Consider the following 115,343-nt stretch of genomic DNA (forward strand, 5'->3'; position numbering starts at 1 on the left):
GCCGCAAGCTCATCACCGGTCACCGCGCGCAGGCTGTGCGGCGCGATGCCAAGCGCCGCACCCGGAAGGGATTTGACGACTGCCTGTGCGCCCTGCATCAGCTTCTCGTAACTGTCAATCGAATGGATGAAACGTTTCTGCCCGTCGATTGGCGGCTGACCGCCGAAACCGGAATGCGCGTAAAAGACCGGCAGCAATGTCAGGCCTATGCCCGTTTGGGCGGCGGCAGCGCCGATACGCTCCGCCATTTCGGCGATATTTGCGTAATGTGAACCGTCCCTATCATTGTGCAGGTAATGGAATTCGCCCACCCTGCCGAAACCGGCTTCGAGCATTTCCATATAAAGCTGTGCGGCAACGGCCTCAACATGGTCAGGCGTCATGGAGAGGGCGAATTTATACATGACCGTGCGCCAGCTCCAGAAACTGTCGTTGGCAGGCCCGCGGATTTCGGCAAGTCCAGCCATGGCCCTCTGGAAGGCGTGGCTGTGAAGATTGGGCATGGCCGAAACGATGACGGCATGGCGCTCATCCTGCCGCTCGGGAGAAACACCGGTTTCGACCGATGAAACAACGCCGTCATCATAGACGATACGGACATCCTGCGCCCACCCGCCGCTGAGAAGTGCCGCGCCCGCGTGAATTGCCGTCATACCACCCTCTCCTCTTGTTACGACATCGGGCAAGGCCATTTCGAACAGAAAATGCGGCTTGCCAAGCCGATTATTATGTATATACATTTACGCCATAAAGGAAAGGCGAAAAGCAATGCCCGGGAACAAATCTGCAAAGGGAGCGGCGATGGGAAACGCAACGGCCTTGTGGCGCAATGCCAGGCTGGCCACCTTCGATCCGTTGAGGGAAGGCATCGGCGCAATCGAAAAAGGCGTGATCGCCGTCAGCAGCGGTCGCATCGCATTTGCTGGCCCGGAGAGCGATCTGCCTGCCGATCTCGCCGTCGCCGAGGAAATCACCGATTGCGGCGGGCGCTGGATCACTCCCGCTCTGATAGATTGCCACACCCATCTGGTCTTTGGCGGCAACCGCGCCATGGAATTCGAAATGCGGTTGAATGGCGCGACTTATGAAGAGATCGCCAAGGCGGGTGGCGGCATCGTGTCCTCCGTGCGCGACACGCGCGCGGTTTCGGAGGATGTCTTGATAGCGCAAGCGCTGCCCCGTCTCGATACGCTTCTCTCCGAGGGCGTCTCGACGATCGAAATCAAATCCGGTTACGGCCTCGATATAGATACCGAACTGAAAATGCTGCGTGTTGCCCGCAGGCTGGAGACGCTGCGGCCGGTGCGGATCGTCACCAGCTATCTGGCCGCCCATGCGACACCTGCTGAATATAAGGGTAGGAACGGTGATTATATCACCGATGTCGTTTTGCCCGGGCTGGAAAAAGCACAGGCCGAAGGGCTGGTCGATGCGGTCGACGGCTTCTGCGAAGGCATCGCATTCTCCGTCGAAGAAATAGCACGCGTTTTTGAAAAGGCGCGGCAGCTTGGTCTGCCCGTCAAGCTGCATGCCGAGCAGCTTTCCAACCTGGGCGGCGCAGCGCTTGCCGCCTCCTGCGGCGGGCTTTCCGCCGATCATCTGGAATATCTGGATGAATCAGGCGCCAGGGCACTGGCCAAGGCGGGAACCGTGGCCGTACTCTTGCCCGGCGCCTTTTATGCGCTTCGTGAAAAACAGGCTCCGCCAATGCAGGCATTGCGCGATGCAGGCGCGACAATCGCCCTCGCCACCGACTGCAATCCAGGCACCTCACCGCTCACTTCCCTGCTTTTGACCATGAACATGGGTGCAACGCTTTTCCGCATGACCGTGGAGGAATGCCTGGCAGCGACAACGCGCAATGCCGCCAAGGCGCTTGGTCTGCTTGCGGAAACCGGCACGCTGGAGGCCGGGAAATCCGCTGATCTTGCAATCTGGGATATCGAACGCCCGGCCGAGCTTGTCTATCGCATCGGTTTCAACCCGCTCCATGCCCGCATATTCAAGGGACAGAAGGTTTCTCCATGACCATGACGACCATTACGCTTCACCCCGGCAATGTGGCCCTGGCCGACCTGGCCGGCATCTACTGGAACAACGGCTCCGCGAAGCTGGACCGCTCGTTCGACGCCGGCATTGAAAAGGCGGCTGCCCGCATTGCCGAGATTGCCGCGGGTAATGCCCCCGTCTATGGCATCAATACCGGTTTCGGAAAACTTGCCTCCATCAAGATCGATGCAGCCGACGTGGCAACGCTGCAGCGCAATCTCATCCTGTCGCATTGCTGCGGGGTAGGTGCGCCGCTTCCTGAAAATGTGGTTCGGCTGATCATGGCGCTGAAGCTGATTTCGCTTGGCCGCGGCGCTTCCGGCGTGCGGCTGGAACTGGTGCGGCTGATCGAGGCCATGCTGGAACAGGGCGTTATTCCCGTCATTCCCGAAAAGGGTTCCGTGGGCGCTTCCGGCGATCTCGCGCCGCTTGCTCATATGGCGGCGGTGATGATGGGCGAGGGTGAGGCTTTTTATCAGGGCGCTCTGCTGCCCGCCGGCCAGGCGCTGGCGAAAGCCGGGCTGCCGCCGGTGGTTCTCGCCGCCAAGGAAGGGCTCGCCCTGATCAATGGCACGCAAACCTCCACCGCACTGGCGCTTGCCGGACTTTTTCGCGCCCATCGCGCCGCACAGGCCGCGCTGATTACCGGCGCACTTTCCACGGACGCCGCCATGGGGTCTTCCGCTCCATTTCACCCGGATATTCACAGCCTGCGGGGCCACAAGGGGCAGATCGACGCGGGATCTGCGCTTCGCAGCCTGCTCGATGGCTCCGAAATCCGAATCAGCCACATTGAAGGCGATGAGCGGGTGCAGGATCCCTATTGCATCCGCTGCCAGCCGCAGGTGGATGGCGCCTGCCTTGACCTCCTGCGGCAGGTGGCCCGCACACTGGAAATCGAAGCCAATGCGGTGACCGACAATCCTCTGGTGCTTTCTGACAATTCCGTCGTGTCCGGCGGCAATTTCCATGCCGAACCGGTGGCCTTCGCCGCCGACCAGACGGCGCTCGCGATTTGCGAGATCGGGGCCATCGCCCAACGCCGTGTCGCGCTACTGGTCGATCCGGCGCTTTCTTATGGCCTGCCCGCTTTCCTTTCCAAGAAGCCGGGGCTGAATTCCGGGCTGATGATCGCCGAAGTCACTTCCGCAGCGCTGATGAGCGAGAACAAGCAGATGGCACATCCAGCCTCGGTGGATTCGACGCCAACCTCGGCCAACCAGGAAGACCATGTCTCCATGGCCTGCCACGGAGCGCGGCGACTTTTACCGATGACCGACAATCTATTCGCCATCCTCGGGATCGAGGCGCTTTCAGCCGTTCAGGGCGTGGAACTGCGCGGGCCGCTGAAAACCAGCCCGGAACTGCAAAAGGCCATTGCTGTGCTACGGGCCGCAATCCCTTCGCTCGAGGAAGACCGTTATATGGCGCCGGATCTCAAGGCGGCGGCGGAGTTGATCGCCTCCGGTGCGTTGGTCGCCACGATTTCGGACGGCATCCTGCCGAAGCTGGAGGCTTGAGATGAGGCACGTTTTAACCTTCGCCAACTCTCTTCTTGCAGGGGCTAAACCCTCGGAAAAGAGAGGCAATCGATGAAGAGTCCCTTCGCCCTTCACCAAGGCACTTCGCCGATCATCCTCGGTCTGCCTCACACCGGCACGGATGTTCCGGCGGAGATTTGGAGCCGCCTCAACGACAACGGCAAAATTCTGGCCGATACGGACTGGCACATCCATGAGCTTTATGCCGGGCTTCTGGAAAATGCGACAACCGTGAGGGCGACGTTCCATCGTTATGTCATCGACGCCAACCGCGACCCGGCCGGGGTGAGCCTTTATCCGGGCCAGAACACGACCGGGCTGGTTCCGGACACCGATTTCGACGGCAGGCCTATCTGGAATGAAGGACAGGAACCCACGCCGGATGACATTGCGGACCGTCTGGAAACCTTCCATGCGCCCTATCATGCAGCTCTTGCGGCCGAGATCGAGCGGATCAAGGGCATCCATGGGATCGCCATTCTCTATGATTGCCATTCGATCCGTTCGCACATCCCCTTCCTCTTTGAAGGCAAGCTGCCGGATTTCAACATCGGCACGGATATGGGCAGAACCTGTGATCCCGCCATCGAGCACATCGCCGTTGAGGCCACCGCCGCCGCGCAAGGTTACGACAGCGTTCTGAACGGCCGCTTCAAGGGTGGCTGGACGACGCGCCATTATGGCAGGCCGCAGACAGGTGAGCACGCAATCCAGATGGAGCTGGCACAATCCACGCATCTGCAAAGCGAGGTGCCGCCTTTCGCCTATGACGCGGGCAAAGCCGAACGCCTTCGCCAGCATCTCAAGACGATTCTCACGCGCATGGAAGAATTTGCGCTCGACACGAAACGATAAGGGGAAATCTGATGAACAATCCGCGCCATAATATTCGCGACGTTCGCGCACCGCACGGCACCGAGCTCAATGCCAAAAGCTGGATGACGGAGGCGCCGCTGCGCATGCTGATGAACAATCTCGACCCTGATGTTGCCGAGCGACCGCATGAGCTGGTGGTTTATGGCGGCATCGGCCGCGCCGCCCGCACATGGGACGATTTCGACCGCATCGTCGCTACGCTGAAGGATTTGAACGAGGATGAGACCCTGATCGTGCAGTCCGGCAAGCCGGTCGGCGTCTTCCGCACCCACAAGGATGCGCCGCGCGTGCTGATCGCCAATTCGAATCTGGTGCCGCATTGGGCCACCTGGGATCATTTCAACGAGCTGGATAAGAAGGGCCTGGCAATGTACGGCCAGATGACCGCTGGTTCGTGGATTTACATCGGCACGCAGGGCATCGTGCAGGGAACGTACGAAACCTTCGTGGAGGCTGGCCGACAGCATTATGGCGGCAATCTCAGGGGCAAATGGATCCTGACCGGCGGTCTCGGTGGTATGGGCGGCGCGCAGCCGCTCGCCGCCGTCATGGCCGGCGCCTGCTGCCTTGCCGTCGAATGCGATGAAACCCGCGTCGATTTCCGTCTGCGCACCCGTTATGTTGATGCGAAGGCGCATACGCTGGATGAGGCGCTGGCGCTGATCGATCAATGGACGAAGGCCGGCGAGGCCAAGTCCGTCGGCCTGATCGGCAACGCGGCGGAGATATTCCCGGAACTTTTCCGTCGCGGCATCCGGCCCGATATCGTGACCGACCAGACCTCGGCGCACGATCCGATCCATGGTTATCTGCCTGCCGGCTGGAGCGTGGCCGAATGGCGCGCCAAACAGGAGAGTGATCCACAGGCCGTTGCCGCTGCCGCTCGCGCCTCCATGAAAGTTCACGTCCAGGCCATGGTCGATTTCTGGAACGCCGGCGTTCCGACGCTCGATTACGGCAATAATATTCGCCAGGTCGCCAAGGACGAAGGGCTGGAAACCGCCTTCGCTTTCCCCGGCTTCGTGCCGGCCTATATTCGCCCGCTGTTTTGCCGAGGCATCGGGCCGTTCCGCTGGGCGGCACTTTCCGGTGACCCGGAGGACATCTACAAGACCGACGCCAAGGTGAAGGAACTACTGCCCGACAATAAACACCTGCACAACTGGCTGGATATGGCGCGCGAACGCATCGCGTTTCAGGGCCTGCCTGCCCGCATTTGCTGGGTGGGGCTCGGCGACCGCCATCGTCTCGGGCTTGCCTTTAATGAAATGGTCAGGAACGGTGAACTGAAGGCGCCCATCGTGATCGGCCGCGACCATCTCGATTCTGGCTCCGTCGCCTCGCCCAACCGCGAGACCGAATCCATGAAGGACGGTTCCGATGCCGTATCGGACTGGCCGCTGCTCAACGCACTGCTTAACACTGCATCCGGTGCAACCTGGGTATCGCTGCATCACGGCGGCGGTGTTGGCATGGGCTTTTCCCAGCATTCCGGCATGGTCATCTGCTGCGATGGCACCGACGACGCCGCGCGTCGGGTCGAGCGTGTTCTGTGGAATGACCCGGCAACCGGCGTCATGCGCCATGCCGATGCAGGTTACGAGATTGCCGTGGAATGCGCCAAGGAGCAGGGGCTGCGTCTGCCCGGTATTCTCGGCAATTGATGAGCGTGCCGCGCGGTCCATCGCCGCGCGGCATTCCGCCCTTGCGTCGGCAAAGCCTCAGGGCATTACCCAACGCTCCTTTGACTGAAACTTCCGGTTCGATTTTCTCGTTGTTAGCTGTTGGTCGGTCATAGCCGATCATTTTCAGCGTCTATAACGGCGCGGCAGGCTTTTAATGGAGTGCGGACGACAGCATGGCACCACGGCGTATTTCACTTGCCTTCAGCTTTTTGGTTGGTGCAATTTTTCCGGCTTTTTCTTTGACCGTCCCTGCGTCCTCCCAGGCCCAAGAGGCTGTACCGGTAAGAATCGATGTTGGCGGATATAAGCTCAACAGCCTGTTGCTGGAACCGCAAAAGCAGGCGGAGCTGCCACCGATCGTCTTCTTGCATGGCGCGAGCGCAAGTCTCTACGACCCGCTGTTGTCCTTTGCGGACAAATTCCGCGGCCGCGCAAAACTTCTGTTCGTCGACAGGCCGGGTCATGGCAGTTCCGACATCGGCGGCAAGGATAATATCCTGCCCGACGGACAGGCCGACGCCGTGGCTCAACTGATGAAAAAGCGCGGCATCCGCAAGGCCATCATCGTCGGCCACTCCTTTGGCGGAGCCATTACCGCGGCATTCGCGCTTCGCCACCCGGAAATGGTGTCGGGCCTGGTGTTTCTTTCTCCGGCGGTTTACCCCTGGCTTGGAGGCATCGCTTGGTATTACACGGCGGCAAGCGCCCGGGTGACAGGCCCGCTTTTTTCGATCTTCGTCGCACCGCCCGTGGGTTTCCTTGCGCTCGATCGGGCGACGCGCGGGGTTTTCGCCCCCAATCACCGCCCTCCTGGCTATGTGGAGGCAACGCGCGCATGGGGGGCGTTGAGACCGCAGGCTTTTCGCCATAACGCGCAGGAAGTCGCCGCGCTGAACACATGGGCGCGGAGCGCCTCACCAAACTACTCCAAAATCAAGGCGCCGACCGTCATTATCACCGGCGACACCGACAATGTTGTTTCACCGGAAATTCATTCCCGCCAGCTTGCACGCGCTATTGACGGGTCTAGCTTGATCGTTGTGAGGAATCTCGGACACAAGTCGGACTACGTTGCGCGTGATCTTGTCGTCGCGGCAATCGAAAAACTCGCCGGAAAAAGTGTTGATCTACGCGCTGCGCAAAAAAAGCTTGAACAACGTATCGCTGGCGACCGCGATAACTAGTGCCATCGTCCAGACGAACGACAGGGAATGCAGAAGATGAGACACCTAGAAAACACCGCCTATACATCAATGCCCTGGAAAAACGGCGGCGGTGTAACGACAGAGATCATCGTTCATCCCGCAAAAGCCTCGATGGCGGATTTCGACTGGCGCATCAGCATGGCCAACGTTGCGCAAGACGGGCCTTTTTCCATATTTCCCGGAATTGATCGCACCCTCTGCATCCTCGAAGGGAAGGGCCTGAGCCTCAGCATCGACGCACGCGAGCCGGTGGCGTTGACGATGGCAAGCGATCCCCTGCCCTTCGCCGCGGATGTTCCGGTGGACGCCGTTTTGGCAGATGGTCCCATCGTCGATCTCAATGTCATGTCCCGTCGCGAGCAATATTCGCATCGCGTCGAAAGACACCACACCACACTCACTGTCCAGTCGACGGGATCAACGGCGACAATAATTTTTGCCGTTGATCCCGTCAGCGTCTCATCAGCCGGCCAAACTGTGCATTTGCAGCGACGCGACAGCCTCTTGCTGGAGCGCGGCGCCGGATTTGCAGTGAAGGGCATGGAAGAGGATGGTCGCTTCTTCGTCGTGACGTTTGATCAGGTCTAAGCTGCTTCCCTCAATCGAGACCAAGCGGATCGGCAACCCGTGGCCATAGGCCGAGGCTTGCCTTGCGGTAAGGAGTTTTTGCCGGGTCGGTGGGATAGGAGGTCGGGGCCGCGATATAGACGATCTCTGAAGCGATCGGCGCAAAACCCGCGTGAAAATGGTTGGTCGACTTGACGAGCAACACGTCTTTTTTCGCGAAATCGATTCCGAGATTGGAAAAGATATCCGGCTCATAAGTTTGCGTTCGGCTGGTGATGAGAATGATGTCGATTTCGGTGCCGAGCGGCCGGACAACGGCGGCGCGGCCGAGCGTGACGCGACTATTACGGAAACTCTGCCAGCCCGTCTCGACGGTGCGCATGACCTTTATTCGGAAATCCAGCGGATCGCCGCCCTGCGGACTGGATTTGCCACCTATGCGAAGATCGAGCTCTGCGCCCTCCCCCGCTGCATGGCAAAAAGACACTGCGATGGGATCCCAGATCGTCGCGACGCCGATCCTGTCCATGCCGCGCTCTACCATGCGGCGCAGAATGTGGGTCGCATCACCCGCAACACCGCCGCCGGGATTGTCCCATATATCCGAAACCACCACCGGCCTTTGCGAGTTTTCGCTGCGAATGGCAACGGCCTGGTCGAGACCGGCTTCCGTATCCAGCATCGGCATGGCGGTCAGCCTGCGCATGGCATAAAGTTCACGGCCCAGCTTTTCGGCCAGCGCGTCCCCTTTGGTCCTGTCGTCATCCGTAACAACGACGATGCGTGTGCCCATGTCCGGCACATCACCCGCCATGAATCCATGAATAACGGAGATGGAGAGAATACCGTCTTTGCCCTCCATCGCCTTCAGCCGGTCCACATAAGAACGCATCGGCTCACGACTCGTCGGATAAATGGTGATCATTCGGCAATCGAAAGTCGAGATGACGGGCCTGATTTCGCCGCGCAGAGTACGCAACGCCATTTCGACGACATGTTCGCCGCGCTCCTCAAAATCGGTATGGGGAAATTCCAGGAACGTCGCCATGATATCCAGGCTTTCAACCCTTAATGCCGTGAGATGGCTATGGGGATCGAACTCCGCCGCAATCAAGACGTCCGGGCCCACCATTGCCCGCATCCGCGACAGGAAATCCCCTTCAGGATCGTCATAGCCCTGCGCCACCATGGCGCCATGCAGGCCAAGAACCACAGCATCGACCGGCAGGGCTGCCCGGAGCTCCGAAAGAATGGTGTCGCGCAGCGTTTCATACGTCTGGCGCTGGATGAGGCCGGCAGGCTCTGCCCAGCAGGATGTGCCCTCGATGACCGTGAACCCTTCCGCCCTGCCGCGGCGCCGCAGGATGGGGACCGGCGAGGAGCAGAGCGTCGGCGTGTCCGGATGTTCACCCGGCCCGGCATAAAAAGCCGCACGAAAGGCATCCATATCCGTGGGAACAGGTGAAAACGTGTTGGTTTCGGTGGCGAGCGACGCCGTGAATATGCGCATTTATGGGGTCTCGTTGCCGGAGCTGCCTGCGGGCTGAGCTCGTTTCCTTGAGTTGATTAGCCGGGTAACATTACCAGACCGTGCCGCGTGCAGCGATCTCTTCGACGCGGGTAACAACGCCGTTTCGATGGAACACCATCCTGTCGAAAAGGTTGCTGACGACGCATGTATGGTTCGGTACGACCCTGACGACATCGCCGATCCGAGGCCCCCCGGACGCGCAGCCGGAAAGATCAACAACCGCGTGTTCTTCAGAGAGTGAGATGATTTTTGCGCCTTCATGGCCTTCGATCAGCCCGTAATCGTCGAAGCCGAGGAGATCGGAGGTCAAAGCCTTGGAACCGCAATCAAGCACGGCGCGGTCCGCTGCAGGCCGCGAGACCACGGTAGCGAGAACATGCATTGCCAGATCATCGGCCGTGCAATGGCCGGCACGCAACATCGCCCGGTCATTATAGACATAGGTGCCCGCCCGGTGTTCGGTTGCAGAGGGAACGAGATGCGCTGCATAGAAGTCCGGCGAGCCGCCGCTGGAACGAACCGGGCAGTCCACGCCTTTTGCCGCAAGCAGCGCCATGGTGTCGCGCAGGAAGCTTTCCACCTTTTCGGCACCGCCCGGTGCCGGATAGGTCAAGATACCCTTGAATATAAGTCCCGCCGCGGCGACGATTTTCTCAGCAAGTGCCGCTGCCGCCGCCGGTGTCTGCACACCGCAACGCTTTCCGCCGGTATCACATTCAACAAGCACGGCGAGCGGCCGCCCCTTATCAAATGTGGCAGCGAGGCCGGCAACCGTCACGTCGCTATCAGCAACGACGCTCAGCTGAGCTATACGGGAATTCAGCGCTTTCAACCGCGACAGTTTCGCGGCACCAAGAATATTGTAGGTAATCAGGATATCGTCAAAACCGGCGTCTGCGAAAACCTCCGCTTCGCTGACTTTCTGGCAATTGATGCCTATGGCGCCTGCCTGAAGCTGCTGCCGGGCGATGGCCGGTATCTTGTGTGTCTTGATATGCGGCCGGAAGGCCTTGCCATGACTGTCGAGATAGGCCTGCGCCTTCTTTATATTGGCGGCAAGCCGGTCTTCGTCGATCACCGGCATTGGCGTCGAAATCGCATCAAGCTGTGCGCCCTCGTCAGGCCATGGATAGGTCATCATATGCTCTCTAAGCGAAATAAATCAGATACTTAAGCCAAAGGCTTATAAGCGATAACGTCCATTTCCACCTTGGCGTCAACCATCAGCGGGGATTGTACGGTTGAGCGTGCAGGCGGATGATCGATGAAATGTTTCTGGAAGACGGCGTTAAAACTGGAGAAATCCCTGGCGTCATCCAGCCAGACATTCACCTTCACCACATCGGCAAGCGTACAATCAGCCAGCGCCAGGACATCCTTGAGATTGGCCACCACCTGCTCGGTCTGGGCGACGATACCGCCAGTCACTACTTCGCCATCAATGGTGGGCACCTGTCCGGACACATAGACGAAATCACCGGCCCGGACGGCCTTGGCGAAGGGCCGACGCTGCCCGCCGGCCTGGCTATCTGCGGCCTCGAACCGCACCAACTTATTTTTCTCCATTCAAACCTCGCAAATAATTTTCATGATTTTCAATTTTTCTCGTATTTATAGCCGGTTTAATGGCGATACTCCATAACCCATGTAAATTATTTAGCAAATGATGGGATTCGCTCGTTTCGCGACGTTTTTGCGCGTTGCGGATATGGGCTCAACGGCCGGCGACTTTTCGCCGCGCGTCGAATATGACCTATTGCATCCAGGCCAGACAGCGTCATCAACGCATTGACCGTGGCTCAACCGACGGGTTTGCCGCGGCAAACTACCCGGAATAAATAAAAAGGCCGGAGAGTGCGGCCCCTTTGTTGCCGCCGCAACAGGCATCAGCCTTGTGCGGATACAAGGCGCTTACCGATCACTCTGTCAGTAATGAACTGCGCTATATCACGAGCCTGGATCCGTATATCCGGAACGGCGGTAATTTCCCAGAACCGGCCCGCCGTCAGCGCGCCGACGGCGAAGAGACTTGGCCATGCCTGGCCATCCGTGCGCAGCAGTCGGGAATCGCCGTCAACCTCGACACCAAGGCCAAAGGAATCGAGCCGAAGCACCCCGTCAGACCGCATGCTTTCCAGAAGGCGAGAGTGGCCGATACCCGCGCGTTCCATGCCGGTGCAATTGATGACCCAATCGACCTGCAGTTCCTTAATCGTCTGTGTATGCCGAAGACGATAACGAATGGAGATGCTCTCCTCCTGTTCATCGATAGCCTGGAGATAACCCGCGTGGATAGTGAGAACGCCGTCTGACAACAGCCTGTCAAAGGCATCATGCACCTCAGGCGCGATGCGATGTCTATGGATATTCCACCAAGGGAGCGCATGCCGCAAAAACCTTGCGCGTTGCTGTGAGCTGAGGCTCTGCCATAGCGATTGCGTTTTTGGCCGCAGGCCGTCCATAACCGTGCGCCATGGCGTCCCGTCGGCCACCTGTTGACGGAGAGATCGTAATAGTTCGCTTATCTCGGTGGAACCTTCAGGCAGACGCGGAGCGGTAGGCGGCATAGGCGGACTGACATGCGGATGTGGAATGAGCCCGCGTCGCGACAGGACATGGATCGGGCCCCGGTGACCTTTTCCGCGCAGCGTCAACACCTGATCGATCATCGTAAGGCCGGAACCAAGGATACAGATACGATCCCCGCTCTTCACGCGGGACAACCATCCCGGCTGCCAGCAATGGCTCACCACGCGCTGCACGCCCTCTTCACGCTTTGCGGCAGTTTGCACCGGCAAACTTGCAGCACCAACGCCGAGACACAGAACAACATTGCGTGCCTGCAATGTCTCGCCATTTTCCAGTGTGAAGGTAAAGTCGCCTTGCGGTCCGGGCCGGCAAGCGGACGCCTTCGCCCGAATAAAATCCACACGCGCCCGCTGCTCCCGGCTTCTGAGAAGACTGGCGAGCCGGTCCCGCAGATAGAGCCCATAATCTCCCCTCGACGCGAAAAGAAAGGGATCGGTTCCCAGCCCGTTCTGCGCCAACCATTCGACAAAATCGTCAGGGCGGTCCGGAAAGACGCTCATACGCCCCGCGGGCACATTCAGCCGATGATAGGGTAGTTCCGTTCGATAGGCGGTACCGCGGCCAAAATCCGACTCGTCACCAACGATGGCGATCGACGCCTCCGCTGGCAGTGATGACAGGAGATGGGCTGCGGTACAAATGGCCGAGAAACCCGAACCGACTAGAGCGACGTCATAGGACATTCAATCCTCCAACCAACGACAATGGATTGCCCGGCAACCGGCGCGAGGCATCCCATACTCTAGTCATGCAGTAGAGATTAACCAGCTGCGAATGTCCACCCTTGAATTTCCCAACTCCCCTGCCCCAGCCGGAAGATAGCGATAGTTAGCCGCGGCAAACTTCCCGCCCACCTGCTGCGATAACTCAAGCCGAGGGAGCGAGGGAAAATCAGTCCCAGTTAGCCGCGGCAAACCGGAAAACGCCTAACAAGGAAAAAGTGATTCTTCCACAATGCTTTAGCGGCGTCTCCGCACATGAGAAAAAAGCCTATTGCGCCAAAAAGAGAATCGGCGCTTATATCTCAGTTGCGGAAAAAACCGCCTTTTTCGAAAAAAACCGCTACTGCAATTTCGAGCGAAAGAAGACCTATGACACAGAGTGCCGATTTAAGACGTGCCGCAGGAGCACCTGACCTGACGAGTCTTATACAACAGCATTCGGCTGCGCTGTCAGCCCAGTTGCAGGCGCATAACGCAAATACATTTTCCCCACATACGGAAAAGAGCATGCGGCATTTCTCTCCGGCCGAGACCGCAAAGCTCATCGGCATTGGCGAAGCCTATCTGCGCCAGATCGCTTCCGAGTTGCCTGAGCTTGATGCCGCGCAGGTATCCGGGCGTCGCTCCTATTCCGTAGAAGACATGCGCGATATCAGAGGTTTTCTGGACCAGGGTGCGCGCGGCACACGCCGCTACCTGCCCCACCGCCGAGAGGGCGAAGAGTTACAGGTCATCGCCGTCATGAATTTCAAGGGCGGTTCGGGAAAGACAACCACCTCCGCCCATCTGGCGCAATATCTGGCGCTCCGTGGCTATCGGGTTCTTGCCATCGATCTCGACCCCCAGGCCAGCCTTTCCGCGCTTTTTGGTCACCAGCCCGAGATTGATGTCGGGCCGAACGAGACGCTTTATGGCGCGATCCGTTATGACGATGAACGCCGCCCGATCGCGGAGATTGTCCGCGGCACCTATATTCCCGATCTCCACATTGTTCCCGGCAATCTGGAACTTATGGAGTTCGAACACGATACTCCGCGGGCACTGATGCGCCGTGCACCGGGTGACACGCTGTTTTTCGCCCGTATCGGCCAGGCGATCGCCCAAGCGCAAAATTTCTACGACGTTGTCGTCATCGATTGCCCACCGCAACTCGGTTATCTGACGCTTTCGGCTCTGACAGCGGCGACATCGGTGCTCGTCACCGTCCATCCGCAGATGCTTGACGTGATGTCGATGAACCAGTTCCTCGCAATGACCGGTGACCTTCTGGCGGAAATTGGCCGGGCCGGTGCTCGGTCGGATTATAACTGGATGCGTTACCTGATCACCCGCTTCGAACCGAGCGATGGGCCGCAGAACCAGATGGTCGCCTTCCTGCGATCGATCTTTGGTGAAAACGTCCTCAATCATCCGATGCTGAAAAGCACGGCGGTCTCGGACGCCGGATTGACCAACCAGACGCTCTTCGAAGTGGAGAGAACGCAATTCACCCGGTCGACCTATGATCGCGCGCTGGAAGCCATGAACAATGTGAACGCTGAAATCGAAGGACTGATTAAAAAAGCGTGGGGTAGGGCAGCATGAGCAGAAAACAAATCTTCGCAAATCTTGGCACTCCGGGTACCGACAACAACGATACCACGCCGGAGCGTTCGCGACCCCGTATCAGGCCTATCCTCGGCTCCCCTGAGCTGGTGACGGATGTTTTGAACTCACCCGTCGGTATGATCGGTCAATCGCTGAACGAAGTCTCCGAGCGCGCCAAACGGGCTGAAGCCATTGAAAAGCAGCTCGCCGAAGGACTGACGATTGTCTCTCTCGACCCCGCGGATATCGATCCCTCCTTCATACCGGATCGTATGCCCGCTTCCGAAGAGGCCGATGCCGGTCTGGTGGAGGCAATTCGTGAGCAGGGCCAGCAGGTGCCGATTCTCGTGCGCCCGCATCCCGATTTCCCGGGCCGTTATCAGGTCGCCTTCGGTCATCGCCGCCTTCGCGCCGTTTCAAGTCTTGGCATTCCGGTCAAGGCCGTTGTGCGGGATCTCAGCGACGAGCAGCTGGTGGTGGCCCAGGGCCAGGAAAATAACGAACGCCGCGATCTGACCTATATCGAGAAAGCGCGCTTTGCGCAGAAACTGCAGATGCGGTTCCCTCGAGACACCATCATGGCGGCAATGTCGCTTCATAAGGGCGATCTGTCCAACATGCTTTCGGTCGTTGGACGCATTCCAGAGGATCTGGTCGATCTCATAGGCCCCGCACCCACCGTAGGCCGCCGCAACTGGATGGATCTTGCCGACCAGCTTTCCTCCTCACAGGTCAAGGAGGCGGCCCGCGCATATGTCAGCGAACCGGCGGTTGCCTCGCTTCCTTCCGAAGAACGCTTCAAGGCGCTTCTGGACTTTTTGAAGCCAAAGGCACAGGCCAAGAAAACCGGCGTATGGTCTTCGGACACAGGCCGTCGCCTGGCGAAAGTGGTCGAGAGCGACCGGAAGCTCGATATATCGATCGACAAGAACGAAGCACCGGAATTTGCCGAATTCGTTCTGGAACATCTTCAGACGCTGTTTGCCGAGTACCGGTCCAAGCAGTGATTTCTAACTCGAACGACTAACAGGAGACGCATCACAAAAGAAAAAAGCCCCCGAACGTTGCCGCGCGGAAGCCTTTCTTTGATTTAAGCACCCGAAGAATCTCATTTCCGCGAATCATAGTCAAGAGTCTTGGCATCGAATTTTTCGGTGAGCGATTTTCTTTTGCCTTGTGAAAGGTGAAAGACATGGAAAGCACATGTGTAACGACGCCCTTTGGGCGGCGAGCAATGTCGTTTGGCGTGCTCGCAACCCAGTTTGCCGCGCAGAAAAACAGAAAATACGAAGCAGTCGACAAATGGAAACTCTATCGGTCCGTCTGTGAAGCAAGACCGCTGCTCGGTGTAACCGATCGCTCGCTTGCCGTTCTGAACGCGCTCTTGAGCTTTTATCCCAAAAATGAGCTTTCCAGCGAAGCGGGATTGGTGGTGTTTCCATCCAATACGCAGTTGTCGCTCAGGGCTCATGGCATGGCGGAACAGACATTGCGTCGGCATCTTTCGGCTCTTGTCGAAGCCGGCCTCATCATCCGCAAGGACAGCCCGAATGGGAAACGTTACGCACGGAAGCACAGGGGTGGCGAGATCAGCGAAGCCTACGGATTCTCACTCGCACCGCTTCTTGCTCGTAAAACGGAAATAGAGGAACTGGCCGAGCGCATCATTCGCGAACGGCTCGATCTCCAACGGCTTCGCGAGACGATCAGCCTCTGCCGGCGGGACATCCAGAAACTCTGCGAAATGATTGCTGCCAGTGGCAAGATCGAGATCTTTGACGGGTTTCAGGCCCGTTACAACGACATCGCGCGGGCTCTCGGGCGCAATTCGAAGACAGCTGAACTCAAGGAAATCGCCGGTTTTCTGGCTTCACTCCGCGCAGAAGTGACCAACTATCTGGAAAATCTTGAAAAATCGGAAAATTTGAGCGGCAATGACTGCCAAAATGAGCGCCTCATAAAGAATTCAGAATCCGAATCCATATCTGAAACGCAGGAATTGGAGAATCCCGCTCCGGTTCGAACTGCTGCAACAGTCGCGTCCACATCCGCAAATGCCGCGGTCACTGGCGTCACACCTCCAAAGCCAACACCCAGGAACGATTTTCATAAGCAATTTTTTGTTCCTGATATTGTTTTGGTTTTGAAAGCGTGCCCGGATATTTCCCTCTATGCACCCGGAGGTGCGGTGACTGGCTGGAGAGATATGGAGGTGGCAACTTCCGTCATCAGAACCATGTTCAGCATCAGCCAGTCAGCCTATCAGGATGCTTTGGCCACCTTCGGGAGGCAGGGAACTGCGGCCATCCTCGCTTGCCTGTTGCAGAAGGCTGATCAAATCAGTTCGCTTGGCGGATATCTACGCAATCTCACACGTAAGGCCCAGGAAGGCAGTTTCGATCTCCAGGCCATGCTCATGGCGCAACTGCGTGGCCGGACAGACAAGCAGGAGGCGGGAACGAGATCATGACGGCGTGATGAGCGGAGCGGCGGCAGCTTGCGAAAAACCGGCTATGCGGTTAGATTCTTGCTGTTCCCGCAAACACCAAGATTCGTTGGAACGACGCTGCTAGAAACACTTTGTGTCCGATCAGGGCTTCCCATGGTTAATGCAAAGTAACGAAAGTTAAGTCCAATTTAGCTTTCGTTTGCGCGTTTCCATGATTGGTTTCAATTGCTTGAGTCTGGAGCATTTTGAATGCCAAGTAGCCGTCTCACCGCATTCCAGCGTCAGTTAGATGGCGACGGGGCCGGGATGAAAATCGTACGGTGAACATCAGCCTGTGCAGTTCGGGCAGAAGTTCCTCCCTCGAAAAAATTCCGCGATATGTCGCCAATCCCCGCTACCTTGGCGCCGACGAATTGAACTTTCGCTGGCACTGCGCGTTCCAGTCAATGGTTTAACGGAACGCCACGCTCATGACATTTCCGGATGATATAGAACTGGCCGTCGCTCTTTACATGGCGGATAAAGCTCTGCCCCGACATATTGCGATTGCAGAGCTCGTGAAATCGGTCCTCGAAGACACCGGCTATCTCGCAGGGGGCGAGGGGCGGCCGCCTGAAGTCGTCGATGGGCAATCGAGCGGTGATTACGTGCAATACCGCACTTACCTTGACGGCGATGCCTGAAGCTGCGCGGAACAAATGCAGGCGATGGCTGTTATTGGCGCAGATAAAAGCGTCAGGGAATTTCGATGTTACCCAAGCCCCTCTTTCTCGCCGCCGGCCTCGTCTGCGTAATGGTCGTGCCAGTATTTTCCCAGTCCCTCGAAATCAGCCGGCTGGAAGATAAAAAAGCCGGTAATGCAGCGGTTTCATCGGCGCCTTCCGCCCCCAGTTACATTACTGATGTCTCCGGAAAAACGGTGCGGCTGGTGGGACCGCGGTTCCTTCCCGACAGCGCGCGTGGGCTGGAATTTCCCGGCCGCGGGTCAGATCATAACAATACCGGGGCTGAAACCCACGTCTCGCGATAGTGAGGGATTGCGATGATCTATGCTCCGCAAACGGAAGCAGAATGAGAACAAGAACCCAGATTTCCCGACGGGCGCCGAGTGCAGAAAGCTGGATCCGGCATGACGGCCAGGAGACGGGAAAGGCGACATTTCCTGAGCTGTTCTTTGATCTGGTTTTCGTTTTCGCTCTTATTCAGTTATCCCACTCTCTGGCGAAGGACTTTGGGCCAACGGCGGTGCTGGAAGCCGGCATCCTGATATTGTCCCTGTGGTGGCTGTGGATACACACCACCTGGATCACCAATCTGCTGAATACCGAAAAAGAACCGGTCAGGATTTTGCTCTTCGTGCTGATGTTTGGCGGTGTACTGCTGGCCATCGCCTTGCCGGAAGCCTTTGCCGAACAGGGCCTGGTTTTCGCGCTGATCTACAGCGTCATGCAGATCGGTCGAAGCCTGTTTGCTCTCTATGCCTTCAGGGATGAAGACCGGCAGTCGTTTCTGGTGTTCGTGAGGGTGACGATCTGGCTGGCCATCTCGAGCCTGTTCTGGCTGGCAGGCGGGTTTTGCGATCTGGGGGGACGCATTCTCCTGTGGGGCATGGCGCTCGCAATCGAGTATGCCGGTCCGGCCTGCCGCTATGTTGTCCCCGGCTTGCGTTCTCGCGATGACGACAGTCTGCATCTTTCCGGAGAGCATCTGGCGGAACGTTGCGCCCTGTTTGTCATCATCTGTCTGGGGGAAACAATTCTGACCACCGGCCGGACGGCAACCGAATATATGAACTCCGGTCTGACATTTGTCGTTTTCTGCTCCGCCTTCATAAGCACCGTCGCGATGTGGTGGATTTATTTCCATCACGGACAGGCGGAAGCCTCCAGAAAAGCCGAACACGCCGACGAAAAGGCGAAGATCGCCCATAATCTCTTCAACTACGGACATTTGCCAATCGTCGCCGGTATCATTCTGACGGCGGTGGGAGAGGATTTCAGCCTGTCCCATGCCCACGAGGCCGCAACGATAAGGGAGGCCATCGCAATCGTCGGTGGTCCCGTCCTCTTTCTGGCAGGCAATATCGGTGTCAAGATCGCCGCGACCTATCAGCGTCCCGTCTCGCATTTTGCGGGCGTGGTAGCGCTCTGCCTATTGTTGCCGGTGCCGGGCATTCCGCTATTCATCCTGCAGCTGGCCAGCACGGGTATTCTGCTGCTTGTTGCTCTGTGGGAATATCTGGCTTTGAAGAAGTCAGTCGCCACGGCGTGATCTCGAATGCTCAGACGCTGACCAGATTGCGCGTCCTCTCGTTCCAGAGCTTGAGGCTTTTCGCGTAAGCTTCGTCAAAGGAAAGCCCCATGTCATTGACGAGCATCAACGCGGCGGCGGCGGTGGATATGATGATGGTTTCCGCCCTTTCGTCTTTCGCGGCTCCCGTCCAGACTGCACGCCAATATTCGAAGGTGGTGAACATGGTCGGCATTTCGGCAGGCGGTGCTTCGCGGGCGGGGACCAGGACGTCCACGTCCCTTCCGCTTGAAAGACCGAAAATCCGTGTGCTGCGGAATGGCGTGAACTGTGCGAAATCCCGCGTGTTACCGAGTATGGCGAGATTTTCCACAGCGAGCAGGCGGGCGGTATCGCGATGCAGCTCCTGATAGGCCGGACGGGCGAGCCCTATAATGGTGCTCCTTGCGCGCAGTGGATTGAGAAGGTGGACGACAGTATGCACCGGCAGGCGCATCTCCAGAATGCCATGGAGACTGAGCAGGCTCTGGAATTGCAGAGACAGACCGCCCAGGGGAAGATAGGCAATCCGTTCGGATGACGTGGCCTCGGCCGCCTGCGAAAGCGAATGGCAAAGGGGAATACCGCAGGCTTGTGCGGCGCGTTCGAGCTTGCCGCCATTTTCGCCCTGACCAACATGGCCGTGCAGCAGTACCCTGTACCCCGCCATGGAAACGAGGCGGGCGGAATGCACGAACCATGGCGCATCGCGGTGTTTGGGGGACATATAAGCCGGCCAGTCGAGATCGACGGTGACGGGTCGGTGCCGGTCTCGCCCGACATGTCGCCACGTCGCCTGGATAAAGCCGGCCAGTTCGGCCGCCGTCACGCCGCGATAATGCATGGTGGCGAGCAGTGCCCCGATCTGTATCGGATCGGCATCCCCTTCCAGAATGATCGACAGTGCATCCGTCGCCTCCGATTGGCTGAGCGGACGGCTGTTGCCTATTCCCATCGCAGACGTTGCAATATACTTGGCGAGCCGTTCCTGTGGGGCGGAATTGTGGCCGATGCGGGCGAGACGCTCGGCAATGTTTTCCGGCGTCGGCTGACCTTCAAGAAGAATGCTGGGGCGAAGGGAAAGTGGCGGTGCTTTCATCAATGCCGGCTGCTCCCAGCCGCTCTTATTGATGGTGGTCGGCTCCGCGGGTTCTTCCTGCGAATAATCGATCAGATTTTCGGCCTCTGCCGCCAGGGAGCGGATGCGCAGGCGCATGGTTTCGGCAAAGGGGGTGGGGCGCAGGCCTTGGCCGGTGCGCAGAAAGAGCTGGTCTCCGTATTTTTCCCGTAGCTGCTGCAAGATCCGGCTCATCGATGATGTTGGAAGTCCCATGCCCGCCGCGGCGCGGCTGACACTACCTTCCCGCAACAACGCATCAAAAGCGACAAGCAGTTTCAGCTGCCCAAGCCTGTCGGGTTTTGCCGTGGAAGCTGGTTCGTCTTTTCTCTTGCTGGTTGTCATCTGGCGAATTTTTACTCCACTCATCTTAAGAGGGAGCCCTTTTTGCAATTTCTAGAATTTAGAACTGTTCGAAAACAAACCTGTTGCGCCTGCACCCCCCTCGTAAATAAGTGGGGTGAAATTCTCAAGTTAAATGCGGGGGCATAACATGGAATTGAAGTACCGGGGCTGCAAAAAGGCTTCGATGACAATAAAGACTACTTTTTCGGCAGCAATGGCGGGAACCGCGTTAAATATTGCTCTGCCCGCTTTTGCGCAGCAGGCATCCGAAAATACCACTGTTCTTGAGCAGATCGTCGTCACCGCGTCCGGTTTCGAGCAGAATGTAAAAGACGCTCCGGCCAGCATCACCGTCGTCACACGGAAGGATCTGGAAAAGGGGGCGTATCGCGACCTGACTGACGCCTTGCGCGAAGTGCAGGGCGTGTCCGTCACCGGGATCGCCAATGAAAAGGATGTTTTCATCCGCGGCTTGCCGGGCGCCTATACGTTGATCCTCGTTGACGGCAAGCGGCAGAGCACACGCGATGCCCGCACGAATGGCAACTCCGGCTTCGAACAGAGCTTCGTGCCGCCGGTTTCGGCGATCGAACGTATCGAAGTGGTGCGCGGTCCCATGTCCTCACTTTATGGCTCGGATGCCATGGGCGGCGTGATCAACATCATCACCCGCAAGGTTGGCGACGTCTGGTCGGGCTCCGTCACCACCGAGGGCACGGTTCAACAGCATTCGAAATTCGGCAATAGCGGCCAGGTCTCCTGGTATGCGAACGGTCCGATCCTCAAGGACCAGCTTGGTCTGCAGCTCTGGGGCAGGGGCTTCACGCGCGGCGAAGACCGCATTTTGAGCGGGACCACCGGCGCCAAGGAATATGATTTCAACGGCCGCCTGACGTTTACGCCGAACGAAGATCACGACATCTATCTCGAGGGTGGCAAGACAAGGCTGCGCCGTAGCGCCGAGCCTGGCGAATCGCTCGCAGCCAATAGCGATGGCACCTACAACATCAACACGCGTGACCATTGGTCACTTTCACATACCGGCCGCTGGGGACCGACCACATCCGAATTCTCGTTGCAGCAGGAATGGGCGGAACGCACCAATTTCACCAGAAACATCCGAACCGGCCGCGTGACTGAAAATGCACGCTCGCCGGAGGTGCGCAATACCGTGCTCGATGGCAAGTTCACCACACCTTTCGAGCTCTTCGGCGACCACACACTGGTCACGGGCGGCCAATATTTCGAGGCACGGCTGACGGACCAGAACCCGGGCCGCCGTACCGGCCGGGACGAGACGTTTTCGGCCACGCAATGGGCTCTATTCCTTGAGGATGAGTGGCGCATCGTCGACAATTTCGCGCTGACGGGCGGGCTTCGCCTCGATAACCATGAAAAATACGGCAATCATTTCAGCCCGCGTCTATATGGCGTCTGGAGCGCCACGGAAGAGCTGACCATCAAGGGCGGCGTTTCCACCGGTTTCCGCGCACCGGAAATCCGTCAGATCGCGCCGGGTTATGCCTATACGACAGGTGGGGGCGGTTGCACCTATGGTCCGAGCGGCACTTGCGGTGTTATCATCGGCGATCCCAACCTCGAAGCGGAAAAAAGCACGAGTTACGAAGTGGCGGCACTTTGGGAGAATGGTGACGTCGCTCTGGGGGCCACCTATTTCTACACCGATTTCAAGGACAAGATTTCCAACGCCCTGGTGCTCAATCCCGATGGAACGCCTGTCCGCTGGAGCGAAGACCGCAACTACCGCCTCTGGTATAATTACAATATCGACGATGCGGTCATTCAGGGTGTGGAATTGACGGCGACCTGGTACGCGACGCCGGAACTGACGCTGCGCGGCAACTATACCTATACGCATTCCGAACAGAAGACCGGTGATTACCAAGGTTTTCCATTGGCGCGGACACCGGAACATATGGCCAATCTGCGCGGCGACTGGGTGACACCGATCGATGGTCTGGAAGCCTGGGCCTCGCTGAATTACCACGGATCGGAAATCAATGCCGGCCCGCGCATCGGCACGAACGGCACGCCGGTGACGATCAACGGCAAGGCCGGTCGAAAATATGACGCCTACACCACGCTGGATATCGGCGCGAAATATGCGGTCGCCGAAAATGTCGATCTCAATGCCGCCGTCTACAACGTGTTCGACAAGGATGTCGGCACCGACGATTTCAACACCGTCATGGAAGGCCGCCGTTTCTGGATCAGCATGACAGCGAAGTTCTGATCCAGGCCCGTTCGCGAAATTCGGAGGCGCCATCGGGCGCCTCTTTTTTTGACCGTTGGTCTATTGACCTCAACTATGGTTGAGGAATTATACCGGCTGCTCTTCGTTGTGTTTCCGCGTTTCCGAGCGGAAATCGGTCCGGAAGCAGGAGCCAGAATGGAAAATACCATACTCAAACACAGCCTGACGGTGGGAGAGGTTGCCCGCCGCAGTGGCATCGCCGTCTCCACCATCCATTTTTACGAGGCGAAGGGATTGATCGAGGGATGGCGCACCGCCGGCAATCAACGCCGTTATCATCGCGCCGTTCTGAGGCGCATCGCCATCATCCGCATTGCGCAGCGGGCGGGTATACAGCTGAGCATCATCAGGGAGGCGATGGCCGACCTGCCGCAGGATCGGGTGGCGACAACAGCCGACTGGCGCAGGTTCTCCCAATCCTGGCGGGAAATGCTCCAGCTTCGCATCAACAACCTAATCATGCTGCGCGACCAGCTTACCGGCTGTATCGGTTGCGGGTGCCTTTCACTGGATGATTGTCCGTTGCGCAATCCTAACGATGTTCTCGCCGATAACGGCGCAGGTCCGCGCCGCCTCGTCTCGGCAGAGTGAGCATAATTTTCGGACCGTTAGCCTTGTTGCTCACCCGGATTCGGCTGGCACCCAAACGCTGACACTGCCGCCATTGGTGGGGAAGACGCCCTTGCCGCTCTCATCGAGGGTGATCTCCTCTTGACGGTGCCCGAGGAAGTCGCGCCAGACCGCCCCTGCATGATCCGGACCGAGATCGACGTGCTTTTCCGCCGGCTCGCCATTTGACATCACCACGACACAGCCCGGCGCATCGGCGGTGCCATGGCGAATGAAGGCGATGCAGTTCGGGTCATCGAAAATGTCCGTCTGTACGCCATTGGCGAAACGGCTGCGCGCCTCTATGAGCTTCGGCAGGCATTCGATGGCCGGCATATCGATTTTGTACTCATTGCCGTCATTACCCGTGTCGGTATAGCTCGTGCCGAACAGATCGGGATAAAAAACGCAAGGGACGCCGTTTCCACGCAGCAATATGATCGCATAGGCGAGGGGCTTGAACCAGGGCTCCACCGGAGCCTCCAGCGATTGCAATGGCTGGGTGTCGTGGTTATCGACAAGCGTGACGGCGTGATCGGGAACGGCGGAAACAAGCGCACCATCGAAAATGCTGCGCATGTCAAAATCACCGCCCTGTTTCGACGCGTCGTGGAAGCTGTGGTGAAGGGCGACATCGAAAAGCATCAGCTGCTTGTCGACGAGTTCGAGATAGCTCTTCAAGGCCTCAAGATCGGGGTGCCAATATTCCGCTACGACGAAAAGATCGGGATCAATAGTCTCGCGCATATGGCCGACCCAGTCGCGGAAGAACCATGCCGGAATATGTTTTGCGGCGTCCAGCCGGAAGCCGTCCACCTGGACCTGCTCGGAAAGCCAGCGGCCCCAATATTTGAGCTCTTCATAGACGGCGCGATTGCGAAACTCGACATCCGCGCCCATCAGATAGTCGAAATTGCCGTTTTCCTGATCGACTTCCTCGTTCCACTCACCGTCGCCATATTCGTTGACGAGCCGGTAAATGCCGTCTTCGGTCGGTTCTTCGATGTGATCGACGCCGCTGAAACACCTGTGATCCCAGATGAACTTGGAGTGCGCGCCGCCTCGGCCGGGAAAGGTGAAACGTGTGTAAGCGAGTGCGGAAAAATCCTCGTCGTCGATTTCAGTTCGATCGTCGGGATTGACGCGGCGAACCCGTACCTTTTCCTTTTCATCCGCACCCATCTTGTGGTTGAGGACGACGTCGTGAATGACACGGATGCCATTGTCTTTCAGGGTCCTGGCCGCATGTTCAAGGGAACCGCGGTCACCATATTTCGTGGCGACGGTGCCCTTCTGGTCGAATTCACCGAGGTCGAAGAGATCGTAAGTGTCATAACCCACGGAATAGCCGCCGGCAGCGCCCTTGTAGGCGGGTGGCAGCCAGACGTCGGTAATGCCCATTTTGGCAAGGCTTTCGGCCTTCTCGGCCACCTCGCTCCATAGTTTCCCCCCGTCCGGATAATACCAATGGAAGAATTGAAGCAAGGTGCGTCCGGCCATATGTCCCTCACGATGGTTAGCAGGTCGCGCCATAAACGGCCCGGTGGCGAAAGGGTTCCGCCGCCGGTGCCGCGCGATCTGCGATTGTGAGGCCGATGCGCCGGTTTATATTAGCTGGCTATTTCGAGCACCGCCGCGCCCGCCTGCAGATAGTCGCCTTCTTTGCCGATGAGGCGGACCCTGCCGGCCCTGGTGGCGACAATCTGCGTCTCCATCTTCATTGCTTCCATGATTGCCAGGAGATCACCTTCCGAGACCGTGTCGCCATCTTTTACCTTGAAGGACTGCAAGGTGCCGGAAACGGGAGCAGTGATTTCACCCTCGTTCCTGTCGACCGCAGTGCCGGAAACGGACGCCTGGCCGCCGTTGACGCTGCCGAGGGAAAGGAGAATGCTGGGCAGGCCGACCGAAACACGCTTTCCGTCAATCTCGAGATAGGTTCGTGTCATGGAAGGATCGTCGGCCGGTGCCGGGCGCTCCATGGCGTCGGGCATGGCGGCAAAATCGGTTTCGATCCAGCGGGTGTGAACCTTGAACCCATCCGTGCCGATGAAGTCGTCCGTCTCGATCGCGGCGCGATGGAACGGAAGAACGGTCGCGATACCCTCGATACGGAATTCCTTCAGCGCGCGGCGGGCGCGGCGCAGAACCTGATCGCGGTCGACGCCGGTCACGATGAGCTTTGCCATCAGCGAGTCGAAGACTCCAGGCACGCTGGAGCCGCTGACGACGCCGCTATCCATGCGGATGCCGGGACCGGAAGGCGCATCGAAAACCGAGATCGAACCGGGCGTCGGCAGGAAGCCACGACCAGGGTCTTCGGCATTGATGCGGAATTCCATGGAGTGCCCGCGCGGTTCGGGCGTTTCGAGGACACGCAGCTTCTGGCCTTCGGCAATACGGAACTGTTCGATGACGAGATCGATGCCGGTGGTTTCCTCGGTGACAGGATGTTCCACCTGCAGGCGCGTATTGACCTCGAGGAAAGAAATGGTGCCGTCAACGCCGAGCAGGAATTCGACGGTGCCGGCGCCGGAATACCCGGCGGCAGCGCAGATCGCCTTGGCGGCGTCATGAATTTTTTGGCGCTGCTCATCGGACAGGAAGGGGGCGGGGGCCTCTTCGATCAGTTTCTGGTTCCGGCGTTGCAGCGAGCAGTCACGGGTGCCGAGGACAAGCACATTGCCGTGTTTATCGGCCAGAACCTGCGCTTCGATATGGCGCGGTCGGTCAAGGAAGCGCTCGAGAAAGCATTCGCCGCGACCGAAGGCGGCGGTTGCTTCGCGCACGGCGGATTCGTAGAGGTCGGCGATCTCCTCCATTTTCCACGCAACCTTCAGACCTCGGCCGCCACCGCCATGGGCGGCCTTGATGGCGACGGGCAGGCCGTGTTGTTCGGCAAAAGCGATGACTTCTGTGGCAGAAGAGACCGGACCGTCGCTGCCAGCCACCAGCGGTGCGCCGACGCCGGTGGCGATGCGCCGTGCCTCGACCTTGTCGCCGAGCGCCTCGATGACATGAGGATCCGGCCCGATCCAGATCAGGCCGGCATCGATGACGGCCTTTGCGAATTCCGCGCGTTCAGAAAGGAAGCCGTAACCCGGATGGACGGCATCTGCGCCGGCGCGTTTGGCAATCGATATCAGCTTGCTGATATCGAGATAAGTCTCGGCGGGCCGCACGCCCTCCAGCGCGTAGGCCTCATCCGCCAGCCGGACGAAAAGCGCGTCCTGATCGGGATCGGCATAAACGGCGACCGATTTCAGGCCGTAATCGCGACAGGCGCGGATGATGCGCACCGCGATCTCGCCGCGATTGGCAATCAGCACTTTTTTCATCGCTTTTCTCCTCGGGATTCTATGTTCCTGGCCGCGATTTCGGCAAAGGGGCCGATCGGGCGAAATTTGATTTTGGCGTTGACGGGGATCTGCCCGGCAAGATCGAGATGATATTCCGCTACCGCGCCGATGACAGGATAACCTCCGGTCAGCGGGTGATCGGCAAGGAAAAGGACCGGCTGGCCGCTATGGGGAATCTGGATCGCGCCCGTTGCCGTGCCTTCGCTCGGAAGCTCCGCGCTGTCCTTGCGTTCCACCGGCACGTCGCCGGAAAGGCGAATGCCGACCCGGTTCGATTGCGGGGTAACCTGCCAGAGCTGGCCAGTCAGCGTCTCGATACCCCTCTGCGTGAACCAGTCCGTTCGGGGCCCGAGAACGACATCCAGTGTCACGACTTCACCCGTTGCCGGCGGCTCGAAAGCCGGAACCTCGTCGATCGATACGCTGGAAAGGCCGGACGTCTCACCCTTAAGCGGCAGGATGGCGCCTGCACCGACCGGCTCCGGGCCGACAACGGCAAGTGTATCCGTCGCGAAACTGCCGAGCACCGGCTCGACATCGAAGCCACCGCGCACCGCAAGATAACAACGCATACCTTTCGGCGGCTGACCAAAAGTGACCACATCACCGGCCTCAAGGGAAACCGGTGCATGCGCCTTTGCCACGAAACTGCGATCTGCTGCCGTTATGGTGATGGGGCAGGGGGCGCCGGCTGTGCCAATGACTGCTCGGCTCGTGCTCCTGAACGAAAAACCGCCGAGCGTCAGTTCGAGGCACGGCGTATTGACCGGATTGCCGACGATACGGTTTGCGGCGTTGAACGCGCCGCGATCCAGCGCGCCAGAGGCCGATACGCCCTGTCCGGTCTGGCCAAAGCGGCCGAGATCCTGGAAAATTGCCGGCATCGGCGCGGCGAGCACCTCGAAATTCGGGCCGTCCTTTGTTTGCCCCTTTTCGCGCTGTGTCGGGGCTGGAATGTCGACTGTTCTGCCGGCCTTGTCCATATCGAAGAAACGCACCCGGTAACCCGGCTGGAAAAGCGCGCCGGGCTCACGGTCGATGTCCCACATCTTCACCGGCGTGGTGCCGATGATCTGCCAGCCGCCGGGGCTGTTTTGTGGGTAGACGCCGCTGAAAGCACCGGCCAATGCTACGGAGCCGGCCGGAATACGGGTGCGCGGGCTCTGCCGGCGGGGGACATGCAGCGCGGGATCACCTCCGACCAGATAACCAAAACCGGGAGCGAAGCCGCAGAAGGCAACGGTGAATTCGCTTTCGGTGTGCCGGCGGATAACCTCTTCGATGCTCAGGCCGGTCAGTTCGGCAACATCTGCAAGGTCTTCGCCATCATAACGGACGGGGATTTCGACAAGATTGTCCGACGGCGCGATCTTTGCCGAGAGATCGCGGCTCGCAAGCTGCGCAGCCAGCGCATCGGAGCCGATCTTCTCGGGCCGGAACCGGATCATCAGCGTGCGGGCAGCCGGCACCGTTTCTTCTATGCCTTCGATGGGATCGTTCTGCAGCGAGGCGAAAAGCGCCAGCGTTTCATCAAGATCGGCCAGTTCGACAAGAATGGTGGTGAGGCTGACGGGAAGAAAACGCATCATATCCTCACGCGTGATAGGCGGTGTCGGGAATGTCGGTGATGAACATGTGTCCCGGCGCATGGGTAATGGCGAAGGGCACACCGGATGCCATCACGGCTGCCTGTGGGGTCACGCCGCAGGCCCAGAACACTGGCACCTCACCGGGTTCGATCCGCACCGCGTCGCCGAAATCGGGCTTTGCGAGATCGGTAATGCCGATCTCCTCGGGCGCACCCACATGGACGGGCGAACCATGCACCGCTGGAAAACGCCCGGAAATCGTGGCAGCATCGGCCACGCGCGATGCCGGGATCGGCCGCATGGAAACGACCATATTGCCCTTCAGCCGACCGGCCGGACGGCAGGGGCGGTTGGTGAGATACATGGGCACATTGCTCTTGTCCGTCATATGGCGGATTTCGATGCCCGCTTCCACCATCGGCGTTTCGAAGGTGAAGCTGCAGCCGATCAGGAAGGCGACGAGATCATCGCGCTCCGCCCAGGCGGCGGTGGCGTCGGCCGTTTCCTCGACGAGCTTGCCGTCCCGCCAGATGCGGTAGAGCGGCAGGTCCGTTCTCAGATCAGCGCCGGGCGCGAGCAGCGTTGTCGGCGAACCGGGATCGGAGACATCCAGCACCGGGCAGGGCTTGGGATTGCGTTGCGCATAAAGCAGGAAATCGAAAGCCCAGTCGCGCGGCAGCACGATCATGTTCGCCTGCGTGAAGCCGGGCGCGATGCCTGAGGTAGGGGCGACAAGACCGCCGCGATAGGTGGCGCGGGCCTTGCGGGCGGCGTCCGCGTCCGTGTGATTGAGATAGGATGTGGGTATCGTCATCGGCTATCCTTTCAGCGATTGGATGCAAAAGAGCGGATGTCGATGCCATCAGCCTCGAAGCGCCGGCGTATTTCCTGGGCGATGGCGACCGCACCGGGGCTGTCGCCATGTACACAGATGGATTGCGCCTCGATTTTTATAATACTGCCATCGATCGCCTCCAGCGTGCCTTCGCGGGCAAGCTGCACCATGCGGTCGGCAATTTTTGCCGCGTCATGCAACACGGCACCGGCTTCCCGGCGGGAAACGAGCTGGCCCTGAGGCGTATAGGCGCGGTCGGCAAAAGCTTCGGCAACGACGGCAAGACCGGACTTGCGGGCGAGATCGAGGATGGGCGCGTTCGCAAGGCCCATCAACACCAGTGAAGGATCGATCGCCTTGATGCCGTCGATCACGGCCTGCCCCTGTTTCGCATCATTGGCGATGCGGTTGTAAAGCGCGCCATGCGGCTTCACGTAACGCACCGTGGTGCCCGCAGCGGCGGCAACACCCTTCAGCGCGCCTATCTGGTAGATGACATCGGCAATCAGTTCTTCCGAGGTGGCGTCCAGATCGCGGCGGCCGAAGCCGACGCGGTCAGGATAGGAGACATGGGCGCCAACGACCACGCCCTTTTCGGCAGCGGCCTTGACGGTGCGGTAGATGCCGGCCGGGTCGCCTGCGTGAAATCCGCAGGCAATGTTGGCACTGGAAACGATAGCGAGCATTGCCTCGTCATCACCCATGCGCCATGCGCCGTAACTTTCGCCAAGATCGCTGTTGAGATCGATAGCGGCCATGTTTGCCTCCCTTGGTTTTTGCTTACAGGCCGAGCAGGCCGAAGATGGTGCCGGCTGACTTGTAGCCCATGTACCATGTCAATGCGCAAGTCAGAACGCCGAGTACCAGCAGAACACGCGAGTAGCGGTGGCCGCCCATCAGGTCTTCACGTTTCCATGCGGCAAACAGGAAGATGCTGAGGCCGATGGGCAGAATGAGGCCGTTCAGGCCGCCGACAAAGACCAGCATGGCGGCGGGCGGCGTCGTGATCAGCAGGTAGCAGACGAGCGAGACCGCGATGAAAACGACCGTCGCCATGTTGCGGGCACGTTCGGTCATGTCCTGCTTGAAAACGGGCAGGAATGAAACGGAGGTATAGGCTGCGCCGATGACGCTGGTAATAGCCGCTGCCCAGAAGATGACGCCGAAGAGGCGGAAGCCGAGATCGCCTGCGGCCGAACGAAAGGCCTGCGCAGCCGGGTTGGCGGCCTGGCTGGAAGTGTCGATGATGACACCGCTGGCGACGACGCCGAGAATGGCGAGGAACAGCACATAACGCATGACGCCGGTGACGGCGATGCCGGTCAGCGCGGCGCGGTTGACGGCCGGCAGGTTTTCGATGCCAACCATGCCGCGATCCAACAGCCGATGCGCGCCGGAATAGGTGATATACCCGCCAACAGTGCCGCCGACGATGGTGGTGATGGTCGCAAAATTGATCGTGTCCGGCAGAAAGGTCTGGCGGAAAGCGTCGCCCACCGGTGGCGCGGAAACGAAGGCCACATAGAGCGTAAGCACAATCATCAGGATGCCGGCGAAAATGATGAACCGGTCGACCGCAAGGCCCGCGCGCTTGGAAACGAAGATGGCGATGGAGAAGACAGCGCTGATGGCGCCACCGATTTTCGGATCAAGTCCGAAAATGGCGTTGAGACCAAGGCCGGTGCCGCCAATATTGCCGATGTTGAAGAAAAGACCGCCAACAATGACGAGGATGGCCAGAAGATAACCGGAACCGGGAATGGCAGCGTTTGCGATATCGGATGCGCGCATGCGCGTCAGCGTGACGATACGCCAGATGTTGAGCTGAACGACGAAGTCGATGAGAATGGAGGCGAGGATGCCGAAGGCAAAGGCGGCGCCCAGCTGCGTGGTGAATGTCGCCGTTTGGGTAATGAATCCCGGACCGATGGCGGATGTGGCCATCAGGAAGATCGCTCCCAGAAGCGATGCGCGTTTTGAAATTTTTAGATCGGCAGTCGGGGTGAGCTTATTCTGCTCCATGGATTTTCTCCGCTCCATTTGCAATCCGCCCCTCGCGGATGCTTTATGAGAGTGAGTTTGTCCTGTTCCGCGAAATTGTCAATATTGTTCAACAATAAATAATAATCGTTCTCTTATTTTGTCTATTTGTTGGACGTTATGCGCATGAATTCAGCATGTTTTTTTCGTGCTTTGCTAATGCTTTGTGCTATGGGCAGAACATGCCGTGTCCGAACATGCCTGTCACGGAATTCCCGATGCTGCATTGCTCTTAGGAAAGGAGCGCCATGACGGAAACGATAGAGGGTCTGCCGCTTGCGGATCGATTGGCCAAGGGTATTCGTACCCTGCTGATATCAGGTGAGCTGGCGCCGGGTCAGCGCCTGTCAGAGGCAGCCTTCAGTGAACGTTTCGATGTCTCCCGCAATTCGCTGCGCGAAGCATTCCGCCTTTTGACCAAGGACGGGCTTCTGCGTCATGAGGCCAATCGCGGTGTGTTCGTCGCAGTCCCCACCATGTCCTCGGTCATCGATATTTACCGGGTGCGGCGCATGGTCGAGTGTGGAGCATTACGTCAGGCCTGGCACAAGCACCCCGCGATCAAAACGATGCGGGCAGCGGTCGAGGATGCGAAGGTAAAGCGTGAGGCTGCTGATTGGCTGGGCGTGGGTAGCGCCAACATGAAATTTCATGCCGCTGTCGTCGATCTCCTCGACAGTGCCCGGATCAGCGACTTTTACGAGCGTATCGCCGCTGAACTCCGGCTGTGTTTCGGCCTCTTGAAAGATCCCGAACAGCTTCATTCTCCATTTGTCGACATGAACAGCAAGATCCTGTCACTGATGGAGGAAGGCAAGGCGCAGGAAGCGGGCGACGAGATGGACACCTATCTCAATCTTTCAGAGCGTACGGTCCTGAAAGCGCTCGAACGTGCCGTGGAACACGCCTCCTGACATAGCGGGCGGCGGCGGCGAAACGTCTCGTGCCGTACTGTTTCACTTTTGCCGATCAGGGCGATTGCCAAGTTTGCTGCGCTGCGTCATCAATGCTGACATGACGCTTCGCGACCTGACAATTCTCGTTATCGACGAAAACGCGATCCGCGCTTCCATCATAGAGGAGGGCCTGCGCGAGGCGGGCTATCAGCGCGTTACCGTCATCCACGAGGTGAACGGGGTGGCGCGCACCATCGAGACGCTGCAGCCTGATGTCATTTTCATCGATCTTGAAAATCCAAATCGTGACATGATGGAGCATCTGTTTCAGCTCACCCGCACGGTTGGCCGGCCCATCGCCATGTTTGTCGATCGTTCCGACACCGCCTCCATCGAGGCAGCCGTGGAGGCCGGTGTCTCCGCCTATGTGGTGGACGGGTTGAAGAAAGAGCGTGTGAAACCGATTCTCGATATGGCGGTCAGCCGCTTCAATGCTTTCAGCCGCCTGCAGCGGGAGCTGGCCGATGCGAAATCGGCGCTTGAGGAGCGCAAGGTCATCGAACGCGCCAAAGGCATATTGATGAAGATGCGCGGCCTTTCCGAAGAAGAGGCCTTTGCACTTCTGCGGCAAACGGCAATGAACGAGAAGAAGAAGATTTCCGAGATCGCGCAAAGCGTGGTCACCGCGGCCGGTCTGTTGATGTGACGAAGACCAGCCGGACAGCGTGGAGTGAATAACATGGCGGCACCGGAACAAGCGGCAGGACCAGACAGCGGAGCGACGAAAGCCCCGGGCGCTCCGGCAAGGGTCGGCAGTGACCGGCAGAAAATCCTGCGTGCTGGCTTTATACCCCTTGTTGACGCATCGGTTCTTATCGCAGCGGCCGAATTCGGCTTTGCAGAACGTGAGGGCATTACGCTCGATCTCGTGAAAGACGTTTCCTGGGCAAATGTGCGTGACCGGCTGGCGTTCCGGCAATTCGACATTGCCCATATGCTGTCGCCAATGCCCGTTGCCTCCATGCTCGGGCTCGGTTCCAACCCTTCGCCGACGATTACGCCTTTTTCACTCGGACGCGGCGGCAATGCGATCACGCTTTCGACCCGCCTGTTTGACCGCATGAAGGCCGTGACCGGACTTTCCGAAACGGCGGGAGCGCTCGAAAATGCCGAGGCGCTGAAGCGTGTGCTCGATGATATGCGTGCCCGCGGCGAGCCGCCACCGACGCTTGGCATGACCTACCCGTTTTCCTCGCATAATTACGAATTTCGCTACTGGCTTGCCGCTGGTGGCATTCATCCCGATAACGATGTCAAGCTTGTGGTCGTGCCGCCGCCGTTGACATCGGATGCGCTCGCTGCGGGAGCGATTGACGGTTTCTGCGTTGGAGCGCCGTGGAATATCGTCGCCGCCGAACGCGGTGTCGGCCGGATCGTTGCCGCCAAGCAGGATTTGTGGCCTTCCGCACCCGAAAAGGTCATCGGCATGCGGCCCGAATGGGCGGAAAACCAACAAGAAGCGGTCGGACGGCTGCTGACGGCGCTTGATGCGGCCGCGCGCTGGTGCGACCTTGCAGAAAATCACGATGAACTAAGCCGGGCCCTTGCCGATCCGCGTTACATCGGAGCTCCTGAGGCGATTATCCGTCGTGTGCTTGCCGGTGAATTCAGCATTGATAGCCGGGGGAATAGGCGCGTGATCGACAAATATTTCACCTTTCATGGCGGCCATGCGAACTATCCCCGGCAAAGTCAGGCTTTGTGGATTTACAGCCAGATGATCCGCTGGGGGCAGGCGGAATTTTCTCGCAAAGGTGTGGCGGCCGCCTTGTCTTCCTACCGGCCGGATATTTACCGGGCGGTGCTGGGCGACGCCAATGCACCTGATGATGCCGATATCCGTGTCGAAGGGCAGGAAGAGGGTGATCGTTTCGTAGATGGCCTCATATTCGATCCCGCCGACATAGAAGGCTATGTGAAGAAATTTTCAGTACGTACATCTACGGCTGTTTCTCACGCTTCCGGTGAGGCATAAACGGTCCCCAAGCTGGTCAAGCTGCATAAAATTCAAGCGCGGGATTTCTCCATTGCCCAAATGCAAGCCAAGAAAATCTCTGACTAAAGTTTAATCGCACAGCTCATCTTCTGAAATACTCCTTTATTTTCAGTGATTTAATTCGATCTCGATAAACTGGCACGCCTTTTGCTTTTTGTTTTTCGCACCGGTCAACGGCGATCGGAGCTAGCAGGGCGCGGCATAGGCGCTTTCAAAGACACAGACGTCGCAAGGTTTTGCAGTCCGGACTTCTCCCGTCCGCAGACGCAAACACCGAGCGGCGTTTTTTTATTTTCCGGTTTTTTCGCAAGCGAAAACGTCACCTGCACAGGTGGCCCAATAAGGGGAACATGCGAATGAAAAAGATATTCTCCGGCGATGTCAGCCGCCGCACGATACTGCAGACGACAGCCGCGGCAGCCCTTGTCAGCGCCGTACGCGTGGCCTTTCCATCCGGTGCATTCGCGGCAGCCGCTGAGCCGGAAGTGAAAGGTGCGAAAATCGGTTTTATCGCGCTTACCGACGCCGCACCGCTCGTTATCGCCGCGGAAAAGGGCCTCTTCGCCAAGCATGGCATGCCTGACGTCGAGGTTCTGAAGCAGGCGTCATGGGGCGCAACGCGCGACAATCTGGTGCTCGGCGGCGCCTCGAACGGTATTGACGGCGCGCATATTCTGACGCCGATGCCGTATCTGATGCATACGGGCAAGGTAACCCAGAACAATGTGCCGGTGCCGATGACAATCCTCGCCCGCCTGAACCTCGACAACCAGGGCATCTCCGTCGCCAGGGAATATGCAGATACCGGCGTTCAACTCGATGCCTCCAAACTGAAGGCGGCGTTCGAGAAGAAGAAGGCAGAAGGCAAGGAAATCAAGGCCGCGATGACGTTCCCCGGCGGCACGCATGATCTCTGGATCCGCTATTGGCTTGCCGCCGGCGGTATCGATCCCGACAAGGACGTTTCCACCATCGTCGTTCCGCCGCCGCAGATGGTCGCCAATATGAAGGTTGGCAACATGGACGTCTTCTGTGTGGGCGAGCCCTGGAACGAGCAGCTGGTCAATCAGGGCATCGGCTTTACTGCCTGTACGACAGGCGAACTCTGGAAGGGCCATCCGGAAAAGGCGCTCGGCATGCGCGCCGACTGGGTGGAAAAGAACCCCAACGCCACCAAGGCGCTGCTGATGGCGGTCATTGAAGCACAGATGTGGTGTGACGAGATGGCGAACAAGGAGGAAATGTCCACCATCCTCGGCAAACGCCAGTGGTTCAACGTGCCGCCGAAGGATGTGCTTGGCCGCCTGAAGGGCAATATCAACTACGGCAACGGCCGCGTGCTCGAAAATACCGGCCTGCAGATGAAGTTCTGGCAGGACCATGCCTCCTATCCCTTCCACAGCCACGACAGCTGGTTCATCGCGGAAAACATCCGCTGGGGCAAATTTGCACCCGATACGGATGTGAAGGCGCTGGTTGCGAAGGTGAATCGAGAGGATATCTGGCGCGCGGCCGCCAAGGATCTCGGCGTAACCGATCTTCCCGCCTCCACCTCGCGCGGCAAGGAAACCTTCTTCGACGGCAAGGTCTTCGACCCGGAGAATCCGTCGGCCTATCTCGAAAGCCTGTCCATCAAGGCGGCCTCCTGACGAGGAGACCCGGGCGTCGCCCTTCATCCGCCGGCCGCGCTTCCCAACCGGTGCGGCTGAAGACCGGGTGAGGGGCGAGCCCAGACCGCAACCGACATCAAGAGGAAATGCCCATGTCCGCATTGGCCCGAAAATTCAACGAAGAGCCGCAGCAGCAGGCAGCGAAGAAGGCAAATGTCGTGGCGCTTGCGCCGAAACAGTCGCCGCGGATTGATCTGCGCAAATGGGGGGTGGTAGCGGCCCGCAACATCATCCCGCCGTTTGTCGTTCTCGCCATTCTGCTTGCTGTCTGGCAGCTGCTCTGTTCCGCCCCCGGCGCCTCCCTGCCGCCGCCGAGCCAGGTTTTCGAGGAGAGCTACGATCTCATCGTATCGCCGTTCTTCCATAACGGCTCGCAGGATATAGGTCTCGGCCTGCGCGTGCTGGTCTCGCTGGAGCGGGTGGCCTACGGTTTCGGTCTTGCCGCCATCGCCGGCATCATTCTCGGGGCTGTCATCGGCCAGTCGGTTTGGGCGATGCGCGGGCTCGATCCGATCTTTCAGGTTCTGCGCACCGTGCCGCCGCTCGCCTGGCTACCGCTTTCACTGGCCGCCTTTCAGGACAGCAATCCGTCGGCCATTTTCGTGATCTTCATCACCTCCATCTGGCCGGTCATCATCAATACCGCAGTCGGCGTGCGCAATATTCCGCAGGACTACCGCAATGTCGCGCAGGTGCTGCGGCTGAACCAGCTGGAATTCTTCTTCAAGATCATGCTGCCTTCGGCGGCACCCTACATCTTCACCGGCCTGCGCATCGGCATCGGCCTTTCGTGGCTTGCGATCGTGGCGGCGGAAATGCTGACCGGCGGCGTCGGCATCGGCTTCTTCATCTGGGATGCGTGGAATTCCTCGCGCCTGCCCGACATCATCGTGGCACTCGCCTACATCGGCGTCGTCGGCTTCGTGCTCGACAAGCTGGTGGCGGCGCTCGGCAAGGTCATCACCCGCGGCGCTGCGGCAAATTAAGAGGGCGACGATCATGAACGCTTATCTGAAGCTCGATCACATCGACAAATATTTCGACAAGGGCGGTTCGCGCGCCGAGGTGCTGAAAGGCATCAACCTCACTATCGAAAAGGGTGAATTCGTCTCCGTCATCGGCCATTCCGGTTGCGGCAAATCCACCATGCTGAACCTCATCGCCGGACTGACGAAAGTGTCTGCCGGTGCCGTTCTGCTCGAAAACCGCGAGGTCAACGAGCCCGGCCCGGAACGTGCCGTCGTGTTCCAGAACCACAGCCTGCTGCCCTGGCTTTCGGTTTATGAAAACGTCAACCTCGCCGTCGAGAAGGTCTTCCGCAACACCAAGACCCGGACCGAGCGGCATGACTGGGTCATGCGCAATCTCGATCTCGTGCAGATGGCCCATGCCAAGGACAAGAAACCGTCTGAAATTTCCGGCGGCATGAAACAGCGCGTCGGCATTGCCCGCGCGCTCGCCATGGAGCCCAAGATCCTGCTGCTCGACGAGCCTTTCGGTGCGCTAGACGCGCTGACCCGCGCCCATCTTCAGGACGCGGTGATGGAAATTCACACCCGGCTTGGCAACACCATGGTCATGATCACCCATGATGTCGACGAGGCAGTGCTGCTCTCAGACCGTATCGTGATGATGACCAATGGTCCTGCCGCCCATATCGGCGAAGTGCTTGAGGTGCCGCTGGCACGCCCGCGCAACCGCATCGAGCTTGCATCCGACAAGACCTACCTCAAATGCCGCGAGGCCGTGCTGAAGTTCCTTTACGAACGTCACCGCTTCGTCGAAGCTGCGGAGTAACGACCATGACGCAAAAACTCGTCATCATCGGCAATGGCATGGCGCCGGGACGCATGCTGGAGAACCTGTTCGTAACAGCTCCCGGCCTTTACGACGTCACCATTTTCAACGCCGAGCCGCGCGTCAATTATGACCGCATCATGCTCTCGCCGGTGCTTTCTGGCGAAAAAAGCTATGAAGACATCGTCATTCATAATGACGAATGGTATGCGGCTAACAATGTCACGCTGCACAAGGGCGCGAAGGTCACCGGCATCGACCGCGACAGGAAGACCGTGACCAGCGAAAACGGCATCACGGTTTCCTACGACAAGCTGGTGATCGCCACCGGTTCGTTGCCTTTCATCATTCCGGTTCCCGGCCACCAATTGCCGGGCGTGCTCGCCTATCGCGATCTCGACGATGTGACGAAGATGCTGGAAATCGCTGAAGGCAAGGGCCGCGCCATCGTCATCGGCGCGGGTCTTCTCGGGCTGGAAGCGGCTTATGGCCTCAAGCGTCAGGGCATGGATGTCACCGTCATCCACCTGATGCCGACGATCATGGAGCGCCAGCTCGATCCGGCAGCGGCCTATCTTCTCGAAAAGGCGCTCAATGAGCGCGGCATCGACATCATTACCAAGGCCAATACCAAATGCATTCTGGGTGAGGAGAAGGTCGAGGGCATTGAGCTGGAAGACGGCCGTGTCATCAAGGGTGACATGGTGGTGATGGCGGTCGGCATCCGCCCGGCCTCGGGTCTCGCCAAGGAAGCCGGTCTTGCCGTCAATCGCGGTATCGTCGTTGACGATGGCATGATGACGTCGGACGCCTCGATCTATGCGCTCGGCGAATGCGCGGAACATCGCGGCATCTGTTACGGACTGGTTGCGCCGCTGTATGAATCGGCCCGGGTGCTGGCTGACCGCCTTTGCGGCGGTTCGGCCGAATATCATGGCTCCGTCACCAATACGAAACTGAAGGTCACCGGCATCAACCTGTTCTCCGCGGGTGATTTCGCCGAAGGTGATGACCGCGAGGAAATCGTGCTGCGAGACGCCACGGCCGGCATCTATAAGCGCCTCATCCTGAAAGAAAACCGCATCATCGGTGCGGTGCTTTACGGCGAGACGGCGGATGGGTCGTGGTTCTTCGACCTGATGAAGAAGTCCACCGATATTTCCGCCATGCGCGAAACCCTCATTTTCGGCCAGGCCTATCAGGGAGGGTCGCCGCTGGACCCTATGGCGGCCGTTGCAGCCTTGCCGGATGATGCGGAAATCTGCGGCTGCAACGGCGTCTGCAAGGGCAAGATCACCTCGGTCATCACCTCCAAGGGGCTGACCTCTCTGGACGATGTGCGCGCCCACACCAAGGCGTCGGCCTCCTGTGGCAATTGCACCGGCCTTGTCGAACAGCTGATGACGCTGACGCTCGGCGACAGTTATAACCCCGCTGCCGTGCAGCCCATGTGCAAATGCACCGATCTCGGCCACGACGATGTACGCCGTCTCATCAAGGCCAAGGGTCTTAAGACTATTCCAGCCGTGATGCAGGAACTGGAATGGAAAACCTCCTGCGGCTGCGCCAAATGCCGGCCGGCGCTCAACTATTACCTCGTCTGCGATTTTCCGGACGAATATGCCGATGACTATCAGTCGCGTTATATCAATGAGCGCGTCCACGCCAATATCCAGAAGGATGGCACCTATTCCGTCGTGCCGCGTATGTGGGGCGGCGTTACCTCTTCCTCCGAGCTACGGGCGATTGCCGATGTGGTCGACAAGTTCGAAATCCCGATGGTGAAAGTGACGGGTGGCCAGCGCATCGATCTTCTCGGCATCGAGAAGGAGGATTTGCCCGCCGTCTGGGCCGATCTCGGCAAGGCCGGGTTCATTTCCGGCCAGGCCTATGCCAAGGGCTTGCGCACCGTGAAGACCTGTGTCGGCCAGCAATGGTGCCGTTTCGGCACGCAGGATTCCACCGGGCTTGGCATTCGCATCGAAAAATTCATGTGGGGCTCGTGGACACCCGCCAAGCTGAAGCTTGCCGTTTCCGGCTGTCCGCGCAACTGCGCCGAGGCCACCTGCAAGGATATCGGCGTCATCTGCGTCGATTCCGGGTTCGAAATCCATTTCGCCGGCGCCGCCGGTCTCGATATCAAGGGCACGGAAGTTCTGGGTCTTGTCAGAACCGAGGATGAGGCGCTGGAGCATATCGTGGCGCTCACCCAGATGTACCGTGAGCAGGCGCGTTACCTTGAGCGCATCTATAAATGGGCCAAGCGCATCGGTTACGACGAGGTTCGCCGCCAGATCATGGGCGATGCCGAAAAGCGCAAAGCCTATTTCGAACGCTTCGTCTTCAGCCAGAAATTCGCGCAGGTCGATCCCTGGTCGGAACGTGTGTCCGGTCATGACAAGCACGAATTCAGGCCCATGGCGGCAATCGGTTTCAGCGAGGCGGCGGAGTGAGAACGATGGACAGCAACTGGATCGATATTGGTGACATCTCCGACATCCCACTACGCGGCGCGCGGTGCGTAAAAACGCCGATGGGCAAGATCGCCGTGTTCCGCACAGCGGAAAATCATGTCTTCGCCATCGAGGATCATTGCCCGCACAAGGGCGGGCCGTTGAGCCAAGGCATCGTGCATGGTGCTTCAGTGACGTGTCCGCTGCACAATTGGGTCATTTCGCTGGAGACCGGCAAAGCGCTGGGGGCAGACGAGGGCGAGGTGCGGACCATCCCGGTGCGTAATCTGGATGGCTGGCTTTCGATAGCGCTTGAAACGCTGATGATTGCGGCGGAGTGATTTTCGATGGCGTTGAAGATACCCCCCTCTGTCCTGCCGGACATCTCCCCCACAAGGGGGGAGATCGACAAGGTGAATGCTCCCAGCATCTCTACCGGCGGCGGCGCGAGCTGTGAATGGAAGCCCGTGCCACAGTTGATCTCCCCCCTTGTGGGGGAGATGTCCGGCAGGACAGAGGGGGGTAAGCGCCACGCAGTGAGAGGGCAAACCCATGCCCGTTGAAACAAAAACCACCTGTCCCTATTGCGGCGTCGGCTGCGGCGTCATCGCCACCGTTGCCGATGACGGCGTCGTTTCCGTCAAAGGCGATCTGGACCACCCCGCCAATTTCGGCCGGCTGTGCTCCAAGGGCTCGGCTCTCGCCGAAACCATCGACCTTGAAGGACGCATTCTTCACCCTGAGATCAATGGCAAACGGGCAACATGGGACGAAGCGCTTGATCTCGTCGCTTCCCGCTTCTCCGACACCATTGCCGAACATGGCCCGGATTCGGTTGCCTTTTACGTCTCCGGCCAATTGCTGACGGAGGATTATTACCTCGCCAACAAGCTGATGAAAGGTTTCATCGGTTCGGCCAATATCGATACCAACTCAAGGCTCTGCATGTCGTCCTCGGTCGCTGGCCATCGCCGTGCCTTCGGGGCTGACACGGTGCCGGGTGCCTATGAGGATATGGAGCTTGCCGATCTGGTGATCCTCACCGGTTCCAATCTCGCCTGGTGCCATCCCGTTCTCTACCAGAGGCTAGCGGCGGCAAAGGCGGCACGGCCGGAAATGAAAGTCGTTGTCATCGATCCGCGTCGCACGATGAGCGCCGATATTGCCGATATGCACCTCGCCATCCGCCCGGATGGAGATGTGGCGCTGTTTGCCGGCCTGCTGGCGCATCTTTCCGGTAGTCCTGCAGTCGATCACGTCTATGTGGAAGATCACACGGTCGGTTTTGATGCTGCGATGCAGGCAGCAACCGACTATAGCCTGCCTGATATCGCTGAGGCCACCAGCCTGACGATTGCCGAACTGATTTCCTTTTACGAATTGTTCGAGCGCACCGAAAAAACCGTCACCTGTTACAGCCAGGGCGTCAACCAATCGCAAAGCGGCACCGACAAGGTCAACGCTATCATCAATTGCCACCTTGCGACCGGTCGCATCGGCAGGCCCGGCATGGGACCGTTTTCGCTGACCGGCCAGCCGAACGCCATGGGCGGGCGCGAGGTCGGCGGGCTGGCCAACATGCTGGCCGCCCATATGGCCATCGAAAGTGCCGGGGATCGTGATCGCGTGCAGCGCTTCTGGGCCTCGCCCGCCATTGCGGAAAAACCCGGCCTCAAGGCCGTTGATATGTTTCGGGCCGTGGCCGATGGCCGCATCAAGGCGCTGTGGATCATGGCAACCAATCCGGTGGTGTCCATGCCTGACGCCGGTGCCGTCGAAGCGGCCATCAAGGCCTGTCCATTCGTCGTGGTGTCCGATGTCATGGCCAAGACCGATACGGCGCGCCATGCCCATGTGCTTCTGCCATCGGTTGGCTGGGGGGAAAAAGACGGCACGGTCACCAATTCGGAACGGCGCATTTCCCGCCAGCGCGGTTTTCTCGATGCACCCGGTGAAGCGAAAGCGGACTGGTGGCAGATGGCGGAAGTGGGCCGGCGCATGGGTTTCGGCGCAGCCTTTGCCTTCCGGCACGCGTCGGAGATTTTCGCCGAACATGCAGCTCTGTCTGGCTTCGAAAATCTGGGCAGTCGCGATTTCGACATCAGTGGCGTCGACACGAAGGTCTATGACGGGATGGCGCCCTTCCAATGGCCAAGACCGCAGGCAGGTGACGCCGGCACGACGCGTTTCTTCGCAGATGGCCGGTTTTATCACGCCGATGGCAAGGCGCGGTTCATCGTCACAGCCTTGCCGGAGGTGGACAGAACGTCGGCGGACTATCCGCTGACGCTGAATACCGGGCGCATTCGCGACCAGTGGCACACCATGACCCGCACCGGCAAAAGCGCACGCCTTACCGCCCATATCGCCGAGCCATTCGCCGAGCTTCACCCGCGCGATGCACAGGCGCTGGGCATTGAAAGCGCCGATCTGGTAGAGCTGGAAAGTCCACATGGTAAGGTTCTGCTGCGGGCGTTGATCAGCGAAAGGCAGGCGCGCGGATCGGTCTTCGCGCCGATGCACTGGAACGACCATTTCGCCTCGCGGGCGCGGATCGATATGGTTGTGGCCCCGGTCACGGACCCTTATTCCGGCCAGCCCGCCTCGAAAAACACGGGCGTGAGGGCAAGACGTTTCGAAGCGAAGGCTTACGGTTTCGCCATTTCCCGCACCCGGCCCGATGCGCCGGACTGCGCCTATTGGGCCATTGCAAAGGCGGATGGCGGCTATCGCATGGAGCTTGCCTTTGCGGAAGAGCCGCAGGACTGGACGCTCTGGGCGCGACAGGTCTTCGGCATCGACGTCGGGATCGAGCCTTTGGGTTACAGCGATCGGCAAACCGGCGATCTGCGCCTTGCCTTTTTCGATGGCGATATACTGCTGGCGGCGCTGTTCATCGCAAGGCGGCCGGTGGCTGTTGCCCGCAACTGGGCGATCTCGCAACTGATCGAGCGCCATGAGGATCTGCGAATGCGGTTTGCGCTGATCGCCGGTCGCCCCGGAGCCGGCCGTCCCGATCCGGGGGCCACGGTCTGCTCTTGCTTCAATGTCGGCGTCAACCAGATCACGGCCGCAGTCCGGGATGGCTGCCATAGCGTCGAAGCCATCGGCAAGGTGTTGAATGCCGGCACCAATTGCGGCTCGTGCCGCGCCGAAATCAAGGAGGTCATCAATGGATGCCTTAAAACCGCAGCGGAATGAACCGGCCCGCATGGAGAAACTCGCCAAGCTGCCGGTTTTCTGGGGGCTTGAGGGCAAGCGCGTGGTGCTGGCGGGCGGATCGGATGGGGCCGCCTGGAAGGCGGAGCTGTTGCTGGCCTGCGGCGCGGAATTGCATGTCTTTTGTGAGAGGGGTGACCTGTCCGAGACATTTGCAGGGCTCGTTGCCAGAAGCACTCGCCTGCATTTCCATGCCATGCGCTGGCATAGGGGCATATTCGCCGATGCGGAACTGGCGCTGGCGGATTGCGAAACGGATACGGAGGCGGCAGCCTTTCATGCCGCTGCGCGGGCGGCGGGTGTTCCCGTCAACGTCATCGACAAGCCGGAATTCTGCCAGTTCCAGTTCGGCTCCATCGTCAATCGATCGCCAGTGGTCGTCTCGATCTCCACCGATGGCGCAGCACCTATTCTGGCTCAGGGCATCCGTCGGCGCATTGAGACATTGCTGCCGCCCTCGCTCAGGGATTGGGGCGCGCTTGCCCAGACCATCCGTGAGCGGGTCAACCTGCGGCTGACGCCAGGTCCGTCCCGGCGGCTGTTCTGGGAGAAATTCGTCGATCGGGCCTTTACCGAAAGGCTGGACGAAGACAGCGAAGAACGGTTGCTGACGGCTACCGGAATGCAGGCTTGCGAGGTTGGGGGGCGGGTGACGCTTGTGGGCGCCGGCCCTGGAGACGCCGAACTCCTGACGCTGAAAGCGGTGCGCGCCCTGCAGGCGGCAGATGTCATCCTGTTTGACGATCTTGTCTCAGCCGAGGTGCTGGAGCTGGCGCGGCGGGAGGCCAAGCGCATGCTGGTTGGCAAGCGCGGCGGCCGCGAAAGCTGCAGGCAGGAAGATATCAACGACATGATGATCCGGCTTGCAAAGGCGGGAAAAAGGGTGGTGCGCCTGAAATCCGGCGATCCGATGATTTTCGGGCGCGCCGGTGAGGAGATCGCCGCGCTGGCGGCTGAAAACATTCCCGTCGATGTCGTGCCCGGCATCACCGCGGCAAGCGCCATGGCCTCCCGCCTCGGCATTTCCCTGACACATCGCGACCACGCCCAGTCGGTGCGCTTCATCACCGGCCATTCCCGTCAGGGAAAGCTGCCGGAGAATATTGACTGGACATCGCTTGCCGACCCCGCCGTAACCACGGTTTTTTACATGGGCGGGCGAACCGCGGCGGCAATCCAGTCCTCCTTGCTCGCCCACGGCATGGACGCCTCGACGCCCGTTGCCGTCGTGGTTTCCGTCACCCGGGCGAATGAGCAGCGCTGGTGCGGCACACTCACGCAACTGTCTGCGGCAATCGAGCGGCTGGGGGTAAACGAGCCCGTTCTGATCGGCATTGGCGATGCGTTCCGCGCCGCTTCCCCGGCGCTGTCCGTGATGGACGCAAAGATCCTTCCGCCCGTTCTGATAGCTCGCTGACGGACCACGCGCCGCCCCGGCGCAAATTTTTGACACACGACGTCGACGCGGCCACCCATGGTCGCCATAAACCATCCCTTGACATTGGTTTTTCGTTCGCTCTTCAATAAAACGAAAAAATTGAAAGAGGAGGGAGGGCGAAATGTTGCTCACACCGCGTCAGGATGAAATCGTCGCGCTGGCGAAAGCGAACGGGCGAGTGCTGGTCGACGAGCTGGCATCGCGGTTTTCCGTCACCCCTCAGACGATCCGCAAGGACCTGAACGACCTCTGCGATACCCGCGTTCTGACCCGCATCCACGGCGGCGCGCTTTTTCCAAGCGGCAATGAAAATGTCAAATACGAGGCTCGGCGGGCGATTGCTTCCGTGGAGAAACAGGCGATCGGGGCCGCTGCCGCCGCTCTCATTCCCAACAATTCGTCGCTTTTCATCAACATCGGCACGACCACGGAGGCGGTGGGCGAAGCGCTGGCGGATCATCACGAACTGATGGTCATTACGAATAATATAAATGTTGCCAACAGGTTACGCGTTTTCCCGGGTATTGAGGTGGTGATTGCCGGTGGTGTCGTGCGCGGCTCCGATGGCGGCATTGTCGGCGAAGCGGCCGTGGATTTCATTCGCCAGTTCAAAGTGGATTTCGCCGTCATCGGCGTGTCCGCCATCGATGAGGACGGCGCCCTGCTGGATTTCGATTTCCGCGAGGTCAAAGTTGCGCAGGCAATTATTTCCAACGCGCGCCATGTGATTCTGGTATCGGATTCGCTCAAATTCGAACGGACGGCCCCTGTCCGCATCGGCCATCTTTCGCAGGTTCATACCTTCATCACCGATCATTGTCCGATTGATTCCATCCGCAGCATCTGCGCCGATCACGATGTCCGGCTGATCGAAACGGAGGCCCGCGGCACCTGATCCACGGGCTATCGGAATTTCGTTTGACATTCGTTTTGTCTTCGAATTAGATGGTCGTGCTTTCAATATATCGATGAGGAGAGCGTCGATGAAAGCGCGGGAGGGTGCATGTCTGACGGGGCAATTCACGATATTTTCGTGATCGGCGGCGGTATCAATGGCTGCGGCATTGCGCGCGACGCCGTCGGCAGGGGCTATTCCGTCGCACTTGCGGAAATGAACGATTTCGCCTCCGGTACGTCATCTGCTGCAACCAAGCTCATTCATGGCGGCCTGCGTTATCTCGAACATTACGAGTTTCGTCTGGTGCGCGAAGCACTGATGGAACGCGAGGTTCTGTGGGCCATGGCGCCTCATATCATCTGGCCCATGCGTTTCGTGCTGCCCTTCCAGAAGGGCGGTGTGCGTCCGGCCTGGCTCGTGCGTCTCGGGCTCTTCCTTTACGATCATCTTGGCGGTCGCAAGCTCCTGCCCGCCACCCGCTCGCTCGATCTGCGCCGTGATCCGGCCGGAAAGCCTTTGAAACCGATTTTCGCCCGGGCTTTCGAATATTCCGACGGATGGGTCGACGACGCCCGCCTGGTCGTGCTGAACGCCCGTGATGCCGCTGACCGTGGCGCATTGATCCTCAATCGGACGCAGGTGGTTTCCGCGCGGCGCGACGGCGCGTTCTGGCGGGTAGAGACAAGAAATGCCGCCGGAGAAACGCAGGTCCACCGGGCGCGGATGTTGGTGAATGCCGCCGGTCCATGGGTCGACAGGGTTCTGTCGGCGACCTTCGGCAAAAACAACGTTCACAATGTTCGCCTCGTCCAGGGCAGCCATATCATCGTGCGCAAGAAATTTTCCGATCCGCGCGCCTATTTCTTTCAGAATCCGGATGGCCGCATCATTTTCGCCATCCCTTACGAACAGGATTTCACCCTGATCGGCACGACGGATCGCGACTATACCGGTGACCCCCGGGCTGTTAAGATCAGCGACGAGGAAATCAGCTATCTCTGCAGCGCGGCGAGTGAATATTTTGCCGAACCGGTGAAGCCGACCGATATTGTCTGGACCTATTCCGGGGTGCGGCCGCTTTTTGATGACGGTGCGTCAAAAGCGCAGGAGGCGACGCGTGATTATGTCTTGAAGACCGAGGGGACCGACGGCGAGGCACCACTTCTCAATATTTTCGGCGGCAAGCTCACCACTTATCGGCGACTTGCCGAACATGCTCTTGAAAAGATCGGCGATGCGCTGGGAGCAAAGGGAGCCCCATGGACAGCGGGTTCTCATCTGCCGGGCGGAAATTTCAATGTGGAAGCTTATGCTGCGGAGGTTTCTGCGCTGCTATCGCGTTATCCCTTCCTGGAAGAGCGTCATGTGGAGCGGCTTGTACGCTGCTACGGCACCGATGTGGCGGCGATGATAGACAACGCGACAGACGCGTCGGCGCTTGGGCGGCATTTCGGCGGCACGCTCTACGAAGCCGAAGTTCGCTGGCTGATGGCGCGGGAATGGGCGCTGACGGCGGAGGATATTCTGTGGCGCCGTACCAAGCAGGGGCTTTTTTTTACCCCCGACGAGGTGCGTGGGTTGGAGGACTACATCGATGACATTGCAGGTGGACGATTGAAGGCAATCTGACGATCCGGACAAAAGCGGAGGAGGCTTTGGATCACCATGCTTGAATTGCGAAATGTCTCGAAGATGGTGGGCGGTGAGTATCATATTCACCCCACGGATCTGACATTGCAGCGCGGAAGCCTGAACGTTCTGCTTGGACCGACGCTTTCGGGCAAGACGTCGCTCATGCGGCTTATGGCGGGGCTGGACAAGCCAAGCAGCGGCTCGATCCTGGTCAACGGCGAGGATGTGACCGGCTGGCCGGTCCAGAAGCGCAACGTCGCCATGGTGTACCAGCAGTTCATCAACTATCCGGCGCTCAGCGTTTACGAAAACATTGCCTCGCCGATGCGGGTTGCGGGCAAGGATCAGGCAACCATCGACCGGGAAGTGAGAAAAGCCGCGGAGCTTCTGAGGCTTACGCCTTATCTCGACCGTACGCCGCTCAATCTTTCCGGCGGCCAGCAGCAGCGAACGGCACTTGCCCGCGCCATCGTCAAGAACGCCACTCTGGTGCTGCTTGATGAGCCGTTGGCCAATCTCGATTACAAGCTGCGCGAAGAATTGCGCGAGGAACTGCCGCGTATTTTTGCGGAGTCGGGCGCGATCTTTGTTTACGCCACCACAGAGCCGTCAGAGGCGCTGCTGTTGGGCGGCAATACGGCAACGCTCAACGAGGGCAGGGTAACCCAGTTCAGCCGAACCATCGAGGTTTACCGGCGTCCTGTGGATATTGTGACGGCGGAAATTTTCGCCGACCCGCCGCTCAACACCATTGAGGTCATCAAGACGGGTGGCGCCTTTACCCGTGCTGATCGCGCCGTTGTCGCAGTGCCGGCGCACCTTGCCACCGTGCCGGATGGACCTTTGACCATCGCTTTCCAGCCGCATCATCTTTTCCCGCAGGCGAAGGGTGAAGCACGGCAATCCATACGGGCGCGGACGCTGATCTCGGAAATCGCGGGGTCGGAAAGCTTCGTGCATGTGGAGTTTTCCGGCCGGCGATGGGTCATGCTGGCGCATGGCATCCACGACATCGAACCGGACAGGGATATCGAGCTGTTTCTCGATACAAGCCACCTGATGGCATTTGACGCAAATGGCCGCGCCATCGGCGAAGCGGCGTAAGGGGGATCGGTCATGGCACGTATCACGCTCGATCATATCCGCCACGCCTATAACGCCAAGGCACAGGCTGCCGGCGATTATGCCCTGAAGGAGGTTCATCACGAATGGGAAGATGGCGGTGCCTATGCACTTCTCGGTCCCTCCGGCTGCGGCAAGACTACGCTGCTCAACATCATTTCTGGCCTGCTGCGACCCTCCGAAGGCCGCATCGCGTTCGACGGAACAGACGTCACGGATTTTGCGACTGAAGATCGCAATATCGCCCAGGTGTTCCAGTTCCCGGTCGTTTACGACACGATGACAGTTTACGACAATCTCGCTTTTCCGCTGCGCAACCGGCATGTGCCGGAGGCCGAGGTGGACCGCCGCGTGCGGGAAATCCTTGAGATGACCGACCTTTCCGGTATGGCCAAACGCAGGGCCCGCGGGTTGACGGCGGACCAGAAGCAGAAGATCTCGCTGGCGCGCGGCCTCGTACGCTCCGACGTCAACGCCATTCTCTTTGATGAGCCGCTGACGGTCATCGATCCGCATATGAAATGGGTGTTGCGCTCGCAGCTGAAGCGCCTGCATCGCCAGTCTGGTTTCACCATGGTCTATGTCACCCATGACCAGACCGAAGCGCTGACCTTCGCCGACAAGGTTGTGGTCATGTACGACGGGCAGATCGTCCAGATCGGCACGCCGGCCGAGCTTTTCGAACGGCCGGGGCATACATTCGTCGGTTATTTCATCGGCTCGCCGGGCATGAACGTGCTGCCCGCCAATATCAAGGGGACGACGGCTGTGGTCGGCGGTCTTGGTGTGCCGCTGGCAGGTGCGCCGACGATCGCATCGGGGCAGCGCATCGAAATCGGCATCCGCCCGGAATTCGTCCGGCTGGAGCGCGGCGGCATGCCCATCACTGTCGATAAGGTCGAGGACATCGGCCGGCAGAAGATCGTGCGCGCCCGGTTCGCCGGCCAGAAACTGGCAATTGTCGTGGCCGAAGACGAGGAAATCCCGGCGGAAGCGGGGGTGCGCTTCGACCCGGCCGCCATCGGTGTTTTCGCCGATTCCTGGCGTGTAAAGATGGGGGCCTGACCATGGAAAAAAGCTGGAACAACAAGGCATGGTTCATGGTGCTGCCGGTGCTGGTGCTGGTCGCCTTCTCCGCCGTCATTCCGCTGATGACCGTCGTGAATTATTCGGTGCAGGACACCTTCGGCAACAACCAGTTCTTCTGGGCGGGAACGCAATGGTTCGAGGAAATTCTGGCCTCAGACCGGTTCTGGGATGCGCTGGGGCGCAACCTGCTATTCTCAGGAATCATCCTCGCCATTGAAATTCCGCTCGGCATCTTCATCGCGCTCAAAATGCCGAAATCCGGTATCGGCGTGCCTGTTTGCCTCGTCACCATGGCGTTACCGCTCTTGGTGCCGTGGAATGTGGTGGGCACGATCTGGCAGGTCTTCGGGCGCAGTGATATCGGGCTGCTCGGTTATTACGCCAATCAGCTTGGGCTCGACTACAACTATGTCAACGATCCCGTCGATGCCTGGATTACCGTCGTCATCATGGATGTGTGGCACTGGACGAGCCTTGTCGTCCTTCTGTGTTATGCCAGCCTCGTTTCCATTCCTGACGCCTATTATCAGGCGGCAAGGATCGACGGCGCGTCGCGTTTCGCAGTGTTCCGGTTCATCCAGCTGCCCAAGATGAAACGGGTGCTGCTGATCGCCTTCCTGCTGCGCTTCATGGATAGTTTCATGATCTACACCGAACCCTTCGTCGTCACCGGCGGCGGCCCGGGCAATTCCACAACCTTCCTGTCCATCGATCTCGTGAAGATGGCACTTGGCCAGTTTGACCTCGGACCGGCAGCGGCCATGTCGCTGATCTACTTCCTCATCATCCTGCTGTTGTCGTGGGTGTTCTACACCGTGATGACCAGCCACGACGCGGAGACCTGAGCCATGAGCGCCTCCAATGTCACGACCGGCGTGGAACGTAACGGCTTGGTCTCCGGCTCATCGGGCGTTGCCACGTCGACAAGACCCAGCTTTGCCGCAACGGCGCGCTCACGCCGCCATCACGGGCCATCCCGGTTTTCCTGGCTGGTGCCGACGATCTACATCCTGCTTCTGCTCGTGCCGATCTACTGGCTTATCAATATGAGCTTCAAGACGAATGCGGAAATCGTCTCGTCCATGACGCTCTATCCGCATCAACCGACGCTGCAGAACTACCGGACGATCTTCACCGATTCATCCTGGTATTCCGGCTATATCAATTCGATCATTTATGTCGTCATGAACATGGTGATCTCGGTGGCTGTCGCGCTGCCAGCGGCCTATGCCTTTTCGCGTTACCGTTTTCTCGGTGACAAGCACCTGTTCTTCTGGCTTTTGACCAACCGCATGGCGCCCCCCGCCGTCTTTGCATTGCCCTTCTTCCAGCTTTATTCCGCTTTCGGGCTGATCGACACCCACATTGCCGTGGCGCTCGCGCATTGCCTGTTCAACGTGCCGCTGGCGGTGTGGATTCTCGAAGGTTTCATGTCTGGCGTGCCGAAGGAAATCGACGAAACCGCCTATATTGACGGCTATTCCTTCCCGAAATTCTTCGTGAAGATCTTCATGCCGCTCATCGCTTCCGGCATCGGGGTCGCGTGCTTCTTCAGCTTCATGTTCTCGTGGGTCGAGCTTCTGATCGCCCGCACGCTGACGACAACGGACGCAAAGCCGATTGCCGCGACGATGACGCGGACGGTTTCCGCTGCCGGCATGGACTGGGGCCTGCTTGCCGCTGCCGGTGTGCTGACGCTGATACCGGGTGCCCTGGTGATCTGGTTCGTGCGCAATTACATCGCCAAGGGCTTTGCGCTGGGGAGGGTTTGACCATGACGAAGATGCCCGATTTTACCTGGATGGCGTGGACCTGGCAGACGGCGGCCTTTTTCGGCACCATCGCGGTTTTGCTCGTCGGCATGTGGTTCTGGGAACGACTCTCGCCCGGCGGCAATCCCCGCTTCGGCCTGTTGCGCTTCGAAACGACGCGTGGTGACAGGCTGTTCATCTCGCTGCTTGGCAGCGCCTTCATTCATCTCGCATGGCTCGGGCTGGTCGGCCCGAACCTGTGGTGGGCTCTCGCTCTATCCGTGGTCTACGCCGTCGGCGTTTTCCGTTTTGTCTAGAGCAGGAAAAAGATGCGGCGGAGGAAAACCGCATCTCGCAGACTTCATGCAATCGCAACCCTTGGGAGGACTGATATGCGACGGCATCTGATGACGACGACGGCAGCCATGCTGCTGGCAATGACAGGTTCGGCCTTTGCCGGAATGGAGGAAGCAAAGCAGTTTCTGGACAAGGAAATCGGCGACATGTCGGCGCTTTCCCGTGCAGAGCAGGAAAAGGAAGTGCAATGGTTCATTGATGCCGCGAAGCCTTTCGCGGGCATGGAGATCAAGGTCGTATCCGAATCCCTGACCACGCATGAATATGAATCAAAGGTTCTGGCGCCTGCATTTACCGCCATTACCGGCATCAAGGTGACGCACGACCTTATCCAGGAAGGTGACGTTGTCGAAAAGATCCAGACCCAGATGCAGACCGGCCAGAACCTTTACGATGGCTGGGTCAACGACAGCGACCTCATCGGCACCCATTGGCGTTACCAGCAGGTGCGCAACCTGACGGACTTCATGGCCAATGAAGGCAAGGATGTCACCAATCCCGGTCTCGACCTCAAGGACTTCATCGGCAGCGCGTTCACGACGGCACCGGACAAGAAGCTCTACCAGCTTCCCGACCAGCAGTTCGCAAACCTCTACTGGTTCCGTTACGACTGGTTCAACGACGATAAGAACAAAGCGGACTTCAAGGCCAAGTACGGCTACGACCTCGGCGTTCCCGTCAACTGGTCGGCCTATGAGGACATCGCCGAATTCTTCACCGGCCGCGACGTCGGCGGCAAGAAGGTCTTCGGCCATATGGACTACGGCAAGAAGGACCCCTCGCTCGGCTGGCGCTTCACCGATGCATGGCTCTCCATGGCCGGCAATGGCGACAAGGGCCTGCCAAACGGCCTGCCGGTCGATGAATGGGGCATCAAGGTCAATGACAAGTCGCAGCCGGTCGGCTCCTGCGTGGCGCGCGGTGGCGATACCAACGGTCCCGCTTCGGTCTATTCCATCGAGAAATATCTCGAATGGCTGAAGAAATATGCGCCGCCGGAAGCGCAGGGCATGACCTTCTCCGAGTCAGGACCGGTGCCGGCACAGGGCAACATCGCCCAGCAGATCTTCTGGTACACGGCCTTTACTGCCGACATGGCCAAGCCCGGCCTGCCTGTGGTGAACGAGGACGGTTCGCCGAAATGGCGCGTCGCACCCTCGCCGCACGGCGTCTACTGGAAGGACGGCATGAAGCTCGGTTATCAGGATGTGGGTTCCTGGACGTTGATGAAATCCACGCCAGACGACCGCGCCAAGGCCGCATGGCTCTATGCGCAGTTCGTGACCTCAAAGACCGTGGATGTGAAGAAGAGCCATGTCGGTCTCACCTTCATTCGTGACAGCACCATCCATCACAAGAGCTTTACGGACCGGGCCTCCAAGCTCGGTGGACTTGTCGAGTTCTATCGCTCGCCGGCCCGCGTTCAGTGGTCGCCGACTGGCACCAATGTTCCTGATTATCCAAAGCTGGCGCAGCTCTGGTGGCAGGCAATCGGCGATGCGTCGTCGGGTGCCAAGACCGCTCAGGCTGCCATGGACTCGCTCTGCGCCGAACAGGAAAAGGTCATGAGCCGCCTGGAACGTGCTGGCGTGCAGGGCGATATCGGCCCGAGGCTGGCGGAAGAGCATGATATCGAATACTGGAACAAGGACGCCGTTTCGAAGGGCAATCTCGCGCCGCAGCTGAAGATCGCCAACGAAAAGGAAAAGCCGGTCACCGTCAATTACGACGAACTGGTGAAAAGCTGGCAGAAGTGATGTCTGCATAAAATCTTAAATCGGGGCGGCTCTGCCGCCCCGTCATTGCGTTTGAAAGGGAGTGACATAATGGGCGGTTATATTCTGGCGATCGATCAGGGCACGACATCGACAAGGTCGATGGTCTTTGATCGCGACATGCGGGTCATCGGTGTCGGGCAGCGAGAATTTCCGCAGCATTTTCCTGCCTCCGGCTGGGTCGAGCACGATGCCGAAGACATCTGGAAAAGTGTGCTTGAAACCATCCGACTGGCGCTTGCCGATGCCGGCATCGCCGCAACCGATATAGAGGCGATAGGCATCACCAATCAGCGGGAAACGACGGTGCTGTGGGACCGCAACACCGGCGAACCGGTGCACCGCGCCGTGGTCTGGCAGGATCGACGTGCCGCCCCGGTCTGCGAGGATTTGAAAAGAAGGGGGCTGGAACCGCTCTTCTCTAAAAAGACCGGACTGCTGCTCGACCCATATTTTTCCGGCACGAAGCTGAAATGGCTTTTGGACAGCGTCAGCGGTCTTCGCGAAAGGGCGGGCAAGGGAGAAATCTGCTTCGGTACCGTCGACAGTTTCCTGATCTACCGTCTCACCGGCGGCCGCCGGCACGTGACCGACGCCACCAACGCCTCGCGAACGCTGATCTACAATATCGAAGACAATGTCTGGGATGATGAACTCCTGTCCATCCTCGACATCCCCCGCGCCATGCTGCCGGAGGTTCTGGATTGCGCCGCCGATTTCGGCGTAACGGACAAGTCGCTTCTGGGCGCGGAAATTCCGATCCTCGGCGTTGCGGGCGACCAGCAGGCGGCGGTGATCGGCAATGCCTGCTTCGAGCCGGGCATGATGAAATCGACCTACGGCACCGGCTGCTTTGCACTTCTCAATACGGGCACGGACCGGGTGGCCTCCACAAACCGGCTGCTGACGACGATTGCTTATCGTCTCGACGGCGTGACGACCTATGCGCTGGAAGGCTCGATCTTCATTGCCGGGGCGGCGGTGCAGTGGCTGCGTGACGAGCTTGGTTTCATCTCGGTTGCATCAGAAGTCAGCGCGCTTGCCGAAAAGGCCGATCCGAAGCAGCGCGTTTATCTCGTGCCTGCCTTTACCGGTCTTGGCGCGCCTTATTGGGATGCCGAAGCGCGGGGTGCGATCTTCGGCCTCACACGCGGGACGGGCCCGGCGGAATTTGCCCGCGCGGCGCTCGAAAGCGTTGCCTATCAGACGTTCGATCTGCTGGATGCGATGCGCAAGGACTGGGCGGGTGACAATGGCAAGACGGTGCTGAGGGTCGACGGCGGCATGGTCGCCTCCGATTGGACGATGCAGCGGCTGGCGGATATTCTCGCCGCTCCCGTCGATAGACCGGTGTTTCTCGAGACGACAATCCTTGGTGCCGCCTGGCTTGCGGCCTCACGTGCCGGCATCTGGCCGGACCGCAAGGCCTTCGCCGACCATTGGCGGCGCGACCGCCGCTTCAGCCCCGAGATGGAAGAGAGCGAGCGGAAGAACGCCATCGCAGGCTGGCGCGACAGCGTCGGCCGTTGCCTCTCGAAACGGGACAATTAAGGCCGGTTACACGAAACTGCCGGGTGCGATGCTCTTGCTGGAAACGAGATCGGAAAGGGCGCGCACCAGCTCCGCCTCCGCACCCTTACTCGGTTGAAGCACGAATTCCACGTCTTCCAGCAGCGGCAGCACGCCTGCGGCAATCTCCTTCAGACCAGCCGGCGCCATGCTGCGCGGCTGCACCAGAATGCCCATGCCCGCCCTTGCTGCGGCGGTTAGTCCACTGAGACTGCCGCAGGTGCAGACGATCCGCCAGGCGAGACCGGCCCGGTCCAGTGCCTCCTGCGCTGCCTTCCGGGTGATGCTCGGTGGCGGAAAGGCAATCAGCGGGAGCGCATCCGGCTGGTTCAGCATCCGCTCAGGATCGCGCGCCAGCCAGACGAGCGGTTCGCGATAAAGGAAATGACCAAGCTTGTCGCCAAGACGACGCTTGGCCAACACAACGTCAAGTTCACCGTTATCCTGCATCTGGTAAAGCACACCGCTCAGCGAGACCGTTAGTTCAAGGTCAACCAGCGGGTAAAGCCGAATGAATTCCTCTAGAATGGTCGTAAGGCGACTGGCGACAAAATCTTCCGACACGCCAAGCCGCAGCCGCCCACGCAGGCGGCTTTCGCTGAAGAGCGAAGAGACCTTGCTATCGATTTCAAGCATGTTGCGAGCGTAACCGAGTAATGCCTCACCCTCGCCGGTCAGTTTTACCTGATGGGTGTTGCGTGCGATCAATCGGCGGCCAAGGGAGGCCTCAAGCCTTTGAATATGCTGGCTGACAGTGGATTGGCCAATGCCGAGCCGTTCGGCAGCAAGGGTAAAACTGCCGGTTTGCTGGAGCATGACGAAGCTGGCAAGATGTTGAAGGTTCAGCATTATTTCAAATCATGATAACTGTTAATCTTTGCATCCGAAATCATGATGAGCGATAGTGGCGCGCGTTTCAAGCAAAACCGCTGCCGGAAAGACCTCCCATGACCCGCTTCCTGCCCGACCGTTTCACCATGATGCTGGTGGCCACCGTAATTCTGGCTTCCCTCCTGCCGATCAACGGCGAGCCGGCAGAATATTTCGGGCTTGCGACAAAACTCGCGATCGCTCTGCTATTCTTCCTGCACGGCGCGCGGCTTTCGCGGGATGTGGTGATTGCGGGCATCCTGCACTGGCGTCTGCATCTGGCGATCCTGCTCGTCACCTTCGGCCTTTTCCCGCTTCTCGGTGTGGCGATAGGATTCATTCCCGAAAGCATCCTGCCGGCACCGCTCTATATGGGCGTGCTGTTTCTCTGCGTGCTTCCATCCACCGTTCAGTCCTCCATCGCCTTTACCTCCATGGCGAGCGGAAACGTGCCGGCGGCGATCTGTTCGGCTTCGGCTTCGAATATTTTCGGCATGTTCCTGACCCCATTACTGGTCGGCTTCCTTTTCACTGTCGGCGGCCATGGCGGCGGCTTTTCGCTGGATGCTTTCCTGCAAATCTTCCTGCAGCTGCTTCTGCCTTTCATCGTCGGTCAGGTCCTGCAGCCCTGGATCGGTGACTGGATCAGGGCGCGCAAGAAATTGCTTTCTCCGGTCGATCGCGGCTCCATTCTGATGGTCGTTTATCTCGCCTTTTCCGATGCGGTCATCGAGGGCATATGGCACACGTTTTCGCTCCGGGATATCGGTGTTGTTATCGTCATCAATATCCTGCTGCTGGCGTTTGTCCTATGTGTGACGATGTTCGGCAGCCGACTATTGGGGTTCGACAAGGCCGATGAAATCACCATCACCTTCTGCGGCTCGAAAAAGAGCCTCGCCAGCGGCGTGCCCATGGCCGGCGCGATCTTCGCTGGCCAGAGCATCGGTGCCATCGTTTTGCCGATCATGCTCTTTCATCAGATCCAGCTGATGGTCTGCGCTGTCCTTGCCCAGCGTTATGCCCGCAAGGCCCATGAAAAGGCAGCGATAGCCGAAGCGGCTGCGGCAGAAGGCGCCGCAGCCTCCGCTCGATAAAACGCGCTCCCGCCAACAAAAACGGCCCCTCAAGGGGCCGTCTCTCTTGCATATGGAATACTTAGTTGACCTGAGCCGGGGTAACCTGGGCTTCGATGGTCTTCGGCGCATCGGCGCTGTCGGACGAGATCGCAATGCGGCGCGGCTTCATGGCTTCCGGAATATTGCGAACGAGATCGATGTGCAGCAGGCCATTCTTCAGGGAAGCGGTCTGGACTTCTACGTGGTCGGCAAGCTGGAAGCGGCGTTCGAAGGCGCGCGTGGCGATGCCGCGATACAGAAATTCGCCTTCCGTCGTCTTCTCATCCGTGGCCTTCTCGGCTTTCACGGTCAGCGCATTGGCGCGGGATTCGATGCTGAGTTCATTTTCATCGAAACCGGCAACGGCCATGGTGATGCGATAGGTATTCTCACCGGTCCGCTCGATATTGTAGGGCGGATAGGACTGGGCCTGCTCAGGCTGGCCGAGGCCGTCAAGCATCGAGAAAAGACGGTCGAAGCCCACGGTGGAACGATAGAGAGGGGAAAAATCAACGTGACGCATGGTGTCCTCCTTAAGAAGCGACTGTTTGCGGTTAAGTCCGCCATCCCATTCTGGCGACGGTCGGACATTTGGCGCGGCCCCGCTTTGGCGACCGCATGAAGGAGATGGGAACGGCGTCGCGCGGCGTCAAGGGGTGGATGCAACATGAACCATGTCTGAACATCCGGTTCCGGCATCGTTCAGTTTGAGAGCCATAAAACTCCAGTCATCGGAGACATTCTCCGTGGACAGAAGCAATAACGTCCCTTCTTCTTCTGTCTTACTCGCCGGAACCGCGACTGCTTTAACCGACGGTTCCGGCAATTTTTTCTTTGACCTTCCCGCGCCGCCGACCTATCCGAAAAGAGTTGACAAGCCGGAAAAAGACCGATGATCGAAGCCATATTGCGCGCCAGTGAAGACAATCCGGTTCCCGACAACCATGTGGTTGGATATTTTTCTGGCCATGGCGGCAAACAGCTCCGCTATGCGATCTTTCGGACCCATCGTCATGTTGCCCGCGGAACGGTGGTTCTGCTGCACGGCAGAAACGAATGTATCGAAAAATATTTTGAAACAGTGGCCGATCTGACGGCCATGGGCTTCTGGGTCGCGACGTTCGATACGCGCGGGCAGGGCGGTTCCGAACGGTTGCTGAAAAGGCCGGGTGCTGGGCACGTGCGGCGCTTTTCCGATTATCAGCACGACATCAGCCTTTTTCTGGAACAGGTGGTGCTTCCGGATACGAGGCTGCCGTTCTTCATGATTGCACATTCTACCGGCGCGCTTGCCGCGCTTGCCGCAGCGCCCGGGCTCGCGAACAGGATTGATCGGCTGGCGCTTTGTTCGCCCTTCATAGAACTCGGCAGTCAGCAATCCGTCCCGCCGTCCGTTATCCGGCTGGTCGCCACGGCTTTGAGCCTTGCCGGCCTGGGAAGAGTTCAGCTTGGCAGGGACCAGCGCGAAAGGGATTTTGACGGCAATCCGCTAACCTCGGACGCGAAACGTTTCGCAAGGAATCTCTCGCTGCACAGGCAGTTTCCGGAACTGTTCATTGGCGCGCCAACGGCCCGCTGGGTCTATGAGGCGTTGAAGACCATGTGCCGCGTGACCCGTCAGGATCATCTGACGAACATAACCATTCCTACCCTCATTCTGGCGCCCATGCTGGACACGATAACGCCCTATAAGGCGCAGGAGGAGCTGTCGCGCAATTTCCGGGCAGCGCAGCTTCTTCCCATCACCGGCGCGCGTCATGAACTGCTGCATGAGCGGGATGTTTTCCGCAAGCAGGCACTGGCCGCCATCGACGCGTTTTTTGCGCCGGAGTGATGGCCGCCTTGCAGGGCAGGTCTATAGTCTGGAGAGAATGGCAAGCGCCTGTTCATGTACGGATCTGGAGCCGGCCGCCAGAATGCGGCCGCCATTTTCAGGACGTCCGCCATCCCATGTGGTGATGATGCCGCCGGCCTGCTCGATGACCGGAATAAGTGCGCCCACATCGTAGGGCTTCAGGCCGGATTCAATGACGAGATCGACATGACCCGCGGCCAGCAGGCAATAGGCGTAACAATCCACCCCGTAGCGGAAAAGGCGGACCTGATCCTGCACCTTTTCGTAGAAGGGCTTTTCCTCGGCGGTGAAAATATGGGGTGTTGTGGTGAAAAGTATCGCGTCCGATAGCGAAGCGCAGTCACGCGTGCGGATGGTTCGTTCGCCCTCGGGTCCGAAATACCAGGCGGAGGTGCCGTCGGCAAAGTAACGCTCCCTGGTGAACGGCTGGTCCATCATGCCCATCGTGGCGCGGCCGGCAGACTGGAAGCCGATCAGAGTTCCCCATACGGGCACGCCGGAAATGAAGGCGCGTGTGCCGTCAATGGGGTCGATGACCCAGACATGCTCGCGGTCGAGACCGACATTGCCATGTTCTTCCCCGAGGATGCCGTGCTGGGGAAAACGAGCCTCGATGAGCGCACGAATGGCGCTTTCGGCCGCTTGATCGCCTTCCGTCACCGGATCATAGCCGCCATCCTGCTTGTTGGTAACGGCAACGCCCGTGCGAAAGCGGGGAAGCGTTTCGGCGCTGGCCGCATCAGCAAGTTCGAAGAAGAAATTCCGGTCGGGCAGCATGCGAAACCTCATTGCCTGAATTGATGGCCTCAATTGTGTGGCGAAATGCATAGACCGGAATCACATCCGCCGTCCACTCGTATGGTGACGAAGCCGTGGTTTCCATATTTTCGGCAAAAGCACAAAAAACATGCAAAAAATAAAATGATTGACAATTGTGCAATTACTGCGTAGCGTGATGCTACAGTCTTTGACTGTAAATACCCTCCTTGGGTGTTTCCTCCCTAGACTTGACCGCGCCAAGGCGCGGTTTTTTTTGCCCGGCGCACGGCCAGGCAAGGGGGCGAACGATTTAATTGAGAAGCTTGGCTGTGCTATTCGGCGGCGAGCGAAGTTTCGATCGCATATTCCGACACGAAAGTCCCGAGCTGGCGCATGAAGATTTCGAGCGAAGCCTGAATGGCGGGAAAATCGCCTTTCTTCAAAAGCGTTTTTTCATCGACATAAAGCGACCGGTTGACCTCTATCTGCAGCGCGTGAAGCGAGCGTATGGGACGGCCGTAATGTTCGGTAATGAAGCCGCCGGCATAGGGCTTGTTGCAGACGGCGACGAAGCCAAGTTCTTCGAGGAAATGCAGGGCCGCACGCGAGACTTCCTGGGAGGCGCTGGTGCCGTAGCGGTCGCCGATAATAATATCAGGTCTGAGGTTTGACCCCGTGACCCGGATGTTGCCGGGCATCGAATGGCAATCGATCAGCACCGCCATGCCGAAATGTGCGTGCGTGCGGGACAGCAGGCGGCGCAGACAGGCGTGGTAGGGTTTGTAAATGGTCTCGATACGGGAGAGGGCTTCATCCACCGGCAGGCGGTGGGCATAAATATCCATGTTTTCCGCAACGATACGCGGCACGGTGCCAAGGCCGCCTGCAACCCGCATGGAGCCGATATTGGCGTAGGGCGGCAGGGTGCCCTCGAACATGCGGGGATCGAGCTCATAGGGCTCTCGATTGACGTCGAGATAGGCGCGCGGAAAATTCGCTTTCAACAGCGGCGCGCCAATCTCTGGGGCGGCGCCGAAAAGCTCGTCGACGAAGTGGTCCTCGGAGCGACGTATGTCATGCGAATCGAGCCGCGCCGATTCTAGGAAGGAGATGGGATAGCAGCGGCCGCTATGGGGGGAATTATAGACGAATGGCAGGGTTTGAACGGCAGGTTCCGTTACTTCGAACAGCTCATATTCACCTGTTACCCAGTCCATTCAGGCCATTTACCATGTCGCAAACTATCAGGAGGTTCATGTTGCCAGTTACGGTGCGGCAAGTCCATACTGTCGCCCAAGTAGCGCTATACCGATTCACGTGTTCACAGGATATTTACCGTGAAAATCCTATAATCGGGCTAGGGTATTCCAAACATTAAGCAGTTACGGTCACTTAACCATGAATCAGAAAATTCTTCTCGCTGAAGACGATAACGATATGCGCCGCTTCCTCGTAAAGGCGCTGGAAAAAGCCGGTTACAAGGTTTCTTCCTTCGACAATGGCGCAAGCGCTTACGACCGGCTGCGCGAGGAGCCCTTTTCCCTTCTGCTCACCGATATCGTCATGCCCGAAATGGACGGTATCGAGCTTGCACGACGCGCGACCGAACTCGACCCGGACCTGAAAGTCATGTTCATCACCGGCTTTGCAGCGGTTGCGCTGAATGCCGATTCGAAAGCTCCGAAAGACGCCAAGGTGCTTTCCAAGCCGTTCCATCTGCGCGATCTGGTGGATGAGGTCAACAAACTCCTTGTGGCGTAAGGCCTCTCAAAAAACCTTCACAAAACCGAAAAAAAGCAGTTGACGCATGAACCGGTTTTGTGGTCTATCCGCCGCCACGGAGGGCGTGTAGCTCAGCGGGAGAGCACTACGTTGACATCGTAGGGGTCACAGGTTCAATCCCTGTCACGCCCACCATCCGAATTCATAAAAGGGTTTCTGAGCAGTCAGAAACCCTTTTTTCGTTTCTCCTTCAGCCCGGCCATTTTTCCTCGGATGCGATTTCTGTCGCTGCTGGCTTTCGCCTGCGATGAGCTTCAAGTCACTGCGGTGGCGGGGTATGTTTGCAATAAATTTCGCATTGAAAAATAAAATTCAATGCCGTTGACGTATCCGGTTTTTCCGGCTATCTCATCGGTATGCAATAAATTACAGAGACCAAAATTTATTGCGCGACAAGTCATTATCCTTGGGAGGGGAATATGTTGGCTTTTATGAAATCGACCGTCGCTGCGGGTGTATTGGCCGTGGCGCTTGCGGCGGGCGCCGGTTCGCCGGCCGCCGCCGCAGGCAAGTTTGCCTGTGAACCCGGCGAAACCTATGTGATGAATGTCATGGTTTCCAGCCATCCCTATTGGGTTCCGGTATTTGAAGGGTTCAAGCAGGCCGCCAAGGCGCTCGGCTGCGAAGCTGTTTTCACCGGCACGCCGGAATATGACATCACAAAGCAGATTGCGTCCTTCGAGCAGGAGCTGGTGAAGAAGCCTAAAGGCGTTCTCCTGCACCCGATGCAGGCGGATCCTTTCATCGAGCCGATCAACAAGGCGATCGCCTCAGGTGTATCCGTGACCACCTTCGCGGCCGATTCTCCGAAGTCGAAGCGCACCGCCTATATTACATCGGACAATGTCGCAGAGGCGAAGTTTGCGGCTGACGAAATCGTCAAGAAGCTTGGCGAAAAAGGCGAATATGCCGTTCTGGAAAATCCGGGCCAAAGCAACCATGATCTGCGCGTTACTGCCCTCATAGACTATATGGGGCGGACCTATCCGCAGATGAAGCTCGTTGGCCGGCAAGCGACCAACCAGGATGCGAATGTCGCTTATCAGGCAACCGCCGCACTACTGCAGGCCAATCCCAATCTCGGTGCATTGTGGATCCCTGAGGCCGGTTCGGCTGAAGGCGCGACGACCGCCGTTCTCGAGGCAAAAAAGAAGGTCCTGATCCTGCATGCGGATATCACGCCGGCAACGCTGGAACACATCAAGCAGGGTAATATCTATATGGCCATCAATCCCAATCAGGGCGTTCAGGGCTTCATGGGTTTCATGAACACGTTTCTCGGTGCTCATTCGGACCTGATCGACCCGTTCAACGACTACAAGGTCTCCGGCTTCAACCCGATGCAGGTGCCTTCGATGGACAATGGTTTTGCCGTCATCACCAAGGCCAATGCCGCCTCCTTCGGTCTCAACGAATATATGAAGGGGCGCTGAGGCGTCGCTCTGGACCCGGCGAGGTTACGCCTCGCCGGCCATGTGGGAAAGCCGGTTCGGGAGGGCGTTATGGGTGAGGTCATCCTCAGCATGACGAATATTCATAAGGCATTCGGGCCCGTGAAGGCGTTGCGGAGTGCTGCACTTGACCTGCGGCGTGGCGAAATCCACGCGCTGGCGGGGGAAAACGGTGCCGGAAAGTCAACGCTGATGCATATCATCGACGGCATTCTGCAGCCCGATGGAGGGGAGATCCTGCTGGATGGCAAGCCGGTCAAGATATCCTCGCCTAATGTGGCGAACCGGCTCGGCATCGGTTTCGTTCATCAGGAGATCGCTCTTTGCCCTGATATTTCGGTTGCAGAAAACATGTTTATGTCAGAGACCGGTCGAAGCCGTTCCTGGTTCATGAATTACCGCGACCTGGAAAGGCGGGCGGCAGCGGTGCTGCGGGAGATCGGCGACATCGATCCCGCCAGCCGCGCGGGCGGCCTCTCCATTTCGCAGCAGCAGATCGTTGAGATCGCCAAGGCGTTGACGCTGGATTGCCGCATCCTGATCCTCGATGAGCCAACGGCAGCGCTGACAGAGACCGAAGCCCAGACACTTTTCCGGATCATGCACCGGCTGGCTGAGCGCGGCATTGCCATCATCTATATTTCGCATCGCATGGGGGAGATTTTCGAACATTGCGACCGCATCACGGTCATGCGCGACGGTTGCCATATCAGGACGGAGAATATTGCTGATATTTCCCCTGAGGAAGTCGTTAACAGCATGGTGGGACGGGTACTCGACAAGCTCTACCCGCCGAAGCTCTCGGATGATGAGAAATCTGACGACGTGATTCTCTCTGTTCGGGGTCTGAATGAAGGAAAGCGCGTTTTCGATGTCGGTTTCGATCTGCGCCGGGGTGAAATCCTGGGGTTGGCTGGACTGATCGGTGCGGGAAGAAGCGAGATCGCGCGGGCGGTCTGCCGGCTGGAGGGCAAGCCGACAGGCGAGGTTATGTTACGTGGCCGCCGGCTTGGCCTGAAAGACTATCGTGACAGCATCCGGGAAGGGATCGTTTATCTTTCCGAGGACCGCAAGGGGGACGGGCTGTTCCTGAACATGTCCATCGCCGCCAATGTCTCCGCGCTCGACATAGGCAGGATATCGAATGGCATGGGTTTCATCGAACGGCGCAAAGAGATGAAACGCGCAGATGAGCTGGGGCGCCGGCTGAAACTGCGGGCGAACAGCGTCGGTGATTCCGTCTCGACCCTGAGCGGCGGCAACCAGCAGAAGGTGGCGTTGGCAAAGATGCTGTCGGTGGAACCGAAGGTCATCTTTCTGGATGAGCCGACACGGGGGGTGGATGTGGGTGCCAAGGCGGAAATTCACCGCCAGATTCGGGAACTGGCGCGTGAGGGGGTTGGCGTGGTCGTCATCTCCTCCGAACTGCCGGAACTCATCGGCGTCAGCGATCGTGTGCTTGTCGTGCGCGAGGGGCGCATCACCGGCGAGGTCGAGGGGGACGACATGACGGAGGAGAACATCATGCAGCTCGCGTCGATCACAATTATGCAAAATGCGGCGGAAGCCTGAGGGAGCGGGAAAATGGCAACATCGGAAACACCTTCAAGCCTTGCCGGGACGGCGGTTCGCCGCACAGCGTGGTGGGAGCCGGCGCTCAAGGCGCGGGAAAGCGGGCTGATCGTCATCATTCTCGCGCTTTTTGCCGTGATGTCCTTCATCTCGCCGTACTTCCTGACCGTGGATAATCTGCGGGCCATGGCCATGGTCTTCGCCATCGAAAGCATCGTCGTCGTGGGCATGACGATCCTGCTGATCTCTGGTGGCATCGATCTTTCGGTGGGATCCGTTACGGCGCTTGCGATGGTGGCAGCCGGCTGGCTTTTCCTCAACGGCGTCGACCCCTGGGTGGCGGCGGGGTTGGCAATCTGCCTGACGACATTGGTCGGCATGGTCATGGGATTTCTGACCACGGTCATCGGTCTGCATCATTTCATCGTGTCGCTGGGCGTCATGGTCATTGCGCGCGGTGTTTGCCTGCTGGCGACCGGCGGGCGGCCGCTCGGGCTCTACTCCCTGCCGCCGGAATTCAAGTTCATCGGTCAGGGTGTGATTGGCGGCATACCGCTGGTGCTGATCATATTTATGGTAGTGGTCGTTTCTTTCGATCTGCTGCTGCGGCGCACGACTGCCTTCCGCAAGGTGTTTTACACCGGCAGCAATCCCAAGGCCGCGGCCTATTCCGGCATCCGTGTCGGCCGCGTGGTCTTCGCCACCACAACGCTTTGTTCGATGCTTTGCGGTGTTGCAGGTGTTATCTACATGGCGCGCTTCGGTTCTGCCCAGCCAAGCTTCGGCATCGGCATGGAACTCAACGTCATCGCGGCCGCGGTCATTGGCGGCGCCAGCCTTTCGGGCGGTTCGGGTACGATTCTGGGCGCGATCCTAGGAGCCATCCTTCTCTCGGTGGTTTCCACTTCGCTTGCCTTGCTCAATGTGTCTGTCTACTGGCAGGACATCATCAGGGGCAGCATCTTGCTGGCTGCGGTACTGTTCGACCACTATCTGGTCAGGCGCCGCCGTTGAGCGCCGTTCGCTCGCCCGAAGGTAACTGGAGAAAGACGATCATGCTGGATATCAAGGACGATTTCGATCAACAAAGGCAGATGTATTCCGTCCTGGTGCTGCATTTCATCGAAGGGGTGAAGCAGTCCGAAATCGCCGAGCGGCTCAACCTTTCCCACACCAAGGTGAACCGCATGATTGCGGCCGGGCGCAAGGCGGGCATGGTGAAGATCAGCATCTCCAGTCCTTATCAGCGGCTTGTGGACCTTGAAAACGAGATCACCCGCCGGTTTGACCTCAGACAATCCGTCGTTACGCCAACGGTATCGGACAATCCGGAAACAGCCTTGCAAATGGTTGGGCGGGTGGCCGCAAACCATTTGCTGGAAACGATCCGCGACGGCGATGTGATCGCGATTACGGGCGGCAAGGCGGTGAGTGCGGTTGTCGACAATCTGCAGGCGGAGCGCCGTTTCGATGTGCGGGTAGTGCCGCTCACCGGCGGGGTGCAGGGCAAGCACTACACCGACGTCAATCATCTCGCCACGCAACTGGCGGAAAAACTTGGCGGCAGCGCCTCGCTGCTGCACGCACCATTATTCGCCGAAGACGAGGAACAGCGCGATCTCCTCATGAATGTTGCGTCGATCCGTGAGGTTTTCGATCTGGCGCGTCAGGCGCAGGTGGCGCTGGTCGGCATTGGTTCGGTGGAGGCGCCAGGCTCTGGCTATTACGATCTTTTGCCGGATGCCGCCCGTGGCGGACAGGCGCTGGTGGATGCCGGCATTGCCGGCGAGTTCCTCGCCCACCTCACCATGGCGGACGGGCAGCTTGCCCGGATCGATCTCAACTCGCGCGTGGTGGCGCTGGACCCCGGGCAGCTTGCCCGGTGCCCAAACATCATCGGTGTCGCAGCAGGCGCCATCAAGGCCGGCCCGGTGGCGGCCACGCTTGCCGGCCACTATCTGACCTCGCTGGTCGTGGATGAAGCGATAGCCGGCTACTTATTGGATCATGAAGGAGGGGAGACCTCGTGACGGACAACGCAATATTGACCCGGACGATAGGCAAAAGCGGTATCAACGCATCTGCCGTGGGGCTTGGAACCTGGGCCATCGGTGGCTGGATGTGGGGCGGCACCGACGAGCGGCAGTCCATAGCAGCCATCCAGGCCTCCATCGATGCGGGGATTTCCCTCATCGATACTGCGCCAGCCTATGGCATGGGGCTCGCCGAAACCATCGTTGGCAAGGCAATTGCCGGCAGACGCGACAAGGTGGTGCTGGTCAGCAAATGCGGGCTTGTGTGGCATGTGAATGAGGGCGCTTATTTCTTCCATCAGGATGGCAAGCCGGTTCATCGTTATCTCGGCGCCGGCTCCATCCGGTACGAGGTCGAAGAGAGCCTGAAACGGCTTGGGACAGATTATATCGACCACTACGTCACCCATTGGCAGGATGCCACGACGCCGATTGCCGAGACAGTCGGGGCTTTGGTGCGGCTGAAGGAAGAGGGGAAGATCCGTTCCATCGGGGCAAGCAACGTCTCGCCCGGCGATCTCGAAGCCTATATCGCCACCGGGGCGCTGGATGCCATTCAGGAAGAATATTCCATGGTAAAGCGCGATATCGAGACGACGCTCCTGCCCGTTTGCCGGGAGAATGCCGTCTCGGTTCTCAGCTATTCGTCGCTGGCGCTCGGTCTCCTCTCGGGCAAGGTCGGGCCGGAGCGGGTTTTTGCGGAAGATGACCAGCGCCATGGCAATCCGCGCTTCAGCCAGGCCAACCGTGAAAAGATCGCGCGTTTGATGGGCGTGCTGAAACCGGTGGCGGCCGCCCGGTCCGCCTCAGTGGCACAGGTGGTGATTGCCTGGACGATTGCCCAGCCGGGTATAACATTCTCGCTGTGTGGCGCACGCGATCCGGCTCAGGCGGTTGAAAACGCCGCCGCGGCGCGTCTTCGTCTCACCGAGAGTGAGCTGGCGCTCATCAGCACTGGTGTCGCGGAGCATCTCGTGGGTCTCGATACCTGATTGTGTAGCTGGAACGGGGTTTCAGGCGCACATCGCATAATTTCGTTCCCTTTCTCACGTCGCTTAACGGTCAACAACATTGGGACGCTGGTCATCGCCAGCGAACGGTATTCCTATGCCCAGTTTTCGCGAGGACGCTCTCCATCGCATCCGGCAAGACGGTGATTTCGACGCTGTGGTCATCGGCGGCGGTATCAATGGCATCGCCGCCTATCGTGATCTTGCCCTGCAGGGGCTGAGAGTTCTTCTGGTCGAGCGCAGCGATTTCTCCTCGGGTTGCAGCGCTGCTCCCTCGCGGATGATCCACGGCGGCCTGCGTTATCTAGAAAACGGCGAATTCGGCCTGGTGGCGGAATCCCTGCGGGAGCGCGATGCACTTCTGAGGCTCGCACCGCATATGGTTCGGCCGCTGCCGACCACGATCCCGATCTTTTCGACTTTCAGCGGCCTGTTCAATGCGGCAGCAACCTTTGCCGGCTCCGGTGGGAAACCCGCAAGCCGGGGTGCTCTCGCCATCAAGGCGGGTCTGATGCTCTATGATTTCGTCACTCGCAAAAATCGCATCCTGCCCCGTCACGTCTTTCGCGGCGCGGCCGATACTTTGCAGCATTGGCCGGATCTGACACCGGAGATCAGATATTCCGCCACCTATTACGATGCTTGGATAAGCCAGCCCGAACGGCTTGCCCTGGAGCTTCTGATCGACAGCCAGTCGGATGCGCCGCAAAGCGTTGCACTGAACTATGCCGAACTCGTCCGTGTGGGCGATGAATATGGTCTGCGGACGGAGGAAGCGGACGAAGTCCTGCCGATACGGCCCCGGATCATCATCAATGCGACGGGAGCCTGGATCGACGAGACGATCGGCGTATTGGCCGATGGCCCGGCGTCGGACAGGGCAAAACCCACCGTTTCAGGCACCAAGGGATCGCATCTGATCCTTGCCAATGAGGAACTTCTCAAGGCGCTGAACGGTCACATGATTTTCTTTGAAAACACGGATAACCGGGTCTGTATCCTCTTCCCTTATCTCGACCGGGTTCTTGCGGGATCGACCGATATCAAGGTGGATCGGCCCGAGCGGGTGCGCTGCGAGCCCGAGGAACGGGACTACATTCTGGACGCGATCCGGCAGGTCTTTCCGCAGATTGCCATCGATCGCTCCGACATCGTCTTCAGTTTCAGCGGTATACGGCCATTGCCGCGAAGCGATGCCGCCTTCACCGGGAAAATATCCCGCAGCCATTTCATCCACCGCGTTCCGAGTGATCCGCCGCAGCTCTGCATGATCGGCGGCAAGTGGACCACTTTCAGAGCTTTTGGCGAACAGGTGACCGACGAGGTTCTGGCCTTTCTTGGGCGAAAGCGGCTGACCGGCACCATGGACCGCGCAATCGGCGGCGGCAGGAATTTTCCGGCCGGTGCAGGCGGCCTGCCTGCCCTGTTGTCGGAGGAGTTTTCGATTGCCGAAGACCGGGCGGAGCATCTGGCCCTGGCTTACGGCTCCCGCGCGTTTGAGGTGATGGTTTTTTGCCGGGATCGTTCGGATGACGTGCGGCTTTCAGAAAAATCGCCGATCACGGCAGCGGAAGTGGTCTGGCTCATCCGTTGCGAACAGGTGCGGCACCTAACCGATCTCGTCCTGCGTCGCACGACGCTCGCCATCACCGGCGTCATCGATGCCGATCTGATCGACGCGATGCTCGCCATTGCAGCGCGCGAGTTGGGCTGGCTGCCAGACCAGGCGTCAGTGGAACGTCAGCGGCTCATTCACGAGCTGGAGACCTTTTACGGGGTCACGCCGGCAATGCTTCAACACAGATGCAAGGAGAATGCATGATGATGCGGATTTCGAAGAAGGCGCGCATGAACAGGCTGTTCCGCAATGGCGGCTGTCTGGATGTGGCCATCGATCACGGGGTTTGTAACGAGCCGAGCTTCCTCGTCGGGCTGGAGGATATGTCGCAGACCGTGGACAGGCTGGTAGAGGCTGGTCCCGACGCCATCCAGATGGCCTACGGCCAGGCAGACCTGCTGCAGCAGCGGCCGGAGCGCGACAAGCCGGCGCTCGTCATGCGCATCGACATGGGCAACCCCTATAACTCAACACGCCACAGGACCATGTGGTCGCAGCTTCAGAATTATCATGACCCGATCATCGGCGCGCTGGAAATGGATGCCGCTTGCGTCGTCGTGAACCTGTTCATGCTGCCGGACGAACCTGAGCTCTTTCGTCAATGTGTTGAAAACATCAGCCGCGTGCGCGCCGATTGCCATCGTTTCGGCATGCCGCTGATGATAGAACCTTTGGTCATGCTGCCGCATGATGTGCGCGGCGGTTATCAGGTGGATGGCGATGCCGAAAAGATCGTTACGCTGGTTCGTCTTGCCTCGGAAATGGGAGCCGATATCATCAAGGCCGATCCGACCAGTAACCCGCAGGACTTTCACAGGGTGATCGAGGCGGCGCGGTGCCCGGTGCTGGTGCGGGGCGGGGGGCGTGAGGACTTGCGCAATGTATTGGCGAAATCGGCGGCTCTGGTGGCCGAAGGTGCAAACGGCATGGTTTACGGGCGCAATATTTACCAGCACGACAATCCCAAGGCCGTTGTTGAGGCGTTGATGGCCATCATCCATCAGGGTGCGGGTGGTGAGGAAGCATGGGATATCTATAATCGTGGCTGACAAAAATCACATATTGGGTCTTGATGTCGGCAACACGGTCATCAAGGCCGTGCTGTTCGACACGGCGGGCCGGCAGGTTGCGCAACACGCGATCGACGGACAGTCGACATTCCCGCAGCCCGGCTATGTCGAGCGCGATCTCGAGGAATTGTGGCGCAACGGCTGTGAGGCGATCCGGCAGCTTCTGGTAAAATCGTCAGTCGATCCTCGCAGCATCCTCGCGGTAGGCTGCGCCGGCCACGGCAATGGTCTTTATCTTCTGGACAAGAAACAACAGCCCCTGATCGGCATCCAGTCGCTCGACAGCCGCGCCGCCGATGTGGCGGCCGAGCTTGACGGGAAAAGCGGAGCGCAATTGCAGGCCCGCTGCCTGCAGCGGCCATGGCCTGCGCAAACCCCGAGCCTTCTGGCTTGGGTGAAGCGACGTGCACCCGATCTTTACGCCCGGACCGGTACGGTGTTGTTCTGCAAGGATTTCGTCAATTTCCGCCTGACGGGCTGCCTTGCCAATGATATTTCCGATCTCAGTGGCGCGGGACTTTTGGCTTTGCCGGAAGCGCGGCTCGACCGTGAGCTTCTGTCTCTTTACGATATCGAGGACGCGTTCGCGTTTTTCCCCCATTGCGTGGAATCGGCCGACATCGTCGGCCAGGTGACGGGCGAGGCTGCGGCTATGACGGGGCTATCCGAAGGCACACCCGTCATCGGCGGTTTCTTCGATGTGGTCTCCAGCGCCATGGGGTCGGGCGTCATCAATGCCGGGGAAGCTTCGATCATAGCCGGCACCTGGAGCATCAACCAGGTTTTCGCAGACAGGCCGGTAATCAGTCCCGATGTCTTCATGGTTACGACCTTTGGCCGCAACCGTTATGTCAATATCGAATCCAGCGCCACCTCCGCCGCCAATCTCGAATGGTACGTGCATCGTGTTCGCGGTGACCACGGCGACCACGCCTTCGAGCGCTGCAACGAATTGGTCGGCTCCGTTACCCCGCGCGCCGACGATCCGTTCTTTCATCCGTTCATTTTCGGGTCGCGGCTGGGTGCGGAGTTTCGTGGCGGCTTCTACGGCCTTGCGGGATGGCATGGTGAAGGCCACATGTTACGCGCCCTGTTCGAGGGTGTGTGTTTTGAGCATCGACGCCACATCGGCGTCTTGCGCGAAGCGGGCTTGCCGGTGGAAAGCGCCGTGATGTCCGGCGGCGGTTCCCGCAGCCAGCATTGGCCGCAGATCATGGCTGATGTCCTGGAAATTCCGCTGCGTGTCGCGGAGGCCCGCGAGACAGGTGCGCTCGGTGCTGCCATTGGTGCGGCCGTGGCGATTGGGCTCTATCCTGATTATGAGGAGGCGGTTTCGTCGATGACACGGGTTGCGAATGCCTACCAGCCGGATGCTGCGCAAGTCTCGCATTATGCGCGGCGTTATGGTCTTTATGCGGAGTTGACCGCGCAGTTGCGTGGCTTCTGGAGCGCCTTGCGCCTGGCGCGAACCTGAGAGTGCACCACGTGCAGACGATCAACCGGGCCGTCGCCGGACAAAGCGTTGCTCCAAGACCTCGCTTCCCCATTGGCTGTCCGGATATTCCTCGACGCATGTAAAACCATGGTTCTCGTAAAGGTGGCGTGCGGTCGAGAGACCGTTGAATGTCCAGAGATGGGTTGCGGCGAAGCCATTTTTGTCGACAAAGGCCAGTGCTGTTTCGAGCAGTCTGCGTCCAACACCGCCGCCGCGCACACCGTCGTCGACAATAAACCAGCGCAGATGCGCAATATCCGCTCCGAGATCTTCGCCGTCGATCGCGATGGAGCCGATGATTTGCTGGCTGCGGATTGCAACCCAGATCGCGTTCTTCGGGCTGTCCAGCCGGTTGCAAAAAGCCGCGAGGCCCTCTGCTACAACGGATTCGAAACGCTGGCCGAAGCCGGATGTCCGGGCGTAATAAAGCGCATGCATCTGCGTGATGCGAGCGATGAGCCCTGGCCTGTAGCCTTCGATGACCTCGACGGCCGGAGCCGCGACATCGCCCCTGTCTCCCAACGCATCGGCATAGAGGCGTAGCCCTTCCAGAACCGTGAGAGCTTGCGCCGGGCCGATCCGTGTTAAGGCGCTCGATACCTGCCGATTTGCGAAGGCGTGAATGGTTTCCACCCTCTTCTGCCCGGGTTTGGTCAGGCGGAGCCGTTTGATTCGGCTATCGTCGATATCCGTCTCCTCCAGGAGGTCTCCTGAAAGGACGAGTTTGCGAAGCATTCGGCTGACGCTTGATTTCTCCAGCCTGAGCAACTTCGCCAAATCCCGAGCTGTGATGCCCGGGCATGCCTCGATCTCGATCAGCGCGTGCACGGCGGAGGGCGGCAGATCAGTGCCGGCAAAGTCTCCTCCCATAAAGCCGAGTTCGCGAACAAGCCGCCGCGAGATGGAGCGGATATCGTGTATGGGAAGGGGCTGTTCAGGCATGGTTAATCCAATATGGTTGCATAATGCAACCATATACACATGCGGAACGGTCTGCCAAGGCCATCTCGGCATAAGGACTGGCTTTCTTCGCAAATATTGGCGATCCTCCTTCCATGCACCGATAAAGCGTCTTTCGGCCGCGGCAGGGAGGTCAATAATCCGGTCATGGAGCAGATATGCCCGATACGCCCCGCTTTTTCCGTTATGCCGTTTTGGTTGCAATGTTCCCCGTCGCCGCCATCGGGCTTGTGGGAACGCCAAATGAATATCGCGCCGTCGGTATCGAGGCTATCGATTGCGACGGCCCCCTATCGGTTCTTGTCGCTGCCGTGCCGGCGTTTTTGGCCTATGCCGTCATCGGCTGGCTGTTTCTATCTGGCGCCAGGCGCCATCGTTCGCTGATTTCCGGTGGCATTTGCGTGCTGGTATCCCTGGCGCTCACCTGGAACATCGGTCTGGCGCTTCAGGAACATCAACGAAACGCGGCTGAATTGGTCTGCGGTGGCAGTGGCAGGTTTTGACCTGTCCTGGGATCGTGGAACGCTGCCTTAGTCCCGGAACCGGAGGTTGCGGCGAGTCAGTTGCTCGACAGTTGTGCAGCCCATCAGCTTCATGCCGCGCTCGATTTCGATACGCATTGTTTCCAAGGCCCGCTCGACCCCGGCCTGGCCTGCAGCGGCAAGCGGGAAAAGATAATAGCGGCCAAGCCCCACGGCTTTTGCCCCCAGAGACAGGGCTTTCAGTACATGGGTGCCACGCTGAACGCCGCCATCCATCATCACGTCAATCCGGTCACCGACCGCATCGACGATCTCGGCCAGCTGGTCGAAAGCGCTGCGGGAACCATCAAGCTGGCGGCCACCATGATTGGATAGTACGATGCCGCTGCAGCCGATCTCGACGGCACGCCGGGCGTCGTCCACCGACATGATGCCTTTCAGGCAAAAAGGTCCGCCCCATTCGCGCACCATCTGCTTCACGTCCTCCCAATTCATGGAAGGATCGAGCATCTCGGTGAAATAGCGGCTGATGGAGAGCGCTCCACCGTCCATCTTGATGTGATCGTCGAGTTGCGGAAGGCTGAAGCGCTCATGGGTCAGGTAATTGATGCCCCATGCCGGTTTCATGGCAAATTGCGCGATGCCGGAAAGATTGAGCTTGAAAGGAATGGCAAAGCCGGTGCGCTTGTCGCGCTCGCGGTTTCCGCCGGTGATGCTGTCCACCGTCAGCATCATGGTTTCCACACCGGCGCTTTTTGCGCGCGCCATCATATCGCGGTTGAGGCCACGGTCCTTGTGGAAATAAAACTGATAGACCTGTGGCCCGCCGCTGATCCGTCGCGCTTCCTCCAGGCTTGTGGTGCCGAGAGAGGACACGCCGAACATCGTGCCGAATTTGCCGGCCGCCGCAGCAACCGCCCGTTCTCCCTGATGGTGAAAGAGGCGCTGAAGTGCCGTCGGGGAACAATAGACCGGCATTGAGAGCTTCTGCCCCATGACGGTGACCGACATATCCACATCGGCAACGCCGCGCAGCACGTCCGGAACGAGATCGCATTTTTCGAAGGCGGCCGTGTTTTGTCGATACGTCACCTCGTCATCGGCAGCGCCGTCGATGTAGTTGAAGATTGGTCCGGGAAGACGCTGTTTGGCCATGCGGCGAAAATCGTGGAAATTATAGCAGTCTTTGAGTTGCATCTGTTGCCCGACCGGTCAGCTGAAAGCCCGAAAAAGATCGAGTGAACCTATACCGGGTCTCGGGGGCGGGCAATTGCGTCCGGGGCGAATTTTGCAGTTCTCAGGTGGTTAGCGATCCCGGCGACCTAGGTCCTCGAGACGGCATGCAGTGCCTTGCCGGTATCAAGAAAGCTCGTAATGTTGGCGATTGTCGTGTCCGCAATGTTTGTGAGTGCTTCCTGTGTGAAGAAACCCTGGTGACCGGTCACCAGAACATTGGGAAAGGTCAACAACCGCGCGAAAACATCATCGCGCAACACATCATTGGACAGATCCTCGAAAAAGAGATCGGCTTCCTCCTCGTAGACGTCAATGCCGAGGGAACCGATGGTGCCGTCTTTCAATCCGGCAATCGCGGCCTGCGTGTCGATGATGGCGCCGCGGCTGGTATTGATGAGCATTACGCCCTTTTTCAGCAGCGGCAGCGTTTCGCTACGAATGAGATGGCGGGTCTCCGGTGTCAGCGGGCACATCAGTGTCAGTACGTCCGAGGCGCGGAACAGCTCCTCCCGCGTGACATAGGTCATGCCCAGCGCCACGCAATCCGGATTCTGCCGGATATCGTGGCCGAGCAGACGGCAGCCGAAGCCGGCCGCGATACGCGTGAAGATCGCTCCGATCTTTCCCGTGCCTACAACACCAACCGTCTTCCCGTGGAGATCGAAGCCAAGCAGCCCGTCGAGTGCGAAATTTCCCTCGCGAACGCGATTATAGGCGCGGTGAATCTTGCGGTTGAGCGACAGGATGAGCGCCATGGTGTGTTCCGCCACCGCATAGGGCGAATAGGCCGGCACGCGCGCAATGGTGAGGCCGAGCTTTTCGGCGGCCTGAAGGTCCACCTGATTGAACCCGGCGCATCGCAGGGCGACAAGTCGCACACCCATTGCCGCAAGTTTCTCGAGCACCGGTCCGGACAGGTCGTCATTGACGAAGGCACAGATCGCCATCGCTCCCTCCGCCAACGCTACCGTTTCGGCAGACAGGCGCGCTTCGCAATATTGCATCTTCATGCCAGGGTGGGCGGCAGCGTCAAGGAACTGCCGGTCATAGGGCTTGGCGCTGTAAACCACGATCCGCATCTGCTTCTCCAGTCTCCAAAAGAAAGCTGCCGTCACAGGGCGGTGCGTTCGGCAGATGGCTCAGCTGTGAAGGCCCGGGGCTTCCTGTCCGGTGCTTTCGACATATTCGGTGTACCCGCCACCGTATTGATGGATACCGTCGGGCGTCAGTTCCAGAACCCGGTTCGAAAGGGCGGCCAGGAAATGACGGTCATGCGAAACGAACAGCATCGTGCCTTCGTAATCCGAGAGGGCCTTGATCAGCATTTCCTTGGTGTCGAGATCGAGATGGTTGGTCGGCTCGTCCAGCACGAGGAAATTCGGCGGATCGAACAACATGGCAGCCATGACGAGACGGGCCTTTTCCCCGCCGGAAAGAACGCGGCAACGTTTTTCCACGTCGTCGCCGGAAAAACCGAAACAGCCTGCAAGGGCGCGCAACGGCGCCTGCCCCGCCTTTGGAAAGCGCTCTTCCAGCCATTCCAGGATGGTGCTGTCACCATCAAGAACATCCATGGCGTGCTGGGCGAAGTAACCGAGCTTGACGCTGGCGCCGAGGGTAACCTTGCCGGAATCCGGTTCCGCCGTGCCGGTTACGAGCTTCAACAGCGTTGATTTTCCTGCACCATTGACGCCCATGATGCACCAGCGTTCCTTGCGCCGCACCATGAAGTCGAGATCGTCATAAATGGTGCGGCTGCCATAGGCCTTGTTCACCTTCTTCAGCGCCACGACATCCTCACCCGAGCGGGGCGCCGGCGCGAATTCGAAAGCAACAGTCTGGCGTCGGCGTGGCGGCTCGACGCGATCAATCTTGTCGAGTTTCTTCACGCGGCTCTGCACCTGCGCGGCATGCGAGGCGCGCGCCTTGAAACGCTCGATGAACTTGATTTCCTTGGCGAGCATGGCCTGCTGGCGTTCAAACTGTGCCTGCTGCTGCTTTTCATTCTGCGCGCGCTGCTGTTCGTAAAAGCCGTAGTCGCCGGAATAGGTGGTGAGACTGCCGCCGTCGATCTCGATGATCTTGGTGACGATGCGGTTCATGAATTCCCGGTCGTGCGAGGTCATCAGCAGCGCGCCGTCATAATTCTTCAGGAAATCCTCAAGCCAGATCAGGCTTTCAAGATCGAGATGGTTGGAGGGTTCGTCGAGCAGCATCACGTCCGGCCGCATCAAAAGGATGCGGGCAAGCGCGACGCGCATCTTCCAGCCACCGGAAAGCTTGGAAACATCGCCGTCCATCATCTCCTGGCTGAAGCTCAACCCGTCCAGCACCTCACGCGCACGGCCTTCCAGCGCGTAACCATCAAGCTCTTCGTACCGCGCCTGCACTTCGCCGTAACGTTCGATGATGGCGTCCATCTCGTCCATCCGGTCGGGATCGGACATGGCGGCTTCCAGTTCCCGAAGCTCCGCAGCGACCTCGCTGACCGGGCCTGCACCCTCCATAACCTCGGCCACGGCAGAGCGGCCGGACATTTCACCGACATCCTGATCGAAATAGCCGACTGTCATGCCCTTTTCGACGACGACCTGACCCTCGTCGGGCTGCTCCTCGCCGGTGATCATCCGGAAAAGCGTGGTCTTGCCGGCACCGTTCGGACCGACAAGGCCGATCTTCTCACCGCGGTTGAGCGCGGCGGAGGCCTCGATATAGAGAATGCGGTGACTGTTCGACTTGCTGATGTTTTCGATGCGGATCATGACAGGGCCTGTGAATGGGAGCGGCCCTCCTATGCCACGGGCCGCCGCCGCTGTCACCTGCCGCACATGTTCTGTCAGCCATGCGGCGGCGAAGGCGCTCCGGCGCGGCGGCGCCGGAAGCGGAATTAGTTGGTGAGCGTGGCGATGCTGCCAGCAGCCTTGCGGGCGATTTCGCCAAAGGCTGTTACGATCTGCTCCATGTTTTCAGGGGCGTAATAATTGTCAGCGCTCGATGCGCAATATTGCAGCAGCGCCTTGCCCTTGTCCGGCGCCATGAAGGCGACGCTGAAAATCTTGATTCCATCTTTCTTGGCAGTCTCGCAGGTGGTGCGTACCGACTGGTCGATGCTGGAATTCCACGAGGCGCTGTTTCCCGTCATTTCGCCATCGGTCATCAGAACAATATAGCGCTCGAAGGATTCGCTCCCTTGCGTTTTATGTGCCTTCGCCTCGTCGGGATTGGCTTTCTTGAGTGCGTTATAGGCGGCGTTCAGGCTGCTGCGGGCATCCGTGCCGCCGGTGGGAAATTCCGGAATCTGTTTGTCCACATAGCTGACAACGCTGCTCGTGCCCCAGCTGAGAGGCTGTGCGGCATAGGTCTCGTGCGTATAGACCGAGGCACCTGTCCGCACCAGTTGTGAACCGCCGTTGGCAGTGTAGGTCGGGTCGGCCTTGTTCAATGTGGCGACGAGAAATCCGACCGCGGTTTTGAGCGACGTGGCCTTGTTGACATAGCAGGGGGATGTCTTGCCCAGATTGGGATATTTACCCCAATTATCAACCGTGTAGTTCTGGCATGACGTTTTTTTGGTATCGATTGTATCCGTCTTGAACGACATCGAGCCGGAACGATCAAGCGCCAGATACATGGAGATCGGAGCACCCTTGTTGACGGTGCTCTTTGCGGTGCCGGTTACCGAAAGATCGAGTGTTTTTGCGCCAATGAACCCGAGCAGCGGATTGAGCTGAACCTGGTGGTTGATCGTGGTTTCGATCGTGTAGGTCTTGCCGCGGGCATTTTCCGTCGTCGTGATGCTGGTTGGAGAATTCTCCTCCAGTTTCTTCTTTTCTTCTTCAGTCAGGCTTTTTTCCATCTGCGCCGCAATGAAGCCCTTGGCGATTTCCTTGATCTGCTCATCCGTCAGATCGCCCTTTTTCAGCCGTGCCTCGGTTGCCGCCGCAAGGGCGGCTGAATCCGCAGTGTTCTGCATGTCCGCTTTCACCTGCATCACATTCGCCAACTCCATGCCGGCACCGGCAAAACCCAGCAAGACAGGCAGCAGGATTGCCGTCATGATGCCGAAATTGCCGCTCTTATCGGTCAGGAAACGGCGCTTCAATTTGTCAGGTGCAGAGGCGGTCATAGTGGTGCTCACCGATTAGAATATTCGACTGAGCGCAGGAAACCCGCAAACGATGTAAAATCCGCTAACGTGATCGGTTCAATTTTACGCAGTGGTCAAATTGACGCAGCTTTCAAAGTATTTTCAAGAATTGTCGTCGCGAAGGTCTGGAATAATACACGTTGTGTCATTGCTGGATGGGGATCACGTCGACCGCCTGTTTTATCTGCTGGTTGCCGTAGCTCTTCAATACACCGATAACGGGGGCGACATCGGAATAATCCCTGCCATAACCGACGACGATATGGTCGCTTCCAGCCACGATATCGTTGGTGGGATCGAGCTCCAGATAACCGGCAGCCTCGCCGCACCAGATGCGCACCCAGGCGTGCATTGCATCGGCGCCTTCAAGCCGTTCCTTGCCGGGAGGGGGAATGGTACGCAGGAAACCGCTGACATAACCGGCGGGAATGCCGAGGCTGCGCAAGGCCATGATCATGATATGCGAAAAATCCTGGCACACGCCGCGCTTTAGCTTGAAGGCTTCCGCGGGTGTCGTATCAACGGTCGTCGCCTCGCCGTCATAGGTGAAGTCCTTATGGATCCGTTTGCACAGAGAGAGCGCAATTTCGCGAATGGTCATTCCGGGTTTCAGCACTTCCCGGGCATAGGCGGATATCGCCGTGTCCATTCCGATCCTTGGACTAGCGCCGATAAAGTGGTGCGGCGACTGGAAATCGAGCGACCACACACCGGCGAGGTCCTGCGGCAGGCGGGAAAGCTCGGGCGAAAAATCCGCCGTCAATGCCGGGGCTTCCACCATCACCCGCGCCTGCATGCGAATATCGAGCTTTTCATGCGGTGCGCGCAGATGCACCGATGTGGCCGAGAGATGAAAGAAATCCTCGAAGACGGCCCGTTCTTCCGGCGTCGGCGAAACGTCGATGGAGCCGGCGACAAGCCGCTGTCGACCCGGGATGGAGAGCGGCAGGACGCGGATGATGTGGCGTGCGCCATGGGCCGGCGTGTCGTAGGTGTAACCCATATGCAGGGAAAGATCATAGAGCATAGGATTATCCGAGATAGGTCCGGGCCAGAACATCGGAAAGATGCTCCATGTCGGTTTCGAGCTGGCGGTAGATCGCGCCATTCATGTTTTCCGGCGTCATGACCGCCAACCCGGAATGCAGGCGCATCGCCTCGCGGTAGAAGGGCGACATCTGGCCGTTGACGAAGGCGTTTGGAAGCTGCTCCACCTCGGTGCGGATCTCGTTCAGCTGGAACAGGATCGAGCGGGGATTGAGCGGGTCGAGTGCCAGAAGATCGGTCACGGTCAGACCTGCCGTATTGACGTTATAGCGCCGGCGATGGGTCATGACGCTGTCGCCGATTTCAAGCAGCATGTCATAGGATCCATCTGGCGCGTCCGGGCCGGTCATATGGCCGAGAAGGCGCGTCATATGCAGCCCGCGTTCAAGATAACGGCCGATCGACAGGAAACGCCAGCCGGTAAAGCGATACATGTTTTCGTGCACCAGGCCGGCAAAGCCCGCAAGCTTGCGCAAGAGGACCGTCATGGCATGGGTCGCGTCGTCGCCGGGAGCCACTTTCGCGTGGAAACGGCGGGCTGTCTTGGCAAGGTCGTTCAGCGCCAGCCATCCGTCCGGCGAAAAGCGGTCACGAATGTTGCTGGCGGAATAAAGAGCACTGTTGATGTTGGTCAGCAGGCTTTCCGGCACGGCATCGTTCATCTCCACATCAAGCGCTTCGAGATACCGCGTGACATGCGCGAGCAGCGGCTGGCGCGGATCAGCGGATTCGGCATAACGCCCATGCCAGGCGCGAAGGATGCGCAAGGCGCCTTCAGAGCGCTCGATATAACGACCCAGCCAGAAGAGATTGTCGGCCGCGCGGCTTGGCAGGCTGCCCGGCATGTTGCGGGTGAAGCTCTCTTCCGCCGGCAGAAGCGTGGTGCGCTCCACCGGTCTGTCGCTGACGATCCAGACATCAGCCGCGCTTCCGCCCGATTGCATGGCGATGGCGGACACGTCGTCACCGCTACCGATCCGGGCAAAGCCACCCGGCATGATCTGCCAGCCATCCTGGGTGCGGGCGGCAAATACACGAAGGCTCATCGGGCGCGGCACGAGCTTGTTGTCGATATAGGCCGGGGTGGTTGAAAGCTTCACCACTTCCTGGCCCACCAGCCTGTGGCCATCGGAGGCAAGCCAGTCGCTGATCGATTCCTTTGCAGTTTCTCTCAGGGAAGAGCCAAGCACGGACTGGCCATTATCGTCGAAGAATGGAAGCCGGGAATAGGCCGGGCCAATGACCATGCCTTCGATATTGCCGGCGACGTGACGGCGTTCAGCCTCCTGTCCGCACCACCATGTTGCGATGGACGGCAATTTCAGTTCTTCGCCGAGAATGTGGCGGCAGATGCGCGGCATGAAGGCAAGCAGCGCCCGGGTTTCCAGAATTCCGCTGCCGAGCGCGTTGACGATGGTGAGCGCTTCATTGCGCAATGCCTGTACCATGCCCGGCGTGCCGATATGGGATTGCTGGTTGAGCTCCAGCGGATCGGAATAGGATGCGTCGAGACGCCGCCAGAGGACGCCGATCGGCTTCAACCCGGCAACCGTTCTGACCATGACGCGGCCATTGACAACGGTCAGGTCTTCGCCCTCCAGCAGCATGAAGCCAAGATAACGGGCGATATAGGCGTGTTCGAAATAGGTCTCGTTGGCCGGGCCGGGCGTTAACACGGCGATCCGGTCGTCAGGGTGTTTTCTTTGCGCCTGCAGCGTGTCGCGGAAAGCACCAAAAAACGAGGCCAGACGGTGAACATGGGTTTCGGCATAGATGTCGGAGAGCGCACGCGTGGTCGCCACCCGGTTTTCGAGTGCGAAACCCGCACCGGAGGGCGCCTGTGTCCTGTCGGCCAGCACCCACCAGTTGCCATCTGGCCCACGCCCGATCTCGAAGGAACAGAAATGCAGGTAATGACCGCTTGCCGGCTTTACGCCGACCATGGGTCGCAGATATTCGGGATTGGAGGCAATCAGCGCCGGCGGCACATAACCTTCCTTCACCAGTCGGTTTTCGCCGTAAAAATCGGCGACCATGGCTTCCAGAAGATTGGCGCGCTGCTTCAACCCCTCGGCAAGAACCGTCCATTCCCGGTCGTCGATCAGCACCGGAATATGGGAGATCGGCCAGTTTCTTTCGCTGCTGCCCTTGCCGTAATCGCGGTAGAACACGCCGGCATCGCGCAGATAGCGGTCAGTGCGGGCAAAACGCTCATGCAGCTCCCGCTCAGACATGCGCGACAGGGCCTCGAGCAGGGTCTTCCAGACCGGTCTCACCGCGCCGTTGTTATCGAGCATTTCGTCGGCAACGCCAGGCAAAGGGGAATATTCAAGCCCGCTTGGCCGCGCGCTCGTTTCCGTCTTGCGTTCCGTTGCCGGGGCTTTGGACAATTTATACTCCGTAAGGCCGGCGCAGATCGAGCGTCAGCGGAAATTCTGGCGACACGGTTTCCGCCCGAAGCGGATATTGCCCTGCCGTATGCCCCCATGGTTCGAAACGGGCGAGGCGGCGTGCCTCCGCCTCATTGCCGTTGACGGGAAACGTCTCGTAATTGCGCCCGCCCGGATGAGCAACATGATAGATGCATCCGCCGATCGATCGCCTCGACCATGTATCATAAATGTCAAAGGTCAAGGGTGAATTGACGGGTAACACGGGATGCAGGCCGGAAGCGGGCTGCCATGCCTTGAAGCGGACGCCGGCAACCGCGACGCTGCGGTTTTCCGTCGGAGTCAGCGGAACGGCACGGCCGTTGCAGGCCACCGTGTAGCGGGCGGGGTTGGATGTTTCGAGCCGCACCTGCAGGCGCTCGACGGAGCTGTCGACATAACGCACGGTGCCGCCGATGGCGCCCTGTTCGCCCATCACATGCCAGGGTTCCAGCGCCTGGCGCAATTCCAGCTTTGAGCCTTCATATTCCACCTCCCCGAAGAATGGGAAACGGAATTCCTGCTGGGCAGTGAACCATTCCGGCTTCAGGTCGAAACCGTTTTCCCTGAGGTCTGCAAGCACATCCAGGAAATCGGCCCAGATATAATGCGGTAGCATGAAACGATCGGCGAGTGCCGTGCCCCAGCGCACGAATTTGCCGACGGCCGGGTTTTTCCAGAAACGCGCGATGAGAGCACGCACCAGCAACTGCTGGGCAAGCGACATGCGCGCATTCGGCGGCATTTCGAAACCGCGAAATTCCACCAGCCCGAGGCGGCCAGTCGGTCCATCAGGCGAAAACAGCTTGTCGATGCATATTTCGGCGCGGTGCGTATTGCCCGTTACATCCGTCAGAAGATTGCGGAACAGGCGGTCAACCAGCCATGGCAAGGGCGGAACGCCTTCACCGGGCGGCGGAACCTGCGCAAGCGCGATCTCCAGTTCGTAGAGACTGTCGTGGCGGGCTTCGTCGATACGTGGCGCCTGGCTCGTCGGGCCGATGAAGAGCCCTGAGAAGAGATAGGAGAGCGAGGGGTGCCGCTGCCAGTGCAGCACGAGACTTTTCAGAAGATCGGGTCGGCGCAGGAATGGGCTGTCATTGGGATTGGCGCCGCCAACCACCACATGGTTGCCGCCGCCGGTGCCGGTATGACGGCCATCGATCATGAATTTGTCGGCACCGAGACGTGACTGGCGCGCCTCTTCGTAGACTGCGGTGGTGATGTCGACACAGTCCTCCCAGCTTGAAGCGGGGTGGATGTTGACCTCTATGACACCGGGATCGGGCGCGACGCGGATTACATTGATGCGCTCATCATGCGGCGGCGCATAACCCTCTATGTGGACTGGCAGTCCAAGCTCGGCGGCTGCCGCCTCCGCTGCTGCAATCAGCTCGAGATAGTCCTCGATGCGTTCCACTGGCGGCATGAAGACGCAAAGCCTGCCGTCACGCGGTTCCACCGACATCGCGGTGCGCACCGCGCCGCCGATTTCGCCGATCGTCTGTTCTACGCGTTCCTGCCCCGCGGCTTCGCTGGCATGGAAAGAAGCTTCGGGCATGGCGCGGCCCGATGGCGTGAAGACGTCGGGAAGCGGACCGCGGGGGATCGAGGGGTCGGCCTCGTGAATATAGGGATAGGCGGATGGCGGCACATAGGGCAGGGTGCCGAGCGGCAGGCGGTAACCCACCGGGCTGTCACCCGGAACCAGGAATATTTTACCGCGCCGCGTCTTCCATTTTTCGCTGATCCAGCGCTTGCCGGCAGCGCGCGCATTCCACGCCTGAACGGGAAGAATATAGCCGGTCGGTGTCGTCAGTCCCCGCTCGAAGACGCGGGCTATGCGGTTTCGCTCCTCCGGGTCCTTCAGCTTGGAATTTGACGGGTCAACATTGTCGGGAAGGCTGCCTTCCTTGATGATCCATTCCGCCGGATCCTCATAGGCCGGCAGCACCAGCTCCCGTTCGATGCCGAGATGGGAGGCGATGCCGCCCAGCAGTTTCTGCGCGTCTTCCGCCTTTGCGCCGGTATTCGCGCCCTCCTCGGCGATAAGCGCCGGGTTCTGCCAGATCGGCAGGCCATCCTTGCGCCAATAAAGCGAGAACGTCCAGCGCGGCAGGCTTTCGCCCGGATACCATTTTCCCTGGCCGTAATGCAAAAACCCACCCGGTGCGAAACGCTCGCGCAGGCGGCGGATCAGCAGGTCGGCCTTTTCGCGCTTTGTCGGCCCCACCGCACCGGTGTTCCACTCATCGGATTCGAAATCGTCGATGGAAACGAAGGTCGGTTCGCCGCCCATGGTCAACCGGACATCATGGGTATTCAGAACCTCATCGACCTCCTGGCCGAGCGCATTGAGTTCGTCCCAGCTTTCGTCCGAAAAAGGCTTGGTGATGCGCGGCGTCTCGGCAACCCGCCGAACCTGCATGTCGAAGGCGAATTCCGTGTTGGCATGGCCGTAATAGCCACCGGAAATAGGCGCGGCGTTGCGGTAATGCGGTGTTGCCGCCAGCGGAATATGGCTCTCGCCGGTCAATAGACCGGACGTGGGGTCGAGGCCGACCCAGCCCGCACCCGGCATATAAACTTCGGCCCATGCGTGCAGATCGGTGAAGTCCACTTCGGTGCCGGATGGGCCGTCCAGCGCCTTGAGGTCAGGTGTCAACTGGATGAGATATCCCGACACGAAACGGGCAGCGAGGCCGAGATGCCTCAGGACCTGCACGAGTAGCCAGCTGGTATCGCGGCAGGACCCCTTGCCGGAAGCAAGCGTCTCCTCAGGTGTCTGGACGCCGGGTTCCATGCGGATGACGTAACCGATCTCCTGCTGCAGGCGGGCGTTGAGGCCGACGACCATGTCCACCGTCTGCTGACCTGGAGTGCGGTCGACAGTGGCCATGAAGGCGGCGAGCAGAGGACCGGTCGGTTCCGGCTTCATGTAGATGGAGAGATCGTCGCGCAGTTCCTGCGGATAGTCGAAAGGCCACTTTGTCGCCTCTTCCTCCACAAAGAAATCGAACGGATTATAAACCGTCATATCGGCGACAAGATCGACCTCGATCTTGAATTCGCTCACCGGTTCCGGAAAAACGAAGCGGGCAAGGTAGTTGCCGTAGGGATCCTGCTGAAGGTTCACGAAGTGATTGGAGGGTGAAACCTTGAGGGAATGGCTGATGACGCTGGTTCTGGAATGTGAGGCGGGCTTCAGTCTGATGATCTGTGGTCCAAGGCGAACCGGATTGTCGTATTTGTAATGCGTCAGATGATAGATGCTCGCTTTGATCGCCATTAATCTGCCTTGCCCGGTTTTCCGGCTTATGCGGTTTGTCCGCCCCTCTGAAATTACTCGGATTTTGTGCAATGCAGGAAAAGAAAGCAAGGATCATTTCCTGGGGCAATCGCATTGTTGGTCGAAGCCGCTTCATTTGCCTGCACGAAGAATTGCGCGGGCTTTCAGGTTGTCGCCGCGGAGATTTCGCCGGCATTGTGGACATGGTCGAACGGCGTGTTATTGCTTGGCATCGAAAGGCGCAGAATCGCGACCGGCTTTCTTTGCCCACTGACGTTTCGGAATGGATGAATGGCAACATCGGTAAGCGACGATCAGCGCAAGGGCGCGGCTAACCTTTCGGGCTTCGATCTCGATTTTCCGGCTCAGCTGCGCGTAATGGGGCGCGCCTTCTGGACATCGCCGGTGCGCAACCGTCTGATCTTGCTGTCGATGGCCCTTCTCGCGGTGATATTGCTGACGGCCTACGGGCAGATCAGGCTCAATGAATGGAATGCGCCGTTTTATAACGCGCTGGAACGGCGCGATCTCGACGCCTTCCTTCATCAGCTCGAGGTTTTCGCGGTCATCGCCGGGCTGTTGCTGCTCCTCAACGTCATTCAGACCTGGCTCAACCAGATGACGGCGCTCAACATGCGCGAGGGTCTTGCCAAGGATATGGTGGACCAGTGGCTGAAGCCGGGTCGCGCCGCCCGTCTCGCCAGTTTCGGCACGATAGCCATCAATCCGGACCAGCGGCTCCATGACGATGTCCGCAACCTCGCCGAAAGCAGTACGGCGCTGTCGATCGGTCTTGTGAACGCGACGATCCTGCTTGTCAGCTTCATCGGCGTTCTCTGGTCGCTCTCGGCGGGCTTTGCCATTACCATCAGCGGCGATACCTACGCTATCCCCGGCTATATGGTCTGGGCGGCAATCCTTTATGCCGGTTCCGCTTCCCTGCTCAGCAACCTCGTCGGTTATCGGCTGGTGGGGCTGAACGCGGAGCGTTATTCCAAAGAGGCGGAGCTTCGCTTTTCGTTGATGCGGGCCAGCGAAAATCTTGCCGCCATTGCCCTTGCGCGTGGCGAAAAAAATGAGAGGCGGCGGATTGGCGTCGATATCGATGCCGTCCTCGGTGTCATCCGGGGACTCGCCATGGCGCTGACACATCTGACCTGGGTCTCGGCGGGATATGGCTGGCTGGCGGTGGTGGCGCCGATCCTGATCGCGGCTCCGGTCTACTTTTCCGGCAATCTCACTTTCGGCGGGCTGATGATGGCGGTCGGCGCCTTCAATCAGGTGAATACGGCGCTACGCTGGTATATCGACAATTTCGGGCCGATCGCCAGCTGGAAGGCGACGTTGCAGCGTGTCTCCGTGTTCCGGAACGCTTTGATCCAGATGGACAGCGTGGAACAGCACGGCCTGACGATCGATCTGCAACGCAGCGCGGAGAATGACAGAATCCGTCTTCAGTCGGTCACGATCTGCCGCGATGCGGGCGGGCAGGACATTGAACGCGGATTCATGCTGCATGAGGCGGATGTCGAGGTCGGGCCGGGCGAACGGCTGATGATCAATGGCGAGCAGGGTGTGAACCGGCGGCTTTTGTTCGCAGCTATGGCGGGGCTGTGGCCCTGGGGCCAGGGCAGGATAGAGATGCCGGATCAAACCGACACGCTTTTCATTGCTCAGCACGGTTATCTGCCGGCAGGAACGCTGCGCGAAATCATGGCTTATCCGCGTGCACCGCAGCGCTTTGCGGATGAGGATTATGTTTCGGCGCTCGCCGCATCGGGTCTCGGCGAGATGGCCTCTCGTCTTGATGAAAACATCCGTTGGGACAAAAAACTGGATTCGGACGAACAGGCCAGCATCCGGGTTGCCAATGCGCTGTTGCTGAAACCGAAATTCATCGTCATTGACGATCTGCTGGAAGGCCTGGAAAAACAGACGCAGGACACGCTGGCCGGGGTTTTGAACGGGATCGAGGGCGCGGCGATTGTTTATATCGGCCGGTCCGAGACTTTTCTGTCGATTCTTTCTCCGGCGGTCGCCCATCTAGACCACGTCTCCCAGAAGGACGGGACCGACAGGCGCGATGGCGGCGCCCCGCAATAGCTTAATGGTTGTGCTGCCGGGTGTGCCGATCGCGGCGTATCAGAGCCGCAAATGCCATTTTTCAGAGTTGAGCCGCTGTTGTTTGCCGATACTTATGGTGTTGTTCGGCTCCACCTGTGAGCGGAAAGCCAGTGTACCTGTTGCCAGGCTGATGGCGACAACGCTAGCGACCGCCAGAACTATACGATCGTAACGCTGCTGTATCGTGTTGTTTCCACTCCAGTCATAGGCCATTTGTACGCCCCCGCGCTTTTTTGGAATCGTGCCCCATCATGGTTAACCGAAGCTTACGATGGCCCTGTGATTCCTTGCGGTTTTGGAAGGGCTGCCGCGACAAATCGGCTATTGGCGGAAGGGGTGCGGTTGTTTAAGTCCGGCAGCGGGAGGTTTGTGAAAGGAATTTGACAGATGGATCAGCAGCCGCCCGCCGATATGGAACTGACGCTCAGAACGCTTGCCATGCCCGCCGATGCCAATCCGGCCGGCGATATTTTCGGCGGCTGGGTCATGTCGCAGATGGACCTTGCCGCTTTCGTCCGCGCCAATGATGTGGCCGGGGGCCGCACCGTCACCGTCGCAGTCAACGAGATCGTCTTCAAGAAACCGGTCAAGATCGGTGATACATTGTGCGTCTATACCCGCATTGAAAAGATTGGCCGCACCTCCGTCACGCTCAAGATCGAAGCCTGGACGCGCCGGCACTATCGGGATTCGCGTGAAAAGGTGACGGAGGCCGTCTTCATCATGGTCGCCGTCGATGAGAACGGTGAGCCGCGCCCGGTTCGGAAAGACGCGTGAGGCGTTGATTTTCCTTCCGGACGCTGTCCGGAACGCATCGTGGAGAGACTGGCAGCGCAAGCGCATGGGTCTTTCCGCGACCTCCATATTTCGGAAATATCGAATTTATTTATCAATTTTTGCGATCAAGATATGGAGTAGGACGGGGATCAGGCTTTGACCATTCCAGGTGTTGTTATTGTCGGCGGCGCTCATGGCACGCTCGCCCTCGCGCGCAGCCTCGGGGCCCTGAATGTGCCTGTTTATTACCTCACCCATGACTCACCCCTGCCCAGCTGGTCGCGTTTCGTGCGGGAGACAATACGCTGGGTCGGTCCGCACGACGCGGGGGCAATGTCTTTCCTGCGGCAGATGGCCGACAGGCATCATCTCAAGGGTTGGCTGCTGGTCCCATCCGGCGATGGTGAGGTTCAGCTCGTTTCGCAGCATCACGATGAACTTTCGGCTCTCTACAAGATCGTTCTGCCGGACTGGGCGGCGCTGCAATGGCTGTGCGAAAAACCGCTGCTATACAGGCGCGCGGCGGAACTCGGCGTCAGCATTCCCAGGACCTATGCGCTGGCGTCAGCCGCTGATATCGATGCGCTTGACGTGCTGTTTCCCGTCATCCTCAAGCCAAATATGGGCGGCGGCGATACCGCGATCGCCCGCGCCAAGGTCGTCCGCGCCGAAGATCGGCAGGCCCTGAAAGCCGCCTTTGCCGAGGCCAGCGAAGAGATCGGCGCCGGCAATGTGGTGGTGCAGGAACTCATTCCAGGTGGCGGACGAAACCAGTTCTCCTATGCTGCCCTGTGGCTGAACGGAGAACCAGTGGCGGAATTCACCGCCCGGCGCATCCGTCAGTATCCCGTCGATTTCGGTTACACCAGCACTCGCGTCGAGATTGTCGACAACCCGTCGGTGATCGATGCCGCCCGGACAATATTGAGGTCCGCCGGTCATAGCGGACTGGTCGAGGTGGAATTCAAGTTCGATGACCGGGACGGGACGCTGAAACTTCTCGATGTGAATCCCCGTCCGTGGTCGTGGTTCGGCCTCTGTTCTGCTGCCGGCATTGATCTTGGCGCATTGTTATGGCGTGCCGCCAACGAAGAGCCGACCGGCGAGCCGGTCAAGGCCCGCAACGGCACGTCGTGGTCCTATCTTGTCCGTGATGTTGTTGCCGCATTTACCCTGGGGCGGAGAGGGGAGGTGCGGGCTGCCGACTATCTTGCGTCCTTCGCCAAAGTCCGCAGTTGGGCTGCATTTGCGCTGAATGACCCGCTGCCGGGCCTGATCGACCTGCCGCTCACAGCCTTCAGGGTGTTGAAAAAGCGGGTATTACCCGGCCTGTCGTCGCGACAACCGGCGGGACTTTTTCTGCAGCCGGTAAAACGCCTTGTGAAATACACCATCATAAGGGCCGGGCTGGAGGTGAGTTCCCTCCCGGCTGTCCGCTCGGCATTCCCTTCGCTTGCCGGGCGCGGTGTCATCTTCACGCTTCACCACGTGCGTCCGGGCGGCGCTGTCTCGGCTTTCGCGCCCAATGTACAATTGTCCGTCACGCCGGAGTTCCTCGAAGAGGCCATACAGGCGGCGCTCGAATCGGGTCTCGTTCCCGTTCACCTGCATGATCTTCCGGCACTGCTTGCCGGCAGCGGAGAAGATCGGTCGTTCTGCGCCTTTACGCTTGATGATGGCTATCGCAACAACGCAGACTACGCCGCGCCGATCTTTCGCAAATATGGCGTTCCCTACACGATTTTCATCACGCCCGGTTTTGTCGAGCGTACACGCGGCTTGTGGTGGGAGACCGCCGCCGCCTTGACGCAGAAAGCGGCGTCGTTCGATTTCGATTTCGGGGCGGGGCCGGAGCACGTGACATGCGGAACGCCCCTGCAAAAAGCGGAGGCATTCGCGCGGCTGGAAAATTTTGTTCAAAGCGCCACCGAAGATGAAGCGGTGGAGAGGATCGATCGCGCCGCTCGACAGTGTGGCATCGATCCGGTTGCCATCGTGGACGAGCTCATCATGGATGCGGCAGAACTCAGGGCGCTGTCGGAGGATCCTCTGGTGCATCTCGGCGCCCATACCATGACCCATGTGAATATGCGCAAGATCGACACTGAGCGACTGGCCTACGAGATTGCGGAATCGAAGCGCCGGGTAGAGGAATATGCGAGCCATCCACCGCGCTCCTTTTCTTATCCCTATGGTTGGACGAAGGCGGTGGGCGAGCGCGAGGCGAAGGCGGTATCGGACGCAGGATTTTCTGTGGCAGTCACCACACAGGCGGGGGTTCTCGGCCTCGGCAGTCTCGAAAAGCCGACACTCTTGCCGCGTGTTTCACTGAACGGCCGCTTTCAAAAAAAGCGCTTCGTCAAAGCCCTTATCTCCGGTCTGCCTTTCCGCTTCGTTTAGCGACGCGAGGGTTCGTCATCCTTGCTGGCACCCGCTATCGGTGGGCATGGCTGATCTTGCTTTCCATTTTCTCCGACGACTTCAAAGGTCGGTGCGATCAATTTTGTTATTCACATCTCTTTATCTATTGAATATAAATAAATTTATCGATGTAAAACCTTACAACTTTTCGAAGGCGATGCCGTGCTGTTGATTTTTGCCGATGATTTGACCGGCGCGCTCGACGCGGCCGCCCCCTTTGCCGGGCGCGGAATGGTGACAGAGGTGGCAACGGGGCTGGAAGGCGTGCATGCGGCGCTGGCCGCTGCCCCTGCCGTTCTCAGCGTCAATCTTGGATGCCGCGATGGGAAGGCGGACGAGGCCCGACGTCGCACACAGGAACTACTGGCACTGGTTCCAGCCGACACGATCCTGTTCAAGAAGATCGATTCCCGCCTGAAGGGACATATTGCGGCTGAAATGGATGCAGTTTCTTTTCGGCGCGCTCTTGTCGTGCCGGCGATTCCGGATTTCGGACGTATCGTCAGCGGCGGCGCCGTCTCGGGCTTTGGGGTCGAAACCGCCATCGCGATTGATGAAAAACTGGGAAGACATGCCCTGCGTTGTTCAATACCCGATACGCGAACGACTGAGGATATCAGGCAGGCCCTTGCCGCCGCGCAGGCTGAAGGGGTTGATCTTTTCATTGGCGCGCGTGGTCTTGCAGAGACGCTGGCGGCGGTGATGGCGGCGCGCGTCCTGCCCGATGTTGCAACCGTTCCACCTGGCAAGGGGATCTTTGTCATCGGTTCCCGCGATCCGATTACGTTGGAGCAGATTGACGTCCTCAAGAACGCGGATCTGGTGTCGATCATTGAAGCGCCCAACGGTGCCGTTCCTCGTGACGCGGAGGAAGACGTCGACCTTTCCCTCATTCAGGCAACGCAGGGGAATGAGTATCTTTCTTCGCTTGAAGTTTCAGACCGGCTGGCGGAAGGGGTCGTTCCGCACTTCACGGCCGGCGCGGGCAGGCTGCTTCTGTCAGGCGGGGCAACGGCCGAGGCGGTGCTGCGCGCGATGGGCATTTTTCGGCTGCGTCTTGCCGGCGAGTGCCTGCCGGGCCTCGGTGTCGGCTGGGCGGGGGACCAATGCATCATTGCGAAATCGGGCGGTTTTGGGCAAGCTGACACATTGAAACGTATCGCGAAAATGATGCTTGGCGCGACAGATGCTGGAGAGAGCTGACCAGATGGGGCTGATGAAAGAAACGGCGCGCAAGGCACTTCCGGACATTATTTTCGAAAGGATGCACCGGGCGATAAAATCCGGCGCCTACAAGCCGGATGAAAGATTGCCGACCGAACATGAACTCGCCATGGAATTCGAAGTATCCCGGCCGGTCGTTCGCGAGGCACTACGGCGATTACGCGAGCAGGGTTTCATTTACTCCCGCAGAGGTTCCGGCAGCTATGTCCGGGCCTTCGGCCTGCGTGAACCCCTTGGCTTCGGACAGCTGGAAAACGTTGCGGACCTTCTGAATTGCTACGAATTCAGGCTGACGCTCGAGCCCGCGGCGGCCGCTGCCGCGGCATTACGGCATGACGCCGAGAGACTTGCGGCCATCAGGAAGGCGCTTGAGCTGATGCGGGATGCGACCAACCGCCAGTCCCACCGCGAGGATGCCGACTATCAGTTCCACCTTGCCATCGCGCGGGCGGCGCGGAACAGCTATTTCTCCACCGCGATGGAGGCTCTCAAGGATCATATCGCGGTCGGGATGAAATTCCACGGCATGTCCGTAAAGCGGGAGGCCTCGGGCCTGACCCGCGTTTTTGCCGAGCACGAGGCCATCGCAAAGGCGATCGCGGATGGAGATGCCGATTCAGCCCGCCAATTGATGCTGCAGCACCTGACAGGATCGCGCGACCGGCTTTTCGAGTCATCGCACGGAGATTAAGCGGCTCAAGTAAACGGCCCGAGAACCGACGCGCGTGACCGCATCGGTTCTGCTTCAGTAGGCGTGACGGTAAATTCCCAGCACGTCCTGCAGGGTCATGTCGACGGGGTTGTTGTCCATCAACCTGCGGATGGCATGGGCATCCTCGGCATAGCGGGTCAGATCGGCCTCGGCTGCTCCGTGTTTGGCAAGCGACATTTCGATGCCGAGCGCCGCGCAGAAATCCGTTGCTGCCTTGCGCAGATCACCGGGCGAGAGATGGTCACGAAGCCCCAGCGCTCCGGCCACTTCCGCCGTCTTTGCGGAAACCGCAGGCTGATTGAAGGCCAGCACATGTGGAAAGACGATAGCGTTGGCCAGCCCGTGCGGCAGGTTGAGACGCGTGCCGAGCGGATAGGCGATGGCGTGGCCGGCCGCCGTGTTGACCGGCCCGAGGCAAATGCCGCCATAATAGGAGGCGAGCATCATGCCTTCCCGCGCTTCCGTATCCGAACCGTCGCGAACGGCGCGGGCGAGATATTTCCCGACCAGCGTGAAGCCCATGCGGGCAAAGCCGTCAATCATTGGATGGGCCTTGCGGTTGGTAAAGGCTTCGACGCAATGGGCCATGGCGTCGATGCCTGTTGCCGCAGTTACGGCCGATGGTACGGAGTAGGTGAGTTCCGGATCGAGAATAGCGAAATCCGCGATCAGATACGGGCTTTCGACGGCGATCTTGGTGCCCTTGAGGGGATCGGTGATCAGCGAGCGGATGCCTGCTTCCGAGCCGGTGCCGGCGGTGGTGGCTATCTGCACGAGGCGCGTATCGCGACGGGCGACCTTGTTAGGTCCGGCGACGTCCTCGAGCGTCTGATCTGAATTCCACAATGCGGCGACAAGCTTTGCCACATCCATCACCGAACCGCCGCCGAGGCCGATGATGAGATCGGGCCTGGCCGTGCGCGCCGCGTTGAGAGCGGCGTCCAGTGTCGTCGTATCCGGCTCACCCGGAATGGCGTCGAAGACGGCAAAGGGCCCTTGCAGTTGCAGACGTTCCGCGAATTTTACCGTCAGCGGCGTTGCGATTACCAGCGTTGAGGCGGTTTTGCCGGCCCAGTCACCAACCTGCGCGACGGTGCCTGCGCCAACCGAGAGCCTGCGCGGCTGGTGGATAAGAATGGGAGCCGTGGACATGGTGCTCATCTCTTTCCACCCTTGCCTGCCACGAGCTTGCGCGCATAGGCGATGGCCGCATTCATGTTGCCGTGATTGGCGATGCCCTTGCCGGCTATGTCGAAGGCGGTGCCGTGATCGACGGAGGTACGGTCTATCGGCAGGTCGACGGAGACATTGACGGCGGTGTCAAAGGCGACGAGTTTGATGGGGATATGCCCCTGGTCATGATATTGCGCGACGACAAGATCGAAAGCGCCTGAATAGGCGCGATGAAATACGGTATCGGCGGAAACAGGCCCCTGTACCTCGATGCCTTCGGCGCGTGCGGCCGCAACCGCCGGCGCGATCTGATCGTCATCCTCGGTGCCGAAAAGACCGTTTTCGCCGCAATGCGGATTGATGCCCGCCACCGCGATGCGGGGTCGTTCGTAGCCGATGCGCTTCAAGTGGGCGTTGCCGGCGCGAATGGTGGCCAGCACCCGCTCCGTCGTCGCCCGGCGTATGGCCTCCTGCAGCGAGACGTGGGTCGAAACATGAATGACCTTCAGCCGCTCGGACGCGAGCAGCATATAAGCGGCCGAGGCACCTGTCAGGCTGCGCAGCATGCCGGTGTGGCCGTCATAATGATGGCCCGCAAGGTTCAATGCTTCCTTATTGATCGGCGCGGTGACGATGCAGCCGATCCGCCCTGCCTCGGCGTCCCGCACAGCCGTTTCGATGAAGCGGAATGCGGCGTCGCCGGCCACCGGTGAAAGCGTGCCCCAGGGCAAAGGCGCACCCTCAACGGGCAAGTCTGCCACGTGGGGGGCAAGATCGATATCGAGACCGAGCGCCTGCCGTGCTGCCTCCAGCGTGGCGAGGTTTCCGTAAATCCGCGTTGCGGCCTGGTCGGGAGCGGACATTTCAGCAAATGTCCGGACAGTGATCTCGGGACCAACCCCGCAAGGATCGCCCATCGTGATGCCGATAATATTGCTCATCTTTTTCTCCCGTCCGCAGTTTCGGCCCAGCCGGGCTCCAGCCGCACATATTTGATGGCGCGACGATGATAGGTGTAGCTTGCGTGCAGCGCACCGTCAGGTGTTTCCAGAAGCCATGGATAGGACATTTCCAGGTTTCGGCCATCCGTCGAATCGTTCGACAGACATGTGCCCGGCCCGTCCTCGATCAGGATGCGGGTCGGAAAGCTGCGCCCGTCGTCATCGGAAAGGCAGATTGTGACGGGTGCGCGCGGCACCCCCCAGACGGGCACGCATCCGCCGCTTGGATCAGCATCCGGCCTGCCATCGTCGTCTCCGAGTTCGTCATAAAGCGAGGCGCGGCGGTCGCTCGACTGGGCGGCGTTGACGGGATTGCAAATCATTGCCAGCCGGCCGCTACCGAGCCTTGTCACGGCGATGGAAGAATTGTTGTTCGGCACATCGGTCGGATGCGGCCTTGACCATGAGCGACCGCCATCCTTGCTTTCGGTGCGGTAGACAAAATCGGCCTGGCGACGGCGGAAAAAAGCGGAGTGTTGCCCGTCCGTTCCCGCCACCGGGCTCATATGCACGCAGCCGATCGAGTCCGGCAATTCCTGCAAGGCCCATGTCTCGCCATCGTCCGTGGAAATGCCGAGCGCCGCCGTATCGTGGCTGCCGTTCCATTTCTGTCCGGGTCGCTGAACGCAACGGAAGATCGGCAACAGCCACGCTCCATCATCGCGGATGCGCAGCGGCGCGCGGATGAAACAGCCCTTGGGAAGATCGAGAAATCGTCCGTCTTCTGAAATGAGCTTCTCCGGTTCCGACCGATTACGATGGATTTTCGCCATGCGGATGCGGCACTCATCTTGATTGCCGGATGGTTGGGCGGTGTGAAACAGCCAGAGAGCGCCATCCGGCGCGGTGAAAAAAACAGGATTCTGTTCGGAGTGGGCCGTATCATGACTGAGGCGCTGCGGCGCTCCCCAGCGTCCGGCTCCGGGCGTCAGCACGGATGCGAAGATGGAAATATCCGACTTTCCCTCGAGCGTTCCCCCGAACCATGCGCAGAGCAGCGCGCCATCGTCCAGAAGATGCAGGAAGCTCGCATGGTTCTGGATCATGGGCGATGGCAGAAAGGCTTCACGCCGTTTTTCTGACGTGACGTGGATATCTCCGGTCATGGCTTGAGCGATGTCATCAGGGGTCATCTTGATCTCCTCTTGGGCAGATGAAAATGGCATATTCGAAAAGTTGTCAAGTTTATTGTATTAGAAATATCATGGTGTTTATTCGGAATTTTTCATCTAATACACTGTTTTTTAAGAAAAAAATTTATAAATTGAGGCTGATCCGAAATCGGAAAGGAAAAATAATTTGACAAAAAATGCGATAGCGTCGATGCTTTGATGGCGGGTGGAGGAGACGATCATCCGCACGCCATGCTCCCCGATGCGGGAGACGGGGCCTTCAAATGCCTCTTGCGGTCCACCGCCATGTTGCTGAATTTCTGATCTGGGAGGAGAACGGAATGAAGAAGTCATTGATTGCGGGCGCCCTTGTTTTGGGGTCCCTCAGCGCCGCCGGCTCGCCGGCGTTTGCAGCTTCGGGGCCGATCAAGATCGTGCTGGCGGAAGAAGCGGACCTGCTTGAGCCCTGCATGGCCACGCGCTCCAACATTGGCCGTATCATTATGGAAAATGTCAGTGAGACCCTGACCGAGCTTGATGTGCGCGGCAAGAACGGCGTTCAGCCGCGCCTTGCTGAAAAATGGGAGCAGAACTCGGATGGCAGCTGGCGCTTCCACCTGCGCCAGGGCGTGAAATTTTCCGACGGTACGGATTTTGACGCCAAGGATGTGAAGCACAGCTTCGAGCGCATCATGAGCGACAAGAACGCCTGCGAGTCCCGTCGCTATTTCGGCGGCATGACGGTGACGCCGACGGTTGTCGACGACCATACGATCGATTTCAAGACGGATCCGGCCCAGCCGATCCTGCCGCTGCTGATGTCGCTCGTGACCATCGTTCCCGAAGAAACCAAGATGGAATTCATCCGCGAGCCTGTCGGCACCGGGCCCTACAAGCTGACCAACTGGACTCCCGGCCAGCAGATCGTACTGACGTCGCGTGATGATTATTGGGGCAAGAAGCCGCAGGTCACGGAAGCGACCTATCTCTTTCGCGCCGATCCCTCGGTGCGGGCCGCCATGGTGCAGACTGGCGAGGCCGATCTCTCTCCCTCCATTTCACAGCTAGACGCGACAAATCCGAAGACCGATTTTTCCTATCTCGACAGTGAAACGGTCTATATGCGCCTCGATCATAATATCGCGCCGCTGAACGATGTCAGGGTGCGCCGCGCGCTTAACCTTGCCATCGACAGGCAGGCATTTCTTGGCACGCTGGTTCCCGAAGGAGCGGTCCTGGCAACGGCGCTGGTTCCGCCGACCACGCTCGGCTGGAATCCCGACGTCAAGGTCTTCCCCTATGACCCTGAGGGTGCAAAAAAGCTGCTTGAAGAGGCAAAGGCCGCCGGCGTGAAGGTGGATACACCGATCACCGTCATCGCGCGCACGGCGAATTTCCCGAACGTTACCGAGATCATGGAAGCGATCCAGCAGCAATTGCAGGAAGTCGGCTTCAAGATCGACCTCAAATTCGTGGAAGTGGCCGAGCACGAAAGTTATTATTCCAAGCCATTCAAGGAAGGCCGTGGACCGCAGATCGTCGCCGCCATGCATGACAATTCCAAAGGCGACCCGTCCTTCACGATGTTCTTCAAATATGCCACCAAGGGTACCCAGTCCGGCTTTTCTGACAAGAAGGTGGATGATCTGATCGAACGCGCCTCCGCAGCCGTGGGTGACGAGCGCGCCAAGCTCTGGTCCGAGCTTATCGCTTATCTGCATGATGACGTGGTAGCGGATGTGTTGCTATTCCACATGGTCGGTTTCTCCCGTGTCTCCGAGCGGCTGGACTTCAAGCCGACCATTGCCACCAACTCGATGCTGCAGCTTTCGGAAATCGGCATCAAATAAGTTCCCGCGTCCTGTCAATGAAGAAGCGGCGGCGCGGCGGAAGCTTCGCCGCCGCATTGAAAAACCGGAGGCAACAATGCTGAGCTTCATCCGAAAACGTTCCTTTGCGAGCCTGATCTCCCTGATCGGCCTCATCGTGATGGTTTTCTTCCTGTCCCGCCTGACGGGGGACCCTGCGGCGCTGTTTCTGCCGGTGGAAGCGTCCGAGGAATTGAAGCAGCAGTTTCGCGCCTTGCACGGTTTGAACGACCCGCTGATGGTGCAGTTTCTGCGCTATGCCGGCGATGTGATGACGGGTGACCTGGGTGAATCTCTCCGAAAGGCCCGCCCTGCGCTGGATGTGGTGCTGGAGGCTTTCGTCTGGACGCTTTGGCTTGCCGTTATCACCATGTCGCTGGTCACCACGGCGGCCATCGTCATCGGCTCGCTCGCGGCGTTCCGTTCCGGCGGCTTTTTTGACCGCGTCGCTTCGAGTATCTCACTCATCGGGGCATCCGTGCCGGATTTCTGGCTGGCGATCGTCGCGATCGTGGTTTTTTCCGTCAATCTGGCCTGGCTGCCCACGTCGGGCACAGGCTCCGTGCTGCACTGGATATTGCCTATCGCGGTTCTGTTTGTGCGCCCCTTCGGCATTATCGTGCAGGTGGTGCGCGGCTCGATGATCGGCGCGCTGTCCTCGGCCTATGTCAAGACGGCGCGCGCCAAGGGTGTGAAATCGGGTCCGATCATCTTCATCCACGCCTTGCGCAATGCCATGTTGCCCGTGATCACCGTTATCGGCGATCAGGCGGCGAGCCTTCTCAACGGCGCCGTCGTGGTTGAAACCATCTTTGGTTTCCCCGGCGTCGGCAAGCTGATGATCGATTCCATCCTTCAGCGGGATTTCAATGTCGTTCTGGCCGCCATCCTCGTCACGGCGTTGGCCATCTTCCTGATGAACCTTCTGATCGATATCGCCTATGCGCTGCTCGATCCGCGCATCCGGCACTGAGGAGGTCGTCCAGCCATGAGCCTTATGAACGCCGATACTGAGATCATCGATGAACCGTCTTTCGCAACCCGCATGCTGCGCATGTTGTGGGCAGACAAGTTTGCGCTCTGCGCGGCCATCTTTCTCGTCATTGTCGTCATTCTCGCTTTTGTCGGCCCGGCCTGGCTCGGCGATCTCGCGACAAAACAGAACCTGCGCGGGCGCAACCTTGCACCGTTCGACTGGCAGCGCGAGTGGTATTTCTGGCTGGGGGCGGATGCACTCGGCCGCCCGCTTCTCGCGCGCATCGTCGCCGCCACACAAAACACGATGATGATCGCCGCCGGCGCGGTTTTTCTCTCCGCCGTCACCGGAACTGTACTCGGCCTCATCGCCGGTTTTTCCTCCAGCCGCACCGGCCAGATCATCATGCGGCTTGCGGATGTGATCATGTCCTTTCCATCGCTGCTGATTGCGGTCATCGTGCTTTATCTGCTGGGCTCCTCCATCCTCAACCTGATGCTGGTGCTCGCCATCACACGGATTCCCGTTTATATCCGCACCACCCGGGCGGAGGTGCTGGAGGTGCGCGAACGGATGTTCGTGCAGGCGGCAAGGGTCATGGGCGCTTCGGGAAAACGCATCCTCTTCCGCCACATCCTGCCCGTGGTGCTGCCGACACTGACGACCTTGGCAACGCTTGATTTCGCTTATGTCATGCTCGCGGAAAGCGCGCTGTCCTTCCTCGGCATCGGCATTCAGCCTCCGGAAATCACCTGGGGCCTGATGATTTCGCAGGGGCGGCAATATCTAACCAATGCCTGGTGGCTGTCCTTCTGGCCGGGGCTCGCCATCATTCTCACCACCCTGTCGCTCAACCTGCTGTCCAACTGGCTGCGCATCGCGCTCGACCCGGTGCAGCGCTGGCGGCTGGAAATGAAGGGCCGTAAAAATGGCTGACCATCTTCTCGAGGTGCGCAATCTTTCCGTGGAATTCCACACCGTAAGCGGTGTCGTGCATGCGGTGAAGCATGTCTCCTACCATATCGACCGAGGTGAGACGCTGGCGATCCTCGGCGAAAGCGGTTCCGGCAAGTCGGTATCCTCGTCGGCCATCATGAACCTCATCGACATGCCGCCCGGCCGCATCGGCGGTGGAGAAATATTGCTCGACGGCAAGGACCTGCTGACCATGCCGACCGAGGCGCGCCGCGAGATCAACGGCCGGCGCATCGCCATGATCTTTCAGGATCCGCTCAGCCATCTCAACCCGGTTTATACTGTTGGCTGGCAGATCCGGGAGGCAATGACCACGCATGGCGTGGGCAAGGCCGCGGCAGAAGCGGAAGCGAGGCGGCTTATAGCGCGTGTGGGCATTCCCGATCCTGACAGGGCGCTGACGAAATATCCGCATGAATTTTCCGGCGGCCAGCGCCAGCGCGTGATGATCGCCATGGCGCTGGCGTTGCGCCCCGATCTTCTGATCGCCGACGAACCCACCACCGCGCTCGACGTGACGGTGCAGGCGGAAGTGCTTTCGCTGCTCAGGGAACTGCAGCGGGAAACGGGCATGGCAGTGCTCATCATTACCCATGATCTCGGCGTAGTCGCCGAAATTGCCGACCGGGTCGTGGTGATGGAGAAGGGCGTTCTGGTAGAGGCCGGCACCGTTCGCGAGGTTTACAGCAATCCGCAGCACCCCTACACCCGCAAGCTGATCAACGCCGCCCCCGGCCGGGGCGAGATGCATGAGCCGAACGCAACGGGTGAGCCATTGCTCAGCGTGCGCAATGTGCGCAAGCGTTACGGCGCCTTCGAGGCGTTGAAAGGTGTCTCTTTCGACCTGATGGCCGGAGAAACCATCGCCGTCGTCGGCGAAAGCGGTTCCGGCAAGTCGACGCTCGCCCGCATCCTGCTGCGGCTCGATGAGCCGGATGACGGCAGCGCCGTCTGGAAGGGGCGTGACCTGTTCAGGCTGTCGCCAGCGGAGCTTTATGCGCTTCGGCGCGATCTGCAGATGGTGTTTCAGGACCCTACCCAGTCGCTCAATCCCCGCATGACGGTGTTCCAGCTGATTTCCGAAGCCTGGGTCATCCATCCGGACATAGTGCCGAGGGCGAAATGGCGTGAACGGGTTGGTGAGTTGCTACAGCAGGTCGGTCTTTCACCGGATCATATGCGCCGGTATCCGCACCAGTTTTCCGGCGGCCAGCGGCAGCGCATCGCTATTGCACGGGCGCTAGCGCTGGAGCCGAAGCTGATCATCTGCGACGAAGCGGTTTCTGCACTCGACGTTTCGGTTCAGGCGCAGGTCATTGCGCTGCTGGACAAGCTGCGCCGCGAAATGGGCCTCTCTTTCATCTTCATCGCTCACGACCTGCCGGTGGTGCGGGATTTTGCCGATCACGTCATGGTCATGCAGCGCGGGGAGGTGGTGGAATTCGGCACCGTCCGCCAGATTTTCGAAGCGCCGGGCGAGGCTTACACGCGCGCGCTTCTTTCAGCCAGTCTCGACCCCGACCCTGGTAGGGAGGCCGGGCATAACGCTGCGTCGCCTGTCCAGGCCACCGGAAATTCAAGCGGAGTTCTTTCATGAGCAAACAAGCCTTCGTTGCGCTCGTCACCTGTTTTAATGAAGACGAAACCATCAATTATGAGGCGACGCGTGCGCAGGTGCGCCGCCAGGTGGCCGCCGGCAACAACATCATGTGCGCCGGTACCAACGGCGATTTTACCGCGCTGACACATGATGAAAAGATCCGGCTGACGGAGGAGGTGGTGGATGAGGTGGCCGGCCGCGCCAGGGTCATCGTGAATGCGGGCATGCCGGCCACATTCGAAACCTTGCAGCTCGCGAGATCCTTCGACCGTATTGGTGTCGACGGCATCGCCGTCATCACGCCCTTCTTCATCGCCTGTACGCAGGATGGCCTGATCCGCCATTTCTCGACGGTGGCCGACGCTGTCGACACGCCGGTCTATCTCTATGACATTCCCGCCCGCACCCAGAACCACATCGAACCGGAAACCGCCCGCAAACTCGCCACTCACGGCAATATCGCCGGCATCAAGGATTCCGGCGGTGCACAGCAGACGCTCGAAGCCTATCTTCGGGTGGCGAAGGACGTGCCCGGCTTCGAGGTCTATTCCGGCCCGGACCATCTCGTTCTGTGGTCGCTGCAGAACGGTGCGGCAGGCTGCATTTCCGGTCTCGGCAACGCACTTCCGGACGTCCTCGCCGGCATTCTCGATGCTTTCAACGCCGGCGACATCGCCGAAGCCGAACGCCAGCAGGCCATTTATGCGGCATTCCGCACCGATCTCTATGCGCTCGGTTTCGCGCCGGCCATGGTGAAACGTTCGCTTTATCTCCAGGACCCTTCCGTCGGCGCCAGCCGACAGCCGGCGCTCCTGCCGGATGCTGAGCAGGATGACCGGATCATGGACATCCTCCGGCGCTATCAGCGCCTGTAGACCCGATCGATCAATCACACGCGCCTGGCAAAATCCGAGGCGTGTCATCAGTAAATATCGGCAAAAACAATCAAACTCCAACCCCATTCCGTGAGCTCGTTCAAGACGAATAATTTGTGACACAAACGCGAAATTCCGCTTGTCAGCCCGGCCATTGATGGTTATGAGAAGCGCGCAACGCAAGCGTTCGCGCATGCGGAGAGGTGGCAGAGTGGTCGAATGCACCGCACTCGAAATGCGGCATACCTGCAAGGGTATCGTGGGTTCGAATCCCACCCTCTCCGCCATAATTTGCCTTCGATATCGAAGCTTTTCCCGTCATTCTTGAACTTATGCCGTCTTTGGCGCTGATGCCAAAAATGGCCTTGGTCGCATTCGGGGCTTCCGTCTGTTCGGAACAGCACATCTCTGCCATTGCCTGTAGCGGCTGAGGCGCTATCATGGGGATGCTGTGGGGCGCTAAGCTTTGGGAGGAGCGATACGTGAGACGGATGTGGCCAGATGAATTTGCCTTTCTGCTGGACGATGCGGAAGAGGTCGACTTGCATATTCCACCGGTGGCACATGAGGATGGATCGCCGGGAAAAACCATTTCCAGGAAGGCCTTGAAAGTTCGTATCAGCCAGCAGGACTTCGAGAAAATTTGGCCGCTTGCCGAGGCTCGCTATCGGTTGAACGGCAGGTTTGCGGGCAAGGCCATTACGCTGATCGCCAATAATCCCCATTACCAGAAGTGGCATCCCTCCGATGGCGGCAGTGTCGAAAGCGTGTCGGATAGCGGTCAAAAATATACCACGCCTTATGTGATCGTGCACTTTCTGCTGGATGATGTCCGCGAGCCTGTCGAGGTTTAGTTCGTAGAGCCGGCTCTGCCGTCAGGTAGCCCCGGCCTTTCATGGCGTCCCGATATTGGACGTTGCGGGAATAGTCTCTCGCTTCAAAGGCTCTCGCATATGATCGAACGATCGTTGAAGATTGAGGCAGCCATGGTATGAAAACGGGAGACGCGGCCGCTGGCCGCGCCCTCCGGGTTCAGAAGCCGCTTTTTGCAAGAAATGCCCTGCTGGCTGCCAGATCATCGAGAATGCTGCCTGTATTTCTCGGGTCGCGTTCCTGTTCGATGGTGATATAGCCGCCATAACCAAGTTCGGTCAGGAGGCTGCGGATGGCTGGATAGTCGATCGAGCCGCGGCCTATCGGACACATCACGCCCTTGGCGCAGGCCTCGAAGAAGCGGATGCGCTCCGCCATCACTTCCTGAAAGACCGCGGCGTCGATATCCTTGAAATGAATGTAGTCGACGCGATCCCAATAGCGGCGCAACGTGGCGACGGGGTCCATGCCGGAATAGGCCATATGGCCGGTATCGAGGCAGAGACCCGCAAGATCTGCGGGAATGTCCTCAACGATCTGCTGCAACTCATCGGCAAACTCGATGTAGCCGCCGGCATGGGGATGTAAGGTGGCGCGCACGCCATATTTGTCCCGGGCGAGCGTTGCGATGGCCCGGATGTTCTCGACCATGCCCCGCCAGGCGGTTTTATCGAGACGTGGCGCGCGGTCAGAGTGTCCGGCGGCATAATCACGCTCGTCATGGCCCCAGTCCATCACCGTCAGATAGGGGGCGGAAAAGCGTTGGCCCGCATGGGTTTCCGGCTTTGGCAGGCGCGTTATCAGCGCGCAGATCTCCTCAGTCTGGCGTAGCAGATTGTCGCGATTTCCGGGTGAGACCAGATCGTCGAAGATGGTGCCGGCGACGATCTTGAGGCCTCGTTCATCCAGCGCCTGCGAAACACGCCTGAGGTCGAGCGGCAGATAACCGTAGGGGCCGAGTTCCAGACCGCCGAAACCGGCTGCTTTCGCTTCGTCCAGCACCCTTTCCCAATGGGGAAGATGCGGGTTCTTGACGTCGTCGACGCCCCAGCAGCAGGGCGCGGTGGTGATGGTGATCGGGTTGGTCATTTGATCCTCATGGCGGTAGCGGCATCGGCCTGTTCTCTAGCCCGGTGCAACGTCTCAGCAGTTGATGACAGCTTGCAGGGCAACGATGGAGGGCCGGCTGTCCGCTTGCGTGAATATGGTGAAATCCTCACTTGAAGGCTGACCCAGCCGGAGGAGGATTGATCCGGAACGCCCTTAAATCCATTATGCGAAATCGACCCAGGTGGCACCGGCATCGGCCGAGCGGACGCAGTTTTCCAGCCAGCGAACGCCTTCTGTGCCGGCTGCGATGCCGGGATAGTGATGGGTCTTGAGAAAAGCCCTGTCACCGCGATTGGCCGCATCGATTGCCTGGGCGATCCAGAGGTAGATGTTCGACCAGCTATCACCGAGACCTTCGGTGTGCAGGGCGCCCATCCGATCGATAGCAAGGCTCTCCTCTTCCAGATACGGCATGCCGTGATGCAGGATACGCTCCGGCTCGCCCTGAACCTGATAGATCAGCTGATCGGGACGGGAATCAGACCATTCAAGCGACGCCCTGGAACCGATGAAGCGGTAACGCTGCGACCCCATATTGCCGGCATTGACGGAAGAAACCCACAGACGCCCGCGTGCGCCATTATCGTAGTGCATGAGAACCGTCGCATGGTCCTCCAGCGGCGCCCGCGTCGGGATGAAGGCCTTCCGGTCGCAAAGCAGGCGTTCCACCTTCATGTGCGGCAGCACGATTTCCGAGAGATAATAGAGATGCGTACCGATGTCGCCGAGCACGAAGGTCGGGCCGGCGGTACGGGGATTGGTGCGCCATTTGACGGCCTCGCCTGCGCCCACATCGTCGCCGGCATTGAAGCCGTGGGTATATTGCAGATCGACGATGCGGATATCGCCCAGCATCCCCTTTTTGACCATGGCCGCCATCTGGTGCACCAGCGGATGGCCGGTATAGCCATAGGTGACGCCGACGATCAGTCCCTTCTGTTCGGCCAGCCGCGCCACCTCGTCACATTCTGCAACGGTGAAGAATAACGGTTTTTCGCAGATGACGTGCAGCCCGGCTTCAAGGCAGGCCTTGGTGATCTCGTAATGGGTAAAGTTGGGGGTGGCGATGGAGACGACGTCGATGCCGTCTTTGCGCGCGGTCTCGCCAGCTATCAGTGCCCTGTAATCTGGATAGCAGCGGTCCGCCGCCACGCCGAGATTGACGCCGAAATCGCGGCCCATTTCGGCATCGAGGTCGAAGGCGCCGGCGACGAGCTGGTAATTGCCATCGCGCAGGGCGCCGGTGCGGTGCTTGTATCCTACCTGTCCCGTGCGGCCGCCGCCCACCATGGCCCAGCGCAGCGGTCGCGAAATCAGTCTTTCTCCATTGATCATGTCGATCGTCTTTCCGTCGGATGTTTCGAAGGGCGTAGCCAGAGGCAGGTTCTGCCTGGGCACCGGCACCGGTTTTTCGCGTTATTTCTTGAAATAGAGGTCGATATAGTCCTGCATCTTGGCGCGCATGAACCGGCTCGATTCATCCGCCCTGTCTTCCCAGGCGAAGACGCAGGAGGTCATGATGCCATCGAAACCGATTTCAGCGAGCGTGCCGAAGAAGTCGTCCCATGGCACTTCGCCCTGACCGATATTCAGGTGCTGGTGCACCCTTGCCTGTGTACCGGGCGGGTTGAGAATGTAGCGGAGCCCAGAACTTGCCCTGTGGTTGAAGGTGTCGCCCACATGCACATGGGCCAGCACGTCCTTGGCTTCCCGAAGCATCGCCTTGGTGTCGTCGCCGAAATAGAAGGTGTGTGGCGCGCAATAGAGGAATTTGACGTTCCTGGAGTTGACCGTGCGGATGATATCAAGCGCCGGCTGCAGCGTTTCGCACCAGTCTTCCGGATGCGGCTCGACATGCAGGCTGATGTTCTCGCGCTCGAAGATCGGTACCAGCTCTTCCATCGAGCGCCACCATGCATCCTCGCAGGCCTCGATCATCGAACCGGTATGGCAGCAATAACATGAGCCCTTGTCGGGATGTGGTCCGCGGCCGAACTCCGAGTTCATCGTGTCGACCTCAAGTTCGATTGCGATCTCGATAGCGCGTTTCCAGTGTTTGACCGCTGCCTGCCGCTCGGTTTCATCATTGGAGGCCCAACGATACATTGGCAGCAGCGCGGCGATGCCGACATCGGCCTCTTTCAAAGCCTTCTTGAAGGATCTGATACGTTCGGGAAACACGCGCGGCGCCTTGAACCATTCGAGGAAATCGGCGCGCGGGCTGAGTTCGATCCAGTCGTAACCGAGCTCCTTAACTTTGGCGGGCAGCTCATCGAGGCTGGTGAAACGGTGCATGTGGGGGTCGATGGCGATTTTCATCGATCTTGATCCTTCTTATGTCTCGACTGGATGGCGAGGGCGGATGGCCGCAAAGGCACTGGACGCCATCACAAGCGACACGGTTCGTATCGCGAAAGATTTCCTGGAAAATGCCATTGCTTCCTCCCCGCCCATCCTCCCGATGGGCCTGAATGACAGGCTGATTTATATCTTTCATTTTCACGGAAATGGAATTTATATTTCATTTTGTGTTGCATTTAATATCATTTCATGTCATTCATGAATGATACGATTGAGGGCGCCATGAATCGACCCACCATTGCCGATCTTGCGAGAGCCGCGGGCGTCAGCATCTCCACTGTCAACCGGCTGCTGCACGGTTCGAGCGCCGTACGTCAGGATACGATCGATCAGATTCTCAAGGCGGCGCAGGAGATCGGTTTTTATGGTCTGGGCACCATCAAGGACCGAAGGCGTGAGGCCTTGCCACATTACAGGCTGGGCTTCCTGCTGCAGCAATCCCACCGGCCGCTTTACCGCCTTTGGGGAGAAGGGATCGTCACTGCCGCACATCAGAGGCTGGAAAGCGTCATCGAGCCAGACGTGGTTTTTGAGGACGATCTTTCACCGGAGGCCGTTTCCGCCAATCTCCTGAAGATGGGGCAGTCCTGCAACGCAGTTGCGGTTGTGACTGCCGATCACCCGCTGGTGAGCCAGGCCATTGATGAGTTGCGGAGCAAAGGTGTTCCCGTGGTGACCTATGTGTCCGATCTGTCAGCGGCGAGTCGGGCGGGTTTTGTCGGAACCGACAGCTGGAAACGCGGCCGGACGGCCGCCTGGTTCCTCAGTCAGACCGTGAAAGGCGAGGGGGTGGTCGTGCCCCTGATCGGCAGCAACCGTTATCAGTGCCAGGATGTTTCAGATGCCAGTTTCCGTTCTTACATGCGCGAGAACACGCCGGAACTGCAGGTAGCGGAAACACTGCTGACCCATGAAGAGCCGGAAAATGCCTATGCCGTCATTCGGGACATCATTGCTGCCGAACCAGGACTCAGGGGGATATATATCAATGGCGGCGGCATATCGGGCGTCTTGCGGGCGCTCAGGGAGCTGCCTGCGGAGAAACAGCGCGGCATAAAGATCGTCTGCAACGATATCGGCCCGGAAACGCGCAAAGGCTTGAATGAGGGGCTGATTACCGCTTCGCTGCCACTGCCCCTCGACAGGATGCCGCAACAATTGATCGACGTGATGTTGCGGCGCATCGAGAACGCGGATTCGTCTTCCGTCGAACAGCGGATCGTGCCTTTTGAAATCCTGACGCCGGAAAGCATCTGGACATGATCGCAGGGTAACGGGAATTCAAAATCCCCGAACCGCGTGAAATCACCGATTGGGAAAAGCCAATCTACACCAAGGCCGGTGGTGCGCGCGCCTGTTACGATACGTGGTGAAGAATGGCAGCGGTCGGTGGCACGGTGCGAGAACGCGGACGCTTTTCGTAGTCGGCTTTTTATGGGCAACCATGTTTACCGCAAAACCGAAGAGAGAAACTCGCGGGTCCGCTCTTCTTTCGGCTCTCCGAAAATTTCCTCCGGCTTTCCCTGTTCGCAGATGCGCCCCTTGTCGAAGAAGCAGACCCTGTCCGATACCTCACGGGCAAAGCGCATTTCGTGGGTGACAAGCAGCATCGTCAGATCGTGCTCATGCGCGAGATCGCGGATGACGGAGAGCACTTCGCCCACCAGCTGCGGGTCCAGCGCCGAGGTCGGCTCATCGAAAAGCAATACACGCGGGCGCATGGCGAGCGAGCGGGCGATGGCGACACGCTGCTGTTGTCCGCCGGAAAGCTGAACCGGGTAATGATCTTTCTTGTCCGCAAGCCCCACCATTTTCAACAGTTCGATCGCACGCGCCTCAGCCTCTCCACGGGCGATACCCAGAACACGCACCGGCGCCTCCACGATGTTGCGCAGCACGGTCATATGCGGAAAGAGATTGAAGCTCTGGAAAACCATGCCGACGTGGTTGCGGATCTGGCGCAGGTGTTTTTCCGAGGCCATGAAGGCCCCCTTGCCTCCCGGCTCATGATAGGACATGCCAGCCAGCGTCAGTTTTCCCTCCTGGAAGGGTTCGAGTGTCATGAGAATGCGCAGGACTGTCGACTTGCCGGAGCCGGAAGGGCCGATGAGGGTGACTTTTTCACCCTTCGCCACGCTGAAATTGAACTGGTCGAGCACCGTCAGGATGCCGAAGCGTTTCGTGACGTCGGAAAACTCGATCAGCGATTGATTGGTGGTGTTGGTCATCGCAAGGGTATTCCTGCTTTTGGGAGCGCCCTTTGCAGGCGGCTGAGGCCTGCCGAGCAGATTATGGTCAGAAGGAGGAAGATCAGGCCGACAAGCGTCAGCGGCACCAGATATTCGAAGGTGCGTTCGCCGATCATATTGGCAAGCCCCATCATCTCGAGAACCGTGACGACTGATAGCACCGGCGTTTCCTTGATCATGGCAACGAGATAGTTGCCCATGGCTGGGACGATGCGCGGAATGGCCTGGGGAATGATGATATCGCGATAGGTTTGCATGCGCGTCAGGTTAAGCGCGGTCGCCGCCTCCCATTGGCCATGGTGTATCGCCTCTATGCCGCCGCGATAGACCTCGGAAGTATAGGCCGCATATTGCAGGCCGAGCGCCAGCGCGCCGGTCAGAAACGCGGGCAAGATGATGCCGAAATCCGGAAGCACATAATAAAGAAAGAACAGCTGCACCAGAAGCGGCGTATCGCGCAGGAATTCGACAACCAGCGCAGTCGGCCAGGAAATCATCTTTACCCGGCTGCGGCGCAGCAGCGCAAAGACAAGTCCCAGAACCAGTGCGATGGCAAAACCGGCGGCGGCTGCCTTCAGCGTCACGGTCAGGCCGATCAGGATGATGGGCAGGATGGAGGTCGTGTAGGTAAGCCAGGTCGTCGTGTCCCATTCGTAACCATACATCATGAGAAGATATCCTTACGAATGGCGCGTGCGCGGGAAGACATTGCCGCGCCGCACGAAGCGTTCGATCACCCGGATGACGACCATCAGGATCAGCGACATCGCGAAGTAACAAAGCAGCGTGACCGAATAGATGCTGGCGCTGTCCAGCGTCAGGTTGCGGATCGACTGCGCTGCGAAGGTGAGATCGGCAATCGAGATCAACGAGACGAGCGAGGAAAGCTTTAGTGTCTCGATGGCCAGATTCCCGAAAGCCGGCATCATTTCAACGATCGCCTGTGGCAAGGAAATGCGAAAAAGCGTCTGCATGCGTGTGAAGTTCAGCGCGCGTGCGGCTTCCAGCTGCTGCACCGAGACGGAGGACAGCGCGCCGCGAACGATTTCCGCGCCGTAGCCGCCAGCGTGGGCGGCAAGCACCAGCACGCCTGTCGTGATCGGATCGAAGCTCAGTCCGACCAGCGGCAGGGCATAATAAAACCAGAAAAGCTGAACCAGCAGCGAGGTGCCGCGGAACACTTCCGTATAACAGAGCGCGATTGCCGACAGGATCGGTCCGCCCTCGACCCGCAGAATGCCGAAGAAGAAGGCGAGCACGGTGCCGACGACAAGTGCTGCCACCGTAATCGTCATGGTGACGACGGCGCCTTGCCATAACATCGGCAGATAGGCAGTCATGTCCATCTGGAGTTTTCCCGAATTCCCGAGGAACGGCGCCCGGTTATGCCCGGGCGCCGGCTGGCATTATTTGCCGGCGCAGAGATCGGCGACCTTCTTTTCGGCCGCTGCCGCGATGCTCTGTTCGGAGAGGCCGTATTTGGCGAGGATTTTCTTGTAGTCGTCGGTCTTGCGGAATTCGACCAGGGCAGCGTTGAAGGCGTCACGCAGCTCCTTGTCTTCCGGGCGGAAAGCGAAACCGCCATAGTTTCGTACCGGCGCATCCTTCACGACCGGATCGGTGAAAGGTTCGACCTGTTCGACATTGGCCTGACCCTTGGCGAGTTCCGAAACCGTCAACTCCGTTGCCGCATAGGCGTCGGCGCGGCTCTGCACGGTTGGGATGGCATCGGCATTGGCTGGGATGAAGACGATCTGTTCTTCCTTCACGCCAACGGCGCGCAGGAAGTCGACATTGTTCGCGCCCGACACGACGGCCACCTTCAACGAAGGGTCCTTTGCGATATCGGCGTAGGTGGTCAGCTTTTTCGGATTACCCTTTTTCACCAGCAGGCCTTCGCCATAGGAGGAGTTCGGCTCGGTAAAGGCAACCTGCTTGCAGCGCTCGGGCGAGATGTTCTGTTCCGCGGCCGCAAAATCGAAGCGACGGGCCTTGAGGCCGGGGATCAGCGTGCCAAAGGGCGTCACCGTCCAGTTGACTTCTTCGATGCCCATCGATTTCAGAACCGCATTGGCCACATCCGGGCCGATGCCGGCGGAGGTTCCATCCGGCTGCATGTAGGAATAGGGCACCTCATTGGCCGTGGCGGCCCGTATATAGCCCTGGCTTTTGACTTCTTCGACGGTGAGCGCGCTGGCTGACGTCACGCCGATAGTAAGGGCGAGGGCGGAAAGGCCGGCAAGTCTTGTCATACGCATGTTCTAACTCCTCTGGTTGGGTTGCGTGGTCCGTTTTCGGATCTCACGGTGTTTCTTCTGGCTAGGTGTTCTCCGTGACCGTGGCGATGACGGAAAGGCAGTCTCCAGCCTTGATAAGGCCGGGAACGTGGCGCGCGGCAAGCACACCACTGATGGAGGCGCGGTAATCGACAGGCGCGAGGCCGGTTTTGCCAATCGGATAGACCCGCGCGATTGTTTCACCTGCCGTGACCGCGTCTCCCAGATCGCGAACGAAGACAACGAGACCGTCGTCTTCAGCAAAAGTGAAGCAATCACTGGAGGGCATATCCAGCCAGCGGCTTGGCGCGGGAATGGGCGAACCGGCCAATATACCCGCATGGCGCAGCAGATTGATGGTGCCCCTGCGGGCGATATTGATCGATTTCGCGCTCGCCGTGCCGGCCCCGCCGAGTTCGGTGGTGACAAAGACCTTGCCCATTTCCTCGACCGTCGTGTCCAGCATGCCGACGGCGTCGATTTCCAGCATCTTCATCGAATAGGGGGCAGCAAAAGCGGCCACGGCATCAAAGCAACGGCTTTCCTGAGTTTTGTCGGGCAACTCGTGCGCCGCTGCATAGGGCAGGAAATCAAGCGTCCTGCCGCCGGAATGAAAATCGAGAACGACATCCGCAAGCGGTATCAGATGACGGGTGACGTAGTCGGCGATCTTCTCTGTGACGGTACCGTCAGGTCGGCCGGGAAAGCTGCGGTTGAGGTTTCCCCGGTCGATGGGTGAGGTGCGTGTACCTGCGCGAAAGGCCGGGTAGTTGAGTGCTGGGACAATAATGATGCGGCCTTTCACTTCGGCCGGATCGAGCGTCTGGGCGAGTTCGAAAAGCGCCGCCGGCCCCTCATATTCATCGCCGTGATTGGCGCCGGTCAGAAGGGCGGTCGGCCCCTCACCATTAGCGATAACGCAGATCGGGATCATCACCGAGCCCCAGGCACTGTCATCGCGGCTGTAGGGCAGCCGCAAATGACCGTGTTGCACGCCCTTGGCGTCGAAATCGACGGAAGGCGTGATCGGGGAGGGGCGAAGCGCGGTCTTCAACATCGTCTTAGCCCTTCACGAAGAGTTGCCGCGGCACATTGGAAAGGCATTCGACACCGGTTTCAGTGATTGCGATGCTCTCGGTGATTTCGAGCCCCATGTCTTCCAGCCACAGGCCGGTCATGAAATGGAACGTCATGCCGGGTTTCAGCTCTGTGCGGTCGCCGGGGCGGAGGCTCATGGTGCGCTCGCCCCAATCAGGCGGATAAGAAAGTCCGATCGGATAGCCGGTGCGGTTGTCCTTAATGATCCCGTATTTTTTCAACACGGCAAAAAAGGCATTGGCGATGTCTTCGCAGGTATTTCCGGGCTTGGCTGCGGAAAGACCGGCCTCCATGCCCTCGAGCGTTGCCTTCTCTGCGTCGAGGAATGCCTGTGTCGGCTTGCCGAGAAAGACGGTGCGTGACAGCGGGCAATGATAACGACGGTACGCGCCTGCGATTTCGAAGAAGGTGCCTTCGCCCGAGCGCATTGGCTTGTCGTCCCATGTCAGATGCGGCGCGGAGGCGTCGGCACCGGAAGGAAGGAGCGGCACGATGGCGGGATAGTCGCCACCAAATTCGGCGGTACCACGAATGCCGGCATCGTATATTTCGGCCACGAGATCGCATTTGCGCATGCCCGGTTCAACGACGTCGACAATGCGCTTGTGCATCAGTTCGACGATCTTGCCTGCCTTGCGCATGTAGTCGAGCTCGGTCGGGCTTTTGACAGCACGCTGCCAGTTCACGAGGCCGGCGGCATCCTTGAAGCGTGCGTTTGGCAGATGTTTGTTCAGCGATGCAAAGGCTGCTGCCGAGAAATAATAATTGTCCATCTCGACGCCGACCGTCAGGCTGGACCAGCCCCGTTCCTCGATGATCTCAGACAACAGGTCCATCGGGTGCCGTTCGGTCGATTGAACATAGTGATCGGGATAGCCGATGATATTGTCGTGGGCGAGGTATGCCGTGCGCCTGGCTCCATTGGCATCCTGCTTGCGACCGTACCAGATCGGCTCTCCTTCCGGCGGCACCAGCACACATTGGTGGACGTAGAAGGACCAGCCGTCATAACCCGTCAGCCAATGCATGTTGGACGGGTCGGTGACGACAAGCAGGTCGATACCGGCACTTTCCATGGCTTTACGGGTTTTAGCCAGGCGCGCGGCATATTCCTCGCGCGTAAAGTTCAGCGTTACACTCACGCTGCGTCTCCCATTTTTACGCTGTTTTCGATGACTTGGCCGCTGCCCACGTCTTTAGCGCGGGCAAAGGCGAGATTGGCGATGGCTGTGTCCTGCACGCCGGTGCCGGTCAGATCGGCAAAGGTGATGTCTTCGTTCGAGAGGCGGCCCTGTGACTTGCCGGCAATCACGTCCCCAAGCTCGGCGAAAGACTGATCTGCCGCAATGCGACCGGCGGCAATGGCGTGATGCAGCTCCCCGAGAATGCGGGTCTGCGACAGCCGGTCCGCGACATAGACCGCCTTGGCGAATACGGCGGGATCGATCTCGTTCTTGTGTTCGGCATCCGATCCCATTGCGGTCAGATGCTGGCCTTGTTGCAGCCAGTCGGCTTGCAGGATTGGCTTTTCGGCCGGTGTCGTGGTGACGATGATGTCAGCGTTTCGCACTGCTGCCTCTGGATCGGCCACGGCGGACACTTCGATGCCGTGCTCGCTCGCAAAATCGCTAGCGAGCTTCTCAGCCTTGTCATGGTTTCGTGCCCATATCCGCGCAGCTTTAATCGACCGCACCAGCGTCAAAGCCTCTAGCTGCAGACGCGCCTGCATGCCCGCCCCGAAAATGGTCGCGACGGACGCGTCCTTTCGCGCCATGTGCCGCGCCGCGACTGCGCCAGCCGCAGCGGTGCGCACATCGGTAAGATAACCGTTGTCGAGAAGCAGGGTCTCCACCAGCCCGGTCCTTGCGCTGAAAAGGATCATCAGCCCGTTGAGGCTTGGCAGACCAAGCTTCGGATTGTCGAAGAAGCCGGGGCTGACCTTGATCGCAAAGCCGTCGAAACCCGGCACATAGGCAGTCTTAACATCCACTTCGCCGCGAAATTCGGGAATATCGAGCCGGAGGATCGGCGGCATGGCGACAGCTTTGGTGGCAAGGGCGGCAAAGGCCTGCTCCACGCAGTTGACCGCGGAAAGGTCGAGCTTAACGACGGCGCGCAGTTCTTTTTCGGTCAGGATGGTGATGCGGCTCATGCGGCTCCCCCGTCGATGATAGTCTTGTGGAGCGCCGGATCGATGTTTCCGCCCGATACGATGATCGCGGTCGGGCCGCTGATGTTGACCTTGCCCGCCACCACGGCAGCGAAGCCTACGGCGCCTGCGCCTTCCACTGTCAGGCCTTCCTCGTGCGCCGCATGGCGGATGCCTGCTGCGATCTCGTCTTCGGAAACCAGCACGATGTCATCAAGCAATGCCTGGCAAAGCGCAAAGGTCACACGGTTCGCCAGTCCGATCCCGCCGCCAAGCGAATCCGCCAGCGTCTCTTCCTCCTGGACCGAGACGGGCCGGCCGGCTTTGACCGACGCATGCATGGCCGCACCTCGCTCCATGGAAATGCCGATGACCCGCGCCTCCGGCTTCAGCGCCTTAACCGCGACGGCGATGCCGCCCGCGAGACCGCCGCCCGAGAGAGGAATGACAATTGTCTTGAGGTCTGGCATGTCTTCAATGACTTCGAGGCCAATCGTGCCCTGGCCAGCCACGACGTCGGCATGATCGAACGGCGGGATAGCGGTGAGCCCGCCGCTCTTGGTCAGCCGCTCCACTTCCTCCTGCGCGTCATCCTGCGACCTGCCAACGATGCGGATCTCTGCGCCAAGCGCGCGGATCGCCTCCACCTTGTTTGCCGGCACCAGCGCCGACATGCAGATCGTGGCAGGAATACCCAGTTTCTCTGCCGCATAGGCCACCGCCCGGCCATGATTGCCGGTGGAGGCGGTGACGAGGCCCCGCTGGCGCGTCTCGTCGTCAAGAGAGAGAACGGCGTTCATCGCGCCGCGCAGCTTGAAGGCGCCGATAGGCTGAAGGATTTCAAGCTTCAGATGAACGGGATAACCAACGCGTTTCGAAAGATTGTCCGAGCGAACCAATGGTGTTCGCTCAATCCTTCCCTCAAGCCGCACCGCAGCCTGCTCGATCGCTTCCAGTGAGACCGGCAGCGGGTTCTTGTACGTCGATATGGAAAGGTTTTCGCTCTTCATGATTGTCATGTTGTGAGCGAAGTAAAATCATGTCAATTATTATATTGTAATGATTCAATGATTTCGGGTGGCAGCCTCAGCCGATCGAACCGATATCGTAGACCGGCGGCAGTTGCTCGAAGGTCTGTCGCACCGTGGTCAAAGCCTTGATAAGGCTCGCATGGTTGAGGCGGCC

General features: G+C 59.2%; 100 protein-coding genes and 2 tRNA genes (2 of these 102 running past the window's edge). 61 read left to right on the forward strand and 41 right to left on the reverse strand.

From position 1 onward, the window contains the following. Positions 1-653 carry the beginning of a formimidoylglutamate deiminase gene (locus tag HQN82_RS18470; RefSeq protein ID WP_173615516.1) on the reverse strand. It extends 694 nt beyond the left edge of the window, so only the first 653 of its 1,347 coding nucleotides appear in the window; it begins with the start codon at positions 651-653; its stop codon lies off the left edge, out of view. A 115-nt stretch (positions 654-768) separates the two neighbouring features. Between HQN82_RS18470 and hutI the strand changes: the two genes are divergently transcribed. The 6 genes from hutI (at position 769) to HQN82_RS18500 (ending at position 7,944) form a co-directional block, all read left to right on the forward strand. Then, positions 769-2,028: an imidazolonepropionase gene (gene hutI / locus HQN82_RS18475; RefSeq protein WP_173615517.1), complete on the forward strand. Its 1,260-nt coding sequence runs from the start codon at positions 769-771 to the stop codon at positions 2,026-2,028. Beyond that, the gene (gene hutH, locus HQN82_RS18480; protein WP_173615518.1) at positions 2,025-3,569 is read left to right on the forward strand and encodes a histidine ammonia-lyase; all 1,545 of its coding nucleotides are present in this window, start codon (positions 2,025-2,027) and stop codon (positions 3,567-3,569) included. Before hutI ends, hutH begins: the two co-directional genes overlap by 4 nt. Positions 3,570-3,641: 72 nt before the next feature. Beyond that, positions 3,642-4,445: an N-formylglutamate deformylase gene (hutG, locus tag HQN82_RS18485; RefSeq protein WP_173615519.1), complete on the forward strand. Its 804-nt coding sequence runs from the start codon at positions 3,642-3,644 to the stop codon at positions 4,443-4,445. A gap of 11 nt (positions 4,446-4,456) precedes the next feature. Beyond that, positions 4,457-6,130, forward strand: coding sequence for a urocanate hydratase (hutU, locus tag HQN82_RS18490; protein ID WP_173615520.1), 1,674 nt, complete (start codon positions 4,457-4,459; stop codon positions 6,128-6,130). Between the two features lie 194 nt (positions 6,131-6,324). After that, complete coding sequence (locus HQN82_RS18495) at positions 6,325-7,335, forward strand: alpha/beta fold hydrolase (protein ID WP_173615521.1); 1,011 nt, start codon at positions 6,325-6,327, stop codon at positions 7,333-7,335. Positions 7,336-7,371: 36 nt separating this feature from the next. Then, on the forward strand, positions 7,372-7,944 hold the full coding sequence (locus HQN82_RS18500) for a HutD/Ves family protein (protein WP_210259559.1): 573 nt from the start codon (positions 7,372-7,374) through the stop codon (positions 7,942-7,944). 10 nt (positions 7,945-7,954) lie between these two features. Here the strand turns inward: HQN82_RS18500 and HQN82_RS18505 are convergent, their stop codons facing one another. From HQN82_RS18505 to HQN82_RS18520, 4 genes are all read right to left on the reverse strand, one after another. Next, on the reverse strand, positions 7,955-9,433 hold the full coding sequence (locus HQN82_RS18505) for a M81 family metallopeptidase (protein ID WP_173615522.1): 1,479 nt from the start codon (positions 9,431-9,433) through the stop codon (positions 7,955-7,957). Positions 9,434-9,503: 70 nt separating this feature from the next. Next, entirely contained in the window at positions 9,504-10,592 is a 1,089-nt protein-coding gene (locus HQN82_RS18510) for a D-TA family PLP-dependent enzyme (protein WP_173616009.1), read from the reverse strand. Positions 10,593-10,624: 32 nt separating this feature from the next. After that, positions 10,625-11,020: a RidA family protein gene (locus HQN82_RS18515; protein WP_173615523.1), complete on the reverse strand. Its 396-nt coding sequence runs from the start codon at positions 11,018-11,020 to the stop codon at positions 10,625-10,627. A gap of 320 nt (positions 11,021-11,340) precedes the next feature. Continuing rightward, positions 11,341-12,726 (reverse strand): FAD/NAD(P)-binding protein, encoded by a 1,386-nt coding sequence (locus tag HQN82_RS18520; protein ID WP_173615524.1) that lies wholly within the window; start codon positions 12,724-12,726, stop codon positions 11,341-11,343. Positions 12,727-13,134: 408 nt separating this feature from the next. Here HQN82_RS18520 and repA point away from each other — a divergent pair, with 408 nt between their 5' ends. The 6 genes from repA to HQN82_RS18545 all read left to right on the forward strand — a co-directional run bounded on the left by repA (position 13,135) and on the right by HQN82_RS18545 (position 19,072). Next, the gene (gene repA / locus HQN82_RS18525; RefSeq protein WP_022563274.1) at positions 13,135-14,349 is read left to right on the forward strand and encodes a plasmid partitioning protein RepA; all 1,215 of its coding nucleotides are present in this window, start codon (positions 13,135-13,137) and stop codon (positions 14,347-14,349) included. Beyond that, positions 14,346-15,359 (forward strand): plasmid partitioning protein RepB, encoded by a 1,014-nt coding sequence (repB, locus tag HQN82_RS18530; RefSeq protein WP_037090369.1) that lies wholly within the window; start codon positions 14,346-14,348, stop codon positions 15,357-15,359. The genes repA and repB overlap by 4 nt, the downstream gene beginning before the upstream one ends. 185 nt (positions 15,360-15,544) lie before the next feature. Next, on the forward strand, positions 15,545-16,822 hold the full coding sequence (gene repC / locus HQN82_RS18535; RefSeq protein WP_173615525.1) for a plasmid replication protein RepC: 1,278 nt from the start codon (positions 15,545-15,547) through the stop codon (positions 16,820-16,822). A gap of 449 nt (positions 16,823-17,271) precedes the next feature. Then, positions 17,272-17,484, forward strand: a complete 213-nt coding sequence (locus tag HQN82_RS18540; RefSeq protein ID WP_173615526.1) for a hypothetical protein — start codon at positions 17,272-17,274, stop codon at positions 17,482-17,484. A gap of 65 nt (positions 17,485-17,549) precedes the next feature. Continuing rightward, positions 17,550-17,831 carry a hypothetical protein gene (locus HQN82_RS25480; RefSeq protein WP_107341823.1) on the forward strand — a complete coding sequence of 94 codons (282 nt, stop codon included), beginning with the start codon at positions 17,550-17,552 and terminating at the stop codon, positions 17,829-17,831. A 41-nt stretch (positions 17,832-17,872) separates the two neighbouring features. Continuing rightward, positions 17,873-19,072, forward strand: a complete 1,200-nt coding sequence (locus tag HQN82_RS18545; RefSeq protein ID WP_107341822.1) for a low temperature requirement protein A — start codon at positions 17,873-17,875, stop codon at positions 19,070-19,072. Positions 19,073-19,082: 10 nt separating this feature from the next. Here HQN82_RS18545 and HQN82_RS18550 read toward each other — a convergent pair whose 3' ends face one another. After that, the gene (locus tag HQN82_RS18550; protein ID WP_173615527.1) at positions 19,083-20,552 is read right to left on the reverse strand and encodes a glycosyl transferase family protein; all 1,470 of its coding nucleotides are present in this window, start codon (positions 20,550-20,552) and stop codon (positions 19,083-19,085) included. A 148-nt stretch (positions 20,553-20,700) separates the two neighbouring features. Between HQN82_RS18550 and HQN82_RS18555 the strand changes: the two genes are divergently transcribed. Further along, entirely contained in the window at positions 20,701-22,806 is a 2,106-nt protein-coding gene (locus HQN82_RS18555) for a TonB-dependent receptor plug domain-containing protein (protein ID WP_173615528.1), read from the forward strand. A 156-nt stretch (positions 22,807-22,962) separates the two neighbouring features. After that, on the forward strand, positions 22,963-23,418 hold the full coding sequence (gene soxR, locus HQN82_RS18560; protein ID WP_173615529.1) for a redox-sensitive transcriptional activator SoxR: 456 nt from the start codon (positions 22,963-22,965) through the stop codon (positions 23,416-23,418). Between the two features lie 30 nt (positions 23,419-23,448). Here the strand turns inward: soxR and amyA are convergent, their stop codons facing one another. The 6 genes from amyA to HQN82_RS18590 form a co-directional block, all read right to left on the reverse strand. Continuing rightward, positions 23,449-24,936 (reverse strand): alpha-amylase, encoded by a 1,488-nt coding sequence (gene amyA, locus HQN82_RS18565; RefSeq protein ID WP_173615530.1) that lies wholly within the window; start codon positions 24,934-24,936, stop codon positions 23,449-23,451. Positions 24,937-25,046: 110 nt separating this feature from the next. Continuing rightward, the gene (locus tag HQN82_RS18570) at positions 25,047-26,774 is read right to left on the reverse strand and encodes an acetyl/propionyl/methylcrotonyl-CoA carboxylase subunit alpha (RefSeq protein WP_173615531.1); all 1,728 of its coding nucleotides are present in this window, start codon (positions 26,772-26,774) and stop codon (positions 25,047-25,049) included. Next, the gene (locus HQN82_RS18575; RefSeq protein WP_173615532.1) at positions 26,771-28,381 is read right to left on the reverse strand and encodes a 5-oxoprolinase subunit B/C family protein; all 1,611 of its coding nucleotides are present in this window, start codon (positions 28,379-28,381) and stop codon (positions 26,771-26,773) included. Before HQN82_RS18575 ends, HQN82_RS18570 begins: the two co-directional genes overlap by 4 nt. A gap of 7 nt (positions 28,382-28,388) precedes the next feature. Next, positions 28,389-29,198, reverse strand: coding sequence for a putative hydro-lyase (locus tag HQN82_RS18580; protein WP_006699918.1), 810 nt, complete (start codon positions 29,196-29,198; stop codon positions 28,389-28,391). An 11-nt stretch (positions 29,199-29,209) separates the two neighbouring features. Then, a complete protein-coding gene (locus HQN82_RS18585; protein WP_173615533.1) occupies positions 29,210-29,977 on the reverse strand; it encodes a LamB/YcsF family protein in 768 nt (255 codons plus the stop codon). A 22-nt stretch (positions 29,978-29,999) separates the two neighbouring features. Further along, a complete protein-coding gene (locus HQN82_RS18590) occupies positions 30,000-31,241 on the reverse strand; it encodes an NRAMP family divalent metal transporter (protein WP_045534605.1) in 1,242 nt (413 codons plus the stop codon). 266 nt (positions 31,242-31,507) lie between these two features. On the opposite strand from HQN82_RS18590, the gene HQN82_RS18595 reads away from it, so the two are divergent. From HQN82_RS18595 to glpK, 19 genes are all read left to right on the forward strand, one after another. Then, positions 31,508-32,173 (forward strand): GntR family transcriptional regulator, encoded by a 666-nt coding sequence (locus HQN82_RS18595; protein ID WP_004437233.1) that lies wholly within the window; start codon positions 31,508-31,510, stop codon positions 32,171-32,173. 100 nt (positions 32,174-32,273) lie between these two features. Beyond that, positions 32,274-32,861 (forward strand): ANTAR domain-containing response regulator, encoded by a 588-nt coding sequence (locus HQN82_RS18600; RefSeq protein ID WP_006699921.1) that lies wholly within the window; start codon positions 32,274-32,276, stop codon positions 32,859-32,861. A gap of 33 nt (positions 32,862-32,894) precedes the next feature. After that, positions 32,895-34,190 (forward strand): CmpA/NrtA family ABC transporter substrate-binding protein, encoded by a 1,296-nt coding sequence (locus HQN82_RS18605; protein WP_173615534.1) that lies wholly within the window; start codon positions 32,895-32,897, stop codon positions 34,188-34,190. Positions 34,191-34,567: 377 nt separating this feature from the next. Then, complete coding sequence (locus HQN82_RS18610) at positions 34,568-35,860, forward strand: CmpA/NrtA family ABC transporter substrate-binding protein (RefSeq protein ID WP_173615535.1); 1,293 nt, start codon at positions 34,568-34,570, stop codon at positions 35,858-35,860. A 113-nt stretch (positions 35,861-35,973) separates the two neighbouring features. After that, entirely contained in the window at positions 35,974-36,867 is an 894-nt protein-coding gene (gene ntrB, locus HQN82_RS18615; protein WP_173615536.1) for a nitrate ABC transporter permease, read from the forward strand. A 13-nt stretch (positions 36,868-36,880) separates the two neighbouring features. After that, entirely contained in the window at positions 36,881-37,678 is a 798-nt protein-coding gene (locus HQN82_RS18620; RefSeq protein ID WP_173615537.1) for an ABC transporter ATP-binding protein, read from the forward strand. 5 nt (positions 37,679-37,683) lie between these two features. Continuing rightward, a complete protein-coding gene (gene nirB, locus HQN82_RS18625; protein WP_173615538.1) occupies positions 37,684-40,131 on the forward strand; it encodes a nitrite reductase large subunit NirB in 2,448 nt (815 codons plus the stop codon). Between the two features lie 5 nt (positions 40,132-40,136). Further along, entirely contained in the window at positions 40,137-40,472 is a 336-nt protein-coding gene (nirD, locus tag HQN82_RS18630) for a nitrite reductase small subunit NirD (RefSeq protein WP_173615539.1), read from the forward strand. 211 nt (positions 40,473-40,683) lie between these two features. Beyond that, the gene (locus HQN82_RS18635) at positions 40,684-43,332 is read left to right on the forward strand and encodes a nitrate reductase (RefSeq protein ID WP_173615540.1); all 2,649 of its coding nucleotides are present in this window, start codon (positions 40,684-40,686) and stop codon (positions 43,330-43,332) included. After that, positions 43,304-44,767 (forward strand): siroheme synthase CysG, encoded by a 1,464-nt coding sequence (gene cysG / locus HQN82_RS18640; protein WP_173615541.1) that lies wholly within the window; start codon positions 43,304-43,306, stop codon positions 44,765-44,767. Before HQN82_RS18635 ends, cysG begins: the two co-directional genes overlap by 29 nt. A 142-nt stretch (positions 44,768-44,909) precedes the next feature. Further along, entirely contained in the window at positions 44,910-45,683 is a 774-nt protein-coding gene (locus tag HQN82_RS18645; RefSeq protein ID WP_107340816.1) for a DeoR/GlpR family DNA-binding transcription regulator, read from the forward strand. Positions 45,684-45,791: 108 nt separating this feature from the next. Next, a complete protein-coding gene (locus HQN82_RS18650) occupies positions 45,792-47,315 on the forward strand; it encodes a glycerol-3-phosphate dehydrogenase (protein ID WP_173615542.1) in 1,524 nt (507 codons plus the stop codon). A 36-nt stretch (positions 47,316-47,351) separates the two neighbouring features. Next, entirely contained in the window at positions 47,352-48,422 is a 1,071-nt protein-coding gene (locus HQN82_RS18655) for an ABC transporter ATP-binding protein (RefSeq protein ID WP_173615543.1), read from the forward strand. Between the two features lie 12 nt (positions 48,423-48,434). Then, positions 48,435-49,505, forward strand: a complete 1,071-nt coding sequence (locus HQN82_RS18660; RefSeq protein WP_173615544.1) for an ABC transporter ATP-binding protein — start codon at positions 48,435-48,437, stop codon at positions 49,503-49,505. A 2-nt stretch (positions 49,506-49,507) separates the two neighbouring features. Further along, a complete protein-coding gene (locus HQN82_RS18665) occupies positions 49,508-50,374 on the forward strand; it encodes a carbohydrate ABC transporter permease (protein ID WP_065117167.1) in 867 nt (288 codons plus the stop codon). A gap of 3 nt (positions 50,375-50,377) precedes the next feature. Beyond that, the gene (locus tag HQN82_RS18670; RefSeq protein WP_173615545.1) at positions 50,378-51,301 is read left to right on the forward strand and encodes a carbohydrate ABC transporter permease; all 924 of its coding nucleotides are present in this window, start codon (positions 50,378-50,380) and stop codon (positions 51,299-51,301) included. 2 nt (positions 51,302-51,303) lie between these two features. Next, the gene (locus tag HQN82_RS18675) at positions 51,304-51,597 is read left to right on the forward strand and encodes a DUF2160 domain-containing protein (protein ID WP_004437276.1); all 294 of its coding nucleotides are present in this window, start codon (positions 51,304-51,306) and stop codon (positions 51,595-51,597) included. A gap of 75 nt (positions 51,598-51,672) precedes the next feature. Next, positions 51,673-53,394 (forward strand): ABC transporter substrate-binding protein, encoded by a 1,722-nt coding sequence (locus tag HQN82_RS18680; protein ID WP_173615546.1) that lies wholly within the window; start codon positions 51,673-51,675, stop codon positions 53,392-53,394. Positions 53,395-53,463: 69 nt separating this feature from the next. Then, entirely contained in the window at positions 53,464-54,963 is a 1,500-nt protein-coding gene (gene glpK / locus HQN82_RS18685) for a glycerol kinase GlpK (RefSeq protein ID WP_107340822.1), read from the forward strand. A gap of 6 nt (positions 54,964-54,969) precedes the next feature. Here glpK and HQN82_RS18690 read toward each other — a convergent pair whose 3' ends face one another. Beyond that, complete coding sequence (locus HQN82_RS18690) at positions 54,970-55,830, reverse strand: LysR family transcriptional regulator (protein WP_044459571.1); 861 nt, start codon at positions 55,828-55,830, stop codon at positions 54,970-54,972. Positions 55,831-55,928: 98 nt separating this feature from the next. Here HQN82_RS18690 and HQN82_RS18695 point away from each other — a divergent pair, with 98 nt between their 5' ends. Next, a complete protein-coding gene (locus HQN82_RS18695; RefSeq protein ID WP_173615547.1) occupies positions 55,929-56,948 on the forward strand; it encodes a bile acid:sodium symporter family protein in 1,020 nt (339 codons plus the stop codon). A gap of 61 nt (positions 56,949-57,009) precedes the next feature. Here HQN82_RS18695 and hspL read toward each other — a convergent pair whose 3' ends face one another. After that, positions 57,010-57,492, reverse strand: a complete 483-nt coding sequence (gene hspL / locus HQN82_RS18700; protein WP_004437287.1) for a heat shock protein HspL — start codon at positions 57,490-57,492, stop codon at positions 57,010-57,012. Between the two features lie 369 nt (positions 57,493-57,861). Here hspL and HQN82_RS18705 point away from each other — a divergent pair, with 369 nt between their 5' ends. After that, on the forward strand, positions 57,862-58,803 hold the full coding sequence (locus HQN82_RS18705; RefSeq protein ID WP_173615548.1) for an alpha/beta fold hydrolase: 942 nt from the start codon (positions 57,862-57,864) through the stop codon (positions 58,801-58,803). 21 nt (positions 58,804-58,824) lie between these two features. Here HQN82_RS18705 and hisN read toward each other — a convergent pair whose 3' ends face one another. Together hisN and HQN82_RS18715 are read right to left on the reverse strand one after the other, a co-directional pair. After that, complete coding sequence (hisN, locus tag HQN82_RS18710) at positions 58,825-59,601, reverse strand: histidinol-phosphatase (protein WP_035207365.1); 777 nt, start codon at positions 59,599-59,601, stop codon at positions 58,825-58,827. A 314-nt stretch (positions 59,602-59,915) separates the two neighbouring features. Further along, positions 59,916-60,800: an N-formylglutamate amidohydrolase gene (locus HQN82_RS18715; protein WP_173615549.1), complete on the reverse strand. Its 885-nt coding sequence runs from the start codon at positions 60,798-60,800 to the stop codon at positions 59,916-59,918. Positions 60,801-60,981: 181 nt separating this feature from the next. Between HQN82_RS18715 and cpdR the strand changes: the two genes are divergently transcribed. The 10 genes from cpdR to HQN82_RS18765 all read left to right on the forward strand — a co-directional run bounded on the left by cpdR (position 60,982) and on the right by HQN82_RS18765 (position 71,593). Then, a complete protein-coding gene (gene cpdR, locus HQN82_RS18720) occupies positions 60,982-61,344 on the forward strand; it encodes a cell cycle two-component system response regulator CpdR (RefSeq protein WP_003497910.1) in 363 nt (120 codons plus the stop codon). A gap of 81 nt (positions 61,345-61,425) precedes the next feature. Continuing rightward, positions 61,426-61,500 (forward strand) — tRNA-Val (locus tag HQN82_RS18725). Between the two features lie 284 nt (positions 61,501-61,784). Then, positions 61,785-62,798, forward strand: a complete 1,014-nt coding sequence (locus tag HQN82_RS18730; protein ID WP_173615550.1) for a substrate-binding domain-containing protein — start codon at positions 61,785-61,787, stop codon at positions 62,796-62,798. Positions 62,799-62,867: 69 nt separating this feature from the next. Next, positions 62,868-64,388: a sugar ABC transporter ATP-binding protein gene (locus HQN82_RS18735; RefSeq protein WP_173615551.1), complete on the forward strand. Its 1,521-nt coding sequence runs from the start codon at positions 62,868-62,870 to the stop codon at positions 64,386-64,388. A gap of 12 nt (positions 64,389-64,400) precedes the next feature. Further along, positions 64,401-65,402, forward strand: coding sequence for an ABC transporter permease (locus HQN82_RS18740; RefSeq protein WP_173615552.1), 1,002 nt, complete (start codon positions 64,401-64,403; stop codon positions 65,400-65,402). A gap of 41 nt (positions 65,403-65,443) precedes the next feature. Next, positions 65,444-66,418, forward strand: coding sequence for a sugar-binding transcriptional regulator (locus tag HQN82_RS18745; protein WP_173616010.1), 975 nt, complete (start codon positions 65,444-65,446; stop codon positions 66,416-66,418). After that, positions 66,415-67,413, forward strand: coding sequence for an aldo/keto reductase (locus HQN82_RS18750; RefSeq protein ID WP_107340829.1), 999 nt, complete (start codon positions 66,415-66,417; stop codon positions 67,411-67,413). The genes HQN82_RS18745 and HQN82_RS18750 overlap by 4 nt, the downstream gene beginning before the upstream one ends. A gap of 115 nt (positions 67,414-67,528) precedes the next feature. Next, a complete protein-coding gene (locus HQN82_RS18755; protein WP_173615553.1) occupies positions 67,529-69,253 on the forward strand; it encodes a glycerol-3-phosphate dehydrogenase/oxidase in 1,725 nt (574 codons plus the stop codon). Positions 69,254-69,255: 2 nt separating this feature from the next. After that, the gene (locus HQN82_RS18760) at positions 69,256-70,098 is read left to right on the forward strand and encodes a class I fructose-bisphosphate aldolase (RefSeq protein WP_173616011.1); all 843 of its coding nucleotides are present in this window, start codon (positions 69,256-69,258) and stop codon (positions 70,096-70,098) included. Beyond that, positions 70,091-71,593: an FGGY-family carbohydrate kinase gene (locus HQN82_RS18765; protein WP_173615554.1), complete on the forward strand. Its 1,503-nt coding sequence runs from the start codon at positions 70,091-70,093 to the stop codon at positions 71,591-71,593. Before HQN82_RS18760 ends, HQN82_RS18765 begins: the two co-directional genes overlap by 8 nt. Before the next feature lie 21 nt (positions 71,594-71,614). On the opposite strand, the gene HQN82_RS18770 is transcribed toward HQN82_RS18765, so the two are convergent. Next, entirely contained in the window at positions 71,615-72,556 is a 942-nt protein-coding gene (locus HQN82_RS18770) for a MarR family winged helix-turn-helix transcriptional regulator (RefSeq protein WP_173615555.1), read from the reverse strand. 176 nt (positions 72,557-72,732) lie between these two features. Between HQN82_RS18770 and HQN82_RS18775 the strand changes: the two genes are divergently transcribed. Further along, a complete protein-coding gene (locus HQN82_RS18775) occupies positions 72,733-73,077 on the forward strand; it encodes a hypothetical protein (protein ID WP_173615556.1) in 345 nt (114 codons plus the stop codon). 27 nt (positions 73,078-73,104) lie between these two features. Here the strand turns inward: HQN82_RS18775 and HQN82_RS18780 are convergent, their stop codons facing one another. The 7 genes from HQN82_RS18780 to HQN82_RS18810 form a co-directional block, all read right to left on the reverse strand. After that, the gene (locus tag HQN82_RS18780) at positions 73,105-74,253 is read right to left on the reverse strand and encodes an alpha-hydroxy acid oxidase (protein ID WP_173615557.1); all 1,149 of its coding nucleotides are present in this window, start codon (positions 74,251-74,253) and stop codon (positions 73,105-73,107) included. 125 nt (positions 74,254-74,378) lie between these two features. Beyond that, entirely contained in the window at positions 74,379-75,371 is a 993-nt protein-coding gene (locus HQN82_RS18785) for a 2-hydroxyacid dehydrogenase (protein ID WP_173615558.1), read from the reverse strand. A 60-nt stretch (positions 75,372-75,431) separates the two neighbouring features. Continuing rightward, positions 75,432-77,054: an ABC-F family ATP-binding cassette domain-containing protein gene (locus tag HQN82_RS18790; protein ID WP_173615559.1), complete on the reverse strand. Its 1,623-nt coding sequence runs from the start codon at positions 77,052-77,054 to the stop codon at positions 75,432-75,434. A 125-nt stretch (positions 77,055-77,179) separates the two neighbouring features. Continuing rightward, positions 77,180-78,418, reverse strand: coding sequence for a vWA domain-containing protein (locus tag HQN82_RS18795; RefSeq protein WP_173615560.1), 1,239 nt, complete (start codon positions 78,416-78,418; stop codon positions 77,180-77,182). 166 nt (positions 78,419-78,584) lie between these two features. Beyond that, positions 78,585-79,466 carry a transglutaminase family protein gene (locus tag HQN82_RS18800; protein WP_034500307.1) on the reverse strand — a complete coding sequence of 294 codons (882 nt, stop codon included), beginning with the start codon at positions 79,464-79,466 and terminating at the stop codon, positions 78,585-78,587. 4 nt (positions 79,467-79,470) lie between these two features. After that, positions 79,471-81,876 (reverse strand): circularly permuted type 2 ATP-grasp protein, encoded by a 2,406-nt coding sequence (locus HQN82_RS18805; protein WP_037090438.1) that lies wholly within the window; start codon positions 81,874-81,876, stop codon positions 79,471-79,473. Position 81,877: 1 nt separating this feature from the next. Then, positions 81,878-85,204 carry a transglutaminase family protein gene (locus tag HQN82_RS18810; RefSeq protein WP_107340836.1) on the reverse strand — a complete coding sequence of 1,109 codons (3,327 nt, stop codon included), beginning with the start codon at positions 85,202-85,204 and terminating at the stop codon, positions 81,878-81,880. Positions 85,205-85,275: 71 nt separating this feature from the next. Between HQN82_RS18810 and HQN82_RS18815 the strand changes: the two genes are divergently transcribed. Together HQN82_RS18815 and HQN82_RS18820 are read left to right on the forward strand one after the other, a co-directional pair. Then, positions 85,276-85,539, forward strand: a complete 264-nt coding sequence (locus tag HQN82_RS18815) for a hypothetical protein (RefSeq protein WP_034500309.1) — start codon at positions 85,276-85,278, stop codon at positions 85,537-85,539. Continuing rightward, positions 85,496-87,307: an ABC transporter ATP-binding protein/permease gene (locus HQN82_RS18820; protein WP_173615561.1), complete on the forward strand. Its 1,812-nt coding sequence runs from the start codon at positions 85,496-85,498 to the stop codon at positions 87,305-87,307. Before HQN82_RS18815 ends, HQN82_RS18820 begins: the two co-directional genes overlap by 44 nt. A 39-nt stretch (positions 87,308-87,346) precedes the next feature. Here the strand turns inward: HQN82_RS18820 and HQN82_RS18825 are convergent, their stop codons facing one another. Continuing rightward, a complete protein-coding gene (locus tag HQN82_RS18825; protein WP_173615562.1) occupies positions 87,347-87,541 on the reverse strand; it encodes a hypothetical protein in 195 nt (64 codons plus the stop codon). Between the two features lie 174 nt (positions 87,542-87,715). Here HQN82_RS18825 and HQN82_RS18830 point away from each other — a divergent pair, with 174 nt between their 5' ends. From HQN82_RS18830 to HQN82_RS18845, 4 genes are all read left to right on the forward strand, one after another. Then, positions 87,716-88,105 (forward strand): acyl-CoA thioesterase, encoded by a 390-nt coding sequence (locus HQN82_RS18830; RefSeq protein WP_107340838.1) that lies wholly within the window; start codon positions 87,716-87,718, stop codon positions 88,103-88,105. A gap of 156 nt (positions 88,106-88,261) precedes the next feature. Next, a complete protein-coding gene (locus HQN82_RS18835; RefSeq protein WP_173615563.1) occupies positions 88,262-90,505 on the forward strand; it encodes a polysaccharide deacetylase family protein in 2,244 nt (747 codons plus the stop codon). A gap of 183 nt (positions 90,506-90,688) precedes the next feature. Next, on the forward strand, positions 90,689-91,729 hold the full coding sequence (locus HQN82_RS18840; protein ID WP_173615564.1) for a four-carbon acid sugar kinase family protein: 1,041 nt from the start codon (positions 90,689-90,691) through the stop codon (positions 91,727-91,729). Positions 91,730-91,733: 4 nt separating this feature from the next. After that, on the forward strand, positions 91,734-92,441 hold the full coding sequence (locus tag HQN82_RS18845) for a FadR/GntR family transcriptional regulator (RefSeq protein ID WP_004437348.1): 708 nt from the start codon (positions 91,734-91,736) through the stop codon (positions 92,439-92,441). Positions 92,442-92,495: 54 nt separating this feature from the next. Here HQN82_RS18845 and HQN82_RS18850 read toward each other — a convergent pair whose 3' ends face one another. The 4 genes from HQN82_RS18850 to HQN82_RS18865 all read right to left on the reverse strand — a co-directional run bounded on the left by HQN82_RS18850 (position 92,496) and on the right by HQN82_RS18865 (position 96,102). After that, on the reverse strand, positions 92,496-93,623 hold the full coding sequence (locus tag HQN82_RS18850; protein ID WP_173615565.1) for an iron-containing alcohol dehydrogenase: 1,128 nt from the start codon (positions 93,621-93,623) through the stop codon (positions 92,496-92,498). Continuing rightward, positions 93,620-94,576 (reverse strand): 4-hydroxythreonine-4-phosphate dehydrogenase PdxA, encoded by a 957-nt coding sequence (gene pdxA, locus HQN82_RS18855; RefSeq protein ID WP_173615566.1) that lies wholly within the window; start codon positions 94,574-94,576, stop codon positions 93,620-93,622. Before pdxA ends, HQN82_RS18850 begins: the two co-directional genes overlap by 4 nt. Then, positions 94,573-95,769, reverse strand: a complete 1,197-nt coding sequence (locus HQN82_RS18860; protein ID WP_173615567.1) for a sialidase family protein — start codon at positions 95,767-95,769, stop codon at positions 94,573-94,575. Before HQN82_RS18860 ends, pdxA begins: the two co-directional genes overlap by 4 nt. A 111-nt stretch (positions 95,770-95,880) precedes the next feature. After that, complete coding sequence (locus HQN82_RS18865; RefSeq protein WP_173615568.1) at positions 95,881-96,102, reverse strand: hypothetical protein; 222 nt, start codon at positions 96,100-96,102, stop codon at positions 95,881-95,883. Here HQN82_RS18865 and HQN82_RS18870 point away from each other — a divergent pair. The 7 genes from HQN82_RS18870 (at position 96,090) to HQN82_RS18900 (ending at position 102,896) form a co-directional block, all read left to right on the forward strand. Then, positions 96,090-97,598, forward strand: coding sequence for an ABC transporter substrate-binding protein (locus HQN82_RS18870; protein ID WP_004437354.1), 1,509 nt, complete (start codon positions 96,090-96,092; stop codon positions 97,596-97,598). The genes HQN82_RS18865 and HQN82_RS18870 overlap by 13 nt on opposite strands. A gap of 76 nt (positions 97,599-97,674) precedes the next feature. Beyond that, on the forward strand, positions 97,675-98,589 hold the full coding sequence (locus tag HQN82_RS18875) for an ABC transporter permease (RefSeq protein ID WP_173615569.1): 915 nt from the start codon (positions 97,675-97,677) through the stop codon (positions 98,587-98,589). Between the two features lie 15 nt (positions 98,590-98,604). Beyond that, complete coding sequence (locus tag HQN82_RS18880) at positions 98,605-99,528, forward strand: ABC transporter permease (protein ID WP_022563330.1); 924 nt, start codon at positions 98,605-98,607, stop codon at positions 99,526-99,528. Further along, positions 99,521-101,164: an ABC transporter ATP-binding protein gene (locus HQN82_RS18885; protein WP_173615570.1), complete on the forward strand. Its 1,644-nt coding sequence runs from the start codon at positions 99,521-99,523 to the stop codon at positions 101,162-101,164. The genes HQN82_RS18880 and HQN82_RS18885 overlap by 8 nt, the downstream gene beginning before the upstream one ends. After that, the gene (locus HQN82_RS18890) at positions 101,161-102,042 is read left to right on the forward strand and encodes a dihydrodipicolinate synthase family protein (protein ID WP_173615571.1); all 882 of its coding nucleotides are present in this window, start codon (positions 101,161-101,163) and stop codon (positions 102,040-102,042) included. The genes HQN82_RS18885 and HQN82_RS18890 overlap by 4 nt, the downstream gene beginning before the upstream one ends. A gap of 197 nt (positions 102,043-102,239) precedes the next feature. Continuing rightward, positions 102,240-102,329: transfer RNA gene (locus tag HQN82_RS18895), tRNA-Ser, on the forward strand. Positions 102,330-102,533: 204 nt separating this feature from the next. Then, positions 102,534-102,896 carry a hypothetical protein gene (locus HQN82_RS18900; protein ID WP_034500166.1) on the forward strand — a complete coding sequence of 121 codons (363 nt, stop codon included), beginning with the start codon at positions 102,534-102,536 and terminating at the stop codon, positions 102,894-102,896. 178 nt (positions 102,897-103,074) lie between these two features. On the opposite strand, the gene HQN82_RS18905 is transcribed toward HQN82_RS18900, so the two are convergent. The 3 genes from HQN82_RS18905 to HQN82_RS18915 form a co-directional block, all read right to left on the reverse strand. Continuing rightward, complete coding sequence (locus HQN82_RS18905) at positions 103,075-104,004, reverse strand: sugar phosphate isomerase/epimerase family protein (RefSeq protein ID WP_035207450.1); 930 nt, start codon at positions 104,002-104,004, stop codon at positions 103,075-103,077. A 183-nt stretch (positions 104,005-104,187) separates the two neighbouring features. After that, complete coding sequence (locus HQN82_RS18910) at positions 104,188-105,360, reverse strand: Gfo/Idh/MocA family protein (RefSeq protein ID WP_173616012.1); 1,173 nt, start codon at positions 105,358-105,360, stop codon at positions 104,188-104,190. 81 nt (positions 105,361-105,441) lie between these two features. After that, the gene (locus HQN82_RS18915; protein ID WP_100911310.1) at positions 105,442-106,344 is read right to left on the reverse strand and encodes a sugar phosphate isomerase/epimerase family protein; all 903 of its coding nucleotides are present in this window, start codon (positions 106,342-106,344) and stop codon (positions 105,442-105,444) included. Between HQN82_RS18915 and HQN82_RS18920 the strand changes: the two genes are divergently transcribed. Then, the gene (locus HQN82_RS18920) at positions 106,331-106,588 is read left to right on the forward strand and encodes a hypothetical protein (RefSeq protein ID WP_173615572.1); all 258 of its coding nucleotides are present in this window, start codon (positions 106,331-106,333) and stop codon (positions 106,586-106,588) included. The two genes, HQN82_RS18915 and HQN82_RS18920, sit on opposite strands and share 14 nt — an antisense overlap. Before the next feature lie 20 nt (positions 106,589-106,608). Continuing rightward, positions 106,609-107,649, forward strand: coding sequence for a LacI family DNA-binding transcriptional regulator (locus HQN82_RS18925; protein WP_173615573.1), 1,041 nt, complete (start codon positions 106,609-106,611; stop codon positions 107,647-107,649). A gap of 185 nt (positions 107,650-107,834) precedes the next feature. Here the strand turns inward: HQN82_RS18925 and ehuA are convergent, their stop codons facing one another. From ehuA to ehuR, 9 genes are all read right to left on the reverse strand, one after another. Further along, on the reverse strand, positions 107,835-108,614 hold the full coding sequence (ehuA, locus tag HQN82_RS18930; protein ID WP_173615574.1) for an ectoine/hydroxyectoine ABC transporter ATP-binding protein EhuA: 780 nt from the start codon (positions 108,612-108,614) through the stop codon (positions 107,835-107,837). Then, positions 108,611-109,303, reverse strand: coding sequence for an ectoine/hydroxyectoine ABC transporter permease subunit EhuD (gene ehuD / locus HQN82_RS18935; protein WP_173615575.1), 693 nt, complete (start codon positions 109,301-109,303; stop codon positions 108,611-108,613). The genes ehuA and ehuD overlap by 4 nt, the downstream gene beginning before the upstream one ends. A gap of 12 nt (positions 109,304-109,315) precedes the next feature. Beyond that, the gene (gene ehuC, locus HQN82_RS18940; protein WP_035207452.1) at positions 109,316-109,981 is read right to left on the reverse strand and encodes an ectoine/hydroxyectoine ABC transporter permease subunit EhuC; all 666 of its coding nucleotides are present in this window, start codon (positions 109,979-109,981) and stop codon (positions 109,316-109,318) included. 60 nt (positions 109,982-110,041) lie between these two features. Beyond that, complete coding sequence (gene ehuB, locus HQN82_RS18945; RefSeq protein WP_142858824.1) at positions 110,042-110,893, reverse strand: ectoine/hydroxyectoine ABC transporter substrate-binding protein EhuB; 852 nt, start codon at positions 110,891-110,893, stop codon at positions 110,042-110,044. Between the two features lie 61 nt (positions 110,894-110,954). Further along, a complete protein-coding gene (doeB, locus tag HQN82_RS18950) occupies positions 110,955-111,968 on the reverse strand; it encodes a N(2)-acetyl-L-2,4-diaminobutanoate deacetylase DoeB (RefSeq protein WP_173615576.1) in 1,014 nt (337 codons plus the stop codon). 4 nt (positions 111,969-111,972) lie between these two features. Then, the gene (gene doeA, locus HQN82_RS18955) at positions 111,973-113,151 is read right to left on the reverse strand and encodes an ectoine hydrolase DoeA (RefSeq protein ID WP_173615577.1); all 1,179 of its coding nucleotides are present in this window, start codon (positions 113,149-113,151) and stop codon (positions 111,973-111,975) included. Then, positions 113,148-114,161: an ectoine utilization protein EutC gene (gene eutC / locus HQN82_RS18960; RefSeq protein WP_173615578.1), complete on the reverse strand. Its 1,014-nt coding sequence runs from the start codon at positions 114,159-114,161 to the stop codon at positions 113,148-113,150. The genes doeA and eutC overlap by 4 nt, the downstream gene beginning before the upstream one ends. Next, positions 114,158-115,177, reverse strand: a complete 1,020-nt coding sequence (gene eutB / locus HQN82_RS18965; protein ID WP_173615579.1) for a hydroxyectoine utilization dehydratase EutB — start codon at positions 115,175-115,177, stop codon at positions 114,158-114,160. Before eutB ends, eutC begins: the two co-directional genes overlap by 4 nt. 67 nt (positions 115,178-115,244) lie before the next feature. Further along, a protein-coding gene (ehuR, locus tag HQN82_RS18970; protein WP_173615580.1) for a MocR-like ectoine utilization transcription factor EhuR crosses the window boundary here: on the reverse strand, positions 115,245-115,343 show its 3' portion. The gene runs 1,350 nt beyond the window's last position; only the last 99 of its 1,449 coding nucleotides appear in the window; its start codon lies off the right edge, out of view; it ends in the stop codon at positions 115,245-115,247.

The sequence above is a fragment of the Agrobacterium pusense genome (assembly GCF_013285525.1).
Lineage (GTDB): Bacteria > Pseudomonadota > Alphaproteobacteria > Rhizobiales > Rhizobiaceae > Agrobacterium > Agrobacterium pusense.

Excerpts from the sequence above, each read along its gene's own strand:
- hutI (WP_173615517.1), top strand. The coding sequence starts at position 769 with ATGCCCGGGAACAAATCTGCAAAGGGAGCGGCGATGGGAAACGCAACG.
- hutH (WP_173615518.1), top strand. The coding sequence starts at position 2,025 with ATGACCATGACGACCATTACGCTTCACCCCGGCAATGTGGCCCTGGCC.
- hutG (WP_173615519.1), top strand. The coding sequence starts at position 3,642 with ATGAAGAGTCCCTTCGCCCTTCACCAAGGCACTTCGCCGATCATCCTC.
- hutU (WP_173615520.1), top strand. The coding sequence starts at position 4,457 with ATGAACAATCCGCGCCATAATATTCGCGACGTTCGCGCACCGCACGGC.
- HQN82_RS18495 (WP_173615521.1), top strand. The coding sequence starts at position 6,325 with ATGGCACCACGGCGTATTTCACTTGCCTTCAGCTTTTTGGTTGGTGCA.
- HQN82_RS18500 (WP_210259559.1), top strand. The coding sequence starts at position 7,372 with ATGAGACACCTAGAAAACACCGCCTATACATCAATGCCCTGGAAAAAC.
- HQN82_RS18505 (WP_173615522.1), bottom strand. The coding sequence starts at position 9,433 with ATGCGCATATTCACGGCGTCGCTCGCCACCGAAACCAACACGTTTTCA.
- HQN82_RS18510 (WP_173616009.1), bottom strand. The coding sequence starts at position 10,592 with ATGACCTATCCATGGCCTGACGAGGGCGCACAGCTTGATGCGATTTCG.
- HQN82_RS18515 (WP_173615523.1), bottom strand. The coding sequence starts at position 11,020 with ATGGAGAAAAATAAGTTGGTGCGGTTCGAGGCCGCAGATAGCCAGGCC.
- HQN82_RS18520 (WP_173615524.1), bottom strand. The coding sequence starts at position 12,726 with ATGTCCTATGACGTCGCTCTAGTCGGTTCGGGTTTCTCGGCCATTTGT.
- repA (WP_022563274.1), top strand. The coding sequence starts at position 13,135 with ATGACACAGAGTGCCGATTTAAGACGTGCCGCAGGAGCACCTGACCTG.
- repB (WP_037090369.1), top strand. The coding sequence starts at position 14,346 with ATGAGCAGAAAACAAATCTTCGCAAATCTTGGCACTCCGGGTACCGAC.
- repC (WP_173615525.1), top strand. The coding sequence starts at position 15,545 with ATGGAAAGCACATGTGTAACGACGCCCTTTGGGCGGCGAGCAATGTCG.
- HQN82_RS18540 (WP_173615526.1), top strand. The coding sequence starts at position 17,272 with ATGACATTTCCGGATGATATAGAACTGGCCGTCGCTCTTTACATGGCG.
- HQN82_RS25480 (WP_107341823.1), top strand. The coding sequence starts at position 17,550 with ATGTTACCCAAGCCCCTCTTTCTCGCCGCCGGCCTCGTCTGCGTAATG.
- HQN82_RS18545 (WP_107341822.1), top strand. The coding sequence starts at position 17,873 with ATGAGAACAAGAACCCAGATTTCCCGACGGGCGCCGAGTGCAGAAAGC.
- HQN82_RS18550 (WP_173615527.1), bottom strand. The coding sequence starts at position 20,552 with ATGACAACCAGCAAGAGAAAAGACGAACCAGCTTCCACGGCAAAACCC.
- HQN82_RS18555 (WP_173615528.1), top strand. The coding sequence starts at position 20,701 with ATGGAATTGAAGTACCGGGGCTGCAAAAAGGCTTCGATGACAATAAAG.
- soxR (WP_173615529.1), top strand. The coding sequence starts at position 22,963 with ATGGAAAATACCATACTCAAACACAGCCTGACGGTGGGAGAGGTTGCC.
- amyA (WP_173615530.1), bottom strand. The coding sequence starts at position 24,936 with ATGGCCGGACGCACCTTGCTTCAATTCTTCCATTGGTATTATCCGGAC.
- HQN82_RS18570 (WP_173615531.1), bottom strand. The coding sequence starts at position 26,774 with ATGAAAAAAGTGCTGATTGCCAATCGCGGCGAGATCGCGGTGCGCATC.
- HQN82_RS18575 (WP_173615532.1), bottom strand. The coding sequence starts at position 28,381 with ATGCGTTTTCTTCCCGTCAGCCTCACCACCATTCTTGTCGAACTGGCC.
- HQN82_RS18580 (WP_006699918.1), bottom strand. The coding sequence starts at position 29,198 with ATGACGATACCCACATCCTATCTCAATCACACGGACGCGGACGCCGCC.
- HQN82_RS18585 (WP_173615533.1), bottom strand. The coding sequence starts at position 29,977 with ATGGCCGCTATCGATCTCAACAGCGATCTTGGCGAAAGTTACGGCGCA.
- HQN82_RS18590 (WP_045534605.1), bottom strand. The coding sequence starts at position 31,241 with ATGGAGCAGAATAAGCTCACCCCGACTGCCGATCTAAAAATTTCAAAA.
- HQN82_RS18595 (WP_004437233.1), top strand. The coding sequence starts at position 31,508 with ATGACGGAAACGATAGAGGGTCTGCCGCTTGCGGATCGATTGGCCAAG.
- HQN82_RS18600 (WP_006699921.1), top strand. The coding sequence starts at position 32,274 with ATGACGCTTCGCGACCTGACAATTCTCGTTATCGACGAAAACGCGATC.
- HQN82_RS18605 (WP_173615534.1), top strand. The coding sequence starts at position 32,895 with ATGGCGGCACCGGAACAAGCGGCAGGACCAGACAGCGGAGCGACGAAA.
- HQN82_RS18610 (WP_173615535.1), top strand. The coding sequence starts at position 34,568 with ATGAAAAAGATATTCTCCGGCGATGTCAGCCGCCGCACGATACTGCAG.
- ntrB (WP_173615536.1), top strand. The coding sequence starts at position 35,974 with ATGTCCGCATTGGCCCGAAAATTCAACGAAGAGCCGCAGCAGCAGGCA.
- HQN82_RS18620 (WP_173615537.1), top strand. The coding sequence starts at position 36,881 with ATGAACGCTTATCTGAAGCTCGATCACATCGACAAATATTTCGACAAG.
- nirB (WP_173615538.1), top strand. The coding sequence starts at position 37,684 with ATGACGCAAAAACTCGTCATCATCGGCAATGGCATGGCGCCGGGACGC.
- nirD (WP_173615539.1), top strand. The coding sequence starts at position 40,137 with ATGGACAGCAACTGGATCGATATTGGTGACATCTCCGACATCCCACTA.
- HQN82_RS18635 (WP_173615540.1), top strand. The coding sequence starts at position 40,684 with ATGCCCGTTGAAACAAAAACCACCTGTCCCTATTGCGGCGTCGGCTGC.
- cysG (WP_173615541.1), top strand. The coding sequence starts at position 43,304 with ATGGATGCCTTAAAACCGCAGCGGAATGAACCGGCCCGCATGGAGAAA.
- HQN82_RS18645 (WP_107340816.1), top strand. The coding sequence starts at position 44,910 with ATGTTGCTCACACCGCGTCAGGATGAAATCGTCGCGCTGGCGAAAGCG.
- HQN82_RS18650 (WP_173615542.1), top strand. The coding sequence starts at position 45,792 with ATGTCTGACGGGGCAATTCACGATATTTTCGTGATCGGCGGCGGTATC.
- HQN82_RS18655 (WP_173615543.1), top strand. The coding sequence starts at position 47,352 with ATGCTTGAATTGCGAAATGTCTCGAAGATGGTGGGCGGTGAGTATCAT.
- HQN82_RS18660 (WP_173615544.1), top strand. The coding sequence starts at position 48,435 with ATGGCACGTATCACGCTCGATCATATCCGCCACGCCTATAACGCCAAG.
- HQN82_RS18665 (WP_065117167.1), top strand. The coding sequence starts at position 49,508 with ATGGAAAAAAGCTGGAACAACAAGGCATGGTTCATGGTGCTGCCGGTG.
- HQN82_RS18670 (WP_173615545.1), top strand. The coding sequence starts at position 50,378 with ATGAGCGCCTCCAATGTCACGACCGGCGTGGAACGTAACGGCTTGGTC.
- HQN82_RS18675 (WP_004437276.1), top strand. The coding sequence starts at position 51,304 with ATGACGAAGATGCCCGATTTTACCTGGATGGCGTGGACCTGGCAGACG.
- HQN82_RS18680 (WP_173615546.1), top strand. The coding sequence starts at position 51,673 with ATGCGACGGCATCTGATGACGACGACGGCAGCCATGCTGCTGGCAATG.
- glpK (WP_107340822.1), top strand. The coding sequence starts at position 53,464 with ATGGGCGGTTATATTCTGGCGATCGATCAGGGCACGACATCGACAAGG.
- HQN82_RS18690 (WP_044459571.1), bottom strand. The coding sequence starts at position 55,830 with ATGCTGAACCTTCAACATCTTGCCAGCTTCGTCATGCTCCAGCAAACC.
- HQN82_RS18695 (WP_173615547.1), top strand. The coding sequence starts at position 55,929 with ATGACCCGCTTCCTGCCCGACCGTTTCACCATGATGCTGGTGGCCACC.
- hspL (WP_004437287.1), bottom strand. The coding sequence starts at position 57,492 with ATGCGTCACGTTGATTTTTCCCCTCTCTATCGTTCCACCGTGGGCTTC.
- HQN82_RS18705 (WP_173615548.1), top strand. The coding sequence starts at position 57,862 with ATGATCGAAGCCATATTGCGCGCCAGTGAAGACAATCCGGTTCCCGAC.
- hisN (WP_035207365.1), bottom strand. The coding sequence starts at position 59,601 with ATGCTGCCCGACCGGAATTTCTTCTTCGAACTTGCTGATGCGGCCAGC.
- HQN82_RS18715 (WP_173615549.1), bottom strand. The coding sequence starts at position 60,800 with ATGGACTGGGTAACAGGTGAATATGAGCTGTTCGAAGTAACGGAACCT.
- cpdR (WP_003497910.1), top strand. The coding sequence starts at position 60,982 with ATGAATCAGAAAATTCTTCTCGCTGAAGACGATAACGATATGCGCCGC.
- HQN82_RS18730 (WP_173615550.1), top strand. The coding sequence starts at position 61,785 with ATGTTGGCTTTTATGAAATCGACCGTCGCTGCGGGTGTATTGGCCGTG.
- HQN82_RS18735 (WP_173615551.1), top strand. The coding sequence starts at position 62,868 with ATGGGTGAGGTCATCCTCAGCATGACGAATATTCATAAGGCATTCGGG.
- HQN82_RS18740 (WP_173615552.1), top strand. The coding sequence starts at position 64,401 with ATGGCAACATCGGAAACACCTTCAAGCCTTGCCGGGACGGCGGTTCGC.
- HQN82_RS18745 (WP_173616010.1), top strand. The coding sequence starts at position 65,444 with ATGCTGGATATCAAGGACGATTTCGATCAACAAAGGCAGATGTATTCC.
- HQN82_RS18755 (WP_173615553.1), top strand. The coding sequence starts at position 67,529 with ATGCCCAGTTTTCGCGAGGACGCTCTCCATCGCATCCGGCAAGACGGT.
- HQN82_RS18760 (WP_173616011.1), top strand. The coding sequence starts at position 69,256 with ATGCGGATTTCGAAGAAGGCGCGCATGAACAGGCTGTTCCGCAATGGC.
- HQN82_RS18770 (WP_173615555.1), bottom strand. The coding sequence starts at position 72,556 with ATGCCTGAACAGCCCCTTCCCATACACGATATCCGCTCCATCTCGCGG.
- HQN82_RS18775 (WP_173615556.1), top strand. The coding sequence starts at position 72,733 with ATGCCCGATACGCCCCGCTTTTTCCGTTATGCCGTTTTGGTTGCAATG.
- HQN82_RS18780 (WP_173615557.1), bottom strand. The coding sequence starts at position 74,253 with ATGCAACTCAAAGACTGCTATAATTTCCACGATTTTCGCCGCATGGCC.
- HQN82_RS18785 (WP_173615558.1), bottom strand. The coding sequence starts at position 75,371 with ATGCGGATCGTGGTTTACAGCGCCAAGCCCTATGACCGGCAGTTCCTT.
- HQN82_RS18790 (WP_173615559.1), bottom strand. The coding sequence starts at position 77,054 with ATGATCCGCATCGAAAACATCAGCAAGTCGAACAGTCACCGCATTCTC.
- HQN82_RS18795 (WP_173615560.1), bottom strand. The coding sequence starts at position 78,418 with ATGACCGCCTCTGCACCTGACAAATTGAAGCGCCGTTTCCTGACCGAT.
- HQN82_RS18800 (WP_034500307.1), bottom strand. The coding sequence starts at position 79,466 with ATGCTCTATGATCTTTCCCTGCATATGGGTTACACCTACGACACGCCG.
- HQN82_RS18810 (WP_107340836.1), bottom strand. The coding sequence starts at position 85,204 with ATGGCGATCAAAGCGAGCATCTATCATCTGACGCATTACAAATACGAC.
- HQN82_RS18815 (WP_034500309.1), top strand. The coding sequence starts at position 85,276 with ATGCAGGAAAAGAAAGCAAGGATCATTTCCTGGGGCAATCGCATTGTT.
- HQN82_RS18820 (WP_173615561.1), top strand. The coding sequence starts at position 85,496 with ATGGCAACATCGGTAAGCGACGATCAGCGCAAGGGCGCGGCTAACCTT.
- HQN82_RS18825 (WP_173615562.1), bottom strand. The coding sequence starts at position 87,541 with ATGGCCTATGACTGGAGTGGAAACAACACGATACAGCAGCGTTACGAT.
- HQN82_RS18830 (WP_107340838.1), top strand. The coding sequence starts at position 87,716 with ATGGATCAGCAGCCGCCCGCCGATATGGAACTGACGCTCAGAACGCTT.
- HQN82_RS18845 (WP_004437348.1), top strand. The coding sequence starts at position 91,734 with ATGGGGCTGATGAAAGAAACGGCGCGCAAGGCACTTCCGGACATTATT.
- HQN82_RS18850 (WP_173615565.1), bottom strand. The coding sequence starts at position 93,623 with ATGAGCACCATGTCCACGGCTCCCATTCTTATCCACCAGCCGCGCAGG.
- pdxA (WP_173615566.1), bottom strand. The coding sequence starts at position 94,576 with ATGAGCAATATTATCGGCATCACGATGGGCGATCCTTGCGGGGTTGGT.
- HQN82_RS18860 (WP_173615567.1), bottom strand. The coding sequence starts at position 95,769 with ATGACCCCTGATGACATCGCTCAAGCCATGACCGGAGATATCCACGTC.
- HQN82_RS18870 (WP_004437354.1), top strand. The coding sequence starts at position 96,090 with ATGAAGAAGTCATTGATTGCGGGCGCCCTTGTTTTGGGGTCCCTCAGC.
- HQN82_RS18865 (WP_173615568.1), bottom strand. The coding sequence starts at position 96,102 with ATGACTTCTTCATTCCGTTCTCCTCCCAGATCAGAAATTCAGCAACAT.
- HQN82_RS18875 (WP_173615569.1), top strand. The coding sequence starts at position 97,675 with ATGCTGAGCTTCATCCGAAAACGTTCCTTTGCGAGCCTGATCTCCCTG.
- HQN82_RS18880 (WP_022563330.1), top strand. The coding sequence starts at position 98,605 with ATGAGCCTTATGAACGCCGATACTGAGATCATCGATGAACCGTCTTTC.
- HQN82_RS18885 (WP_173615570.1), top strand. The coding sequence starts at position 99,521 with ATGGCTGACCATCTTCTCGAGGTGCGCAATCTTTCCGTGGAATTCCAC.
- HQN82_RS18890 (WP_173615571.1), top strand. The coding sequence starts at position 101,161 with ATGAGCAAACAAGCCTTCGTTGCGCTCGTCACCTGTTTTAATGAAGAC.
- HQN82_RS18900 (WP_034500166.1), top strand. The coding sequence starts at position 102,534 with ATGTGGCCAGATGAATTTGCCTTTCTGCTGGACGATGCGGAAGAGGTC.
- HQN82_RS18905 (WP_035207450.1), bottom strand. The coding sequence starts at position 104,004 with ATGACCAACCCGATCACCATCACCACCGCGCCCTGCTGCTGGGGCGTC.
- HQN82_RS18910 (WP_173616012.1), bottom strand. The coding sequence starts at position 105,360 with ATGATCAATGGAGAAAGACTGATTTCGCGACCGCTGCGCTGGGCCATG.
- HQN82_RS18920 (WP_173615572.1), top strand. The coding sequence starts at position 106,331 with ATGGCGATTTTCATCGATCTTGATCCTTCTTATGTCTCGACTGGATGG.
- HQN82_RS18915 (WP_100911310.1), bottom strand. The coding sequence starts at position 106,344 with ATGAAAATCGCCATCGACCCCCACATGCACCGTTTCACCAGCCTCGAT.
- HQN82_RS18925 (WP_173615573.1), top strand. The coding sequence starts at position 106,609 with ATGAATCGACCCACCATTGCCGATCTTGCGAGAGCCGCGGGCGTCAGC.
- ehuA (WP_173615574.1), bottom strand. The coding sequence starts at position 108,614 with ATGACCAACACCACCAATCAATCGCTGATCGAGTTTTCCGACGTCACG.
- ehuD (WP_173615575.1), bottom strand. The coding sequence starts at position 109,303 with ATGATGTATGGTTACGAATGGGACACGACGACCTGGCTTACCTACACG.
- ehuC (WP_035207452.1), bottom strand. The coding sequence starts at position 109,981 with ATGGACATGACTGCCTATCTGCCGATGTTATGGCAAGGCGCCGTCGTC.
- ehuB (WP_142858824.1), bottom strand. The coding sequence starts at position 110,893 with ATGCGTATGACAAGACTTGCCGGCCTTTCCGCCCTCGCCCTTACTATC.
- doeB (WP_173615576.1), bottom strand. The coding sequence starts at position 111,968 with ATGTTGAAGACCGCGCTTCGCCCCTCCCCGATCACGCCTTCCGTCGAT.
- eutC (WP_173615578.1), bottom strand. The coding sequence starts at position 114,161 with ATGAGCCGCATCACCATCCTGACCGAAAAAGAACTGCGCGCCGTCGTT.
- eutB (WP_173615579.1), bottom strand. The coding sequence starts at position 115,177 with ATGACAATCATGAAGAGCGAAAACCTTTCCATATCGACGTACAAGAAC.